General features: G+C 40.3%; 110 protein-coding genes (2 of these 110 running past the window's edge). 68 read left to right on the forward strand and 42 right to left on the reverse strand.

Features of this window, described 5'->3' with window-relative positions; all coding sequences use genetic code 11:
* From BFS30_RS19565 to BFS30_RS19575, 3 genes are all read left to right on the forward strand, one after another.
* A protein-coding gene (locus BFS30_RS19565) for an endo-beta-N-acetylglucosaminidase H (RefSeq protein ID WP_069380835.1) crosses the window boundary here: on the forward strand, positions 1–1,407 show its 3' portion. Its footprint begins 36 nt before the window's first position; 1,407 of the gene's 1,443 nt are visible here — the last part of the coding sequence; its start codon lies off the left edge, out of view; the stop codon is at positions 1,405–1,407.
* Between the two features lie 135 nt (positions 1,408–1,542).
* Complete coding sequence (locus tag BFS30_RS19570; protein ID WP_069380836.1) at positions 1,543–2,337, forward strand: alpha/beta fold hydrolase; 795 nt, start codon at positions 1,543–1,545, stop codon at positions 2,335–2,337.
* A gap of 86 nt (positions 2,338–2,423) precedes the next feature.
* Positions 2,424–2,909: a DUF4112 domain-containing protein gene (locus tag BFS30_RS19575; protein WP_069380837.1), complete on the forward strand. Its 486-nt coding sequence runs from the start codon at positions 2,424–2,426 to the stop codon at positions 2,907–2,909.
* Between the two features lie 23 nt (positions 2,910–2,932).
* Here the strand turns inward: BFS30_RS19575 and BFS30_RS19580 are convergent, their stop codons facing one another.
* Entirely contained in the window at positions 2,933–3,409 is a 477-nt protein-coding gene (locus BFS30_RS19580; RefSeq protein WP_069380838.1) for a hypothetical protein, read from the reverse strand.
* A gap of 93 nt (positions 3,410–3,502) precedes the next feature.
* Here BFS30_RS19580 and BFS30_RS19585 point away from each other — a divergent pair, with 93 nt between their 5' ends.
* From BFS30_RS19585 to BFS30_RS19655, 15 genes are all read left to right on the forward strand, one after another.
* Complete coding sequence (locus BFS30_RS19585; protein ID WP_069380839.1) at positions 3,503–4,210, forward strand: NUDIX hydrolase; 708 nt, start codon at positions 3,503–3,505, stop codon at positions 4,208–4,210.
* Positions 4,211–4,318: 108 nt separating this feature from the next.
* A complete protein-coding gene (gene prs, locus BFS30_RS19590) occupies positions 4,319–5,158 on the forward strand; it encodes a ribose-phosphate diphosphokinase (RefSeq protein ID WP_069380840.1) in 840 nt (279 codons plus the stop codon).
* Positions 5,159–5,185: 27 nt separating this feature from the next.
* Positions 5,186–6,637 carry a nicotinate phosphoribosyltransferase gene (locus BFS30_RS19595; protein WP_069380841.1) on the forward strand — a complete coding sequence of 484 codons (1,452 nt, stop codon included), beginning with the start codon at positions 5,186–5,188 and terminating at the stop codon, positions 6,635–6,637.
* A gap of 264 nt (positions 6,638–6,901) precedes the next feature.
* Positions 6,902–7,510: a hypothetical protein gene (locus tag BFS30_RS19600; protein WP_069380842.1), complete on the forward strand. Its 609-nt coding sequence runs from the start codon at positions 6,902–6,904 to the stop codon at positions 7,508–7,510.
* A gap of 4 nt (positions 7,511–7,514) precedes the next feature.
* Positions 7,515–8,243: a hypothetical protein gene (locus BFS30_RS19605; RefSeq protein WP_069380843.1), complete on the forward strand. Its 729-nt coding sequence runs from the start codon at positions 7,515–7,517 to the stop codon at positions 8,241–8,243.
* Between the two features lie 29 nt (positions 8,244–8,272).
* On the forward strand, positions 8,273–10,111 hold the full coding sequence (locus BFS30_RS19610; RefSeq protein WP_069380844.1) for a type VI secretion system Vgr family protein: 1,839 nt from the start codon (positions 8,273–8,275) through the stop codon (positions 10,109–10,111).
* Positions 10,112–10,122: 11 nt separating this feature from the next.
* Entirely contained in the window at positions 10,123–11,754 is a 1,632-nt protein-coding gene (locus BFS30_RS27525) for a polymorphic toxin-type HINT domain-containing protein (RefSeq protein WP_083252124.1), read from the forward strand.
* 24 nt (positions 11,755–11,778) lie between these two features.
* Complete coding sequence (locus BFS30_RS19620; protein WP_069380845.1) at positions 11,779–12,198, forward strand: hypothetical protein; 420 nt, start codon at positions 11,779–11,781, stop codon at positions 12,196–12,198.
* A 23-nt stretch (positions 12,199–12,221) separates the two neighbouring features.
* The gene (locus BFS30_RS19625; RefSeq protein WP_069380846.1) at positions 12,222–12,737 is read left to right on the forward strand and encodes a tetratricopeptide repeat protein; all 516 of its coding nucleotides are present in this window, start codon (positions 12,222–12,224) and stop codon (positions 12,735–12,737) included.
* A gap of 94 nt (positions 12,738–12,831) precedes the next feature.
* Positions 12,832–13,302 carry a hypothetical protein gene (locus BFS30_RS19630; RefSeq protein WP_069380847.1) on the forward strand — a complete coding sequence of 157 codons (471 nt, stop codon included), beginning with the start codon at positions 12,832–12,834 and terminating at the stop codon, positions 13,300–13,302.
* A gap of 23 nt (positions 13,303–13,325) precedes the next feature.
* A complete protein-coding gene (locus BFS30_RS19635) occupies positions 13,326–13,784 on the forward strand; it encodes an NUDIX hydrolase (RefSeq protein ID WP_069380848.1) in 459 nt (152 codons plus the stop codon).
* A gap of 120 nt (positions 13,785–13,904) precedes the next feature.
* Positions 13,905–14,504 (forward strand): Crp/Fnr family transcriptional regulator, encoded by a 600-nt coding sequence (locus BFS30_RS19640; RefSeq protein ID WP_069380849.1) that lies wholly within the window; start codon positions 13,905–13,907, stop codon positions 14,502–14,504.
* Between the two features lie 38 nt (positions 14,505–14,542).
* Positions 14,543–15,931, forward strand: a complete 1,389-nt coding sequence (locus tag BFS30_RS19645) for a TolC family protein (RefSeq protein WP_083252125.1) — start codon at positions 14,543–14,545, stop codon at positions 15,929–15,931.
* A gap of 9 nt (positions 15,932–15,940) precedes the next feature.
* Complete coding sequence (locus BFS30_RS19650; RefSeq protein WP_069382548.1) at positions 15,941–16,891, forward strand: HlyD family secretion protein; 951 nt, start codon at positions 15,941–15,943, stop codon at positions 16,889–16,891.
* A gap of 23 nt (positions 16,892–16,914) precedes the next feature.
* Positions 16,915–18,105, forward strand: a complete 1,191-nt coding sequence (locus BFS30_RS19655; protein WP_069380850.1) for an ABC transporter permease — start codon at positions 16,915–16,917, stop codon at positions 18,103–18,105.
* Between the two features lie 20 nt (positions 18,106–18,125).
* On the opposite strand, the gene BFS30_RS19660 is transcribed toward BFS30_RS19655, so the two are convergent.
* Positions 18,126–18,353, reverse strand: coding sequence for a hypothetical protein (locus BFS30_RS19660; RefSeq protein ID WP_069380851.1), 228 nt, complete (start codon positions 18,351–18,353; stop codon positions 18,126–18,128).
* Between the two features lie 122 nt (positions 18,354–18,475).
* Between BFS30_RS19660 and BFS30_RS19665 the strand changes: the two genes are divergently transcribed.
* Genes BFS30_RS19665 through BFS30_RS19680 form a run of 4 tightly spaced genes read left to right on the forward strand, consistent with a single transcriptional unit; the run spans position 18,476 to position 23,754 of the window.
* Positions 18,476–19,018 carry a very short patch repair endonuclease gene (locus BFS30_RS19665; RefSeq protein ID WP_237028611.1) on the forward strand — a complete coding sequence of 181 codons (543 nt, stop codon included), beginning with the start codon at positions 18,476–18,478 and terminating at the stop codon, positions 19,016–19,018.
* A 36-nt stretch (positions 19,019–19,054) separates the two neighbouring features.
* Positions 19,055–20,284, forward strand: a complete 1,230-nt coding sequence (locus tag BFS30_RS19670; RefSeq protein ID WP_069380852.1) for a DNA cytosine methyltransferase — start codon at positions 19,055–19,057, stop codon at positions 20,282–20,284.
* Positions 20,274–22,625: a sensor histidine kinase gene (locus BFS30_RS19675; RefSeq protein WP_069380853.1), complete on the forward strand. Its 2,352-nt coding sequence runs from the start codon at positions 20,274–20,276 to the stop codon at positions 22,623–22,625. The genes BFS30_RS19670 and BFS30_RS19675 overlap by 11 nt, the downstream gene beginning before the upstream one ends.
* A complete protein-coding gene (locus BFS30_RS19680) occupies positions 22,618–23,754 on the forward strand; it encodes a hypothetical protein (protein WP_069380854.1) in 1,137 nt (378 codons plus the stop codon). The genes BFS30_RS19675 and BFS30_RS19680 overlap by 8 nt, the downstream gene beginning before the upstream one ends.
* 577 nt (positions 23,755–24,331) lie before the next feature.
* Here the strand turns inward: BFS30_RS19680 and BFS30_RS19690 are convergent.
* Complete coding sequence (locus BFS30_RS19690; protein ID WP_069380856.1) at positions 24,332–25,396, reverse strand: DUF262 domain-containing protein; 1,065 nt, start codon at positions 25,394–25,396, stop codon at positions 24,332–24,334.
* Complete coding sequence (locus BFS30_RS19695) at positions 25,396–26,127, reverse strand: FRG domain-containing protein (protein ID WP_069380857.1); 732 nt, start codon at positions 26,125–26,127, stop codon at positions 25,396–25,398. The genes BFS30_RS19690 and BFS30_RS19695 overlap by 1 nt, the downstream gene beginning before the upstream one ends.
* An 811-nt stretch (positions 26,128–26,938) precedes the next feature.
* Here BFS30_RS19695 and BFS30_RS19700 point away from each other — a divergent pair.
* Positions 26,939–28,171: a hypothetical protein gene (locus tag BFS30_RS19700; protein ID WP_157262970.1), complete on the forward strand. Its 1,233-nt coding sequence runs from the start codon at positions 26,939–26,941 to the stop codon at positions 28,169–28,171.
* A 1-nt stretch (position 28,172) separates the two neighbouring features.
* Positions 28,173–29,105, forward strand: coding sequence for a hypothetical protein (locus BFS30_RS19705; RefSeq protein ID WP_157262972.1), 933 nt, complete (start codon positions 28,173–28,175; stop codon positions 29,103–29,105).
* Between the two features lie 79 nt (positions 29,106–29,184).
* Here BFS30_RS19705 and BFS30_RS19710 read toward each other — a convergent pair whose 3' ends face one another.
* Complete coding sequence (locus BFS30_RS19710) at positions 29,185–29,445, reverse strand: helix-turn-helix domain-containing protein (protein WP_069380860.1); 261 nt, start codon at positions 29,443–29,445, stop codon at positions 29,185–29,187.
* 251 nt (positions 29,446–29,696) lie between these two features.
* Between BFS30_RS19710 and BFS30_RS19715 the strand changes: the two genes are divergently transcribed.
* From BFS30_RS19715 to BFS30_RS19725, 3 genes are read left to right on the forward strand one after another with little or no spacing between them, the layout of a single operon-like run.
* Positions 29,697–31,022: a TlpA family protein disulfide reductase gene (locus BFS30_RS19715; RefSeq protein WP_069380861.1), complete on the forward strand. Its 1,326-nt coding sequence runs from the start codon at positions 29,697–29,699 to the stop codon at positions 31,020–31,022.
* A gap of 23 nt (positions 31,023–31,045) precedes the next feature.
* Complete coding sequence (locus BFS30_RS19720; RefSeq protein ID WP_069380862.1) at positions 31,046–34,252, forward strand: SusC/RagA family TonB-linked outer membrane protein; 3,207 nt, start codon at positions 31,046–31,048, stop codon at positions 34,250–34,252.
* Between the two features lie 23 nt (positions 34,253–34,275).
* On the forward strand, positions 34,276–35,652 hold the full coding sequence (locus tag BFS30_RS19725; RefSeq protein ID WP_069382550.1) for a RagB/SusD family nutrient uptake outer membrane protein: 1,377 nt from the start codon (positions 34,276–34,278) through the stop codon (positions 35,650–35,652).
* A gap of 61 nt (positions 35,653–35,713) precedes the next feature.
* Here the strand turns inward: BFS30_RS19725 and BFS30_RS19730 are convergent, their stop codons facing one another.
* The 4 genes from BFS30_RS19730 to BFS30_RS19740 all read right to left on the reverse strand — a co-directional run bounded on the left by BFS30_RS19730 (position 35,714) and on the right by BFS30_RS19740 (position 37,539).
* Positions 35,714–36,019, reverse strand: a complete 306-nt coding sequence (locus BFS30_RS19730; RefSeq protein WP_069380863.1) for a DUF6520 family protein — start codon at positions 36,017–36,019, stop codon at positions 35,714–35,716.
* Positions 36,020–36,180: 161 nt separating this feature from the next.
* Positions 36,181–36,636 (reverse strand): MauE/DoxX family redox-associated membrane protein, encoded by a 456-nt coding sequence (locus BFS30_RS19735; RefSeq protein WP_069380864.1) that lies wholly within the window; start codon positions 36,634–36,636, stop codon positions 36,181–36,183.
* Between the two features lie 12 nt (positions 36,637–36,648).
* Positions 36,649–36,861 (reverse strand): hypothetical protein, encoded by a 213-nt coding sequence (locus tag BFS30_RS27795; protein WP_157262974.1) that lies wholly within the window; start codon positions 36,859–36,861, stop codon positions 36,649–36,651.
* Between the two features lie 75 nt (positions 36,862–36,936).
* Complete coding sequence (locus tag BFS30_RS19740; protein WP_069380865.1) at positions 36,937–37,539, reverse strand: Crp/Fnr family transcriptional regulator; 603 nt, start codon at positions 37,537–37,539, stop codon at positions 36,937–36,939.
* A 407-nt stretch (positions 37,540–37,946) separates the two neighbouring features.
* On the opposite strand from BFS30_RS19740, the gene BFS30_RS19745 reads away from it, so the two are divergent.
* Complete coding sequence (locus tag BFS30_RS19745; protein ID WP_069380866.1) at positions 37,947–38,789, forward strand: DUF6266 family protein; 843 nt, start codon at positions 37,947–37,949, stop codon at positions 38,787–38,789.
* Between the two features lie 228 nt (positions 38,790–39,017).
* Here BFS30_RS19745 and BFS30_RS19750 read toward each other — a convergent pair whose 3' ends face one another.
* The 4 genes from BFS30_RS19750 to BFS30_RS19765 all read right to left on the reverse strand — a co-directional run bounded on the left by BFS30_RS19750 (position 39,018) and on the right by BFS30_RS19765 (position 43,249).
* Entirely contained in the window at positions 39,018–39,446 is a 429-nt protein-coding gene (locus BFS30_RS19750) for a hypothetical protein (protein WP_069380867.1), read from the reverse strand.
* A gap of 83 nt (positions 39,447–39,529) precedes the next feature.
* Complete coding sequence (locus BFS30_RS19755) at positions 39,530–41,035, reverse strand: alpha/beta hydrolase-fold protein (RefSeq protein WP_069380868.1); 1,506 nt, start codon at positions 41,033–41,035, stop codon at positions 39,530–39,532.
* 71 nt (positions 41,036–41,106) lie between these two features.
* The gene (locus BFS30_RS19760) at positions 41,107–41,964 is read right to left on the reverse strand and encodes a helix-turn-helix domain-containing protein (RefSeq protein WP_069380869.1); all 858 of its coding nucleotides are present in this window, start codon (positions 41,962–41,964) and stop codon (positions 41,107–41,109) included.
* Between the two features lie 25 nt (positions 41,965–41,989).
* Positions 41,990–43,249 (reverse strand): ROK family transcriptional regulator, encoded by a 1,260-nt coding sequence (locus BFS30_RS19765; protein ID WP_069380870.1) that lies wholly within the window; start codon positions 43,247–43,249, stop codon positions 41,990–41,992.
* A 219-nt stretch (positions 43,250–43,468) separates the two neighbouring features.
* On the opposite strand from BFS30_RS19765, the gene BFS30_RS19770 reads away from it, so the two are divergent.
* The 4 genes from BFS30_RS19770 (at position 43,469) to BFS30_RS19785 (ending at position 53,427) form a co-directional block, all read left to right on the forward strand.
* Positions 43,469–46,729, forward strand: coding sequence for a SusC/RagA family TonB-linked outer membrane protein (locus tag BFS30_RS19770; protein ID WP_237028612.1), 3,261 nt, complete (start codon positions 43,469–43,471; stop codon positions 46,727–46,729).
* 18 nt (positions 46,730–46,747) lie between these two features.
* Entirely contained in the window at positions 46,748–48,511 is a 1,764-nt protein-coding gene (locus tag BFS30_RS19775) for a RagB/SusD family nutrient uptake outer membrane protein (RefSeq protein ID WP_069380871.1), read from the forward strand.
* Between the two features lie 163 nt (positions 48,512–48,674).
* Positions 48,675–49,955, forward strand: a complete 1,281-nt coding sequence (locus tag BFS30_RS19780) for a Gfo/Idh/MocA family oxidoreductase (protein ID WP_069380872.1) — start codon at positions 48,675–48,677, stop codon at positions 49,953–49,955.
* A gap of 28 nt (positions 49,956–49,983) precedes the next feature.
* Complete coding sequence (locus tag BFS30_RS19785) at positions 49,984–53,427, forward strand: family 16 glycoside hydrolase (protein ID WP_237028613.1); 3,444 nt, start codon at positions 49,984–49,986, stop codon at positions 53,425–53,427.
* Positions 53,428–53,513: 86 nt separating this feature from the next.
* Here the strand turns inward: BFS30_RS19785 and BFS30_RS19790 are convergent, their stop codons facing one another.
* A complete protein-coding gene (locus tag BFS30_RS19790; RefSeq protein WP_069380874.1) occupies positions 53,514–53,699 on the reverse strand; it encodes a hypothetical protein in 186 nt (61 codons plus the stop codon).
* Positions 53,700–53,822: 123 nt separating this feature from the next.
* On the opposite strand from BFS30_RS19790, the gene BFS30_RS19795 reads away from it, so the two are divergent.
* The gene (locus tag BFS30_RS19795; protein WP_069380875.1) at positions 53,823–54,197 is read left to right on the forward strand and encodes a hypothetical protein; all 375 of its coding nucleotides are present in this window, start codon (positions 53,823–53,825) and stop codon (positions 54,195–54,197) included.
* A 47-nt stretch (positions 54,198–54,244) separates the two neighbouring features.
* Here the strand turns inward: BFS30_RS19795 and BFS30_RS19800 are convergent, their stop codons facing one another.
* Positions 54,245–54,763: a hypothetical protein gene (locus BFS30_RS19800; protein ID WP_069380876.1), complete on the reverse strand. Its 519-nt coding sequence runs from the start codon at positions 54,761–54,763 to the stop codon at positions 54,245–54,247.
* A 182-nt stretch (positions 54,764–54,945) separates the two neighbouring features.
* Between BFS30_RS19800 and BFS30_RS19805 the strand changes: the two genes are divergently transcribed.
* Positions 54,946–55,485, forward strand: a complete 540-nt coding sequence (locus BFS30_RS19805) for a pyridoxamine 5'-phosphate oxidase family protein (RefSeq protein WP_069380877.1) — start codon at positions 54,946–54,948, stop codon at positions 55,483–55,485.
* Positions 55,486–55,545: 60 nt separating this feature from the next.
* Here BFS30_RS19805 and BFS30_RS19810 read toward each other — a convergent pair whose 3' ends face one another.
* The 11 genes from BFS30_RS19810 to BFS30_RS19860 all read right to left on the reverse strand — a co-directional run bounded on the left by BFS30_RS19810 (position 55,546) and on the right by BFS30_RS19860 (position 68,095).
* Entirely contained in the window at positions 55,546–55,851 is a 306-nt protein-coding gene (locus BFS30_RS19810) for a hypothetical protein (RefSeq protein ID WP_069380878.1), read from the reverse strand.
* Between the two features lie 55 nt (positions 55,852–55,906).
* Positions 55,907–57,058 (reverse strand): PepSY-associated TM helix domain-containing protein, encoded by a 1,152-nt coding sequence (locus BFS30_RS19815; RefSeq protein ID WP_069380879.1) that lies wholly within the window; start codon positions 57,056–57,058, stop codon positions 55,907–55,909.
* 65 nt (positions 57,059–57,123) lie between these two features.
* The gene (locus BFS30_RS19820) at positions 57,124–58,338 is read right to left on the reverse strand and encodes a DUF4374 domain-containing protein (RefSeq protein WP_069380880.1); all 1,215 of its coding nucleotides are present in this window, start codon (positions 58,336–58,338) and stop codon (positions 57,124–57,126) included.
* A gap of 42 nt (positions 58,339–58,380) precedes the next feature.
* Positions 58,381–60,744, reverse strand: a complete 2,364-nt coding sequence (locus BFS30_RS19825) for a TonB-dependent receptor (RefSeq protein ID WP_069380881.1) — start codon at positions 60,742–60,744, stop codon at positions 58,381–58,383.
* Positions 60,745–60,833: 89 nt separating this feature from the next.
* A complete protein-coding gene (locus tag BFS30_RS19830) occupies positions 60,834–61,523 on the reverse strand; it encodes a hypothetical protein (protein WP_069380882.1) in 690 nt (229 codons plus the stop codon).
* A gap of 80 nt (positions 61,524–61,603) precedes the next feature.
* Positions 61,604–62,794 carry a hypothetical protein gene (locus BFS30_RS19835; RefSeq protein ID WP_069380883.1) on the reverse strand — a complete coding sequence of 397 codons (1,191 nt, stop codon included), beginning with the start codon at positions 62,792–62,794 and terminating at the stop codon, positions 61,604–61,606.
* Entirely contained in the window at positions 62,791–63,342 is a 552-nt protein-coding gene (locus BFS30_RS19840) for a sigma-70 family RNA polymerase sigma factor (protein ID WP_167353172.1), read from the reverse strand. Before BFS30_RS19840 ends, BFS30_RS19835 begins: the two co-directional genes overlap by 4 nt.
* A gap of 198 nt (positions 63,343–63,540) precedes the next feature.
* Positions 63,541–64,320 carry a 3-keto-disaccharide hydrolase gene (locus BFS30_RS19845; protein ID WP_069380884.1) on the reverse strand — a complete coding sequence of 260 codons (780 nt, stop codon included), beginning with the start codon at positions 64,318–64,320 and terminating at the stop codon, positions 63,541–63,543.
* Between the two features lie 54 nt (positions 64,321–64,374).
* Entirely contained in the window at positions 64,375–65,121 is a 747-nt protein-coding gene (locus tag BFS30_RS19850; protein WP_069380885.1) for a hypothetical protein, read from the reverse strand.
* Between the two features lie 10 nt (positions 65,122–65,131).
* Entirely contained in the window at positions 65,132–66,142 is a 1,011-nt protein-coding gene (locus BFS30_RS19855; RefSeq protein WP_069380886.1) for a bestrophin family protein, read from the reverse strand.
* A 315-nt stretch (positions 66,143–66,457) separates the two neighbouring features.
* Positions 66,458–68,095 (reverse strand): ArnT family glycosyltransferase, encoded by a 1,638-nt coding sequence (locus BFS30_RS19860; RefSeq protein WP_069380887.1) that lies wholly within the window; start codon positions 68,093–68,095, stop codon positions 66,458–66,460.
* A 287-nt stretch (positions 68,096–68,382) separates the two neighbouring features.
* On the opposite strand from BFS30_RS19860, the gene BFS30_RS19865 reads away from it, so the two are divergent.
* A complete protein-coding gene (locus BFS30_RS19865) occupies positions 68,383–69,390 on the forward strand; it encodes a PQQ-binding-like beta-propeller repeat protein (protein WP_069380888.1) in 1,008 nt (335 codons plus the stop codon).
* Positions 69,391–69,413: 23 nt separating this feature from the next.
* Here the strand turns inward: BFS30_RS19865 and BFS30_RS19870 are convergent, their stop codons facing one another.
* The gene (locus tag BFS30_RS19870) at positions 69,414–71,087 is read right to left on the reverse strand and encodes a M28 family metallopeptidase (protein WP_083252129.1); all 1,674 of its coding nucleotides are present in this window, start codon (positions 71,085–71,087) and stop codon (positions 69,414–69,416) included.
* Between the two features lie 162 nt (positions 71,088–71,249).
* Between BFS30_RS19870 and BFS30_RS19875 the strand changes: the two genes are divergently transcribed.
* Together BFS30_RS19875 and BFS30_RS19880 are read left to right on the forward strand one after the other, a co-directional pair.
* On the forward strand, positions 71,250–71,549 hold the full coding sequence (locus BFS30_RS19875; protein ID WP_069380889.1) for an ArsR/SmtB family transcription factor: 300 nt from the start codon (positions 71,250–71,252) through the stop codon (positions 71,547–71,549).
* A gap of 12 nt (positions 71,550–71,561) precedes the next feature.
* Positions 71,562–72,668 (forward strand): NADH:flavin oxidoreductase, encoded by a 1,107-nt coding sequence (locus tag BFS30_RS19880; protein WP_069380890.1) that lies wholly within the window; start codon positions 71,562–71,564, stop codon positions 72,666–72,668.
* Positions 72,669–72,725: 57 nt separating this feature from the next.
* On the opposite strand, the gene BFS30_RS19885 is transcribed toward BFS30_RS19880, so the two are convergent.
* Positions 72,726–72,980 carry a hypothetical protein gene (locus BFS30_RS19885; protein WP_069380891.1) on the reverse strand — a complete coding sequence of 85 codons (255 nt, stop codon included), beginning with the start codon at positions 72,978–72,980 and terminating at the stop codon, positions 72,726–72,728.
* 99 nt (positions 72,981–73,079) lie between these two features.
* Here BFS30_RS19885 and BFS30_RS19890 point away from each other — a divergent pair, with 99 nt between their 5' ends.
* Positions 73,080–73,829, forward strand: coding sequence for a DUF2490 domain-containing protein (locus BFS30_RS19890; protein WP_237028614.1), 750 nt, complete (start codon positions 73,080–73,082; stop codon positions 73,827–73,829).
* Between the two features lie 9 nt (positions 73,830–73,838).
* Here the strand turns inward: BFS30_RS19890 and BFS30_RS19895 are convergent, their stop codons facing one another.
* Positions 73,839–75,014, reverse strand: coding sequence for a DegT/DnrJ/EryC1/StrS family aminotransferase (locus BFS30_RS19895; protein ID WP_069380892.1), 1,176 nt, complete (start codon positions 75,012–75,014; stop codon positions 73,839–73,841).
* A 53-nt stretch (positions 75,015–75,067) separates the two neighbouring features.
* On the opposite strand from BFS30_RS19895, the gene BFS30_RS19900 reads away from it, so the two are divergent.
* Positions 75,068–75,685, forward strand: a complete 618-nt coding sequence (locus BFS30_RS19900) for a phosphatase PAP2 family protein (RefSeq protein ID WP_083252130.1) — start codon at positions 75,068–75,070, stop codon at positions 75,683–75,685.
* A gap of 64 nt (positions 75,686–75,749) precedes the next feature.
* Here BFS30_RS19900 and BFS30_RS19905 read toward each other — a convergent pair whose 3' ends face one another.
* Positions 75,750–76,532: a M48 family metallopeptidase gene (locus tag BFS30_RS19905; RefSeq protein WP_208602989.1), complete on the reverse strand. Its 783-nt coding sequence runs from the start codon at positions 76,530–76,532 to the stop codon at positions 75,750–75,752.
* 219 nt (positions 76,533–76,751) lie between these two features.
* Between BFS30_RS19905 and BFS30_RS19910 the strand changes: the two genes are divergently transcribed.
* Entirely contained in the window at positions 76,752–77,063 is a 312-nt protein-coding gene (locus tag BFS30_RS19910; RefSeq protein ID WP_069380893.1) for a hypothetical protein, read from the forward strand.
* A gap of 16 nt (positions 77,064–77,079) precedes the next feature.
* Here BFS30_RS19910 and BFS30_RS19915 read toward each other — a convergent pair whose 3' ends face one another.
* From BFS30_RS19915 to BFS30_RS19925, 3 genes are read right to left on the reverse strand one after another with little or no spacing between them, the layout of a single operon-like run.
* On the reverse strand, positions 77,080–78,177 hold the full coding sequence (locus tag BFS30_RS19915) for a DegT/DnrJ/EryC1/StrS family aminotransferase (protein WP_069380894.1): 1,098 nt from the start codon (positions 78,175–78,177) through the stop codon (positions 77,080–77,082).
* Complete coding sequence (locus BFS30_RS19920; protein WP_069380895.1) at positions 78,152–78,526, reverse strand: sugar 3,4-ketoisomerase; 375 nt, start codon at positions 78,524–78,526, stop codon at positions 78,152–78,154. Before BFS30_RS19920 ends, BFS30_RS19915 begins: the two co-directional genes overlap by 26 nt.
* A 14-nt stretch (positions 78,527–78,540) precedes the next feature.
* On the reverse strand, positions 78,541–79,413 hold the full coding sequence (locus tag BFS30_RS19925) for a beta-1,6-N-acetylglucosaminyltransferase (protein ID WP_083252131.1): 873 nt from the start codon (positions 79,411–79,413) through the stop codon (positions 78,541–78,543).
* A gap of 204 nt (positions 79,414–79,617) precedes the next feature.
* Between BFS30_RS19925 and BFS30_RS19930 the strand changes: the two genes are divergently transcribed.
* The gene (locus BFS30_RS19930) at positions 79,618–80,148 is read left to right on the forward strand and encodes an OmpA family protein (RefSeq protein WP_069380896.1); all 531 of its coding nucleotides are present in this window, start codon (positions 79,618–79,620) and stop codon (positions 80,146–80,148) included.
* Between the two features lie 38 nt (positions 80,149–80,186).
* Here BFS30_RS19930 and BFS30_RS19935 read toward each other — a convergent pair whose 3' ends face one another.
* Positions 80,187–81,803: a PAS domain-containing sensor histidine kinase gene (locus BFS30_RS19935; protein ID WP_069380897.1), complete on the reverse strand. Its 1,617-nt coding sequence runs from the start codon at positions 81,801–81,803 to the stop codon at positions 80,187–80,189.
* A gap of 205 nt (positions 81,804–82,008) precedes the next feature.
* Positions 82,009–82,428 carry a DUF1842 domain-containing protein gene (locus tag BFS30_RS19940; protein WP_069380898.1) on the reverse strand — a complete coding sequence of 140 codons (420 nt, stop codon included), beginning with the start codon at positions 82,426–82,428 and terminating at the stop codon, positions 82,009–82,011.
* 144 nt (positions 82,429–82,572) lie between these two features.
* Between BFS30_RS19940 and BFS30_RS19945 the strand changes: the two genes are divergently transcribed.
* Complete coding sequence (locus BFS30_RS19945; RefSeq protein ID WP_069380899.1) at positions 82,573–83,655, forward strand: calcium:proton antiporter; 1,083 nt, start codon at positions 82,573–82,575, stop codon at positions 83,653–83,655.
* 11 nt (positions 83,656–83,666) lie between these two features.
* Here BFS30_RS19945 and BFS30_RS19950 read toward each other — a convergent pair whose 3' ends face one another.
* Positions 83,667–84,290 (reverse strand): GyrI-like domain-containing protein, encoded by a 624-nt coding sequence (locus tag BFS30_RS19950; RefSeq protein WP_069380900.1) that lies wholly within the window; start codon positions 84,288–84,290, stop codon positions 83,667–83,669.
* An 86-nt stretch (positions 84,291–84,376) separates the two neighbouring features.
* Here BFS30_RS19950 and BFS30_RS19955 point away from each other — a divergent pair, with 86 nt between their 5' ends.
* The 8 genes from BFS30_RS19955 to BFS30_RS19990 all read left to right on the forward strand — a co-directional run bounded on the left by BFS30_RS19955 (position 84,377) and on the right by BFS30_RS19990 (position 91,188).
* Positions 84,377–84,643, forward strand: a complete 267-nt coding sequence (locus tag BFS30_RS19955; RefSeq protein ID WP_069380901.1) for a hypothetical protein — start codon at positions 84,377–84,379, stop codon at positions 84,641–84,643.
* A gap of 211 nt (positions 84,644–84,854) precedes the next feature.
* On the forward strand, positions 84,855–85,097 hold the full coding sequence (locus tag BFS30_RS19960) for a thioredoxin family protein (RefSeq protein WP_069380902.1): 243 nt from the start codon (positions 84,855–84,857) through the stop codon (positions 85,095–85,097).
* Positions 85,098–85,118: 21 nt separating this feature from the next.
* The gene (nrdI, locus tag BFS30_RS19965; protein ID WP_069380903.1) at positions 85,119–85,481 is read left to right on the forward strand and encodes a class Ib ribonucleoside-diphosphate reductase assembly flavoprotein NrdI; all 363 of its coding nucleotides are present in this window, start codon (positions 85,119–85,121) and stop codon (positions 85,479–85,481) included.
* 4 nt (positions 85,482–85,485) lie between these two features.
* The gene (gene nrdE, locus BFS30_RS19970) at positions 85,486–87,576 is read left to right on the forward strand and encodes a class 1b ribonucleoside-diphosphate reductase subunit alpha (protein ID WP_069380904.1); all 2,091 of its coding nucleotides are present in this window, start codon (positions 85,486–85,488) and stop codon (positions 87,574–87,576) included.
* Positions 87,577–87,614: 38 nt separating this feature from the next.
* Positions 87,615–88,598: a class 1b ribonucleoside-diphosphate reductase subunit beta gene (gene nrdF / locus BFS30_RS19975; RefSeq protein WP_069380905.1), complete on the forward strand. Its 984-nt coding sequence runs from the start codon at positions 87,615–87,617 to the stop codon at positions 88,596–88,598.
* 171 nt (positions 88,599–88,769) lie between these two features.
* Entirely contained in the window at positions 88,770–89,639 is an 870-nt protein-coding gene (locus BFS30_RS19980) for a universal stress protein (RefSeq protein ID WP_069380906.1), read from the forward strand.
* Positions 89,640–89,770: 131 nt separating this feature from the next.
* Entirely contained in the window at positions 89,771–90,430 is a 660-nt protein-coding gene (locus tag BFS30_RS19985; protein ID WP_069380907.1) for a PAS domain-containing protein, read from the forward strand.
* Positions 90,427–91,188, forward strand: a complete 762-nt coding sequence (locus BFS30_RS19990; protein WP_069380908.1) for a metallophosphoesterase family protein — start codon at positions 90,427–90,429, stop codon at positions 91,186–91,188. The genes BFS30_RS19985 and BFS30_RS19990 overlap by 4 nt, the downstream gene beginning before the upstream one ends.
* Before the next feature lie 21 nt (positions 91,189–91,209).
* Here the strand turns inward: BFS30_RS19990 and BFS30_RS19995 are convergent, their stop codons facing one another.
* Positions 91,210–92,061, reverse strand: a complete 852-nt coding sequence (locus BFS30_RS19995; RefSeq protein ID WP_069380909.1) for an AraC family transcriptional regulator — start codon at positions 92,059–92,061, stop codon at positions 91,210–91,212.
* 96 nt (positions 92,062–92,157) lie between these two features.
* On the opposite strand from BFS30_RS19995, the gene BFS30_RS20000 reads away from it, so the two are divergent.
* Together BFS30_RS20000 and BFS30_RS20005 are read left to right on the forward strand one after the other, a co-directional pair.
* Positions 92,158–92,550, forward strand: a complete 393-nt coding sequence (locus tag BFS30_RS20000) for a DoxX family membrane protein (protein ID WP_069380910.1) — start codon at positions 92,158–92,160, stop codon at positions 92,548–92,550.
* Between the two features lie 6 nt (positions 92,551–92,556).
* Entirely contained in the window at positions 92,557–93,507 is a 951-nt protein-coding gene (locus BFS30_RS20005; RefSeq protein ID WP_069380911.1) for a polysaccharide deacetylase family protein, read from the forward strand.
* A gap of 42 nt (positions 93,508–93,549) precedes the next feature.
* Here the strand turns inward: BFS30_RS20005 and BFS30_RS20010 are convergent, their stop codons facing one another.
* The 4 genes from BFS30_RS20010 to metN form a co-directional block, all read right to left on the reverse strand.
* On the reverse strand, positions 93,550–94,437 hold the full coding sequence (locus BFS30_RS20010; RefSeq protein WP_069380912.1) for an alkaline phosphatase: 888 nt from the start codon (positions 94,435–94,437) through the stop codon (positions 93,550–93,552).
* 297 nt (positions 94,438–94,734) lie between these two features.
* Complete coding sequence (gene metQ, locus BFS30_RS20015; RefSeq protein ID WP_069380913.1) at positions 94,735–95,556, reverse strand: methionine ABC transporter substrate-binding lipoprotein MetQ; 822 nt, start codon at positions 95,554–95,556, stop codon at positions 94,735–94,737.
* Between the two features lie 32 nt (positions 95,557–95,588).
* Positions 95,589–96,230, reverse strand: a complete 642-nt coding sequence (metI, locus tag BFS30_RS20020) for a methionine ABC transporter permease MetI (protein WP_237028616.1) — start codon at positions 96,228–96,230, stop codon at positions 95,589–95,591.
* 4 nt (positions 96,231–96,234) lie between these two features.
* On the reverse strand, positions 96,235–97,266 hold the full coding sequence (gene metN / locus BFS30_RS20025) for a methionine ABC transporter ATP-binding protein MetN (protein ID WP_069380915.1): 1,032 nt from the start codon (positions 97,264–97,266) through the stop codon (positions 96,235–96,237).
* A gap of 141 nt (positions 97,267–97,407) precedes the next feature.
* Here metN and BFS30_RS20030 point away from each other — a divergent pair, with 141 nt between their 5' ends.
* From BFS30_RS20030 to BFS30_RS20105, 16 genes are all read left to right on the forward strand, one after another.
* Positions 97,408–97,971, forward strand: a complete 564-nt coding sequence (locus BFS30_RS20030) for a GNAT family N-acetyltransferase (protein WP_069380916.1) — start codon at positions 97,408–97,410, stop codon at positions 97,969–97,971.
* On the forward strand, positions 97,964–98,440 hold the full coding sequence (locus BFS30_RS20035; RefSeq protein WP_069380917.1) for an SRPBCC family protein: 477 nt from the start codon (positions 97,964–97,966) through the stop codon (positions 98,438–98,440). The genes BFS30_RS20030 and BFS30_RS20035 overlap by 8 nt, the downstream gene beginning before the upstream one ends.
* 93 nt (positions 98,441–98,533) lie before the next feature.
* Positions 98,534–98,737, forward strand: a complete 204-nt coding sequence (locus tag BFS30_RS20040) for a hypothetical protein (protein ID WP_069380918.1) — start codon at positions 98,534–98,536, stop codon at positions 98,735–98,737.
* Between the two features lie 121 nt (positions 98,738–98,858).
* The gene (locus tag BFS30_RS20045) at positions 98,859–100,112 is read left to right on the forward strand and encodes a murein hydrolase activator EnvC family protein (RefSeq protein WP_069380919.1); all 1,254 of its coding nucleotides are present in this window, start codon (positions 98,859–98,861) and stop codon (positions 100,110–100,112) included.
* A 285-nt stretch (positions 100,113–100,397) separates the two neighbouring features.
* A complete protein-coding gene (locus BFS30_RS20050; RefSeq protein WP_157262978.1) occupies positions 100,398–102,965 on the forward strand; it encodes a DUF5686 and carboxypeptidase-like regulatory domain-containing protein in 2,568 nt (855 codons plus the stop codon).
* Between the two features lie 123 nt (positions 102,966–103,088).
* Positions 103,089–103,700, forward strand: coding sequence for a TetR/AcrR family transcriptional regulator (locus tag BFS30_RS20055; RefSeq protein ID WP_069380921.1), 612 nt, complete (start codon positions 103,089–103,091; stop codon positions 103,698–103,700).
* A gap of 224 nt (positions 103,701–103,924) precedes the next feature.
* Entirely contained in the window at positions 103,925–104,497 is a 573-nt protein-coding gene (locus BFS30_RS20060) for a DUF4833 domain-containing protein (protein WP_069380922.1), read from the forward strand.
* Between the two features lie 124 nt (positions 104,498–104,621).
* Entirely contained in the window at positions 104,622–105,008 is a 387-nt protein-coding gene (locus BFS30_RS20065) for a LiaF transmembrane domain-containing protein (protein ID WP_069380923.1), read from the forward strand.
* Positions 105,009–105,274: 266 nt separating this feature from the next.
* Complete coding sequence (locus BFS30_RS20070) at positions 105,275–106,159, forward strand: heparin lyase I family protein (protein ID WP_069380924.1); 885 nt, start codon at positions 105,275–105,277, stop codon at positions 106,157–106,159.
* A 91-nt stretch (positions 106,160–106,250) separates the two neighbouring features.
* A complete protein-coding gene (locus BFS30_RS20075) occupies positions 106,251–106,862 on the forward strand; it encodes a TetR/AcrR family transcriptional regulator (RefSeq protein ID WP_069380925.1) in 612 nt (203 codons plus the stop codon).
* A 113-nt stretch (positions 106,863–106,975) separates the two neighbouring features.
* Positions 106,976–108,349 (forward strand): TolC family protein, encoded by a 1,374-nt coding sequence (locus BFS30_RS20080; RefSeq protein WP_083252132.1) that lies wholly within the window; start codon positions 106,976–106,978, stop codon positions 108,347–108,349.
* Between the two features lie 11 nt (positions 108,350–108,360).
* Positions 108,361–109,437, forward strand: a complete 1,077-nt coding sequence (locus BFS30_RS20085) for an efflux RND transporter periplasmic adaptor subunit (RefSeq protein WP_069380926.1) — start codon at positions 108,361–108,363, stop codon at positions 109,435–109,437.
* The gene (locus tag BFS30_RS20090) at positions 109,434–112,499 is read left to right on the forward strand and encodes an efflux RND transporter permease subunit (protein ID WP_069380927.1); all 3,066 of its coding nucleotides are present in this window, start codon (positions 109,434–109,436) and stop codon (positions 112,497–112,499) included. Before BFS30_RS20085 ends, BFS30_RS20090 begins: the two co-directional genes overlap by 4 nt.
* Before the next feature lie 118 nt (positions 112,500–112,617).
* Positions 112,618–113,616 carry a phosphotransferase enzyme family protein gene (locus BFS30_RS20095; protein WP_069380928.1) on the forward strand — a complete coding sequence of 333 codons (999 nt, stop codon included), beginning with the start codon at positions 112,618–112,620 and terminating at the stop codon, positions 113,614–113,616.
* A gap of 24 nt (positions 113,617–113,640) precedes the next feature.
* Positions 113,641–114,426 carry a GNAT family N-acetyltransferase gene (locus BFS30_RS20100; protein WP_069380929.1) on the forward strand — a complete coding sequence of 262 codons (786 nt, stop codon included), beginning with the start codon at positions 113,641–113,643 and terminating at the stop codon, positions 114,424–114,426.
* Between the two features lie 5 nt (positions 114,427–114,431).
* Positions 114,432–114,812 carry a DHCW motif cupin fold protein gene (locus BFS30_RS20105; RefSeq protein WP_069380930.1) on the forward strand — a complete coding sequence of 127 codons (381 nt, stop codon included), beginning with the start codon at positions 114,432–114,434 and terminating at the stop codon, positions 114,810–114,812.
* Positions 114,813–114,909: 97 nt separating this feature from the next.
* On the opposite strand, the gene BFS30_RS20110 is transcribed toward BFS30_RS20105, so the two are convergent.
* Positions 114,910–115,343, reverse strand: partial view of a GNAT family N-acetyltransferase gene (locus tag BFS30_RS20110; protein WP_083252133.1) — the 3' portion only. 283 nt of this gene lie beyond the right edge of the window; the window shows 434 of its 717 coding nt (coding positions 284–717); its start codon lies off the right edge, out of view — the gene reads right to left on this strand; it ends in the stop codon at positions 114,910–114,912.

Consider the following 115,343-nt stretch of genomic DNA (forward strand, 5'->3'; position numbering starts at 1 on the left):
ATGATGGCTGCCGGCCTGTTCTTTATCTCCTGCAAAAAGGAAAATCTAAACAGTCAGCATTCAGGAAATGATCCCTTCTCCAGAAAAATGGGAGCGGTTTCTCTGCCCGTAAACGCAAAAACAGGACCTTTAGGTGTCTGTTATGTAGAAGTAAACAACAACAACCTGCTGAATGTTGGGAGTTATACCTTGAAAAATGGCGGACAACAGCTGTTTGATATTGCCATTATCTTTGCCGCCAATATCAATTATGATGTAGCGCAGCAAAAAGCTGTGTTATTTTTTAATGATAAAGTAACTGCCGTATTGAATGGAAAAACTACCTATATCAAACCTTTACAGGATAAAGGGATTAAAGTTCTGCTTTCCATTCTGGGCAATCACCAGGGCGCGGGTTTCTGCAACTTTACCAGCAGGGCATCCGCAAAAGCATTTGCAGAGCAACTGAGTGCTGCGGTAACGACCTATAACCTGGATGGGATAGACTTTGATGATGAATATGCTAATTACGGAGCAAACGGAACCGGTCAGCCGAACGACAGCTCTTTTGTGATGTTGTTAGATGAACTCAGGAAACTGATGCCTGATAAAATCATTTCTTTTTATGATTATGGACCTGCATCATCAAGGTTATCCTGGAACGGACAAAGAGCAGGTGATTTTGTGAACTATAGCTGGAATGCAATGTATGGTACTTATTCGGCCCCAAATGTTCCACCTCTTGGTAAAAGCCAGTTGAGCCCTGCAGCAGTATGGATCAACAATACAAGCGCTGCAACAGCAAAAAGCCTCGCACAGAGTACCATGACAGATGGTTATGGTGTATTTCTTTCTTATGATTTGCCGGGAACAAATGTAGCAAACTACCTGTCTTCTTATTCTACAGTGCTTTATGGAGATAGTGCAAAGCTGAGTTCTCCTTTACAAAGCTGGCCACCGGTAACTACACCTCCGGCAAGTGGGATCGTGAATGGTGGTACTTATGAGATTAAATCAGGAGTAAATGGTACCAGCAACCTGGATGTTCAATTTTCAGGAACAGCAAACGGAACCAAAATACAATTGTATACAGACAACAGCAGCAATGCGCAGCGCTGGAAACTGGTTGATGCAGGAAATGGCTATTATAAAATCCAATCGAAGCTGAATGCAGCAAAAGTGATGGATGTAAGTGGCTCCTCGATCACCAACGGAGCTCAGATTCAGTTGTGGGACGATAATGGAACAAACGCTCAGAAATGGAAACTGGTGGATCTGGGAAGTGGGAATTACAAGTTGCAATCGGCCTTAAATGCAAGTAAAGTGCTTGACCTGAATGGCGGTGCAACTGCCGACGGCACCAAGATTCAGTTATGGAGCGATAATGGGGGAGCAGCACAGAAGTGGAAAATGGAGCTCATCCCATAATTGAGTTTTTAAAAACAGTTGAATTTAACCCTGCATGGTCAATTGAAGCGATCGTGCGGGGTTAAAAATTTCTAAAATAGATTATCGAATTATAAAACCTTAGCTTAGTATACCCAAAATATAAAATATACAGCTATGAGAGAATTTGAAAATGAAGGAACTACTATTAATTATCATATTTATGGTAAAGGAGATATTACCTTATTGTTTGTTCATGGCGCTTATATCGATCAGTCATATTGGGCAGAACAGGTAGACTTTTTTAAACATGAATATGAGGTGGTTACTTTAGACCTTGCGGGTCATGGTAAATCGGGTAGGTCACGTAGTAAGTGGTCTATAGAAGGCCTCGCTGATGATATTGTGGCTTCAATCAAGCACAATCACCTGGAAAACGTAATCCTGATCGGCCATTCTCTGGGTGCTGATCTTAACCTGATCGCGGCCACAAAATTCCCGGATCCTGTGATTGGTTTTATTGTGGTGGATAATTTTAAAAATTTAGCGACCCCTTTGGCGCCGGAATTTCATGATCAGGTGGAGGAAATACTTGAAAATCTGAAGAAAGATTTTGCAGGAACCAATGAGCAATATGCAAGGATGGTTTTAGTTTCACCAAAGACACCTGCAACTATTACAGAACGGATAGTTGAAGATTACCGGAATACATATGAGCCCATGGGACAAGCAACCATGCCCGAATTTTTCACGATGGATCAGGTGGAAAAAGAATTGCTTCCCCATTTAAAACTGAAAATTTACCTGATCAATGTGAGCTATATTCCTACTAATATGGAGGCATTAAAAGAGAATGCAATGAATGGTTTTGAATTGAGGGAGATCACCGGTACCTGTCATTATCCGATGATTGAACACCCGAAAGAGTTTAATCAGCTGTTGACTGAAACGATCAATACGATACGGTCGTAAAGTCAAGACTGTTATGCGCTTCATGAATTTCTTAGAGACAAATTCAAATCCTCAAAACATTTGTCTTTGGATTACGTTTATGTAAAATGCCAAACACTGCTCCTCATCAGAATGAAATTCCAAATACGCCGACCATCAGGACGGTGCAAAAACTTTCTTATCTCATGGATGAGCAGTTCCGTATTCCGGGAACAAAATTCCGCTTCGGATTGGACCCTATATTTAACCTTATCCCTTTTGCGGGAGATTTTGCGGGGTTTATCATTTCCGGTGGATTGGTGCTGGCGATGTCCAGTAAAGGTTTAACGAGTAAGATTGTGGTGTTGATGTGTCTCAATATTTTACTGGATGCTACCATAGGAGCTATTCCTGGAATTGGTCAGATCTGGGATTTCTTCTTCAAATCAAACACCAGGAATATGAAACTCATGGAAGAGTATTACCATGAAGGAAAGCACCAGGGAAGTGGGAAGAATACCATTCTTTTAGCATTAGGAATGCTTTTCTTTATTTTAATCATCCTTCTGGTTATTTTATGGTATACCGTAGCCTGGATCATCAGTCTGTTCTAGCTCATTGAGCAAAAAAAAATAATTTACTTATTCCATATACAGCTAGCGTATCCTCTGATTTTGCCGGCAGTCAATTCTGGTACACCCTGCTCAAAATCCCCGATCTTAATTTTGGTAATTTTATTTTTCTTAAGCTTTTCTTTTAAAACCTGATTCACAGGCAATTCGACAATACACAAATAATTGTTGTCTGAGGTTGGGGCAGTCATTGCCGTACCTTTTTCGATTGCTAAAATGCTGGCGTCCCCGAACCTTAAATAGATTTTTTTCGGGGCGTTTTCCGAATATTTCGAGGTGAATGACAGCGAAATTCTATCCGAAATATTTCGGCCATCAATATCTCTGGAAAGGATGGCATTGACCTTTGCGGAGAAATAAGGTGACATGTAATTTATTGATCCTGTAGATTTATCTACCTTTTTCTGTATTTCCTTACATGGGTCCTTTTGAGCTGCTGCAAACAAAGGGATAGTCAATAATAAAAGCAGTATATTTTTCATTTTCTTTATTTAGAATGGCTTTTTAATAAAGGTAGGTTTACTTTTCCAATTCCCCGATTAATGTTATTACTTTGTAGCAAGCTATCTCTACAAATGAATAAAACTACACCTGCCATCAAACAAGATATAAAAGTTAGTGTTGATGCCATTGTTTTTGGATACAATCAGGAGAATGGGATCTCCGTACTGCTGATCAAAAGAAAGATTGACCCTTTTGCAGATCAATGGGCATTGCCGGGAGGATTTGTACACAATGAGGAGAGCCTGGAAGAGGCTGTAGCACGGGAGCTCAAGGAGGAAGCAGGAGTTTCTATCAATTATCTGGAACAGCTCTTCACCTTTGGTAAACCAGACCGTGATCCACGAACCCGCATTATCTCAGTAGCTTACTTCGGGCTCGTTAAATCTGCTGATTTCAGCTTATTTGCATCTACCGATGCTTCGGAGGCTGCCTGGTTTAACATTTATGAGCTGCCTCCATTGGCTTTTGACCATCAGGAGATTGTTGGGAAAGCCATCGCCCGTTTAAGGGCAAAGATTACTTATGAACCGATCGGTTTTGAGCTGCTTGATGCCCGATTTGTTTTTTCCGATCTGGAGCAATTGTACATGAAATTATTAGGTCATAACATTGACAGAAGGAACTTCAAACGCAAAGTAATGTCTTTAGGTCTGGTTATTGAGCTGGACGAAAAGGCTCCATCAATAGGGGCCGGGCGACCGGGGAATTTATATTCCTTCGATTACGAAAAATATAAACAGTTAAAAGTTAACGGTTTTGATCTTAATAAACTCCTTTAGTATCAGTTGATTGTGAGTTTTTTGATTAATTTGCGTAAAATAAACGCAAATTAATTTGTATAAGAAAAAATAAAGCCTTTAATTTGTGTCATTGTAACGCAAATAGATATGAAAGTACTAAATTTATCAACCGGATTCAAGCCCTTCAACTCTTCTCTTGAAGAGATAGAAAGCAAAAGCTTTTTATTCAGCGGAGGCGAGGTACACATCAAATTACAAGATCGTGCTGACGAAGTATTGGTCTCAGCCAGATTGAACGATTCTAACGACGTGATGAAATTGTTACTGGCAGTAGATGCGCTTCGCAGGAATGGAAGTAAAACTATTACTGCATTTATTCCTTACCTTCCTTATGCCCGCCAGGACAGAGTGATGGTAGGGGGAGAGCCTCTTTCCATTAAGGTGATGTGCAACCTGATCAACAGTTGCAACTTTGAAAAAGTGTACGTATTTGATGTGCATTCTGAAGTGTCCCTTGCCTTGCTCGATAACTGTGAACTGATCAGCAATTACAGTTTGGCAAAACAAGTATTGAGCAATCACAGCGATTACCTTCTGGTTTCGCCGGATGCTGGTGCACTTAAAAAAATCTACAAACTAGCCGAAGCCTTAAGCTATACCAATGATATTGTATTGTGTAATAAAGTCAGAGATGTGAGCAATGGAAAGATTAAACAAATCACTGTTGATCAGGATGATCTGGGCGGGAAAGATTGTTTTATCATTGACGATATCTGTGATGGCGGTGCCACTTTCGTAGGTGTGGCCAAAGAGCTTAAAAAGCGCAATGCCGGTAAAGTAAGCCTGATCGTTTCTCATGGTATCATGTCTCATGGAGAAACAGAACTCATAGATTGGATTGATCACATCTATACCACAGACTCTATTAAAAATGACAGTTCAGCACTAATCAGTAGAATTCCACTGGCCGACCTGATCGAATTGTAATTACCTTTTAAATTTAAAAACACAACCATGAAAAATATCCTTCTTCAAACCGACGTTTATAAAATGGGCCACATGGAACAATACGCTCCAGGTTGCAATAAAGTATATTCTTACCTCACCGCCCGTAGCGACAAGAATTTCGATGAAACTGTTTTCTTTGGACTACAATATTATATCAAACAATATTTATCTGAACCCATTACTCCGGAAATGGGTGAGGAGTTCCTGACGTACCGCAAACTGATCCTGGGCAGTAATTCTCCTGAGATTGAAAGTAAAATAAGAGCACTTTGTGAACTGGGCTACCTGCCAATAGAAATTAAAGCAGTAGAAGAAGGGACGATCATGCCGGTAAGAAACGTCCTGATGACGATCACTAATACCCATCCTGATTTCTACTGGGTGGTTGGATTTATGGAGAGCTTGTTACTCAAATTATGGTACACCATAACCGTTGCCACCTGCAGTCATCAGTATCGCAAAATTGTAACCCGTTATTTCAGTGAAACCGACGAAATTGAGATGGAAGCGGCCAAAGCCTTTCAGGTCCATGATTTCGGCTATCGCGGAGATGCTTCAGAAGAAGGTGCTGCTATTAGCGGGGTAGCGCATTTATTGTCTTTCCTTGGCAGTGATAATGTACCCGCTTTACCTTGTGCGGTAGAATACTACAATGCAGATATTCAAGGTGCTCCGATCCTGCTATCCGTGCCAGCAAGTGAGCATAGCGTGATGTGTTCTTTTGGAAGGGAAGATGAGATTGGCGCTTTCCGTCATATGCTGGAATTGTATCCTACAGGTATTGTATCTATTGTTTCTGATACCTTCGATGTATATAAAGTTCTTACGGAATTTGCTGAAATATTAAAAGACGATATTCTGAAAAGAGATGGAAAAGTAGTCTTCAGGCCAGACAGCGGAAATCCGGAGTACATCATTTGCGGAAATCCTGATGCGGAAGAAGGCAGCAATGAATGGAAAGGAGCGATTCGACTATTAGACGAGAAATTCGGTTCTACATTGAACAGTAAAGGATATAAAATATTAAACCCTAAAGTAGGCCTGATCTATGGTGATGGTATGTATATCGAAAGATACCTGAGGACCCTGGAACGCTTGAAAAATATGGGTTACGCAGCCAGTAACTTAGTGATTGGGGTAGGTGGTATCCTGAGAAACCATAGTCGTGATACCCTGGGGTTTGCCATTAAAGCGACTTATGTGGAAGTAAACGGTGAACCTAGAGAAATCGAAAAAGATCCGATCACTGATCACAAAAAGAAATCATTGAAAGGAATGCTTTGCCTTACAAAAGATGGAGATAACTATCTGACTAAAGACCAATGTACACCTGTTGAAGAAGCGGAATCTTTGCTTCAGGTAGTTTATCGTGATGGAAAACTGATTAAAGAGACCAGTCTCGAAGAAATCAGAATGCGGATTAAAGAACAGGAACAAGTAGCTGTTGCCCAACTTTAAGATCCATATCATATAGCTGACTAAATTCGGAGCCATTTATCATCAAATGCTCCGAATTTGTTTTTTATACCCTTTATCTTTTATTGTTTTTTCAAACCATGCAATAATGGTCTGATTATTGCCGTTAAAAATATTAAAGAAAATGATGCTATCATCTTGTCAACTAGTAGTTTAATGTTGGTGTTTTGATAACAATTGTTTAATCTTTAATACATATTATCTTATTGGAATATTCTGCTGTGATCTAAACGATACGCTTGAATTATGAAAAAAACAACCAAAATAAACTTGGGTAGCAAGTCAATTTTGAACACTGGCCTCTATGGGCTTTTGTTTTCTTTTGGACTCGCCTGTTCGCCCTCCCCGCCACCAAAAGCTGTTGATGAGGCTAAAACAACCGAAAAGGTTAAACCTCTTAACGATCACCTGATCGCTTATATCGACAGTGCTTCCAGACGCATGAATGATTCCGGCTTTGACTCTTTGCAGTTTGTCGCCTTAACAGACAGCTTTATGCATTATTTTCCGATCAGTGTTTACAAACCAGGTCAGAAAATGAATGACAGTACCGTACTGGTCATGATGCATAAAAGCAATGGTCCACTTGAGGACGATGTGCTGACGGTAACATTGCCAAGAACGGTCGGTACCCGTTTGGATTTTAAGACCATAACAGATCATTTCGGTCCACTGGATCCGGAACCTGCGCTCTTCCGTCAGCATAAAAATCCGCCTCCGGTAAGCCTCAGTCTGAAAAAGCATTTTAATCCTCCGGTAAATGGCCTCTCACTGAATATCAGTGCAGCGCATTTCCCTGAAGCCGCTAACAACCAGATTGTATCTGTTCAGGTTCTTAAATCTAAAACGAAATAGTGTCATGGCATCCTATCAACTTACTAAAATACAAGAATACGATGGTCATGGTGGGCCCGCCTCTGAAGTCATGGGCGGTGATAATCATCCTAAAACTTCCACCACCCCGGGGCGCTATGTGGTCGGGGCGATTGAAAAACACGTTAGCTACGGCAAATATAAAGGCTGGTCCGGGGTAGCCTGGGGCACAGAAATGCGTTTGCTTGGCGATGTCGTAATGGTCAAAAAAGGAGGATCCTGGATCAGGCTCAGCGAAGTAAATTCCGAATGGGGAAAGTTCAAAGGCAAGGAAAAAGACCTTACTGCACAAATCAAAAGTGCGTACCATAGCTTTTATAACAAATTAGTCGTTCCCGATCGCTGGGTATTTAACGATTTTGGCCATGTGTCTGTGAAGTACTTTGTTGACCGGAATAAAAACTGGAAAATGGACGGTAAGGAAGGTTTTCTTGGCGATTTTATCCATACGACTCCGGGAGATGAAGCCCGGGTAGCTCTGAAACAGCCCATCGTACTCAGTGAATCACATGGCTGTATCCATGTAAAACCTTTTGACATTGACACTTTGATCGGTAATGGTTATATCAAAAAAGGCCATACCATCGAGGTTCATCCATATAGTGAAATGCTGGTGGCCAATAACCTGGTGAGGAATCACGCCAGGCCACCGTATGAAGTTCATTTTTATCCCGGCGCCTTCAAAATAGCCGTGTATAGAATTGTTCAGAAATAGTTCCAAACCACCTAAAACCAACCATCCCTATGGAAAATAAAGTAACAGTAGAAATCAATATTGAAGGTGTGCCGGTCGTTACATTTTCGAGCTTAAATTTATATCAGCGTTTCAATGAACACCATACGTTTGAATTACGCTTTAATCAGGATCAGGTAGAATTGCCTGGAGCTTTGTCCCTCAAAAAGTCAAAGGAGTTTGTCGGAAAAAGCATTGCCATAGAATTTGGAAAAGATGCTTTTGCAACCAACCGTTTTTCAGGCATCATCACCAAGGTGGAAATCTCGCAAACCCATGGCCTGATGGGAGACATTATTGTGAGTGGTTATAGCCCTACCATTTTGATTGACCGCGGACCGGATCTGGGTTCTTACCTGGAGAAAAATCTTAAATCTATCATTGATCAGGCCACTAAAGAGGTGGCAGCAAATGACCTTCCTATGCTGGTAAACCCAAGCAGAAAGGCACCTATAGATTATGTTATCCAATACCGGGAGAGCGATTTCGACTTCCTCAACCGCCTTTCTGCCCAGTATCATGAGTGGTTTTATTACGATGGCACGCAAGTAGTTTTCGGAAAACCTGATGAGATGAAAGAAGTGAAACTGGTATATGGACGTGACCTGAGTAACATTCAGTACGGGATTGAAATTGCCCCCTTACGTTATAAAAAATTCGCTTATAATCCGAAAGAAGATGAACTATTGAGTGCCGATGGAAAAGGACAGAGCTCCGGATCACCGGATATGATGCATGCGATTGCAGCGTCTAATACCGTGTACAGTAAATCTTATCACCAGCCGCTGATTACCAGGGCAGATAGCAAAGCTGACATTGATGGTTTCGTAGAAAATGAGCAGAAATCGATGATGTCGGGTCTGTTGAACATCAATTGTACCGGTGATCATCCTGAAGTGGGCATCGGAAGAATCGTCGACATCAGCATGAGTACCCGAAACCTGAACGAATTTGCGATAGAAGATTTTGGCAAATTCCTGGTCACTTCAATTTACCACCATATCGATGGCGTTGGCCATTATCAGAACAGCTTTGGTGCGATCTCGGCCGATACGGAACGTGTGCCTGGCGCTGCTGTACAAAACCCACAACCAGACATGCAACTGGCTAATGTGGTGGATAATAATGACCCCAGTGGACATGGACGAATCAAAGTTAAGTTCAAATGGGAGTGTGGATGTAACGATGTTACAGAATGGTTAAGGGTGATCACTCCCGATGCCGGAAGTTCTGATCAGGTGAGTAAAAACAGAGGTTTTGTCTTTATCCCGGAAGTAGGAGATCAGGTGGTGATTGCTTTTGAAGAAGGGAATATTGCCCGTCCGATTGTGATGGGAAGTGTTTTTCATGGCAAGAGCGGAACGGGTGGCGACAGCGCGAATAAAACAAAGGCACTCACCACAAGGAGTGGGAATACCATCATTATGGATGATAGCAACGGAAGCGTCAATGTTAAAGACCCGAGTGGCAATGTCATTACCATGCATGGTGATGGCAATGTATCCCTTACCGCACCGAACTCCTTTACCATCAATACCAAAGATTTTATTGTCAACGCAGGAAACAGCATTGCGCTGAACGCACAGCCCGGAGAGCAGGGCGGCGGTGAAGGTACGGTCAATATCAGTGCAAAGAAAACGATTGCTGCCACTGCAGATACAGAGGGTATTACACTGGATGCCACCACACTTGGAGTTGCCATTACCGGAAAAACAGATGTGAGCATAGAAAGTACAGATGCAATCGTAAGCCTGACCGGTAAAACTGAGACCCTGATTGATGGAGCGGATATAAAAATGTCGGGAGGAAGTACCATCCGCATCAATTCAGACGATACCGATATCACCTAATCAGCCTGAACATGGAAGAACTGGAATATATTACGCAGAAGGCCATGATGCAGTGTTCTGAGGGTACGGTGCCTGGTTTATTTACACCGACCTATAATCAGACCACTAAAATCAATAGCTGTATCGTATCTACCAATAAGGATAAGATCCCTATGGCAAACATCCCCTCGTTTGTGGTATGTAAGAAAACGCAAAAGCCTTGTGTTCCGGTAAGTACGGAATGGAAGGATACTTATGCGGTAAAAGTTAAAGGTGCACAGACCCTCATTGGAAAAAGTTGTATGAACTGTGGTGTTGGCGGAAAAATTGAATTTTTAGCCAGCGGACAGGTTCCCCTGACTGCAGATGAAGAAGCTCAGCTGAACGGGATGCGTGAGGATGCACAGAAGAATTTTGAAGAAGAAGAGAAAGAAAAGAATAAGTCCTGGTGGCAAAAGGCGGGTGAGTTTGTGGTGGATTGTATTCCTGTGGTCGGCCCGGTGGTGAGTTTGGTAAAGAATGTGAGCCAGGGAAATTGGGCGATGGCAGCACTGGATGTGGGTTTTCTTGCCCTTGATGTAGCAGGTTTAGCTGCAGCACCATTTACCGGAGGGGCTTCGGTGGCCGGGGCAACAATCGCAAAGGCGGGAATCCGTCAGGCAGTGAAAGCAGGAGCGAAGCAGGTGGCAAAGAAAATGTCGAAGGAAGCGATCGAAGCAGGGGTGAAACAAACCATCAAGCAATTGGAGAAATTGAGTGTAAGATCGCTTACCAAAGGGAAACTTTGTGTATTTGCCTGTTTTCCGGCAGGAACACCGGTGGCTACAAAAACTGGTTTTAAAAACATAGAGGATATCCGGACGGGTGATGAAGTCTGGTCTTATGATGAAAAAACAGGAGGTACAGGATTTAAGAAAGTTTTAAATACTCTGGAAAAAAGAACCAGCCTGCTGGTGAATCTGGAAATAGCAGGTGAAAAGATTGTGACTACTCCGGAGCACCCTTTTTATGTAAATGGGGAATGGAAAGCTGCAGGATTGCTGGAAACTATGGATGAGGTTCAGCTGATCGGTGGGTTTTCTGCAAAAGTTCAGCAAATCAGTTATTCCGGAGCCCATGCTCCGGTAAACATGGAAGCAGGAATGATGGAAGAAGACTTTTTCTTTCCTCAGGAAAGTATAGATGAGGATAGCGTCAAAGTTTATAATTTTGAAGTGGAGGATTGGAGTACTTATTTTGTTGGTGATACGAAAGTTCTGGTGCATAATGCAGGGATTTGTCTGAAAGATGTATTGAAGGAAATTAAAGCGGGAAAGAAAAAATTAAGAGAAATTCTGGTAGGCAGAACACCTGGAAAAGGCTCAAAGACCGGGCGCGAAGTGATCGACCGGATGAAAAAAGAAGGAAAAATCAGAACAAGAAGGGGCAAACAACAGTTTAAGTCTAAGAAGGATGGCAAATGGTATGATATGGAATACGCCGATATGGCGCATAAAAGAGATGCCGTAAAATATTGGAACAGAACTGGAAGGAACCATGGCGCACGGTCGCCTGAAGTAAGAAAATGGATGAGAGACTCGAAAAATTATTATCTTGAGCATCAAACCTATAATAGATCTGATGGTGCCAAATTGGGCATAAATTATAAATTACCACCTAGATAACCTGAACATAAAGAGAATAGACATATGGAAATAAAAGATCAGAAAATAGCTGCAAAATTAGAAGATTTAATAGAGGAGTCGGAAGGGTATTATGAAGAAGAAGATTATGAGGGCTTTGTTAAAGTCTCGTTAAAAGCCTGGGATATTTTACCAACGCCTAAAGAGGTTTATGATGAGAGTTATCATCTTGCAGAAGGTCTGGCAGAGGGTTATTTATTAACTGGAAATCATAAGGAATCTATCAAATGGGCGGAAATTATGGGGAATTGTGATATGGAAAGAGCCGATGACGGTGCACGTGAATTTATTTTAGGTAAGATGCTGTTCGAAAGCGGAGATCTGGAAAATGCAAAAGAGAAATTCGCATTGGCTATGATCAAATCTGAAGGAAGGGCTTTTGTCAGCGCACCAAAAAAATATAGTGACCTTTTAAAGAATAAATAAAACCGGTTTTAACAGATACAAAAATGGAAGAAGAACTGGATGATGAATTGTATGATCAGATTGAAAGCCTGTCGGAAGATGGGAATGTATTTGTAGATCAGGACGATTACATCGCAGCACTGAAGAAGTTTAAAGAAGCATTGGCACTGGTTCCCGAACCGAAGACCAAATGGGAAGCTGCATTCTGGCTCTATGCCAGTATTGGTGATATGTACCTGTTTCTGGAAGATTATAAGGCCTCAGCAGAGGCTTTTTATAATGCTTTAAATTGTCCTGACGGACAGGAGAGTGCTTTTGTTCATTTGCGCCTGGGCGAAGCCTTATTTGAAATTGACGAAAAGGAAGAAGCGCTGGATAATCTTTTAAGGGCGTATATGCTGGAAGGTAAGGAGCTCTTTAAAGACGAAGAAGAAAAGTATTATGACTTTCTTAAAAATAATGTAGAGGGCATAGGAGAGAACGAAAGCCATGTTGAACCGGAGAAGAAAGGAGACAAGCCGGAAAACAAATGGTTGCCTCCGGACTGGAATAAGAATTAAGATGAAATCATTCTGAAAATCAGGTTCATAAAAACATTTTTTTAGCTCCCTTGTTGAATAGTTAGTCAGGCTTTTGTTTCAAAAACATCAGGTTATGGAAAATTCAATCAAAGGATTACTGGAGCTCCTGCAGGAATTATATGTAGGAACCAATACTAATGAAAGCTGGGTAATCGATGCCAAACCAGGGCATGGGTTTACCGCTGCAATAGATACCATAAATGCCGAACAGGCTTCCATACCTATCGTAAAGGGCGGCAGTACCATCGCTGCCCATACCGAACACCTGAGGTGGAGCCTGCTCTTTGCCATGGAATTTTATAAAGGGAACAGGCCATCGTCAGATTGGAAAGAAAGCTGGAAAATACGTCAGGTTACAGAAGAGGAATGGACTAAACTCCGGGAAGATCTTTTGGAAGCCTACCTTATGGTTAGAGATGCGATTGAGAAAATTCAAGATTGGTCTCATGAATATCTATGGAAAGGCACATTAGCCTTACTGCCTCATGCAGCTTATCACCTCGGCGCAGTTAAGCAAATGATGCTGGTGATAAAAGAACACTAACTAGTCGCGTTACCCTTAAAACAATGGCAAATCAAAGTGCAGGCATTTTGTTGTACCGAAAGACCCTTAACGGACCTGAGTTTTTTCTTGTCCATCCTGGCGGGCCCTTTTTTCGGAATAAAGATCTGGGCTGGTGGACCATCCCAAAAGGAGAGATCCTGCCAGACGAATTACCTTTGGACGCGGCAATCAGAGAGTTTGATGAGGAAACAGGCTATCGGCCTGAAGGAAAGTTTATTGAACTTCATCCCATCGTACAAAAGGGAGGTAAAAAGGTTTGGTGCTGGGCTATAGCAGGTGATCTGGATTCAAAAAGAATAACCTGTAATACTTTTGATTTAGAATGGCCACCAAAATCAGGTAAAATTGTTGCTTTTAATGAGGTCGATAAGGCAGGTTGGTTTAGTCTGCAGGAATCAGAAAAATATATTAACCAGAGGCAATTTGCTTTTTTGCTGGAATTGAATCAACTGTTAACCTGATACTGGATTCGCATTGCATTTTACATTGTATGGAATTGATCTTAGAGAGATTTCTGGTATTTCTCTCTGTTTACCGCATAAAATTGATTATTTTGCAGTATTCACCTACTTGTTAAAAGCATGCTCTTACTAACAGAAATCGAAAAAGTGATCCCTATTTCCAAGGAGATGGACGTGGCCACCCGAAAGAAGTTTGTAAAACGAAAAGTTTTCAAAACAGAAAGTTTACATGAAACCGGAAAGATTGCCAGGGAGTTGTTCTTTATAGAAGAAGGGTTGATCCGCATTTTTTACCACAACGATTCAGGCAAAGACATTACCTACGGTTTTTATACCGAGGGTGATTTTGTGACCGTTCCTGAAAGTTTCTACACACAATCGGCTTCCAAGTACCATATGGAAACGCTGGAAGAAGGGCTAATCTATGCCATTTCTTATACCGAACTGAACCTGCTGCTCCATGATTTTCCGGAAATGCAGCGATTTGAAAATAAGACCCTGCAAAGCTTTTTGCTAAAAGCCAGTGAACGCATTGTGGCACTTCAGTTTCTTAGTGCCGAGGAAAGGTATGATACCCTGATGGAAACACAACCGAGCATCATCAGAAGAGCGCCTCTTGGAACAATTGCTTCTTACCTGGGAATTACGCAGGAAACCCTTAGCAGGATAAGAAATAAGAAGAAATCCCTTTTTGATTTAGATCAAAAGAGAATTGCTTAATTAACCAGACCTTTGCCCCTTCATAAAATCCTTGTGTAATGAAAGCTATTTTAAAACACATTTTTGTACTTTTTATCGGATTGTTTCCCCTGATATTGCATGCTCAGCAATCCGGTCCTCCGGGTTTAACCGAGCTGATTGATAGCGCAGTAAAGAAGGATCATATGCTGGCCAATAAACTGCTGGATATAGAGTCTTCTAAAATCGACCGGAAAAAACTATCGGAAGTATACCTCCCTAATGCCGAGGTATCCGGGAAATATGCCTTTCTTGCTAATGGCGTTAATTTAGGATTACCAGGAACGTCTTTATTCGATTTGATCAGCATTCCTGAAATCAATTCTGGTTTTACGTCCAATGCCAACCTTTTTAAAGCAGACCTTAGTCTGAGCAGCGTATTGTATGCCGGAGGAAAAGTATCCGCTCTTAAAAGTGCCTTAAATGCGAAAACCAAAGCACAAACTGCTTTACTGGAGAAAGACCGTCAGCAGATCATTACAGAAATTTCCAAAGCCTACGATCAGCTGGCTTTGCTCAGACAGGTAAAATCAGTGCTGGATAAAAGCAGGGAACGTTATGAAATCAATAAGAAAACTGCTGATAAGGCACTGAATTATGGATTGATTACCAAATACGAACATCAGAAGGTAGAAGTTGCACAAGCTACACTTGCCTCTAAAATACAGGAGTACGAAGGGAAAAGAAACCTGTTATTGCACCAGTTGGAAACCCTAACGGGCATTAGCCTGGAGCGTTTAGGACTGATTGAAAATGAATTGTCGCCCATTAAAACGGTGACTTCCCGGCATACCATAGAAAACAGACCGGAATTCACTGCTTTGTCTGCTGCCATAGAGGCACATGGTTTCCAGCTTAAAGCTGCACAAACCTGGTGGAGGCCTAAAGTACAGGCTGCGGCATCTTTAGGTTATCTAAACCTGTTTGATGTGGACATGAAAGGAAAGCATGATCTGCCGGTAATCGGCCGTTTCAGCAGTCATACGAACAAAATTGAGGTGGCACCTAACTTTACAGTCGGGGTGGGCTTTAAGTGGGATATTTTTGACGGGAATAAAGGGAAAAGAGAAGTTCAGCAGGCGAGGATAGAGGTGAAAAAAGCCGAAAATGAAAAAGCCGAAGCGGAAGAAAAACTGAAACTAAACCTGATCAAGACCCAAACGGATTATAACAATTCAAATTCGGAACTGGTGGTTAAACAGAAACAAATGAAGATGGCCGAAAATGCTTTGACACAAGCGGGGAAGGAGTTCAAAACCGGATTGATTAAAGCTGCAGATCTGATTGGTGCGGAAAGTGATTACCAGACTGCTTCATTGGATTATCTTCAGGCGGTCTTTAACCAGCGCCGCAATGCAATAGAATTATTAAAAGCTACAGGTAGCCTGAACCGTTCTACCATTCAATAAATGAAAAATATGATGAACACTTCATTCAAAAGCGTATTATTTGTACTTGTCCTGGCAGCATCAGCCTGCTCAAAGCCCGAAAAAAGTACTGAAGGTAAGATTAAGCGCGAAACCCTGGCCTTTGCGCCAAAGGTAACCGGGCGTGTTTTAAAGATTTATGTGAAAGAAGGTGATTTTGTGAAAGAAGGGGATACCCTGGCCATGCTGGATGTACCGGAGGTAAATGCCAAACTCTCTCAGGCAAAAGGAGCGGTAAAAGCTGCCGGTGCGCAACGGGATATGGCTAAAAACGGAGCTACAGAGAACCAGTTGAAACAACTGCGGGCCAAGAAAGCGGGGATCACTGAACAGTTTAAATTTGCAGAGAAATCTTTCAGCAGGGCAAAGGCCATGTTTGCGGATAGTATGATGACCCCACAGGCATTTGATGAGGCAACGGCCAAATATAATGGCGCAAAAGCACAACTGACCGCAGTAAATGCAGAGTATAATGAAGCCGAAAAAGGAGTCCGTATTGAAACCCGTACCGCAACACAGGGACAGGCAGAACAGGCATTAGGTGTATTGCAGGAGGTAGAAGTGGCTTTATCCGAAAGGTATATTATCGCCACCAATGATATGCAGGTAGAAACGATCAGCTTAAGGGTGGGCGAGCTGGCTACTGCGGGTTATCCTTTGTTTAATGGATATCTGCCGAACACCACTTATTTCAGGTTCACCATTCCTGAAAGTAAAATCGCGGCCTACAAAAAAGGCGAAGCGATTGAAGTAACGGTACTTTATAATAAGGAAAAGTTAAAAGGAAAAATACAAACTGTGAAACAGCTGACACGTTATGCGGATATCACGGCTGCTTATCCCAATTATGATGTGGAAGAAGCGGTGTATGAAGTAAAGATCATTCCTGATGATATCCAGGCTGCGGAGAAATTATTGGTAAATGCCACAACGATCCTTTAAAAAGGTAAAAAGACAATAAGCTAATGAAAAACTTCTTTGCATTGATAAAAAGGGAATTTGGGTTGTTCTTTGCCGACAGTACATTGCGCTCTGTATTTCTGTTGGCACCCATCATTTATGCTTTGCTTTTTGGCTTTGTTTATCAAAAAGGAAAAGTAGAACACTTGCCGATTCTGGTGGTAGATCTGGACAATACGCCTTTGAGTAACCAGCTGATTGACATGCTTGGTGAAAACGAAAAACTTCAGGTGGTACGTGTTAAAAACAGCAATAACGGAACCACCGAAACCATGCGGCAAATGAAAGCGGTGGTTACCGTAGTAATTCCGGAAAGATTTGAAGCTTCGGTTCTGCAAAAGCGCTATCCGGAGGTAAATACTTATATCAATACGACCAATCTGCTCACTGCAAACATGGCATCGCAGGGGGTGCAAACTACGCTGGGAACTTTCAGTGCCGGAATTAACATGCAGGGACTAAAGAAAAAAGGAATGGGAGCGGAGCAGGCCGCTACTCAATACGAGCCTTTTAAAGTCAATTATATTCGTTTATATAATGAAACCGGTAACTACTTTACCTACATGTGGCCTGGTGTATTGGCCGTGGTATTACAACAGGTTTTGCTGTTGGGACTTGCCGTTAGTTTTGCAAGAGAATATGAGAACAAAACACTGGAAACTGAATTTTTAGGACGTGCGGGATCTGCATTTTCTGCAATCTTAATCAAAGTGATCCCATTTTGGATCATGAGTATTTTTATATTGGGAATTTACTATGCTTTTCATCATATTTTCAGGGCCCCGATACCAAGTCCTTTAATGAATTATGCTTTTACAACAGGGCTTTTTATCATGGCCACTACTTTTCTGGGGGTATTTATCAGTGCCTTACTGCCAAGCGCGTTAAAGGCTACGCAAGTGCTGATGTTATTGGCTACTCCGGCCTTTATCATTGGTGGATATTCCTGGCCGCTGGAAGCCATGCCAGTGGGGGTACAGTGGTTATCGGCGATATTGCCACTCACACCATTCCTGAATGCGCATAAAATGATGCTTTTTCAGCATGGTTCTCTGGGAGATGTATTGCCCTCCATCCAACACCTCTGCGTATTGATCCTGGTATATGGTGTACTGGCCCTAATTACAGTCAGGCTAAAGATTTACCAGATGAAAAAAAATGTAGCAAAGGTGGAGGATAAGGCAACTGAATCATAACACTGGAAATGCCTGCTCTTTTAATTATAGCGGCTGTGTGATTTAAGCTGTTTTGTGATAGAAGCCACCAGATTCGGGTTGATGTCGGTCTCGTCAACCACCTGCCAGTCTCCCTTGTTTTCTACGATGAGAAAGGAATCCATTTCCGGGAAAAATACCCTGATGGCTTGTTGTCCGAAATAGTCTTCTGGTTTTCCTATTAATTCGATTGGCGATTGATCAATTGGGTCTTCAATTATAAATTTCATAACAAATAGGTTAATGAATACTCAGCTTATTAACTGAGAGCGCCTGATTAAATAACAGCAAAATGTACGCTTGGTTTGGATAAATTGTAAAAAGGGTGTTTGTTGGGGATAGGAGTGCGGGTATGGAGAATAAGGATCCGAGTTTATCTAAGTTTCTGGATGGCGTTAAAGTAGTACCATTTATTAACGTTATTATTGATTACTTTAGAAAAACAGTTGCCGAAGTAGTTTGTTTATTCTTCATTATGGCAGATGTACACTCTAAAGAAGTTCGCTCATATAATATGAGTAAGATTAAAGGAAAGGATACTAAACCCGAACTCTTGGTACGTAAATTTCTTCATAAACATGGACTTCGTTATCGTTTACATGTTAAAGATCTTCCTGGTAAACCGGACATTGTATTACCTAAATATAAAACAGTAATATTTGTTCATGGTTGTTTTTGGCATGGCCATGAGAATTGTAAATATTATGTTGTTCCCAAAACACGGACCGAATGGTGGGAAGATAAAATAAGCGGTAACATAATGAAAGATAAATTTGTTGAAGAAAAGCTTTTATCGGCTGGATGGAAAATTCTTAAATTATGGGAATGTGAGTTAAAGCCTGGTTTTAAAGACGAAAATTTGCGTCTGTTAAAAAATAAATTGCAGAATGCATGATAAAGTTTATAAATTCACAGATTTACAAGAACAGACGTGAATTATATAGACTTATTTGCAGGTGCAGGGGGATTGTCAGAAGGATTTAAAAAAGTTGGATTTAATCCGATTGCGCATGTAGAGGCAGATAAAGCCGCATGCTATACTCTTAAAACAAGATTAGCATATCATTATCTTAATGAGAACAACCAAATAGATATTTATAACCAATATTTAAAAGGAGATATTACAAGAGCGGAATTATATTCATTCATTCCCCAAATGCTGCTAAATTCTGTTATTAATGAATCTATAGGGGCAGAAACAAACGAATCAATATTTAAAAAAATAGACTGTATAAAAGAGAATCTTAAAATTGACCTTATAGTTGGAGGACCTCCTTGCCAGGCATATTCGACAATGGGCAGAGGTGCTTTGAAACACAAAAAGAAAGATGTACGAAAACAGTTATATATAGAATATGGGAAATTTTTACTACGGTATAAACCAAATATGTTTGTTTTCGAGAATGTACCTGGGTTAAAAACTTCTGATAATGGTAGACATTATAAAACCATTAAAGAATATTTTAAATTGATTGGATATCGAATAGACGAACTGTTATTGAATTCATGGGATTTTGGTGTGATTCAAGATAGAAAGCGTTTAATATTAATCGGTAGAAAAGATAGTTTAGATTTTTCGCCAATCGAATTTGGTAATTTACATCATAAATGGGACCGAGATGATATATTTGATGACCTTCCTTCATTGCAAGCAGGACAGGGGAGTAGGTGGTGTTCATATAAGACTTCTACAAATGAATATTTAAAAAACACATCCATTCGCGATGCGACAGATTTTACTACTCTCCATATAAGTAGACCTCATAATGAGAGAGATCTGAATATTTATAAATTGGCGATAGCTAAATTGCAGAATGGGGTACGATTAAAAAATTCAGATATACCTTTAGAAGAAAGAACTCAAAATAATATTGATGATTTCTTAGATCGTTTCAAAGTTGTAGGTAAAAAACCTCATACTATGATAGCTCATATAGCTAAAGATGGACACCATTTTATTCATCCAAACATGGAACAGCTTCGATCAATTTCCATAAGAGAAGCAGCTCGGATACAATCATTTCCTGATAATTTTTATTTTGAAGGAATAAAAGAATTTCAAAATAGATCAGCTGCTTTTAGGCAAATCGGAAATGCAGTTCCGCCTTTAATGGCCGAAATTATAGCAAATAAAATTAAAAAAGTACTAGATGGCGATTAACTTAAACATCCAAAGACACTCATTTCAACCTGGTGCAATGTCAATTATTCAAATGGGAGAGGAATTGATTGGTCATCCAAGTACGGCCATAAATGAGCTTGTAAAAAATGGATATGATGCTGATGCATTAAATTGTAAAGTATATTTTCATCATTCTAAAAATCCAACGGAATCATTTGCTTTTGTCTTTGATAATGGCAGTGGAATGGACGATAATACTCTTTTTGGCGATTGGTTAAAGCCATCAGTTAGTTCTAAAAGAAGAGCGAATGCTAAGAGTAAGACTTTTAAAAGACATTTGCTAGGAAGTAAAGGAATAGGACGTTTAGCTGCAATGGCATTGGGTGAAAGCGTTACAGTTATATCAAAGAAGGAAAAAAGAAACTTATATAACTGGATAACGATTAATCGAGAATCCTTTAGAAGGGATAAATTATTATCTGAGGTTTATTTTCCTGGTGACAGCATTGATGTGTTTGATAAGCTTTTTAAAGATGAGAAATATTATTCGGAAAGAAGCTGCTTCAAGAACGAGTCGTTGTTGCGTGTGCTAAATATGGTTTCGCTAAATGACTTCAACAATGGAACATTAATTGTAATCGAAAGACTTGATAGTTCTGTTTTGAAAATTATAGCAGAAGATTTTAATCAAACTGAAATTTTCAATGAACCTTCTATTAAAGGAACTAGTTTTTATAAATCATTATCTGCTTTAATTACTCCTTTGAGGATCAATTCAGATATTCAAGCGGAACTGCTTGATAAAGAAATTATTCATAAGGAGAATTTAATTTCAACAAAAGACAGTGCGTTCTCCGTGGAATTCGGCATCAATCTTATACCTAATCAAGGAGCAAATGAAGTTGATTGGCAAGAAATTGAGCCAATACCAGTACAATCCGTTTATGACTTTAGAGCATATGGAAAGGTTAATAGCAAAGGAGACTTAAAAGGATTTTTAGATTATAAACGCCTAATTAAATATAGTTATGAAGAAACCTTAGAGATTCCATTCTCCGAAATTATAAATGAAAGCATTAATGGAAAGGATTTGTCTTTAGAAATGTTTTCAGATCAAAAAAAGCAGGTAAATGAGACGGGTGAGTACTATTTTGATATACGTATTTATGATATAGGAGAAAAAGATAATCTAGAAAAACTCGCTTTAGAAGCTGGATTTGAATCAGGCATGAAATTTAGAACCGCTTTTAAAGATTTTCAAGGATTAAGAATATCAAAAAATGGATTTGGCGTTAAACCTTATGGTGAGGAAGTTGAGGATTGGATTGGTTTGTCTAAAGCAAGGGTTCAAAATCCGGGACAAAATGTTAATACAAATCAGATTCTTGGCTATGTATTTTTTTATTCTCCTGAAAATGATATTCTTGAAGAAAAAACAAATAGAGAAGGTTTTTTAGAGAATAGAGCATTTATGCAAGTGAAAAGCACTATGTCTGTTTTGTTTAAAAACATTGGTAGGAAAAGGTACAACTATAGGCTACTTCATGGAATTGGTAGAGTACCATCTAGTAGACATACTAGGCCTGATATTGAAGAATTTCGATCTGTCTTAAATTCCAATAATATTTCTCAAATAAGAAATTATTCCGAGAAGTTTTTGAAGGATGTAACTACTTCAATGGATAATCTTGAAGACTCGCTTTCTTTTGCTGAAAGACTGGCATCTCTTGGGGGGAGTGTAGAGTTAATTTATCATGAAATGGCACAACCTATCTCTGCGCTTAGAAATACAAAATCATCATTGAACTTTAAGAAAGAAAGAATAGATGCTGAAATAGCTGATAGCTTTTTGAATGATATTGATACACTACACCATTCTACAGATATTATTGCGGAACTCCGAAGCTCATTACAACCAGCTATCGGTCGAACTAGAAAAAAGAAATTTAAACCTAGGGATACTTTTTTTAAGGTTTTAAATCTCTTTAAGAATGACATATTTGATAATAAAATTGAAATAATTTTTGATAAGGAGTTGGATGATTATGAAATTGTAGATTTGGAGTATGCTTTTTGGATATCTTTTTTAAATATTGTTAATAATGCTGTATATTGGATTAAAAAAGCAGGTAGGGGCGGCGAGATAAGATTTTTGTTAGAAGGAGATAGCTTAGTTGTGAGTAACTCTGGACCTTTTATTAATGATGATATTCTTGATCTTATTTTTTCATATGGAGTTACAACAAGACAAGAGAAAAATGCAACTGGACTTGGTTTAGCTTTTACGCAAAGTGTGTTAAGTAGAAATAACTGGGCGGTAAGCGCGATAAATAGAGATAATGGTCCAGCTTTTATTATAAAAAAATTAGAAAATGAATAGAGGTGTTATAATTCATCTTGATAACGATTACGAGAACATACTTAACCCTTGTAAGAATTTGTTTGAGCAATATGGAATAGAGCTAGAATATGTCACATGTAAAGACGTAGATGAGTTTAGAGCGAAGATAGAAGAGCATAGGACTGATATTAAGGCGCTGATTTTTGATCTAATTGGCTTGGAGCCATCTAATGATGATATTGATCAGAAGAGTACTGAATTTTTGGATTCAATAAGAATGAGTTTTAATTATTTTAGTATACCGATCTTTATATATAGTGGATATTTACAGTCATTAAATCAGCAATTTTCGGATTCTGGAACTGTTTTCAAAATTGATAAAGAATTAGGTATCGCTGTAGTATTTGATAAGATCAAATTATTTTTGAATTCTGGTTTTATCAATGTCTTTTGTCCTGGTGGAATATTAGAAAAAGAACTTCATAAAGATCTTAATTTATCTTTCGTTAAGCAGTTTAATGATAATAGTCAGATTGAAAATATTATAAATGATATCATAACGGTGGCTGCCGATGGGGGAGTCTCTCGTGTTGAAAAAGTATTTAAAAGAATAGCGGTAAGGTCGCTTTTATCCGGCCTTTTAGCTCCAGACGTAAATGCTGAAGGTATTGTTGAACAGGAGTTTCTCCATCCCTGTGAGCACTATTTGCAAAGAATCAGCCCATATGAATTTTGGACTGGAGACATATTTAAAGAAAATAATAGTAACAAACATCTACTTATTATTACTCCAAGATGCAATGTTGCTTCAAAAAAATCTGAGGAGCTACTTGTTTGTGAAATTGATGTTGAAAATTTCCCTACTAGAAAAGAAAAAGTTTCACATGCTTTAACTGATAAACCTGAAATATCTGGATATGATCGTTATCTACCCCCTTCAGCATCTTTTATTGGAGGAAAGGTTTTATTATCTAAATATTCCATACTAAAAAAGGATGATTTGTCGAGTTTATTTAAAAGGCAAATTACATTAAGTGACGAACTTACGAATGAGATATTGGGTAAATTCGGTGCATATTTTTTTCGCTCGGGGATTACCCCTTATAACTTTGATGAAACTCTTGAACATATATCTAAAGGTAAGGATATTGCCGTGGTTGCTAAATGAAAAAACATGTGACTTGAGGATGGCTTATTTGGGAATGTTTTGGGGTTGTAAACTGAATTATGTCATTTTAAATTAATGCTCCTTAGAGGACTCTTAAGCTCCTGCATGACTCTATCACCAAATTTAAGATCAAGTTGTGATAATACCAATCCCCAGTTATGGACTGGCGTTGTCCATTTTTTAATGACTAAGTCTGTGATTTCAAGGCTGCCTGCTCTGATGAAAACGTTCAGCTTAGTTTTGTAATCTTCAGGATCTGTCGGTATACTCCTCAATGGGGTAATAGTGTAAAAGTCTTTCTGATATAGTACCTTAATTCCCTGGCTCTCTTTTTTGCAGCTTAAAAAAAAGAAGACCAGGGATTCGTTATTTAGAGAAAGAAAAGTAATTACTGCTTTTAAATAGGCGAATTTAGGTAATTCGTTCTTCCATCCATACTATGATTATTTGAGACTTTCTCACACCTCCAAATAGAATCAATTCCTTAGTTACGAAACATTCGTTGCAGCCATAATACCATGCTCGCTCTGAAAAAAATACAATTGAAATTCGTAAACAATTAGCAAGTAATTAAGCTTTAAATTATAGGTATCTTCAGGTACTCCTTTAATATTCGTAAGCGTTCTCTAATTGAACCTGCATCATTCGTGCCCTGAAGAGATAATCTGTCAAACTCTATTAGATCATAATTAGCTTTAGAGATATCTGTCTCAGCTATGCTTTTATTTTTTTGGATTTCGTCTCTAAACTCCACTAAATCTTTCCTGTTGATGGTAATAGAGTTACTAATAGCGTCTTTAAATGCCAGATAATATATAGGAATGATGCCTTGAGATCTTAATAAATTATCATTGTCATGAAAAATTGTGTTCATTTTATCAAGAACAGACACAACCGCACTTTCAATTGGCTTAGACTTCATAACCTTATTTTGTTTAAAGGCTCTTACAAATTCATCCAAATAAACTTTTTTGGTATCATAAATCTTTTTTTCGTTTGTTAATGTCCAGGTTAAATACAAAAGTCTACAAGCAACTTCTTTATGTTGATACCGAGTGTTTGAGAATTTAACTTTTTTAATTAGAAAGTCATTCTTACATATATTATTGATACTTTGTACCATAGGCCCTCTTATTGCATTTCGCTTCTCAGCCGCATTCAACGGAACCGCCTCATTTAATCTTAAGAACATATCATCAATTAAATCCAGATCATCCGTTTCTACACATACAATAGGTAAATCAAATGAATCAAATAAACCTTTTAACTCTGGCTCGTCTTTAGCTAAGTCTGCATAGGTGAAATTGGCTACCTTGACGTTAGAGTCTTTGAAGAATTTGAAGTCTTCTGCGAGTTTGAACTTGCCATCTAGAAACATCCATATGGTTTCCAAACGTTGCCTGCCATCTATCACCGCATATTCCTGACCGTGATAATTAGGACTTCTTTTATCAAGAACGTGAAAGTATATTTTGGGAATATCATAATCATTTAGAATTGAGTCAATTAGGAGTTGTCGTTTTTCTAATGTCCATATATCTCCATTTCTTTGGTAGTCCGGTGCGAGCTGAATTAACTTTCTTTCAAAATTAATCCTTAATATATTTCTATTATTCTTATCGTACGTTTTTATATATGCCATTATATGTTTCTTTTTAATATTGACCCTAAACTCGGTAATTCTGGGAATAATCTAAATTCATCTATGCCGAACAAATCCAACTCTTTGAGAATACTATCTTTAGATGAGGCGGGAATTTTATACCTCCAAACGTGCTTTCCACCATCGATCATTTCAATTGGAGTCTTGTCTCTATGAAAAATCGTAAATGTTCCAGCTTGTGCCTGGATTCTCGCACTATTTCGAGGACAAATAATAGCTACAGGGAACATCTCTGAAGTTGTTTCACTTTTATAGGCTTCAGGTGAATACCTTTGTTCAATTGCAGTATCGTTAATAGAAACAATATAGTTTTGTTTAATTGATGCTTTTTTATTTAACTCAATAGGCAAAAGCATGTTTAACGCACCATCTTTCTTCTTATCGCTGGAACATGCAAAATAGAGTGCAACTAAAGGGCTTTCAGACCAATCTAATAATCTTGTGGGAACCCCATTATGTTGCATGATAAATAACCAATCTATTTCACGGATATGGTTATTGTTTAAAAGCATCGTGGCATTTTGCTTAAATTTTTCAATTAGATTTGTTTCGACTGGGGCTTTGCTATATCTAAATAATCCTGGAATAAGCTTATAACCTATATTAGCATGACCCCTAAACCATATTGGTGTTTTTATATCCTTCGAGTCCTCTTTTAAGAGCTCTAAAAGCTCAGTTAAATTATTAATAGTTTTATCTGCTTTGTGCATGAGAGTCCGTTTAATTTATCTTAGTTAACCTTAGTTAAAACCTAATCGTTACCAATTTATGTAACAAATTTTGATCTGTCAACTAAATTGGATTATATGATGTCAATCGAAGGGATAATTTTAATTTATAATATTGCAAAAGTAATTTTGAAATTGAACGAAGTGCCCAAGAGCTAAAAGTTGGAGTTCATAAATTATCTTGCTCGCAATATCATTCTGACGAGAGTTTAATCAAAGTTGTGAAGGTCTAATTAGAAGTAGTACGGGCTCTTTTAATAACTTGAAGTTGTATAAGTTAGTTAGTGCAGAAAGACTCTCTTAGGACATAGATTAAAGGATAAGAAATCTGGTGGCTTATCAAGTAATAATCTGGTTTGAATTTCGATAGATGTATCATAATATTTTATTTATATGTAATTAGATCGTGTTATGAGGATGTATTTCCTGGTTTTTTTCATTAAACAATAATTGATGACTCATTTGAATAATAAATATCATTTGTGGTGTTTGTTTCATTTTTTTATTGTACTATTATTAATATTAATTAAGAAATCATCCTATGATTACATCTCGCGTTCTCAAAATTCCATTAAGGGTTCTCCTAACCATCATGGCATTTTTAATTTTTTTATATTCCTGTAAGAAAGATAGTACCTCAAGGAATTTAAAACTACAAGATCAACAAAGAATTCAAAGATGGTACAATTCAAATATTAATCCTGATAAAAAGAATCCTTTTAGTACCTTAAGTCCAATCTGGGATCAGGTTCGGGTAACTGAAGTAAACGGGCAGATTGTTTATGAGATTAGCATGAATAACCCACAGAAAATATTCATCGGTTATGAAAGCACTGATAAGAATAAAGCTGAGGAATATTTATCAAGAAGTGAAACCCGGTTTTTAATTTTTGAAAACATAAAAAGCGGATCAATTGTAAATGGTTGTTATATGTCAATACTAAATACGGGGATCCAGAACAATATAAAATCCGTTCGCTATAAAGAACCTGGAAACTTAACAGGAAACATTATATATTTTAATCCTGATGGAACAATGGCTAACGGATGGGCCTTCCGTGATGGCGCAACTCTGCAGAGATTTTCTGTAAGCAATGAAAGAGAATATAAAGCAACAATGCGGATCAGATCAGAAGAAGATCGTATCAATAAGTCAAACGGCGGAAAAATTGCCAGATACGAAGCTGCTTATTGTACACCAGAATACCGAATTATTTATGGTATGGCATGTGCGGGCGCTGATGGATACATGAACTGCCAGCAATATGTGATAGGTAGGGAATATATTAATAATTGTACCTATGGAGGCGGAGGCGGTGCTGATGGAGAATATACACCACCAAACCCAACCGGTGGTGGAACTGGTTCTACTCCGCCAACAAAAGATATTATTGATAGTCTTCAGGGATACCCATGCGCTCAGGCATTACTGACTCAGTTACCTCTATTGAACAATGATATTGCTGCCAAGATAAATGCTACCTTTAATGGGAGCTGCGATTTTAATATGAAATTTGTTCCACATGCTTTTCCTGCAGGCTCAAAAACAGATGGTGATCAAACAGTAACGTCTATTGAAATGAAGAACGGATTTAATGTTAAAGATGGTTTTACAATATCTACAACAATTCGCATTAATGAGGATGTACTGAAATATGCAACTAAAGAGTATATCTTAGCGACAATGTACCATGAAGCACTACATTCCTTCATAGCCGTTGAAAAGTTTAGATTAGGCGATCAATATTCCACGACATATCCGGATGTTAATCCTGCATATATAAATGGTGCAGCTGGAATTGATGTGACTAAGGCTATTTTTGTGGACAAACATTCGGTAATGGCTATCAATTATCTGAACGGTCTAACCTCGGCTTTACTAAGTTATAATAGTAACCTCAATAAAGCCACTGCAGAAGCAATGGCTGCTGCAGGGATTCTGCATTTGGATCCAGCTGCGTCAACATTAAATACCAATGAACGAGATACGAGAAATAAAACTTCCACAGGTACCAAATGTCCTTAAAATGAAAAAAACAAGCCTCTTAATCCTATTCTTCGTGGGTTTCATTGCAACAGCCGTTGCTGGTAATGTGAATGAATTAAAGTCTTCAAAATTAATCAATAAAATAAGCCAACGAGCTGACAAGTATTTTATATTTGAAACAAATAGTTCTGATTACAAAGTTGTAAGCACAAAACTAAATACTTCTAAATTGTATAAAAAAGACAGTGAAATTGAGCTTTACAATCTTAAATATGAAAATAAATTAGTTTTATTCTCAATACTTCCTGCTAAATCAAAACAAAATTGGACTGAAGTCGATATAGAACGTATCAGCCAGAATGTTGTTAATTTCCCTTCGCTAAAACAAATGGTTGAAGAGGGGTTCAAGGAATTTGATAAGTCCGGCGGTTATAATTCATTATATATTAAAAGACAGGATATCAGGTTAGTTATCAAAAAAAACAATAGGTTTTTTGTAGCGGAAAACTGCGTAACAGAATATTTTAGCATTATAGAACAACTTTTGGTTTTCCCAAACCTAATGAAGAATGGCTACATTAATATCAAATCTCCGGTTTTGTCGACAAAAGAGTTTGAAAGTAAGTATAAAGCTGCATATAAAGAAAACTCTCCAAATACATTATATTTATCAGGTACTGGAAATACAGGCCTTCGTCGCCCACTAGAAAAACCTTTGTTATTTCATTCAGAAAATCTCAACCTATTTGGTTATGATGCATATAAATTTTGGCAATTTACAGATTGGCCTACTATAGATGGACCAAACTACTCAAGGGGGATAGATCGGTTTATTTATGTTCCTGAGCTTGGAATTATTGGAGGTTCTTTTGATGCCTGGTTTGTATCCACTTCCGATGATGATTTATATAGCCATTACATAAATGAAGAACTTTTAATACCCAATTCTATTAACGATATACAAAGGTATTAATAGGGCGGTATATCGACTTTATATAACCACAATAAGTATTCAGATCCGAAGTCTGTAGTTGTAACTACTCTTCGGATTTTTAATTTTCGATACTATCACCTTCAACAACCCCTTCTATTGGCATAAAATCCTTTGGACTACAATTAAAATCAAGAGCGATTTTATTCAATTGGTCAAGCGTATACATTGCAGGCCATTTTTCACTTTCTATTTGCCCAATATAGCCGTCTGAAACATCGAGTATCATGCCGATGTAGGTTTGGGGTTTCGAAAGGCTTTTCCGAATAATCTTTACGTTTTCAACGATTTTCAATTCAAATTTTGATTTTTTTCCTGCCATGGTTGCAATAAAGAATAAAAAAACAATATCATTTCTTAGTTATAACTAAGTTTTTTGTATAGATTAGTAATTAATGAGAAATTAATGGTTGTATAGGGTTAATTTTATGATTTTATGTAAAATATGATGTAGTGTATTTAATCTTTTTGAGTATTTAAGCAAATGTCGTTAAATGAATTCATTATAATGATTAGTCTTTCTCATTGCCATTTTAACTCTTTTTAAAGCTATTTATTAATTCCGTTACTAACATGCAAAAAACGATTCTAACTATCGCAATGGCTACGCTTTGCCTTTTTTTTAAAGCACTATCCCAGGACAAGGCTGTAGATATTACAGCAAAAGGGATTCAAATAGGGCAATACATCCCTAACGTCAAATTTGAAGAGATTCACAATTACAAAACAAAAACGGCCAGTATCGCTGATTTCCAGGGGAAGCTGCTCATCCTAGATTTTTGGGCTACCTGGTGTGGTTCATGTGTCAATGCAATTCCTGAGATGGAAAAGCTTCAAAAGCAATTTGATGGAAAAGTACAGTTTCTGTCGGTTAGCTATGAGCCTAAAGAAACAGTGATTCCGTTTCTGAAGAGGTTGCATAAGGGTAAGCCATCCATGATTCCTCAGGTGACAGGAGATAAGTCGTTGAGCAAATTCTTCCCTCATATCTATCTTCCGCATTTTGTCTGGATAGGCAAGGATGGAAAGGTACGGGCAGTTACCGATATGATAGATGTAACTGCTGCCAATATTGAAAAGATGCTCAGCTCAGAAGGAGAGGTATTGCTTCGCGAAAAGAAGGACATGAGGATGAAGTATGATAAAAATAAGCCCCTTTTGGTAAACGGGAACGGAGGTGATGGCAGCCAGCTTATTTATCACTCCACATTGAGTGGTTATATCGAAGGAATGAAATCTTCCAGAAATCTGGCGCCACCAGATAGTGCTTTCGGTAACAGGCTTACTTTATCCAACTGTCCTGCCATCTGGTTTTTCAAGTTAGCGTTTAGTGATGGGTATCCTACCTTCTTTCCGGATAATAGGGTATTACTGGAAGTGAAGGAGCCTGAGAAGATTTATCCATCGGAGGAGATCCGCTATTCAGATTGGCTTAAAACCCCTGGTAACGGCTATTGCTATCAGTTACAGGTGCCTAAATCTCTAAAGGATAATTTCTATCCCATTCTACAAGAAGATTTAAGACGCATCTTTCCACAATATCGGGGATCTGTAGAAAAAAGGAAAGTAAAATGTATGGTTTTGGTACTGTTACCTGGCGCAGACCTTTTGAAAACTAAACACAGAACCGAGCAACCAGAAGAACGTTTCAGCTCCAAAGGGTTTCACATAAAAAACAGCTTTATGGGGGCCTTTATAGACCGGATCCAAATCGAGTACCAGAGATTCTCCAAGATTCCTTTCTTAGACCATACCGGGTATCTGGATAGGCTGGATATGGATGTTGAGGCTGATCTGAGGAATGTGGAATCGATGAACCAGGGCCTAAAGAAATATAACCTGCAATGGGTGGAGAAAGAAGTGGAACTACCAATGCTTGTCATCAGAGATAAACAATAATTCGGATACCAAAATAAGAACGAATGAAAAAGTATGGATACCTTTTGCTGGTATTTCAATGCCTGGTTTTTGCAGGTTATGCCCAGCAAATTGTAAAAGGAAAAGTAGTTGCCGGAGAGGAGGAAACTCCGCTAAAAAGAGCAACCATTATAAATTTGAAAGACCAGAAAATGGTGCTGAGTAATGAAAATGGCGATTTTAGCATCAGTCTGGAGAATGGAAGCACCCAGTTGGAAGTGAGGTACATTGGTTATTTCACTAAAAGAGTAAATGTTAAAATTCCCGGTCAGAACGATTTACTCATTTTACTGAAGCCAGAATCGCAGAATCTGAAAGATGTGACCATAGTAAGTACAGGATACCAGCGGCTGCCAAAAGAGCGCGCTACTGGTTCTTATGTTCAGCTTGCTAACGAAGCTTTAAATAAAAGGGTAAGTCCTGATATCATGAGCCGCCTGGCGGATATCACATCCGGATTAATCGTGAACAAGAACATCAGCCTGGAAAAAAAGAGCATTAGCATCCGGGGCAGGAGTACCCTTTTTGCCAATGATCAGCCATTGGTTGTACTGAACAATTTCCCATATGAGGGTGATTTGGATCAGATCAATCCAAATGATGTAGAAACAATTACCGTTTTGAAAGATGCTGCTGCGGCCTCTATATGGGGCACAAGGGCAGGAAACGGGGTGATTGTCATTACAACTAAAACAGGAAAATATAATCAGAAGCCGCAGTTCTCCTTTAATTCAAACCTCAGTATAACTGAAAAACCGGATCTTTTTTATGTTCCGAAATTATCCAGTGCAGATTTTATAGATCGGGAAAAGGTGTTGTTCTCTCAGGATTTTTATAAGAGTGATGAGAGTTCATTGACTCATGTTCCTTTTAGCCCGGTAGTGGAATTATTAATTGCCAAACGGGATGGAAAGGTAGACAAAGACAAAGCCGATGCGGCAATCGAATCTTATAAGAAATACGATTTTAGAAATGATGTAGAGAAATACCTGTATCGGAAGAGTATCAACGAGCAATATGCTTTGAGTATGAATGGCGGTACAGAGAACAACAGGTATTTTCTTTCGGTAGGTTATGATAAAAGCCTGGCCAGCCTGGTTGGCAATTCCAACGATAGGATTAGCATTAATGGAAACAGTACCTATAGTTTTCTGAATAAAAAACTGGAGCTGAGCACAGGATTATATTTTATCAAAAGTGGTACCACTCAGAAAAATACAGGTGAAAGCACGATTAAAATCGGAACGGGAATTATATATCCTTATGCTCAACTGATAGATCAACAGGGGAATGAAATTCCCTTTCCTTATGATTATCGAAGCAGTTTTATTGATCAGGCCCGTGATAAAGGTCTGTTGGATTGGTATTACCGTCCATTATGGGAGATTAAAATGGCTGATCGTAATATCAGTAGTGTAAACTATCAGTTTAATACCGCTCTTAAGTACAAATTTTTTAAGGAGCTAAACGGAGAGGTTCAGTATCAATATCGAAATATCAGAGGAGAGGATAGAAATCATTACGGACCGGATACTTATTTTGCCCGAAACCTGATTAATAGGTTTACTCAGGATTCTCCTGATGGTACACTGAACAGAGTTATTCCATTGGGAGGGATTCTGGATCTTTCTAATAGTAACATAAACAGCAATTTATTGAGGGCACAGCTGAATTTTAACAAAGATTGGAATTCGCGGCATCAACTCAACGCACTGGCAGGTTATGAGATCCGGGAGTTGCGCTCCGTTAGTGCAGATTCCAGATTGTATGGCTATGATGAAGCGCACGAAACGAGCAAGTATGTGGATTATGTTAATACGTTTAGCAACTACTATCATCCGGAAGGACCGAAGACCAGGGTTCCGGTTAATGACCTCAGAAAGAGGCTAACCGATCGAAACATTTCTTATTTTCTTAACGGAAGTTATAGCTATTTGTCGAGATACATGCTGTCCTTTAGTGCCCGGATAGACAAGAGTAATTTGTTTGGGGTCAACACCAATCAAAAAGGGGTGCCTTTGTATTCAATAGGGACCAGTTGGAACATCAGCAGGGAGAAGTTTTATCATCTGAACTGGATGCCTGAGATGAAACTCCGCGCAACTTTTGGGTATAGTGGAAATATAGACAAAACGCTTTCTGCACTTACCACTGCAAGGTACAACAATGGGGCGGGCACTGATAACGGCCTTCCTTATGCTACAATTATAAATCCTCCAAATCCTGAGCTAAGGTGGGAACGGGTAAGAATGCTGAATTTCGGTTTAGACTTTAGTAGTAAAAATAATGTGTTTAGCGGAAGTATTGATTACTACAGAAAACAGGGATTGGATCTTATTGGCAGCGCAATGATGCCGGGTTCTACTGGAATCAACAGTTTCAAAGGGAATACAGCCAATACTGCCGGACAAGGTATAGATGTGGTGTTGAATAGCAGGGTGTTGAATGAATCCCTGAAATGGAATATCAGTTTGTTGGGGAGTTATGTTACAGATAGGGTAACGAAATATGGAATAAAAGCTACTGCAAATGCTTATCTGGATGCTGGATTCTCTAACTCTATACCTTTAGAAGGAAAGCCTTTATCTGCCCTTTATAGTTATGCCTGGGGCGGTTTAGATCCTGTAACAGGAGATCCTCAGGGCTATTTGGATGGGGTATTAAGTAAAGATTATAACAAGATCATTCAGACCTCAACTCCCGAAAGCCTGATCTATCACGGATCGGCGAAGCCCGTTGTGTTTGGTGCTTTACAGCAAACATTGAGCTATAAAGGCTTTAGCCTGAATTTCAATGTTGCTTATCGTCTGGGATATTACTTTCGAAGAAATTCAGTTTGGTTTGACGGGTATTTAAGGGGAGAAGCGGGGGTACATGGAGATTTTTATAAGAGGTGGCAACAGCCTGGTGATGAAAGTCATACCTCAGTTCCATCTCTTCCCGGTATAGTAAACCCAAACAGAGACCGGCTTTATGTGCGTTCGGCTGCATTGGTGGAGCGGGGAGATCATATTCGCTTGCAGGATGTACACCTGTCATATAATTTTCCGGAGATAAAGAGTAAAGGACTTCCGTTTACCCAGATGCAAATCTATGCCTATGCAAATAACCTGGGGTTAATATGGAAAGCAAACAAATCCGGACTTGATCCTGATTATCAAAGCGGGCCTTCGCCATTGATGCTTTCTGCTGGTTTTAAACTTGGATTTTAATGAACTGCCTGAAAAATAGAAAGATGAAAAAGTACGAAATTATATATCTCCTGATTTGTGGGATCGCTCTGTTCTCTTGTGAGAAGAGTTTTTTAGATAAAAAGCCGGATCAGGCCTTGCTTGTTCCTTCTACCTTAGCCGATTTTCAGATGATTCTGGATGCACCGGTTTTTGGAGATTCACCAGGGATTAATGAAATCAGTTGCGGAGATTTCTCGATAAGTGATGCTGCCTTTTTGAGACTGACTGTACTGGAGCAAAATGCTTATTTATGGAAGAAAAATGCTTTTGCAGGAATGCCAATAGTGGTAGAATGGTATAAAGCGTATCAGCAAGTGTTTAGCGCAAATGTGGTGTTGGAAGGACTGAAGCAAATGAATGATCCTTCTAAAGAAAGCCCTGATTTTAATAGGCTCAAGGCAACTGCCTGGTTTTATAGGGCATTGGCATTCTATGAACTTGCAGGAAGTTTTGCTAAACCTTATGATCCTGAAACCGCAAGGAATGATCCTGGAATCCCAATCCGCTTAATTTCTGATGTGAAAGTGAAATCAAAAAGGGGAACAGTACAGGGAACTTATGACCAGATTTTAAATGATCTAAAACAGGCTGCCTATTTACTACCTGAAACAACCTTGAACAAAAATCGGCCTACAAAGTGTGCTGCATTTGCATTATTATCCAGAGTATATTTATCTATGGGGAATTATAATCAGGCATTGGTGTATGCAAATGAGGCTTTGAAGATGAATAATAAATTGTTGGACTACAATGAACTTAATAAAAACGCTGTAGGAAATGTCTTCCCATCACCGCTTCCAAATGGAAATCATGAGGTGATCTTTTATAGAAAACTTCCGCTCTATAGTTTTCCGGCGGTTTCCCCGGCTGCGGCTTTAGATTTGGATCTATACCAATCCTACGCTGATAAAGATCTAAGAAAGTTGATCTTTTTTAGAGACCGTGGGAATGATGTATATACTTTTAGGGGGAATTACAGTGGAACTATGACATCAAGTTTGTTTGGAGGATTAGCAACGAATGAACTTTACTTAAACAAAGCAGAATGTTTGGCCAGAAAAAATGATGTAGATGGAGCACTGGAGTCGCTTAATACCCTATTGAAAAATCGATGGGAAAGAGAAAGTTTCCTTCCATTGAAAGCAGAGGACTCAGAGGAATGTCTTAAATTAATTTTAATTGAGCGAAAAAAAGAATTGGTAGCGAGGGGATTGCGTTGGTCAGACCTGAGAAGATTGAATAAAGACTCCCGATTTGCAGTCACATTAAGACGAGAGATTAATGGGGTAACTTATCAACTTTTGCCAGATGATAACAGGTATGTGTTTCCGCTTCCTGATAATGAAATCACTGGTCCGGAGATGCCTCAAAATCCTTAATCATTTTGAGAAAATAAATAAATACAGTCCGGTTGCTTGCCGGACCGTATTTAGACAAACGTTATTGTATTACTTTTTGGTAACTACCAAACTCAGAATCATCTACAGGAATTCCTGCTGACCTTGGAGTAGTAGGAGTTGGCGGAGTTGAAAAATAGTATTTACAATCTTGAAAACTTACTACACACTCGTACCCCGGTGTCCCGTCCAAAACCCAGGGATTACTTGGATTACCTTCATCATAACCATAAATCAACATGGTTTTAGAAAGTCCATTGTCTTTAGCTTTAAAAGCAAACTGGCTAAAAGCTAATCCTATTCCCAACATTAAAGCCAGAAATGGTAAAAATCTATTTTTATTTTTCATAACATGGAGCGTTGTTTCGCATTGGAAAAACACACAAAAAGGTTTGTTTTAACGATTAGAATGCTGCCCTTATAATCGGAGCAGATGAATTAAATCGCCTACTGTATTTCGGGTTTTCGGCAAGATGACCAATACTTGTACTGATGATCAATCCCTTTGTTTTATTGAATTGATGTGTCCTCCTTTCTTTTCCTTAGAGATTTGATTTGCAGATAGCTTCCGAGTAGCGCAATGAATAAAAAGACACAGTTAAAATATAGCTGTGATTTCCAGCTTAAGCTTTTTAATACACCACCACAGGAACAAGGAGTATAGTTATAATAGCCAGATAGAACTAAAGCAATGTATGCAGTGAAAATCCCCATTAACAAGGCTGATAATACAAACCCGGCTAAGCAGCTTTTACGAAAAAGCAGTAAAACTCCAGTAAGGATTTCAATAGCTGGAAGTACAAAAGCTAAAACTTTAGTAAAACCCTTACTGAAAACCTGATTGGTCAGTTGACCTTTAAATTCGTCATAGTCAATTATTTTACTGAATGCTGTGTATATCCATAACAGGATGAGAATTGAAGTCAATCCTGCTAATAATGTGTTTGAATCTATATATTTTTTCATCACCTTAATTTCTTAATCTTCTTCCCGGTTATTTTCCAGGTACCGTTTTAACCTTTTATCGTAAACAATATCATGATGTTGATTCCGCAAGGCTGCTATCATCCGCTTAACGGTTGCTTTACTGCAATGCAGTACTTTTGCACCTTGCGACAAACTTTTTAATCGTTCATTGCGAATGAGGCACAGCAGCTCATGAAGCCGGGTTCTATAGAGAAGCGTTGTCATATATGGTTTTGCTTAAACCTAAGTTAGGGATAGAGGAGGGTCAGAAAAGTTTAGATAATCTTTATAAATGAAGAATTATAACCCGGATTTTGGAGGTAAATGTTGCTTTAAAGCTTTGTGTTTAATGGCGCTGTAATGCGAGTTGGTTACCCCCAGAAAGGAGGCAATATTCTTCTGTAAAGAGATGGTACTGATTTTTGGATGGCTCGAATTGATCAGATCGTACCTTTCATCAGCGGTGCTTTTTCGATAAGCATTTAATTCGTCATAAAGCTCAATAACCAGTTTTTCGTAGATCTGAATGCTGAGCTGGTTGAAATATGGATTACTTCGCCTCAGAGAGAGCAGTTCGTTATAGCTGATTTTTACACCCCTAACCTCATTTTCGCAAATTATTCCTTCTGCACAGGGGACCTGGTGTAAAAAGCTGCGGAAAGAAGAGAAAAAATGGCCTGATCTGTAATAGTTCAGGGTATCTTCCTTATTGTCCCTGATTTCGTAAGTCCTGACCATCCCTTCTTCAATAAAATAAAAATATTTACAGATTTCGCCTGGATGCAGAAGCTCGGTTTTTTTGTTGAACTGGAATCCCTGGACATGAGATTTTAATAACACTTCATCTAAACCATTGGTGCTGAAATTCTCTTTCAGGTAATTCAGGAAGTAGTTGAACCTCATAATGGTCGGTTTAATGGTGATAATTACTTATTGGGCCAGGTTTTTTAAAGTGTGGTGAATGTTTTAAATATAATTATTATTTCAATATTATTTAAAGGTTAATAAACTTATTGGTTTTTGGTGTGTTTGTAGTGTTTGTGTTAATCTGGTTCGTGGCTAATGCGCCCTGAATGTGGTTACCTGTGCTCTGGTGTTCTTTGGGTATCCATTAGGGGTTGATAGGGCCTTATCCGGCCTGTAGCCTATTGTAGGCTAAATTTAAGCGGAATAAATTCGTTAGCCAGGCTACATGGAATAAGGATGCATGAGCAGGGATCCCCAAACATATCAAAAATACAATAGCATCTGTAGGTATTTTAATAAAAAAATAGTCGTATCTTAAGATTAAAATTATTAATCCTATCATTATGGCAATATCTAAGTACGGCCCATATGGCCATCCAAATGGAAAAATTGGAAAACTGGTACACTACATGTTAAATGGGCAGCCTGTAACACGTTTAGTGGGAAGAAGGACTAAATCGAGTCCTGCGCAATTGGTGAATTGCCAGAGTATGGCAGTAACGATGCGCTTTTTAAATCATCAGAGTGTCTTGAGGTTTATCAATTCAGGCTTTGAACTGGAAGCCCGCGGAACGGTTAAAAACCAGCATAACCTGGCTACTTCTTACAATAAGAAATTTGCCCTAAAAGGCGAGTATCCTAACCTCAGGATGGATTACAGCAAAGTATTGCTGAGTAAAGGGGAATTATCTGCTCCTAAAGACACTAAACTGATTAAAACAGAAACAGGGCTGGAGTTGAGCTGGAATCCTGAAATGCCTGATTCCTGGCATCATGGAGATGATATCGCCATGGTTTTAGTATATTTTCCAGGTACTCAGGAAGGGATCAGCTTTTTAAATGCGTCCAAAAGAGAAACAGGAAAACACAGCATTCCCTTAACCGGAGAATTTAAGGATGATCCGATAGAGGTTTATATGTGTTTTAAATCTGCCGACGGAAAGGAAATCTCTGATAGTGTCTATTTTGGAAACCTGAACGGGGAAGCAGATACGCCGGAAGAACAGCGGCAAAAGAGGAAATATGTGGAGTTGAAAGCCCGGTTTGATCAGGTGTCGGTGGCTTATTGGCAGAATATTGAGCATAACGGAGGGGTAGTTGTGGAGACTAAAGCCTTTAGGAATCTCCAAACGGAATACCTTGCGTTGAAAGCTAAGTTGGATAATTTGCCAGGAAAACCAAGTTGATGTAGGTTGATTTATTAGAGGAATTAATAAGTCCTTTGGATGTTAATTTGGTCGAAGATTCTAACAGATTGAGTTCGGTATTAGAGTCCTGGGATAGGTATGGATTATTTTAATTACTGAGAATTAGATTTAATGACGGAAGAAGTTAATTGTATTGGGGAGGGGGGATAAGGAGGTGATAATCCGTCTTAAAAAAGAAAGACGGATTAAAAGATAATAGGTCTCCAGTTAGTCAAATGCAACCTTTTCAGCCCCTGATACTTTCCTAATATGGCATGCACACCTGCCTCCACTTACCTTTATCACTGTTGATTTCGTTTGCTTTGTTGCCACGGAGGTTGCCGTAACTTTTATATCGTCTCCTGCTTCCATAAGCTTTTCCGTATAACTGTCGTCGACAACAATGAATGCGCCCGGTATCGTGTTTACAACCGCATTTGACATTGATTTAATCGTATCGCCGGTTCTAACCAGGATCACACTCTGATCTTGTATTGCTGTAGGTGCCCCCTGCTTATCTGTAAAACCGATGCCAATCATACGAAACTCAGTCGTGCAAAAACGGTCTTTCGGGCAGTCAGAATCTACAGGTTTAGAACAAGAAAAAACGAGTGTTGCAGCCAGTGCAAGGAATGCTATAGTATTAAATTTTCTCATGGTTGTTTGGTTTTCTTCACAAACGTAAAACTCTGATTAAACGCTACATGTAGAAGGCCAGTTATTTATATTTCCTATTGATATTACTGTATTTGTTTGAGTAATTGATCGGCAGCTTTATTTTCCTTGTTTAATGCTAAGGCTTTAATTAAATATGGTTTGGCCTTTTTGGGTTGCTTTAACTGCAGGTAATTTTTTGCTATATAATAATATGCCACATCGTTAGAGATTCTGCTTTGGTAAGACGGAAGGTTGGAAGTGTCTGCGTGATCAGATACGTAGGTTAATAAATATTGTAAACCTTCTTTAACATGATAATTGTTGATTGCAGAAAACTTACCCAGGTCAAAATAAACTTTACCGTCTTTAAGCAAATACTTGTTGTTGGTTTGATATAATGTCAGCCCTTTTAACAAATAGTCCCAGCCTTTTTCCGGTTCTTTTTCATAAACGCCAAAAGCAAGATCACTATAACAGCTTAATAAATTTTCAGGTCCCAGATTGCTGTTCATTTCTTCGTGTCTGATCTTTTCAATCGCCAGCCCGAGATAGTATTTTGCTTTTTCTTTTAATTGTAACCGAAGACAATATTGGCCAAATTGCATTAAATTCCAGCCCTTCAGTCGGTTGCTTTCAAAGTATTTCAATACTTCCACAAGGCCCGCTTTATCATTGTTTTTTATGGCTTCCTGAGCAAAAGGATTATAAAATGTGAAGTTTTTTTCTGGTTCGATACCGTAAATATCATCGATACGGGCATGGATGGCTTGCAAGTCTTTTACCACATCTTTTTCGTCTTTAGCAGAGTAGGGGGTATAAAATTGATAAGTATGTTCCAGCGCGAATTGGATGGCTAAAGTCAGGATATTACCGTGGTCGGCCAGAGACAAGCTATCGTACCGGAAAAAGAATTTGCTGGTGTCCAGGGATCCGGTTTCTTTTTGAATTTCCTTTGCATAATTCCGCCTGCGTTGAAGGTCAAACTGACCAACCGCGGCGTAATAGAAAGTAGGCTGATGGTTATAGTAATCTTTTGCATAGTTTGAAAGATGAAACGGTGGCTTTTCTTCCGCTATTTTTTCAGCAGCCAGCATGATATAACCTTTAAAAAGCTCTGGTTCATTTAAGAAAAGATAGTTGCCAAAACTTGCAGAAAATGAATGTCCGATATAAGTTCGGAAGGTAGAAGTATTGTGCGTTTTTTCTATAGAGGGAATGAGTTCCTTTTTTAAAAAATCAACAAAATGAAGGCCTTCGGCGGATAGATTACCGGTTTCATAGCTATACCCCATACGTTTCATACTTGCGTCAATCACTACAATGAGGCTATTGGGCATCGTCAATCTGCGCTTTCTGAAATAACTAACCTGTGCCTGAAGGTAATCCCCTGTAATTACCCCGTAATTTATTGCGTAAAGAACGGGGTGTTTACTGGCGTCATCCCAGCCTTCCCAATCTTCGGGGAAATACAGGGTATATTTAACGGAATCCTTTAACGATGTGGAGTATAGCTGCGCTTCAATTTTATCCTGGGCTGTCAATTTTTGAATGCCCGTGTAGAGAAAGAGTAAAAAAAACAAGTATTTCATAAGATCTGATGCTTTGATGGTACAAAGTAAACCCATCAAAATAACTTCGAATTGTACTTTTTGGACAGTAGCTATTTTCTTAGAAATTTCAGTATCAACTGCTCATCTGCCAGTTTCGCTATGGAGTTGAAAAATTGAGATGGATTTTCTCCGGTAACCTTTTTATATACCCTGTTGAAATAAGACTGGTCATAAAAATTGCTTCTGTAGCCAATTTGAGTAAGGTTGTCGAATTGTTGCTTAATGAGTTTATTTTTAAGGGAATGCCTGAAACGGGCAATTTTTCGATGAGTAACCGGAGAGGTTGCTAAGTGTTTATAGAAAAGGCGATTAAAGGTGCGGTTGTTAAGAGATAGTGTGTCGGAAATTTCGGTAATACTGTACTCACGTTCGAAATCTGATAACATGTTCAAAGCTATTTCCAATACAGGCAACTGATCCAGCAGATGGTATTGTGTCAATAAGAAGTTTTCCAGCAGTGGTAAACGATCTCCGAGATCGTTTTTGCGATAAAAAGAGGTTAAAAACTGATGATAATTTTGATCATCTTCCCAGGCTGTAAATACCTGAGATGATTGTTTGGCGATATCGGCAAATGCTGGTTTTATAAAATGATTAATGCCTAATGGCTTAAATATGATCGTGACTTTGTCGAGCTTACCCTGGAGCTCTACCTGAAGCGGGGTATCATATTTTCCCTGAAGGATGCATAGATAGTCGTTGGCCGGATCATTTTGTATCCTGATGGTCGATCCCTCTATCTGGCAGGAAACATGCTGATGGATGTTTAACGAGTTCTCAACATTAGGAAATGAATAATAATTGCTATAAAAGCCATCATCATCCGTTCGGAAAAAGTAATAATATTCGATATATTTTCTCAATAAAGGATCTTCCGGGTAAAAAAAGAGCAGTTGCTGAACGTCCATGTATCTTGGTCTTGAGGGCTGAATATTACTTCTTTAACTTTTTTGCTTTGCTAAGATAGGCTTCCAGAAACCGGTCTATCCCGTCTGTTGCATATCCTAAAAGTCTGGAATTTTCACCAAGAACAGAAGATTCTATCACCATTTCTTCTCTGATCTGGGTCATGCAATAGGTATTTATGGATTGTTGCATCGGTAAAGTAATGTATTGCTTCGCTTTTGCAATTTTCCCTGTCAGGACAATCAGTTCAGGGTTAAACAATTGAATCAGGATAGATATTCCTTTACCCATATTTGCCCCGATATTGGACAAAAGCTGGATAGCATATTGATCGCCCCGGTTTGCTGCATTGATGATGACTTCTGGTTCTATTCTTTCCAGTTCTTCTTTTGATAAGTCGTTTAGCATAGACTTTTTACCTAGTAAAAGACCTTCCCTTGCTGTTTTTGATAAGGCATTTCCTGAAGCGATGGTTTCTAAACAACCATGTTTTCCGCAATAACAAAGCGCACCGTTTTCAACAAAAGGAATGTGTCCAAATTCTCCGGAAAAACCGGTAGCACCTCTTCTTAGCTCACCATCCATAATAATTCCCAGTCCAACGCCCCAATCCATGAGCAGGACCAGGGCATTCTTTTTGCCTTTGGCAAGTCCGTGGCGAAATTCGGCTATGGCTGATCCCGCCATATCATTTTGTATAATAACAGGCAGATTAAGTGCTTTTTCAAAGGCTTCTACCAGAGAACTGTTTTCCATATTATCGATCAGATAACTGTAGTTTTCGCCCTTTTCTGTGTTTACCAATCCCGGCATGCCCACATAACAACCAATTATTTTGGTTTTGTCAATCTGAGCAGATTCCAATACCTCCTGAAGGAGCGGAAGTAAAATGGAAAAAAAGTCAGCTCTGCTTTTTGAGATGGGAAGGGAAACCCTTTTCACTTCAGATATAAAGTTACAGTTGTTGTCCAGAATAGCTATTCTGGTATCGAACAGCTCTATATCGACGCAGATAATCAACGCTCTTTCATTTTTTAACGCATATAAATCTGGTTTTCTTCCACCAATAGATACACCACTGCCGCTTTTTTCAATCCAGCCTATACCCACCAGATCTGCCAGGAGCTTTAACATACTTGGGGTACTGACACCTACCGCATCACATAATGTTGAAATGGAAGAAGGCCCTGCAGAAAAGAGCTGCTTTAAGATTTTGTATTTATGGTTAAGGTGTTTATCATTTTTATGCTCTGAAAGGATTATGTTATTTAATAATGAAAGATTCATGGTGTTAGTTTATTTATTTGGTTAAGAGCTGATGACTTAAATAAAAATTTTATAAAACTAAAATATTTTGATAAAAAAATCATATATGTGATAAACTTAAATAAAAAATGTCATTATATTCCCTAAGCCAAACCATTAGTTTACAGTCTGTTTCTGCAACCACCGTTCTTTAATATATACCAACCTAAACAGTTTTACACCACAAATCAATCCTAAACTATGACCAAGTTAAGACCAACGACCAAACCCAAAATTTGCCATAAGGTGAATTTTAAACCAATGCTTTTTTTCTTCAGTAAAAATTGCTGTGCCTTGCTGTTTCTATTGTTAACCACATTGGGTAACGCATTTGCGCAGAATACCGATCTGATGGAAGTGAGGGGAAGAGTAGTAGATGAAGGGGCAGGACCTATTCCTGCAGCAACAGTAACCATTCAGGGAACTTCAAATGGATCTCAGACCGATAAGGACGGGCGCTTTATCCTTAAAAATGTGAAACCAGGCGATATGATAAAAATTGCTTATTTAGGATATATTACGCAGGTAGTGCCAGCAAAAAAGGACCTGCAAATCGTCCTGAAAGAATCTAAAAATGACCTGGATGAAGTAGTCGTTTTAGGTTATGGAACACAGAAAAAGGCGAACATTACCGGAGCAGTTTCCTCTATAAACATGAATAAGGTGAACAATGTACCGGTTACGAATCTTTCCAATGCTTTGGCCGGAAGAGCAGCGGGAGTAACGGTAACCAATACTTCCGGCTTAGCTGGCGCGACATCTGACATCAGAATCAGGGGAACTTTTGGCTCACCTTTAATCGTTATTGACGGAATTATAAAAACCAAGGCTGATTTCGATGCCTTAGATGCGAACGAAATTGATCAGATGAGCATTTTAAAGGATGCGGCAACTGCATCGGTTTATGGCTCACAGGCAGGAAACGGAGTCGTGGTGGTCACCACCAAAAAAGGATCTAATCAGGCTCCTGTCTTTAATTTTCAGACTTCTTACACTACTGCACGCCCAACACAAACTTTGCTGTCGGATTTAACTACTCCTGCAGATGAGCTGACTTATCAGAACAGAGTGGCAGAATTCAATGGAAATTCATTGCCAAACGGACAGCGAGAGTTTGATTATTTTAAAGATAAAAACTACAATGTGAACGACTGGATCTGGAGAAACCCAAGTACTCAGAAATACTTGCTCAGTGTAAATGGGGGAGGTGAAAAAGTTTCTTATTACACACAGGCAAGTTATACCGGTGAAAAAGGATCTTATGAAAACTTAGATTATGGAAAATTTAACCTTCGTTCGAATGTAACGGCCAAACTGAGTAACGCTATTACGTTGAACCTGAATGTTGCGGCAGCGCAGCAAAATCACGACCGGTTTTACTGGCCGTTTTCGGGAGATGATGATTATGATGTGGGGGATTTTTACAGGGTTACTTTTAACTGGCCTAAACTATACCCTTTTTATACCGACAAAGATGGCAATCCTGCAAATCAGGTTACCGAATATCCGGTACAAACCCCAATGGGAAGCTGGCAGGCCTGGAATGTGATTGACCAGGTAATGGGAGAACGTTACATTAACTCCAAGAAAAGGCAATTGAATTCTATCCTGACGATGGACATCAAGCTGGATGAATTTGTGAAAGGGCTCTCGGCTAAAGTAGTGGGCAATTATGAAGGCAATGATTTTTTACGGAAATGGTACATGACCTTCCAGAAAAATTATGCCTTTATCTCTAAAGAACCGGGTGGAAATCGTTTCATCCCGGGTGCACCTGACCCGAACAACACCAATACATTTAACTTTAGTCAGGCTTTACCTTTTCTGCGGTACCAGACAGAAAATGGCTGGAAGTATCAGTTAAATGCCTACCTGAGTTATAACCGGACTTTTGGAAAACACACTGTTGATGCTTTAGCCGTTTGGGAGCAGACAGAACGACATGCCTATAATGTAACTGCAAAAGCTTCTTCACCGCTGACCTCCATTGATCAGATGTTTGTTTATTCAAATGATGAAGCGAACAGAACCGGAACCGGTTTTGAAGGTTTAGGGGCCAGCAGCGCATGGGTCGGTAAATTGAATTATAATTTTGACAACCGTTATCTGGTTGATTTCTCATTCAGATATGATGGAAGTACCTTGTTTGCAAAAGATAAAAGATGGGGATTTTTTCCATCTGTGTCATTGGCATGGAGGGTATCTCAGGAAAGCTTTTTTAAAGATGCAGTAAGTTGGGTAAACGATTTGAAATTGCGCGTCTCTCATGGGACAACCGGAAATCTGTTAGATGTGAACAGTGATCCGCTTCCGGCATTTACTTATACACCAACTTATCAAAACGCCGGAAGTTATATTTTTGGTGATAACCTGTATACGACCATTGCACCGGGAGCAACACCAATCCCGAATGTAACCTGGGCTACAATCGAAAACTCCAATATCGGACTTGACTTTGACCTGCTAAATAACCGTTTGTCAGGAAGCATCGAGGTGTTCAGGAATAGAATGAAAGATATTTTAGGTCGCCGTACAGTTACGCTACCGGATTCTTATGGTCAGACACTGGCCGCCGAGAATTATGCGGAACGTTCTTTCCGGGGTTCAGAGCTTACTTTAAACTGGAAAGGTTCTGCGGGCAACGAAATTTCGTATGGCATATACGGAAATATAGGTTATGCGGTAGACAGGTGGGACATTTTAGACCAGGGCGCAGATTATCTGGAAGGGGGAAACCGCCATTGGCAATCCGCTATCGGGCAACCTGCCGACCGGCTGTTTGGCTTTAAGGCTAAAGGAATTATTCGCACCCAGGCCGAATTGGATCAGCTGATTGCAAGCGGCTATAAAACTTATGGACGCACACCATATCTAGGTGCGATTTTGTATGAGGACATCAGAGGAGATAACTATACGCCAGGACCAGATGGAAAAGTAGATGATAATGATATTCAGTTGTTGAGTAACAACAATAAACCGAGGATAAATTTTGGTTTAGGCTTTAATGTGAGCTGGAAAGGATTTACAATAGATACTCATTTTCAGGGTGTAGGAGGGTACGACAGGATGATCAGTAACCTGGAAGGTGGCGGCATGCGCCAGCATGGAGGGAGTTTCAGAACGTATTATCCGATCTGGGCAGACGATGTATGGACCCCGGATAATCCGGATGGAAAATATCCTCGTGTAGTGGGTGCCAACTGGGCGGAATCCGGAACGAACAACTCTACTTTCTGGATCAGAAACGGTGCTTATCTCCGATTGAGGAACCTGAATATTGCGTATAATTTACCTCAAAGCTGGTTGAGTACAGTAAAGCTTTCCGGTGCTCAGGTGTTTCTGAATGGAACTAATTTGCTGACCATTTCAGATATGAAAGAGTTTCAGGATCCGGAACAGAGGTATTATGATTCCTTTCCTGTAATGAAAACATTTACTCTTGGATTAAACGTCAAATTTTAACTGATCATCGTACTTATCATGAAAAAAATTATCTTATATATATTAGTCATCTCACTTTCGACAAGCTGTAAGAAGGTTTTAGATGTCGAAAATATCAATAGCTATAGCCCTGAAAAGGTGTGGAATGATGCTAATTTAGCCAATGCCTATATGGCAAATATCTATTCTGTTTTTGGGAACTGGAATGCAGCTGCCGACTGGAGATCAGATCAGCTGGCCGGTATTCCTTTTTATCCGGATGCGGTTAGCGTAACCAACGGTGGACTTGGCAACTGGGATTATGGCCGGATCCGTTTAATCAATCAGGCTTTGGTTGATGTAGAAAAGGGCTCTTTGCCCACCGCAGATAAAAATGCGATCCTTGGTCAGGCTTATTTTTTAAGGGCCTATGTTTATTTTGGGATGGTCGCTACCTATGGTGGGGTACCTTATATCAAAATTCCTCAGGACAGATATGCTGATGATCTGGATGTACCTAGAAACTCTACCAAAGAGTGTTTTGAGTTTATCGCAAAAGATCTGGATCAGGCCATTGCAATGCTACCTAAAAAAACTGCTCCATCATCAGGTAACTGGGGAAAAATTGATGGCAATTTCGCACTGGCATTTAAAGCAAAGGTCTTATTGTACAAAGCATCCCCGCAATTTAATCCTTCGAGTCCATGGGACAATACTTTCTGGGCTGATGCTTATACCACTAATAAATTAGCCTATGATGATTTGAAAGGACAAGGATTTGCACTGGTAGATAATTATTCAAATATTGCGCTGACCGAACGAAATAGTGAAGTTATTTTTTCTGTGATCAATAAGTTCCCGAACAAGGTAGCGAATTGGGATAATGGTACCCGTCCGGGTTCATTGAGCAGAGGACCGGCGGGATCTTGCCCGACCTGGAATTTTGTAAAAGCTTTTCCGATGAAAGATGGTAAATTATACAATGACCCTACAGGTGCTTATTACAAAACGGATGAGCAGTTTTTGAAATCTTACTGGGAAAACAGAGATCCAAGGTTTGATAAGTCCATATTGTGGAATGGAAAAGCCTATCCTGTTTCCGGTAAAGTGGATGGATACAGACAGTACACCGCTCTTGGGGTAGCTCCGGCATTGGATAACTTCGGAATTAATCCGAACTCTACCGAGAAATCAGAAAATGGAAACCGTTATACAGGGCTTTTTATCTTAAAAAATAGCAGATTAGATTTAAAACAGGAACAGGTAGAGCAATATGATACAGATTTTGTGTTGATGCGCTTTGCGGAAGTGATGCTGAATTATGCGGAAGCGGCAAATGAAACTGGTCGTGCTGCAGAGGCTCTGGACATTTTAAAGCAAATCCGCAAGCGTGCAGGTATTGACCCGGGGGCAGCTGCTAATTATGGAATTATCGCCATAAGCCGGGATCAGATCAGAAAAGCCATAATGGATGAGCGAAATATTGAGTTTTGCTTTGAGGGGCACCGGTTCAATGATTTACGCCGCTGGAGAATGTTCAATGTGTTAAATAACAATCCCAAATACGGAATTGAATCGATTGCCATATCAGCAGACGGATCGGAAATGCCGATCAGTGCGGCTGCAGCTCAGGCTAAAGCAAATCAGTTAAAGGAAAATAATTTTAAATATGTTGTTTTGCAAATACCAAGAACAGGAGTGCAGATGAATGTGGTACCTGATAAGTATTACTTTGCTCCGATATCACAAACTATAATTGGTAAGACTAAAAAATTAGAACAGAATAAAGACTGGGGTGGAACGTTTGATCCGACACTCCATTAGTAAAAAACTGGTTACATTAGGTTCTGCAGGAGCGTTGCTGCTGCAGAACATTTATAATGTATGTACAAATAGTTTTATAGGATCATTTTTAAGCTTAATTTGCCTGGATAAATCAATTTACCAGAATCAACACATAAGACCGAATAATAACCACTAAACAACAATGGAACCGAAAAAAACAACAACGCAAACAACGAGAAGAGATTTCATTACCAAGGCCGCCGTCGGAATGGCGGCTTTCACTATTGTGCCCCGCTATGTATTAGGAGGAACTGGATTTATCGCGCCCAGCGACAAACTAACCAAGGCCGTAATCGGCGTGGGGTCTATGGGACGTGGACATTTTGGCTACGATGGAACACAGGTTGTAGCAATATGCGATGTAGATACCAGACACCTTAACAAGGCGGCATCTATGTTAGACAAGGGCGTTAAAACCTTTAGCGATTATCGCGAGCTGATTAAATTGCCCGAAGTAGACATTGTACACATTGCTACCCCTCCTCATTGGCATGGGATTATGTCAGTTGATGCAGCCAATGCAGGTAAGGACATCTGGTGTGAAAAACCAATGACCCATACTATCGGAGAAGGTAAACGGGTAATGGAGGCGGTACAAAAACATGGAAGTATGTTCCGCTTGAATACCTGGTTCAGGTTTAAAGATACTTTTTACGGAATGGGAACCACCGTAAAACCAGTTAAGAAATTAGTGGACAGTGGTTTATTGGGATGGCCTTTAAAGGTTACCGTAGGTAAACATACCGGATATGACTGGAAGTTTTATTGGGTAGGTAAGGACAACCTTGCGCCTCAACCTGTACCAGCGGAACTGGATTACGACAGGTGGCTTGGTCCGGCACCTTATAAGCCTTATAATGAACATCGTGTTCACCAGACTTTCCGCGGATACTGGGACTATGATGGGGGTGGGCTGAGCGATATGGGACAGCATTACATTGATCCTATCCAGTACTTTTTAGGCAAGGATGATACCAGTCCGGTTTCTGTAGAAATCGATGCCCCACAACAACACACTGATGCAGTGGGTACCTGGAGAAGGATTACTTATACCTATGCAGATGGTTGTCAGATTATTTTAGACGGCGAAGGAAAGGATACCAATGTGCCTTATATCGAAGGTCCTAAAGGTAAACTTTATCCGGGATTTAAGTCGGATATCCCGGACCTGGAGCGTAAGCTGGCGGCATTCCCTGAGCCTGCACCACAAATGACGGATTTTGTAACCTCTGTTAAAACCAGACAGAAGTTTGCTTTAAATGAAGAAAACGGACACCGTTCCTGTAACATTGTAAACATGGGACTGATTGCCCTGAGACTGGGCCGTTCATTAAAGTTTGATCCGGTAAAACAGGAATTTATTGATGACGAAGGTGCAAACAGACTGATTAATCCGGTAATGCGTGCCCCTTATACCATTTAAATTAACCTGTTCCCTTAAAGAAACTCAAATGAATACTTTACCCCCTATTACGATGATAAAAAAGATATGCTTTATCCTGCTGGCTGTAGTTGTGCTGCAAAATGTAGCTCAGGCACAGGATAAAAAGGACCAACGTACGGTCAGCACCCGTATTGCCGATCTGCTGGCTCAAATGCCGGCACAGGATGAAAAACTGCTGAAAAATAATGTGAACGATATCGCTCAGCTTGGAGAAGACGGATATGTTACCTTAATTACCGGGCTTGCCGCTCCAGGCAAAGGAAACAACTCGCTGCTGGAATATGCAATTGGCGGTTTTTCTGGTTATATCACCCAAAATGGGCAGGAAAACTGGAGAAAAATGGCGGTAAACGCTTATTGTAAAGCTTTACCAAAACTTACAGATCCACAAAACAAATCATTTATTATCAGCCAGCTGGAACTTGTCGGTAAAGATGATGCGGTATCTTGCCTGCAAGGTTTTCTGGGTGATCCGCTGCTGGCGGATCCTGCCGGAAGAGCGCTGGTTAAAATCAATACAGTAGCTTCAAAAACAGCCATGCTAACGGCATTGCCACAGGCAAATGGCGCCGCAAAACTTTCCATCATTGAATCTTTGGGAGACAGCCGGTTTAAAGAAGCTGCACCGGCCATTAATGCATTGGCTACAAGTACCGATGTAAATACCGCTAAAGTATCATTATATGCCCTTGCCTATATCGCAGATCCTTCTTCGGAAAGCGTACTGGCTGCGGCTGCCGAAAAAAGCGGATATAAATATGAAAATACCAATGCTACGGGAGTTTACCTGATCTACGCAGAGCAATTGCTGAAAAATGGTAACGCTGCGCTTGCAAAACAGATTGGCGAAAAGATATTGGCCAAAACTACTGCTGATGAACTTGTAAATGTTCGCACGGGTGCACTAAAGATTTTGGTAGATGCCAATAAAGAAAATAATGGGGAAATCCTTTTAAATGCTGCCGGAGATAAAAATGCCAAATATCGTGCGGCCGCACTTAAATTTGCTGTCCCTTATGTAACCGCTGCTTCAACTCCTGCCTGGCTTAATAAACTGAACAAAGTTGAGGATGATGCGAAAGCGGATGTGTTATACATGCTTGGCGAAAGCAATGCCAAAGAAGCGTTGCCGGCAATCCTTAAGTTGTTTAAAAGTAAAAATCAAAATGTGAGGTTTGCAGCAATTAATGCGGCTACAAATATTGGTCAGGATCAGGTGCTTCCTGAGCTCCTGAAGGCGATGAGTAAGGGCGATGCTGCTGATGTGACGGCTATTTCAGCTGCGATAGACCGGATGAAAGGAAACGGAATCACACAAAAGGTGGCTGCTGCTATTCCTTCTGCCAGACCTGAAGTGCAGATCGCATTAATCAATATCCTGGCTTCGCGCGCTGCAAATTCCGAATTAAATACGGTTTACGATCAGTTGAAAAGTAAGAATCCGCAAGTACAGGAAGCTGCATATGCTGCTTTAAGCAGGGTGGTGGTAAAGGATGATTTACCAAAGTTGTTTACCTTATTGAACGAAAGTTCAGGAGCGCAGGAACTGGCGGTACAATCTGCAATTATTGCTGCTGTAAATGGTCCCGGTGATCAATCGCAACAGGTGGATGCGGTATTGCAACAAATGGCTACTGCTCCGGAAAGTAAAAAACTGCTTTTCTATAAAGTGCTGGCAGGTTTAGGAGGAGAGAAATCTTTAAAGGCGGTAAATGATGCCTATGATTCGGGCAATGACCAGGTTCAGAAAGCCAGTCTGGAAGCTTTGTCTTCATGGGTAGATGGCAGCGCTGCTCCTTCATTAATTAAGATTGCACGTACGACAAAAAATCCTGAATTTTTGAATACCGCTATTGCCGGTTATTTACGTTCTATCGCAGAAAGCAAAGATCCTGCAGAACAGAAATTATTATTGCTGCGCAATGCCATGGCTGTGGCGCAGACTCCGGAACAGAAAAACCAGATTTTAAAGGCTACTGAGCAGGCTAAATGTTTCAATGCCATCATTTTTGCAGGTAAATATTTAGACGATCCTGCTTTACAGCAGGCAGCAGCAAATGCGGTCATGAACATTACCCTGGCCGGTGAGTATAACGGAGACCTGGTTAAAGGATTGTTAAACAAAACTATTGAAGTGATTACCGGTGGAGATAGCGGTTACCAGAAAGAGGGAATGCGCAAATATATTTCGGAGATGAAAGCAGGCGCAGGTTTTGTTTCCATGTTTAATGGAACAAATTTAACCGGATGGAAAGGCCTTGTCGGAGATCCGATCAAACGTTCGAAAATGGACGCGAAAACACTGGAAGCAGAGCAGACAAAAGCAGATGAAAAAGCGATAGAGAGCTGGAAAGTAGTGAATGGTGAATTGCAGTTTGCAAGCCATGGAGACAATCTGGCTACCGTTAAGAAGTATGCTGATTTCGAAATGCTGGTAGATTGGAAAATCATTGATGATAAAAAAGGAGAGGGGGATGCCGGAATTTACCTTCGTGGTACTCCTCAGGTTCAGATCTGGGACAATGCCCGCACAAAGGTTGGCGCTCAGGTAGGTTCTGGAGGTTTATACAACAACCAGGTGAATGAAAGCAAACCGCTTAAAGTAGCTGATAATAAACTGGATGAATGGAATACCTTCCGTATTTTGATGAAAGGCGACCGTGTGACCGTTTATTTAAATGGGGTGCTGGTAACGGACAATGTGATTCTGGAAAATTACTGGAATAAAAACATGGCCATTTTTGCTGAAGAGCAGATAGAATTGCAGGCACATGGTTCTCCGGTGGCTTACCGCGATCTTTATATCAGGGAGCTTCCACGTGTTAAACCTTTTGAACTGAGTGCTCAGGAAAAAAAAGAAGGTTATAAAGTACTTTTTGATGGTACGAACATGCACAACTGGATGGGAAATACCACCGATTATGTAATCGAAGATGGAAACATTGCCATTCGTCCGAAACCTGGAAAAGGTTCTGGTGGTAACTTGTTTACCAAAGAAGAGTTCAGCGATTTTATCTATCGCTTTGAATTTCAATTGACTCCCGGAGCTAATAACGGCTTGGGAATCAGGGCTCCGTTAGAAGGTGATGCTGCTTATGCAGGGATGGAACTACAAATACTGGATAGTGAAGCACCGATCTATAAAGACCTGCATGTTTACCAGTATCATGGCTCTATCTATGGAACAGTTCCTGCGAAACGGGGATTCTTGAAGCCCGTAGGAGAGTGGAACTATGAAGAGGTAATTGTAAAAGGTCCTAAAATTAAAGTGATCCTGAATGGAACGGTGATCCTGGATGCAGACATTACCGATGCCAGAAAAAATGGCGCTGCTGATGGACAGCCTCATCCTGGTTTGTTACGTAATAGTGGTCACATTGGTTTCCTTGGGCACGGTTCTCCGGTACAGTTCAGGAATATAAGAATCAAAGACCTGAGTAAAGGCAAATAGTAGAATTAATTATAAAATTCTTATTCAGGAAACAACGGGCAATTTGTATTTGCCCGTTGTTTTCATTTAGACGGTATAATAACTGATCAGGATTCGTCTTTGGTGTTCTTTACCAGACTAATGCCGGAAACAAAAAAGATAAGGCCAATTATGGATACGACAATTAGCTCCCTTGTCTGAACGGCATGTTTTAAAAAACCATATCCGGCATAGATTAAACCAATAATCCCTAGGATGGTTAAAATGGTTCCAAAAATTCGTTTTACATTCATAACTTCTTTTTAGTCTATGTGGATGCAATATCTATGCCGTATCCCTTAAAAGGTCTCTTAAGCCCTTTTTGCACTTGTTGGCACAACCTTTGTCTTATTAAAGTTACATTTAAAGACTACACTATGAAAAAGACAATTCAAATTTTCAGCATGCTTCTGATCGCGATGACGATCATGGTATCCTGTAAGAAAGACAAAGATCCGGCGACGACAGACTTTTTTATAGGTACCTACAAAGGTCCGATTTCCTATAAGAAAGGTGACACAGACATCTCTAGAACGGATGGAAAAATTACCGTAAGTAAAGTTGGAGACACCTATAATTTTTATTTCGGAAGTGATATTCCGGACATTAAAGGTGTGAAATTCGAAAAATCCGGCGACAACTCTTATGTGAGTGTGGGTTCAGGTCTTACGGGGATCACCATTGATGCCAGTAAATTAAAAATGTTAGTCATTAGAGATGGCGCAACCTGGACAGCCGACTGTAACAGGTAACAGCATACAATTCAACAGGAAAAGCCTGCCGGTTCCGGCAGGCTTTTTTACTTTTCGGGGGCCGGTTCTGCAGCTATATTTTCCATTTCCACGGAGAACAATACGCTGGTAATTTTCCAGGAACCATTTGCCCTGATTAAGGCCCAGCTTTCTTTGCCCCAGTTTTGTTTCTTTCCTTTTCTCCAGTAACTATAATCGAAGGTGATGGCAGCGATACGTTCATCCCCTTCGATTTTTACATTATAGAATTTTTCTTCCTGTGGTTCTTGTTCTTCCATAATTCCCCTGAAAAATCCTCTGGGACTATCTTTAAAGAAGTTGTTCTTCAGGTTCTTGTTTTTACTGAGGAAATGTTGATGACTCTTTTCTTTATCTACGCCTATCCAGACCACCGGAGCGTCGTGGAACAACCGGTAGAATTTGGTACTATCTTTTTCGATAATACTGGCTCCGAAATCAGCCACTACTTTTTCCAGTTCTTTTTTGATACCGGGATCTAGCTGCTGTGCCTGAATTTTTGCATGGAAACAAAGTGTAATAAGAATAATAAAAAGAGGTGTTTTCATGAGTTGTTTTTTGTTTAGGAATAAAGATATTCAATAGAAAGGGGAACAAATCAAAGCAATGACGGAAAGGACCGGATGGTCGACCGACAGCGCCCGATATCCGACAAATAAAAAGGGAAAAGAGAACATTTTGTGGAGCTGAGGTGTTAATATCATAGTCATTGTAAACAAAAACAGGTCTTATGAATAGCATCAACAGAAATCAACCGGAAGAAAATCAGAAAAACTTAAATGGAGAGCAGGCTTTAGAAAAGGTAAGAGAGATGATCAGTCAATCGGACATTTGTTTCTTTTGTACCGAACCCCTAAGCGGACCCTCTAAAGGGGTAAGGCCAATGAGCGTTCAGCAAGTGGATGAACAGGGATACCTTTGGATTGTGAGTGCTAACGATAGTCATACCAACCAGGAGATTGCAGTTGATCCGCATGTTAAGCTCTATTTTCAGGGTTCAAAACATTCCGATTTTCTTTATCTGAATGGGGAGGCTGAGATCATTAATGACCGGTCAAAAATCAGAGAATTGTGGAGTCCTGTAATGAAAACATGGTTTACGGAAGGAGAAAATGATCCAAGGATCTCCCTGATTAAAATTCTTCCTGAGGAAGGTTATTACTGGGATACCAAACATGGTAATTTCGTTGCCGGCATAAAGATGTTGCTGGGCGCGGCAACAGGAAAAACCCTGGATGATTCTATAGAAGGAAAATTGAACCTGGGATAATGATAGGGCTGAAAAATGGTGTATTGAACTTATAGGAGTTTCAATACACCATTGGTTTTATTATTTAATTTTTACTTCTTTCACATCAATCAGATCAGGACCATTCTCAACCGGATACCCTGCTACTTTCGTCCCTTTTAGTACGACATCTTTATCTGCAAAAGTATCCAGATCAACAGCAGTGCTTTTCAGCGCATAGGTTTTGTCGCCTGATTGAATGGTGTGACTGCCGTACTGATAAGTAGTCATTCCTGACTTCTGGATTTTTCCGCTGAGTTCTATCATGTTTTTATCTCCTGAAGGTTTCATGGTGCTGCAACCGGCAAATGCAAAGCCTGCAACAAGAAGGATTAATAGTTTTTTCATATGCGCTATAACGTTAAAACTTAAAGTTATGCAACAGTTCCTGATAAATAAGTTTTCAACTCTTTTTCTTTTTACTCTTTTTTCCGAATTTTCTGTTGTACCAGATAATAAATCCGGTTACCGGCAGACTTGTACCAATCAGACTGACTATGAAGGCAATAATCTTTCCGGGAAGGCCTAAAACCTGGCCCAGGTGAATGTCGTAATTGAGTCGCCTGAGTTTGGTGCCAAAAGGTGCTTCCTGGTAAGTTGCAGCGTAGTAGGCTTCTTTTTTGATTTCCTGCCCCGTATGCCGGTCGAAGTGTAAGCTTTGGTTGGCGTAGGTTTTTCCCAGGCTCGCAATCGCATTGATCTCTATGCTGGAGCTGCTATTTGAGGTGTCGGGTGTCCGGTAGGTATAGCCATCTGCATCTGGAAAACGTTGCATGGTCAGGTCCAGGCTGTGGTCCAGGACCCGTCCGATGCCAGGTCCGGTATTCACCTTTGTACTGTCGGAGAGCGTGGCTTTCCAGGCTGGGAGTGAAGCTCCGCCGGAAGTACTCCAATATAGTCCGTTGCTGAACCATTTGAGGCCATAGATCATGCCGGTCAATGAAAGAATCAGCAGAAGTATCATGGAATAAAAACCCAATACATTATGCAGGTCTATATTGATTCTCTTCCATTTTGCAGTCCATTTGATCTTGAAACTTTTATCTCTGGTAGATTTGTTCCATTTCTTAGGATACCACCAGACCAGCCCTGTAATCAAAAGAAAAACAAAGATGAGTGTTCCGTAATTGACTATAAGTCGTCCGGTATTCCAGGGCAACCATAAGGTCCGGTGACCTTCTTCCATCAGATAAAAGAACTTTGTTGTTTTGTTGAGCATGATTCTTTTTTCCAGGACCTTCCCGCTGTAAGGATCCAAAAAGAGCAACATCGGATTGTTATCCCAGTTTTTAACAACGACTTCAATGGCCTGTGTTTTCTTATAGGTAACCATTGAAACCGGTTCGCCCGGGAAAATTTCCTGAACGATACCGGTAATCCTGGAAGGACGGATAACCGGTTTGGCTTGCTGACTGATGCGGACGGGCGGGTAGATGAGGTCTTTGATCTCTTCACTAAATACGAAGAGACAGGCTGTCAGACAGACGATAAACATGATGATGCCGGAGATCAGGCCTAGCCAGAGGTGTAGCCAGTTATTAATTTTTCTAAACATTTCGGAGGAACAGCTATAAAAAAGGTCGCAGCAGGCATACCTGCTGCGACCGGTACAAATGCGTTTTACTTAAATCTGGATAAGGTACTTATATAGTCAACACCTTTAATTTCAAGACCTTTTGTGAGCTTTGCTGAAGAAATATCATACGTCCATACAAATTTGCCTTGCGAGGAAGAAGAGATGGCGATATAAGCTTTATTATCTTCAACCAATACCGGCGAAACCAATACCCCTTTGTCTAAAGGCAGGTCCAGTTTTGTTCTTGTTTTATTTACGACATCAATCACATAGTATTCAAAAACATCTTTATTGTTGTAATCGTCAAATTCTACCAGCAGGTCTTTTCTTCCCATACGGGTAATGGCTTTTCCATTTCCTAAATCCCAAAGACCGTAGTATTCGCGGTTTCCATCGCTGATTGCAGACAGGTTAAAGAAGTAATCGCTGTCAAAAGCAGTTGCTCCGTTTTTGATTCTAAAGATTCCGGTAGGTTTAGCTGGATTTACGCCCCAGCGGTCGCCGGTATTACTGATCATATACACATCATTGTTGTAATTTACAGAATTGGGAGTGATGGGTGCAAAGGATCCCGGATAAGTAGAACGGGTATCTTTGGTGATGGTCACCTGATCTAAAGCAGGGTAAGGCGCACTGGCCAGGTAAGCAGTATCCGTGGCCGTCCAGTTTGAATTGTAAATGGCATAAGTGACATAAAGCTTATCTCCTTTTAAGAAGCAGGAACTGGTATAGATGCTCTTGTCAGTAGGCTGAAGCAATTGTTTCCCAAATGATCCTGTTTTAACGATAGTCATGCTTTCAGTATTGACAATGGTATAGTTCATGATGGCGTTTGCTGCGGTAGAATTTCCTCCGCTGAACAATACGGTGTTGTCATTTAACCAGTAGCCGTTCATTACATTTCCTGTTACCGGAATGGCTGCAACTTCTGTCAGTATTGAGTTTTCAAGCTTACTTTTGCTAAATTTATTATTGGCGAGGTTGTAATAGAAACCATTTTTTAACAGGCGGCTCCAACCTGATATTTCTGTACCTTTTCCTACAGTTGTCACTACTCCTGTACTGAGGTCTCCTGTAGTCAGGAGGTATAATGCCGTGGGATTGTTCAGGCCCCCAACAATGGCAAATTTGTTGGCATCAGGCGTCGTGGTATCAACAGGGTTTTCTGTTTTTGAACTTTTCTTACAGGCGGCAAAAGATAAACTTGCTCCAAGGGCAAGCAGCGCTATCGTACGCATGGTCTTATTGGATGTTTTCATTTTTTATATTGTGTTTGATGTTTATACTTTGAAGAATGCTGGTTATCTGATGAAGTACCTGAATTTGATAAAGAATGCCCTTCCTGGCCTTTGAAGACGGAAATTATCGTAAGCCATGGTATCAAGGATATTTCTGGATTCCAGAGCGATGTTGTATTTGCCTTCCTGTACTGAGTAGGTTAGTGTTGCATTGTGGATGGTTTGTCCTGGGATCTGATCTTTACTGGCCACGGTTCCATGGGCTGGCCATGCGAGGTAGAAAAAGTGTGTATATTGAGTAAACCAGTTCAACTGAATTCTGCTCCCTTTGCCCAGTAAGTCATTTTTTCCGATACCCAGATCTGCATTTCCATATAACCAGGGCTGGTTTGGAAGTCGTTCATTAAAAGAACTGAGGTTTTGGTCCTTCTGGATCGCATTCATATAACTCGCATTGATCGTGAAGGATAACAGTCCTTTGTAATGATACCTCAGCTCGGCATCCAGTCCGGTAATGCGGATTTTTCCCATATTTTTATAGGAAGAGAAAACTCCACCGGGAATTTCCTGAATGAAATCTTTTGCATTGCGGTAAAAAGCAGATGCTTCCAGGGCAAAACGATGGTCGTTCAACTGTTTAGAAAAATAAGCGCCGAAGTTAATATTGTCGCTACTTTCCGGCAGCAGCAGCGGGTTGGCCAGAATCAGGTCTCCGTTTCCAAAGAGCTCCTCGACTTCCGGCAATCGGTAAGCATGTTCAAATGAAGCTTTAATCCCGATTTCTTCCGTTATCTTATAACGGGTTGCTAATCCATAACCATAGTAATTGCTGGTTTTATCGGCCTCTTCTTTTACATAACCGGTACTGTTAAAGTATTTTGCTGTTCGGATATAGCTGTGCAGGCGATAGTATTTGGCAAAAACTGACGTGCTTAGCCGTTCACTAAACAACTGGTTTTGCCAGGATAGTCCTAATATTCCTTTATCCAGTTTATTCGGCACATCCAGTGCATTTGCATTCTGGTTTGAGCTAAATGTTTCTAATCCTTTTCTTCTTCCGGCATTGAGGGTGTAATTCAGACTGAAAGAGTTATTTTGATCCAGGAGATAAGATAAATTTGTCCTTACAATGGCAAAGTTATTGGTGGATTTGAAGATGGACATCTGTCCTCTCTCTCCAAAATTCTTATCATAGGCAGTGATGTGACCAGACCAGTCATATCTTGCCGCGGAGGTATCTACAGTCGTATTCTTTTCTTTTGCATAAGTCGCGAAAAGACTTGCGCTCAATCCCTTTACAAAGAGGTCTGTTTTTTTAAATTTCAGACTGGGCATGATGAAATCTCCAAAGGAATGAAGTTTTCCATATACTTTTTCCTGTACTGCTCCAGTCTGACGTTCTTTATAGCTGGAAGAATAGAGCAGGCCTACCATCAGGACATCTGCCCAGCTCTTGTCGCGGAAACCAGCTTCTAATTGACCCATTCCTGAGTGGAAACCGTCGTTAAATCTTTTGAATTTTCCCGGAACATAACGGTGCTGATTGTAATCGTAAACTTCGATTCCTTTCATGGTGTAATCATTGTCAGCATAGTTGTAAAAACCATTTGCGTTGACGGTGAATCCTGTTTTTTCATCGGTGTGTCGTGCACTGAGTGCCGTTCTATGGCTGTTGAAAGAGCCATAGCTATAGCTCATATCCAGGTATTGTTTAACCTGCTGATTGGTAATTATATTTACCGCACCACCCAGTGCATCAGCCCCCAGCTCTACAGGTACCACGCCTTTGTATACATTTATTCTTTGGGCCAGGTTTACCGGAATATTGTTCAGTGTCATGGTACTTCCGAAGCTTTCCATCGGGATGCCGTCGATGAAAAACTTAACTTGTTTCCCGGAGAGTCCGTTGATGGAAAAGTTGAAATCCGAACCCATTCCGCCTGTTTCCCTTACCCGGATTCCGGTGCTTTTACTCAGTACCTGGTTCAGATCGGTGGAGGTATTCACCAGGTTTTTCAATTCTATTGCATTTGCATTGAATCCTGATTCAGCCAGTTTTCTTTTTTCAGTTTTCCCGACAACGTTTATGGTCTGCATTTGCTGGTCGTCATGCTGAAGGCTGATATCCAGGATCAGAAGCTGTTCACGGGCAGGGATGGATACATTTTGTTTTTTAGTCAGGTAACCGACCGCAGATACTTCTATGGTATATGATCCGGCTTTAATTGCAGAAAACTGATAGCTGCCATCCGCTGTACTTGCTGTTCCAAGTTTTAAGGAACGGATTCGGATAGATGCAGCTTCTATGGGTTGAAAATCAGTAGATTGAATTTTACCTCTGAGGCTGGATTGCCCGGAATTCTGGGCATAGGAGAAGAAATTAAGGGCACAAAAAAGCCCTGTCAGCAGAATTTTGTTAATTTGCATTGATTTTAATTATCAAACGTTAAATCACCCGTTTACCGGGCCGAACCGTACTGTTACCAGCAGTGCGGTTCATTTTTGTTAAACCTGTATTATATCGATTGTATTTTCTTGTTTATTCTCATGGCTACATTTAAGGGTAACAGATCTTCCAGATAACGTTGGTCTACCACAATAATTTCGGGAGATTTCCAGTCAACACGCACCGCAACATAGGTAATACCTGTTTTTAGGATATAATTTTTTGGTTTCGCTATACCTGAAGAACAGGTATTGAGAAACTGAAGGTTAATGTCATTTGGAGACTCATTTCTGACCAGCACGGCATCACAGAAGCTGACATCTCCTGAATACATAGATTGATTTAGAACCGCATGTACGTTGGTTTTTGGAAGTGCCGTCAGGATTAATCCACCGATATTTTTTTCTATTGTTCCATCTGTTCCGAAGTTTTTAATATTGACAAAAGTTGTCTTTATAGATTGGTTCTGATGGTAGAAGAAAAACAAAGCGGATAAACTGATCAAAAGGCTGGCAGCGATTCCATAGCGATACAGTTGAAGTCTTTTAATCCTGTTTTTCTGATCCTTTGCCAGGGTAGAACGATGAATGCTGTTCCAAAGGGACTGCTCTATTTCCTGTTCTTCTTCCAGACTGTGTAGGGAAGGGGGAGCTTCTTCATCCGAATCCATCCATGCCAGAACCTCCTGAATTTCTTCAGGGCTGCATAAGCCGGAGTGGTATTTTTTTAATAATTCTGCTGTGATGTTCTGATCGCCCATTACTATAGAGTAGACCGAAAGCAGAATTACCCCTACGTCTTATTTAGATTTTTTTTAAATAAGATGTGGACCTCGTTTTTTTATTTGAATTTAGGACAGAAGAGCAGATATGAAGATCCTGGAGAAACCGTTCCCCGGATTGTTAAACCTTTATTCAATTGATTACTTTTTGAATTGTAGCGATATACCTGTGCCTGATGTTCTTTTTCATTGACAATGAAATAAGCATTTTTCCCGTCAAAAAAGCCACTGGTACCCCAGATGAAATTTGGTTGATGCTGATCTTTTAATAAGAGCGTCAGGGTTTTCCTATACACATCGGCGACATAATAATCTGATTTTCCTGTAGACGGAACCGGAGCGCTGACCAGGATAACTTTACCATTTCCGGCAGCAGTTATTCCCAGCAAATGTAATCCGTTTAACAATTCAGAAAGGTTAAAAAAGTAATCTTTATCAAAAGCATTTGCAGTATTTCCGATTTTATAAAAAGCCGTTGTTGCGGTAGGGTGGTTACCATGGTAAAATACGGGAGAAGTGAGGATATACTGATCGCCCTTTTCATCCATAAAGGAATTGAACAGTCCGTTTATGGAAGTTCCGGGAAAGGCCGAGCGTGTGTCCTTTGTAATTTTCAGCTCATCCATACCCGGATAATTCAATATGGCGAGATAAGAAGTATCACTACAGTGGTTAAAATCAACGCCGAATGAGCTGTAGCCAAGGTATAACCTCCCATTATGATAACTGCTGAAAGTCTCATGCCTGCTCTGATCCTTAGCGACGGGTAAAGGCCAGGAGTCAGATTTTTTAAGTATCATTTGCGTTGGGTCGATGATAAGATATTTATCCCGGTTTGTCTTTCCTCGTCCACTGATATACAGTTCTCCCTGGCCGAGGTCCATGGTGTTTTCAATGAAGTTGAAATCTTTGAGCTGTAATTTTCCTGCTGGCTGTAATCCCTTGCGGTAGGTATACTTGCTCAACATTTCTGTCTTTTTATCAAGGCTAATCAAAAAACTATCCCGGAGGATGACACCCGCACCTAAAGTATTTGAAATGTCTATGCCTTGATCCGTATGGATTAATTCACCGGAATCCAGGCTGTTTAACCAGAGCAAGCGATCCTGAGTACGGGAGCCTTTTTCTGCATTAATCAGGAGTCCATATTGATATTGTTCTCCGGAATCGACCTGATTTCCGGCTTCTTTAGTCTGACAGGCGATGAGGCAGCTGCTGATCAGCAGGAGGGCGATATGGGTTATTTTCATTCGTTTTTATAAGCCGAAAGATGCTGACGGATGAACGAAAGGGCTTTTGTAATTTGGTTTTCTACGGTTTTTTCCGAAAGAAGAAGAGAGGCGGCAATCTGACGATTGTTCATCCCATTTTCCCGGCTTAACCTGTAAATCTGCTGGCACCGTTCAGGTAACTTCTCTACCAAGGATGCGATTTCTTTGGTGAGAAAGCTAAATGCAACCTGTTTTTCCGTAACTAAATCAGTATCCTTACAATAACGCATCGACTCCTCAAGATTTCTTTCCTGCTGAATTTTCTCCCGAAAATAGGTAGATATTTTAAATTTTATGGATCTGACCAGGTATTTTTCTATAGAATCAGAAATCTGTAGCTCATTGCGTCTTTCCCAGATAGACCTGAAAAGGTCATGGACCATGTCTTTGGAAAGATCCTGATCCTGAAGTTTTTGATAACAAAGGTAATAGAGTTTTTTCCAGTAGATTTTATAGACAAGGGCAAATGTCTCCTCATTGATCTGAAAAGGTAGTTCCTGTGCTTTTATTTCTGTAATATCTAACAATCCCCTGTGTGTAATCAGGCCAAAGGTAATGTTATTTAGATTTATTCAAAATAAAAAAATACAGATCTGCGAATTAAAAAAATAGACTGGGTGCCTGTTGCCGGAAGTGCGATATAGTATCTGTTTTTTGGCAAAACAATCATAAAAAACCGGCTTATCTCAGCCGGTTTTTTATGATGTAAATAGGTTGTCTTTATTTTAAAGTTCTCTGATCCAGATGTTACGGAAGCTCAACGGTTCACTTTTATCTCCATGAGATTGTAGTTTAATAGGAGATGGGCCATGTGCTTGTTTATACGATGGTAATCCCACATATTGAGTCGGACCTTTCAATTCAAAACCATTCTGTACGACTACGCCGTTATAAATTACAGTTACTTTTGCCGGACTTTTCAGGGAACCATCAGTATTGAATGTCGGAGCAGTCCAGATGACATCATAGGTTTGCCATTCTCCCGGTTTCCTGGCCGGGTTGAACAGGGGAGTAGTTTGCTTATAAATGCTTCCAGCCATCCCATTGGTATAGGTTTTATTGTTGTAAGCATCCAGGATTTGTAATTCGTAGCCCAGGTCCCCTTTTCCTATTGAAGCCAGGAAAAGCCCGCTGTTGCCACGAGACTGGCCTTCGCCGGTAATATTTGCCGGAACTTTCCATTCCAGGTGAAGCTGATAATTATTGAAAGATTGTTTGGTTTCAATATTTCCGGTGGTTTTGTCTACCGTCATTTCTCCTTTTGCTACTTTCCATTTTGCAGGTTGTGAGCGGTCGTCTGTCATTACCCATTGGTCCAGGTTTTTACCATCGAAAAGGATGATGGCATCTGAGGGCGCATTGCCGGCCGTTTTTGCAGGAGTTACAACCACTGGTACAGGGGTATAAAACTCAGTATCTTCATGTTTTGCATTTTCCTGTGCCTTCGTAAATCCGGCTGTTCCCAGTAGCAAAGCGGAGGTTAGTATTGCGCTATTTAAGTTCATAGTTGATAATTTAGCTTAAGATTTAAGGCTAATATACAATTATTGATCGCGGTTTTATTTCAAAAATTCTCCAATCAGGTTTTGTCGCTCATTTGTTGCAAGATCAATTAGCTCAAAGCGTTTAGCAGAGGTAAAAGAGCCTATGTCAGTATCGCTGTTGATGTGAATTGTACCTAATAAAATGACGTATTTACAAGTGTATTTAGTCTGGCTGACCAATTCATTGATCCTTTTATCAATGGCTTCATAAATCACCTCAGTTGCTTCCTTCAAAGGATGCCCGGCATTGACAATTCTTGCTTTTTCTTTTAACAGGATTTGTTCAATTGTATTCATTTGATAATCCATATCATTTAGGTTGCCGGGGATGATGCCATTATTGAGTAATTTATTTAAAGCGCCCTTTGCCGCCCCGCAACAACCTGTCCCTTTATGTTGTCCGTATCTATGGATCTCACCAACAACTCCTTCTTTTGAAATGCCAATATGAGGGCCATAGTAAACAAAGACTGCACCTTCATCGGGAACATGACTGGCAAAAGCCCCCATTCCGGTTAGCCCGGTGAAGGGGAATCCATCCAGACCTCCCATTTTAAATGGCCCCAGAAATTCACTCGCCCTGACCGGGTATTGAATGCTGTTCACATCATCACTACAAATGCTATCGGCCAGCATAATCTGGGAAGGCTCGAGGTCCAGTCGCTCTTCTACGAAGTCGATCAGGCAGTTGACGCTGTCTATGGTGGTAATTGCATTGGGGTAATGGGTACGGACCAAGGCCAGTTTTTCTCTTTTTTTCATGGGGCTGATTTTATAAGATAATGTTGTTTTTAGGTTGAAGTGCAGGAGGTAAATCTGTTTCCCCCAGCATTTCTCTCATGTCTATTTCTATTGTTCTGCTCATTTGAGAAATAGGTACATCATTCGCATTTCCTTCAAAAGGGTTTTCTGTACTTTCTCCCACCACTTCTAATGAGGTGTACACCCAGGATATCAGGACACTGAAAGGAATGACCATCCAGACCATATTTCCTTTCATAATACCCTCCATGCCCTCATTGAGTTTGTCAAATTCTTTAAGTAAGCCAAATGGGAGCAGGAAACAGAAAAGTTTAATGAAAAATCCATTGATGGTTGCGAACTGACGCGGGTAGGGGAAGTTTTTGATTCTTTCACTTCTTCCCTGATGGTCGTAAAATTCTTTCACCATTCTTTCCATCTCTACAAACTGGTAGCTGTCCAGCAATTGCCGGTCGAATAAGGATCTGATGGTTTTCGATTGGAGGCTCATCAATTGTACTGCCCGGTTTTTGGTGGTTAAGATATAACGGAGTTCTGCTGCAGGAAGGTATTTTGCCAGTTCTTCATCAAGTGTGGTTTCTCTTTCCGGTATGGTATAGAATTTTTTATACTCCTGATTTGATCTGTTGGTGCTATTTTCCCAGACACGACTTTCTCTCATTTGATAACGTAGTGCAGTTAACCAGGCGAAATGCCGGTACACCAGCTGTTTTGTTTCGTGGGGCTGATGGGTTAGAAAATCCCTGCTCATCACTCCCCATGATCTGCTGCTGTTGAGAATTGATCCCCATATTTGTCTTGCTTCCCAGGTCCTGTTATAGGTCTGGGTATTCTTAAAGCCCACAATAAATGCAGTCGCTGTGCCTAAGAGTGCGACTACTGTCCATGGAATGGCCAGCCATTTTACACCCAGGCCTTCGTAAAGCAAGGTGGGGACTGCCCCAATCAGGAGCACCCAATAAATGGTTCTCCTTGTCCAGACAAGGAATTCTTTTAATTGATAGGATCTGCCAATGTGCATAATTTAATGTTGATCTGGTTTTGAACTGAATTTACTGATGATGATGCCAACCAGCACTACGGTGTAGAACTGACCGATAATGCCAAAAGAATGCTTTTCATCCTTAAGAGTGTTGGTGTACTGATTTGAAGGTGGTGATTTTTCTCATTTTGGTCGGATGATTTTTTGCAGACATTTGTTCGGTTCCTGAAATTTATCAAAAATTAAACCAAGTTGTTTTGGTATGGTCAGATTGCCCGGTTCAGGGAATGATAGAATGCTATCGGGTGATATCAGAGGAATGAAATTCACATAAATCACCATTTTGGAATTTCCTTAAAGAATCTTAACGAGATAAAACCGCTCAATCACTTGATTACGGGTATGGTAATTCAGGAATTTAGGTTTTAGTCTGGTGATGCGGAAATAGTCGAAGCTTTTCAGAATTTTGGTGTTGTAAATCGTCTTCAGGACAGAAAATTCTGACTCCGGGATATATACCACCATGCTTTTGTCGCTCTTTTCCTTTTTCAGTTCTTCATAGCCAGACAGATATCCGATTTCTCCGGGTGCATAAAAATCGAAAGCATCAGAAGCATTCATAAGAATTTTTGGCTGTGTTCCCGGATGTTGTTCCTGCAGCCATTTCCCTGCCTTCATCCCTGCCTGGTATTCCAGAAGGGCAGGATAAAAGAATAGATAAAGAAATCCCATCAGGGAAATGGATAGCAAAGTGCTTCTTGCCATGATGGTCTGTACAGATGTGCCTTTGAACAGTACAAAAGCAAGGATCAGAAGAAGCAGTAAGCTCCCGATGCAGAGAAATGGTGAAGGAACGCGAAATAACAGGGCAATTGAAGAAAGCATTGCCGTTATGATCAGGAAAAGAACATTCTGAATCCCGAAAAATACTTTGAGACCTTTTGATTCCAGCCGGCACAGGTATGCTGCGGTAAGGATCGAAAACTGAGGGAAAATGAGCAGGATGTAATGTGGCAGCTGGAATTTAGAAAAAGAAAAGATGACAAAGGAAACCAGTGCACTCGCCCAGATGATGATGCCTTCCATAGGGATCTGATCTCTGTTTTTCTTTTTTACCAACTGAGCGATGGCAGTGTAAAACAAGATTGACCAGGGTAAAAATGCCCATAAAGTGGTATGAAGGAAAAAAGAAACATCCCCTTTTCCTTTGATTGGGCCATTATTGAAAAAGCGTCCAAACTGACTGTCCCAAAAGAAAAACTTTAGGCCTGAAACACCCTGTTGTCCGAATACTGTTTTTTCCGGATGCAGATCAAACTGTACATATAAGGTATAAAGCTCCGGACTGATAAATATCAGAATCAAGACCAAAGCAATCCACCATTTTGGTTTCAGGAGTTCCCGGTATTGCTTGCTGACAGCCCAATAAATGAGGAAGCCTGCAAAAACAGGAATCAACACAAAGATGCCTTTTATCATGACGGCACAGGCGGCAAAAAAAGACCCGGCTATAATATGCCAGAAACTGCGCTGCTGAGCTTTGTAATAGTGGTAGATGCTGGCGATAACAAATGTCGTAATATAGGTTTCAGCCCTTACATCAAAGCTGGAGATAATCAGGTGAAGTGCGGTGCTATAGATCAGTACACTAATTAATGCCGTTTTCTGGTCATAAATTGCTTTTGTGAAAAGGTATAAATGCCAACAGCCCAGTAAGCCCGCAAGAAATGAAGGCAGCTTGTAGGCAAAGGCAGAAATTCCGAAAATTTTATAGGATGCTGCTGCGAGCCAAAACGTGAGATGTGGTTTGTCCAGCCAATCTGTACCACGTAAATAGAGGTTGATCCAGTCATTTTTTAGAACCATTGTCTTGGCTATCGTCGCGTATAAAGCTCCATCAGGTTCCATTAAATCCCCAAAGAGTGCCGCTGTACTTACGATAGTAACGAGGATGATCAGGAGCAGGTACAACTGGTTTTCCGTTATTTTCATTGGAATATATTTGTTTTTCTATTGATTTTTGATCTCGTCATTAATGAACCAGCAGCAAGATAATTTTTGAACAATACCTCAGCTTTAAAGCCGTATTAAATGATTGTTATGATTTTAAGGTACAGGTGATTAGGTTGCTGCATTTTCAATCGGGATGATCAGTAACTCATACTCAATTTTTATTTTCTATTTTAGAGTCAGCAATTATCATGATCCTACAGCTGACCTGGCGAAATGGATCTGACTTGCAAATGATGGCTTCGTAACCGCTAAAAAAAATATATTCAATGAACAATAAAGCGACCTGGACTTATAACATTAAGGGAATCCGGACTCCTGGAGTTTCTCAGATGCTGGTGCATGAGAATCTTGTATTTATAGCGGTTCATTATGCCAAGGCTGGATTTTATGAAGGCAAGTTGTTGTGTTTAAGTTTAAATACAGGGGAATTGCAATGGGAATTTGTCACTGATCATGTGATCAATTCAAAAGTTTCGGTTTCAGGTGATCAGGTGTACCTGGCCGCTTTTGACGGACATGTGTACGGACTTAATCTGGCGGATGGTCAGCTACGCTGGAAATTTCATACCGGAAAAAATATGTTTTCCTCGCCGGCAGTTGTTGGTGATAAACTGATCTGTTGTGAAACCCATACCGGCAATTTCACCTATTGTCTGGACCGACATAGTGGTCAAAAGATCTGGGAGTTAAAAACTGGTGTGGCGGTAGCCTCAAGTCCGTTAGTTTATAAAGACCTGATTTTTCATGGTAGTAACAGTCCACTTTTTTTTGCAATAGACCTGAATACAGGGATAGAAAAATGGAGATATGAAGCCGATGGGTATTTTGCCGGCAGCCCGAATCTTTTAGGAGATCAGGTGATTACAGGATGTTTAAATGGATCTGTATATGTATTTGAACCTTTCACGGGCCAGATCGTTACACAATTCCAGACCGGAGGTGCTATTTACCGGAAACCTATAATAGAAAACAAACATATCTTCATTGGCAATGAAGCGGGTGTATTCAGTTCGCTGACTACTTCTGGTCAATCCATCTCTGTGGACTGGACCTATCAGGTCCCTGAAATCATCAGCACCAATGCCTGCATTGCCAATGGACAGGTTTTATTTGGCAGTGCAGATGGTCACGTGTATTGCCTGGATAAGGAAGATGGAGCACTGATTGACAAAAAAAACATGAAAAGCATTGTCAGAGACATCATGCTGACGGATGAATTTTTCCTGATCGGTGCTGATAAAGGTCAGCTTTCTGCATTTGAGCGGGAGAGCTAAGCTGTGATAGGAACTCTGCTCTTTTATCTTTTCTCTCTGATTGCTTTAAACTCGGATCCGGTTTTCCATTTTGGAAAAGTCTGTTCTGTGCTCAGACGATAACCCATATCAAATAACAACCGCACATCTTCTACCATACCACTCATTTCCCAGGTTTTCTCATCGAAATTATCCTGAGGGGAGTGGTACCTGGTTTTGATATAGTCCTGGGCTTGTTTCATGCCCCATTCTTTTCCATGGGCTACGTTGTCTACCCCTGAACCTGTAAACAGAGAAGGAATGCCCACTTTTGCAAAATTGAAATGGTCAGAACGGTAATATAAACCGGAGGAAGGAACGGGATCAGCAACAATGATCCTTCCTTGTTTTTTAGCAGATAAAGCCGCATAATCTTCCAGTTCCGACTGTCCGTAACCGTAAATCACAATGTCTTTGGTTTTTCCGGCAAGTCCCATCATGTCCATATTGATGTTTGCTACAGATTTCTGCACCGGGAATACCGGATGTTTTGCATAATATTCAGAACCGAGCAAGCCTTGTTCTTCTCCGGTGAAAGAGATAAACAGGATCGACCTTTCCGGTTTTACCTTTGCTTTTTTAAAGGCTGAAGCGAGCTCTAATAATGCCGCAACACCTGTTGCATTGTCTACTGCGCCATGATATACCGAATCTCCTTTTATGATTTCTCCGACACCAAAATGGTCCCAGTGCGCAGAATAGATCAGGGCCTCATCAGCTTTCTTTGTTCCGGGGATCAGGGCAAGTACATTATTTGATACCGATCTTTTGATACTGGTTTTGATCTTCAGGGAAGTAGTCAAATCTAAATCAACAGCTTTAAACCCGGGTTTCAATGCCTCTTTAAACAACAAGCTCCCGTCTTTACCGGCAAGCGTAAAGAGTTGTTTGGCAATGTCGAGACTAATCCATCCTTCTACGGTGGCCCTGGATGTATTCTGATCAGCAGCTTCCAGTTGTAATTTTGATTTTGACCAGCCACTTCTGACTACAGACCATGGATATCCGGCAGGAATATCGTCATGGATGATGAGAATTCCTGTGGCACCTTGTCTGGCTGCTTCTTCAAATTTATAGGTCCAGCGACCGTAATACGTCATGTTTTTTCCTTTGAACAAGCTGGAATCAGACAAGCCCGGATCGTTGATCATCACCACAACTGTTTTTCCTTTGACATCTAAACCGGCATAATCATTCCAGTTGTATTCCGGCGCTACAATTCCATAACCTGCAAAGACCAGGGGGGAATTGGTGATGCTGACTTCTGCAGCTGCATGTTTGGTTCCGGCAACAAAACCGGTCAGAAGTTCAGCAGTGACCGATCCGTTTTTTCCTTTGATAACTAATTTTTCTTCTGGAATGGATTTAATGTCTACCATGGGTACTTCCTGAAAAAAACTCTTTCCGTTTCCTGGTTTCAGATTTAATTTTTCAAACTCCGTTTTCAGGTAATTGATGGTTTTGGTTTCTCCCAGGGTAAAAGGCTTGCGGCCTTTAAATTCATCTGAGGCTAAAATGCGGATATGTTTTGCGAAACTTTGTTCATCTATGGCTTTTATTGCTGCTGAGTCGGGGGAGAGGGCCGTGGTAACTACGGTCTGCGCGTTTACACAGAGGCAAATGGATAAGAGTGTAAGGGTGGCAAAGAAATTACGGGAGTATATTAAGGGATGAGTCATTTTTAGGGGGATAAAATTTCCAAAATAAGTTCTGCAGCGCTAATATATAACATTCCGGACAGAAGCTTTATAGGTATATCGGGAATATCCGATATTATCATTTTGATGTCATCTATTTTCTTTTAATAGGAATATCGGAAAAAGTCGATATACATTTGTATCATGAAACAGTTAGAAATATTTAAAGCACTTTCCAACAAGACCAGACTGGAAATTTTGCTATGGTTAAAGGATCCGGAATCCAGTTTTCCCGAGCAGCTGCATGCAGGCTTTGAAGTTGGGGTTTGTGTAGGAGAGATCCAGCGAAAAGCCGGACTTACCCAATCTACGGTTTCCGAATATTTAGCTATTCTTCAACGTGCGGGCCTGGTAGAATCGACCAGGGTAGGGCAATGGACCTATTACAAGCGTAATGAAGACACATTTGCAGAGTTGAGTAAAATTATCCAATCCGATATTTAAATAATATAATATATGAATACTGACAGCTTATTCAGACCGTTTAGCCTGAAATCATTAAATATTAAGAACAGAATTGTAATGGCTCCGATGACGAGGTCATTTTCCCCAAATGGTATACCTGGTGCTAACGTTGCCACTTATTATCAAAAGAGAGCGGAGGGAGAGGTTGGACTGATCCTTTCAGAAGGGACTGTAATTGACCGTATCGCTTCTTCTAATGATGCCAATATTCCTCACTTTCATGGAGCAGCTGCTTTGTCGGGATGGGAAAATGTGATCAAAGACGTTCATTCGGCAGGAGGAAAAATGGGGCCGCAGATCTGGCATATGGGAATTATGGACAACCATCATTCGGGATGGGTGCCATCTGCACCATTTGAAGGTCCCTCAGGGCTAAACAGACCTGGTTTTAACAATGGAAATACCATGACTGAAAATGACATTACCGAGGCAATCCTGGCCTATGGACGTGCAGCAGCAGACGCAAAACGCCTTGGATTCGATACGGTTGAGATTCACGGTGCTCATGGTTACCTGATCGACCAGTTCTTTTGGGAAGGTACCAATTTACGTACAGATGGTTATGGTGGCAAGACTTTGCCGGAACGGAGCCGTTTTGCAATTGAAGTGGTCAAAGAAGTGCGTAGACAGGTAGGAGATGATTTTGCAGTGATCCTTCGTTTATCACAATGGAAACCTGCTGACTATACCAATCAAATGGCCAAAACACCCGAAGAACTGGAGGCCTGGTTAAATCCTATGGCAGACGCAGGGGTGGATATTTTCCATTGTTCACAACGTCGGTTCTGGGAGCCTGAATTTGAAGGCTCTGACCTCAACTTTGCCGGATGGGCTAAAAAGGTAAGCGGAAAAGCCACGATTACTGTGGGATCTGTTGGGCTAAGCGGAGAATTTTTAGGTGCTTTTGCTGGCGAAAGTTCTGAACCAAGCTCATTAGAAGAGTTAATGCGCCGTATGGATAGAGGAGATTTTGACCTTGTAGCTGTTGGAAGACCATTGCTTTCAGATCCAAATTGGGTAAAGAAAATCAGAGAAGAACGTACCGGAGAATTAAAAGGCTTTACCAAAGCTGCATTGAGTCAGCTGGTTTTAGATTAATCAGATATTATACTTTACCATATAAGGCCGGTATTTTAATACCGGCCTTTCTATTGCTTATTCGTTTTTACTTAAAAAGTCGTCAATCTGTTTACCAATCTGATCCACAACTTCCTGTGGATGTTCGGTTTCATTGCCTCCGGATTCATACCAACCATTATCATCTCTGATGAGATAAAGGTAAAAGTCTGAACCACCAGTCTGGTTTTTAAAATGATAAGTTTTATCATCAGAAGTTGTTACCGGACCCTTCACAATTCTACCCCCAGATACCTTAGCCTGAGCATCTAATAAATGCCTTTTTACACCCATGTTTTTTTACCAAAATAGGTATAATAACTGGCAATACCCCTTTTTAAGCCGGGGAAATAACAGGGTTGAATTTTATTGGAAATTTAAATCTTTAAAATAATGTTATTATTTTGGGCAAACACACGAATTAAAGATCAGAATATGCGTATTTCCTTCTTTTTACTAGCGATGCTATGCAGTTTAAGTCAAATTGCCATTGCCCAGGTTCAACATCAAAATACGGGCTGGTTGTTTCTTTTGAATAATAACAAAATCAATAAAAAATGGGGAACTCATCTCGACATACAATTGAGGTCCTCGGATCAGTTTTCTCAATTGAGAAATTTGATGTTCAGACCAGGGCTTACCTATTTTATCAATGATAAAAGTGATGTAACACTGGGATATTTACTGAATGAAACCTTTGTCGATCAGGTTGGCAGAAAAGACCTGCGGCTTACCGAGCATCGGATATGGCAGCAATACATTTATAAGCATAAAATCAGTACGGTTAATATAAGTCACAGGTTCCGCCTGGAGCAAAGGTTCATGGAACAGAATGGTGCTGAAGATTTGTTTGCACAAAGGTTCAGGTACTTTTTCCGGACAATCCTTCCGCTGGCGAAAGGAAAACAAAATTTTGATCAGGGATTTTTTGCTGCTTTACAGAACGAACTTTTTTTTAATGTTCAGCAAAAGGACAAACTGAATGGTCATTTTTTTGATCAGAACAGGGCATATCTCGCGGGCGGATACCGTTTTAGTAAAAAACTGGACCTGGAGGCTGGTTATTTAAATCAGACGGTAAAGGGAGCAGGCAGTAATTCTATGAACCATGCGATTCAGCTTGCCTTGTATACCAGATTTTAACGGGAAACATTAAGGAAGCTTTTCCCGGATCAGGCGGCCTAGTTCAGTACGTTCTCTGGAACTCATGGAAGTATCCATAGGAAGATAAACGAGTGATGTCAGCGAGAGTTGATCTGGGTTTTCCTGTATCCTTACTGAATTGGGAAGCCTGACGAGGCTGGATGCTTTAGCGGTTGCATCATAACCATTTGCACGCAGGTGTCTGATCATCTCTTCCGGATACCGGCACTCAATGGGAATCACCCAATTGGTATTGAGCAGATTTGAGCAGCCAATTTGTATCTCTTTAGGAAGATCTGCCAAAACATCCCGGAAAAGTTTTTGTCTTGAGGAAAACTGAACTTCCTTAAATCCGTTTAACCTTTTTTCCAGTAGCAGTTGATTTGGTTTGCAAGGCCTGTACCTGATTTTCTTTAAGGGATCATTTCCCGGAAACCCCCGGGTAAAGGAAGAGAGTAACTGATCAAAATCTTTTCCTCCGGTACTCATTATTTTGTAAAAGAAAGTATAACATATTCTTCTGCTGAGTAAGCTGATGAGCATGGCCTTAATCAGTTTTTTTAAATAAATGCTGACTTTTTGTATCGGCAATTGATTGTTCAATGTATTGACCCGGCTATAAAGTTCATGATCATTTATCTGGATAACCGCCCCGGTAATGGCAGTATTCGTTTTGATCATTCCAAAGCTATACATCAGGACATCTGACTTTGGATGCCCTTTGTAGCCGTTGCCTCGAAATGCCTGGGCACAGTCTTCCAGAAGAATCAATTGATGCTTATTTGCGATTTCCTGTATCTGATTTAATGGAGTAATTCCCCCAAAGAGATGGGTAATGAGGATCGCCTTAGTTGCAGGCCCGATAGCTGCTTCTATTTCCTCCGGATTAATCTGCAGGCTATATTTATTCAATGATAGTGGAACGGCAATTAACTGATGGGCAGAGATGATATTAAACATATCCGGGATGTTGATGTCAGTCACCAGAATTTCTGTTCCTGGAGGGAAATTTAAGGCCTTGAGAACCAGGTCGAAACCCGTTCTGACAGAAAGGGTGATGAGCTTAGGTGTTTTTTCTACCGGGCTTTTATGAATTGGGTCGGGAAAGAGGCCGGCTGAAAAGCAGTACCTGATGCCCATAAGAATATTGGAAAATGGGATGTCTAATTTACCTCTCGGGATCATTTCTGGTTTTGCGCTAAGGTAGGTTTAAATAAAATAAAATGTAAATTTACCGCATGAACACCAGAAGAATCATATTTATCAAGTATATATTAATTGTTCAATTGAGTTTATCTTTCGTCTTGCCTGTTCGTGTTTTCGGACAGCATGCCTTGCAGCGGCTGGACGATAGAATTCTGATTAACCTTTCAGAAAACAGGACCCCGGAACGTACTGGTTTTTTTATGTTCCTGTCTAAACATAATGATGTGGTGAATGTTGGTGTTCCTGTAGGTTTATTAGCAGCAGGAGTAATTACGAACGATAAAGCTATGCGTCAGAATGCTTTGTATGTGGCCAGCAGTTCTGCAGTAAATGTATTGGCGACCCTGATTCTTAAAAAGGTCATTAAACGACCAAGACCATTTAACGGATTGGTTAAAATAAATGCAGTTTACCAGCCGTCTCATTATTCTTTTCCCTCCGGGCATACTTCCACAGCTTTTACTACCGCTACGGCTTTATCTCACGCTTATCCAAAATGGTATGTAGTTGCCCCGGCTTTTTTATGGGCAGGATCGGTCAGTTTTTCCCGTTTGTATCTGGGGGTACATTATCCTACAGATGTGGCTGCAGGTGCATTGCTCGGAACCGGATCTGCATTTTCTATGGGTTTTTTACGCCCTGATAAATAGCATGACCTGAAATAAAAAGGCCGGCTGTCCAAATTAAGGAAGCCGGCCTTTTTATTTCAGTGTTTTAGTTTCCTTTCACGAGGCCATCTTTTTTAGCTTTTTTCTCTACTGTTTCAGCGCGGGCGCCACTGTCAGGATGTGAACTCATCATCTTTTGCATGGTGCTTTTTTTATCACCACTACCTAATGCCTGTAGCTTTTTAAAGGCACTGGCCATTGCCATGACATCATAATTGTGCTTTTTAAGGAAATCATAGCCAAAGTCATCTGCTTCTGATTCCTGCTTGCGACTGTAGCTGGATTCCATAATTGCATTGGCAAGGTCGCCCAATTGGCTTTGCGACAATGTGTTGGCTACTCCGGATTGAGAAGAGGCTGCATCAGAAATTGCGGCACGTTTAAAGGCTGCGCGCATGGCGTCACGGCTATCATGATTTTTAACATGACCTATTTCGTGACCAATGATGGCTAATAATTCTTCATCAGTCATCTTATCCATCAGGGCAGAGAATACACGTACACTTCCATCAGCACAGGCAAAGGCATTGATGTCGACTACTTTATATACTTTATAATTCAGGTTTAACCCTTCCTCGTTTTTATGTTTATCGAAAATTTTGTTCAGTCTGACCGTGTAGGCATCTTTAGGTCCAGCAACAGTATTGTGTGCGTCCATCCAGTCTACAGCCTCCTTCGCTAATTTAGCAGCCTCTTCATCACTGAATGTGGCTGCCTTAACTCCTTTACCCACAGCACCAACGGCCTTGCTGTTTAGTTTAAATTGCGCAGATGCAGTGCTTAACGCGGCAGCAAATACCAGAGTGGTAAGGATTGTTTTCTTCATCATAGGTTTTGTTTTTGTTTCTAATTATTTATTAAGACAAATATCGCTTTTTGAAATCATTTTAAAATAAATCTCTTTATTTATTGTCAAAAAAATTATTTCAATTTGTGCTGTTGATAGAAAACTCAGGATTGGAGTTTGTTGGAAGTAAATTTTCGGATTATAGGCATGATTTATGATTTGTCCATCACTGTAGATATGATTCCAGTTTGAACCAGCGATATGACCATAACCGTAGTCCCAATTATAGAACCGGATGTTAAACCGGCAGCTCCTTTAGCTAAAGTGATGACTGAAAGACTGAGCCGCCTGGCCAGGGAACTTCAGGATGAGCATTTAAAAGATTTAGATCATATGGAACCGCTTTTTGAGGATGTGGTAATTTATATCAGTTACAATAGTAAATATACCATTCGCTGGAAGATCGTTAATGACGTGCCTGAGCACGCCATTACTGAGGTTGGTGCCAAATGTGATAAACTCGGTTATATCCGTTGGAAAACAGCAAGCCTGAATTCTTTCAATAGAAAGTAATATCGGGAAAACCCGGCTATTTAAATTGATTCAATAAGGCTATGACCTGTAAAATCTGATTTTCATCATTTGCATACGAACAGGGAAGACTTAAAGTAGTGCTGTGTATCTCTTCTGAAATCGGATAGGAGTGACCATTCATCTCTTTCAGTGCTTTTTGATGATGAGGGGCAACGGGATAATGAATTTCTGTGAGAACCTGATTTTCCAGGAGATATGCCTTCAGTCTGTCTCGTTCCGGATGCCTGATATTGAAGATATGATATACGTTGTCGAAGCTTTCGGCTACCACAGGCTTAATAAAATTATTTGACAAATGCTCCAGGTACAAGGAAGCTAGCTTTTTCTTATGCGAATTGATCTGATCAAGAAAAGGGAGTTTTACCCGCAGAAAACCTGCCTGTAGTTCATCCAGTCTGGAATTATAGCCTACAATGCCGTTATGGTACTTCTTTTCAGAACCGTAATTTCTGAGTTGCTTTAGCTGGATATAATCCGCTTCAGATTTGCAGATCACTGCTCCTGCGTCTCCAAGTGCACCAAGGTTTTTGGTCGGATAAAAACTAAAGGCACCAAAATCTCCAAATGTGCCTGCAAGTTTTCCTTTATAGGTAGCACCATGTGCCTGTGCGCAATCTTCAATCAGTTTCAGCTGCCTTTCCTCCACAATGGAAAGTATGGGATCCATATCACAACATTGTCCGTACAAATGTACCACCATGATCGCTACTGTACGATCGGTAATTGCCGCATTGATTTGTTTTGGATCAATATTGTAAGTGTTGAGGTCAGGTTCTACAAACACAGGAACCAGATCACAATGTAAAATGGATAAAATAGTAGCAATATAGGTATTGGAAGGTACAATGACTTCGTCTCCTTTTTTGAAAGCACAACACTTTAAGGAGAGTATCAATGCATCCAATCCATTTGCTACTCCGGCAACATACTCCTGTTGGTGATAATCTCCAAATTCCCGCTCAAACAGCGCAACTTCTTCTCCAAGAATGTACCAGCCCCTGGAAAGGAAACTGGCAAATTTTTGCGTAAATAAAGTTTCAAAAGGTTCATTAAGTTTTTTTAAATTCTCATATGGAATCGGGGTAGGGCTCATAAATGTAGTCTTTGGGATCAAATGGGGTTGAGGCTAAAACAAGTAATATGGCGTCTGCAGAAAAATCATGCATAACATGCCAGTCTTCGGGCTCTAAAATCAAACATTTATCTGGGGTATCCAAATCGAATACCTCAGTTTTTTTACTGTCGTTATTGGTGATTTTGCAAGAGCCCTGAATACAGATGGCAGCCTGATGTGTATTGTGGTGTCGGTGTCCTCCACGGTCAGAATCATCAACGGCATAAATATAAAATAAGCGTTTGATGTCAAAGTCGACTACCCTGTCGAGGACTGTTAATATCCCTCTGGTATCTTTGAAGGTTTTTAAATTGATAATATGAGCCATGCGCTTATATGCTGTTAAATTAAAAGTTTATGATCTATCAGGTTCATTAATCTGCTACTTTGGGGTGCTTTTACTTTTCTTATAAACAAAGCCTCTGACTGTTTAATCGGGGCAAAGTCATTTTCATCCAGGATCTTGGGATGTGCCCCCCCGCGCGACCAGTCAATATACCTGTAATTGTTGTTAATAATACGTTCTTTAAAAGGAGAATCCATCAGGATGGTATGAAAGACAAATTCATCTGTTCCCCAACATAGAGAAAAAAACTTTTGTAGTTTTCTATCCTTTTCCACCCGTTTTACAACGAACATCGCTGCCTCAGGACTCAGCATCCAGAACATAGATCTTCCGTAAGGATGCAGGTTATGAGGGAGTTTTCTTTTGGGCATGATAAAGTTGATCACTTTTTCGATGGTGTATCTTCCTTTAAAGGTATAATCTGCAAGGAAGTAATTCTCCATTCTGATCAGGCCTTCCTGCCATTCATTTCTGATGTCTTCAAGGTGAATCAGTTCTTTTCCGATATTTTGTCTGAGTACCTCTGCAATCAGGGCTGCCGGTTTTATCGGATAGTCCTGTCCGCTCATGAGGTTGATGAAGTCGTACTTTACACCGCTGCCAACCAATTCTTTGATGCTGGAAAATATTGCTTTTACTGTAGAAAAACCTGCCCATGTAACCTTTACCCGGTTTTTTATAAAATAGACATTAGGTAGGGCTTCTATAAAAAGAAAGGGTTCAATATCAGATTTTTTGTCAACGTGAATGTAAAAATCAAAATCCTCATGAACCATATTTTTAATCATTCGTTCTGTTTGCTCAGGATCGTTATAAGTTAAGATCAGATTGGCTACGCGCATAAGCAGCTTAAAATTCCAGGTTTGCAATTTATTAATAATTATAGATTAAAAATCCATAATACGTTTGTTTTTGGCCAATTGGCTGACTGACAGCTTCAAAATCGAGGCCAATTTTGCTGCTTTTTTCACTTTAACCACATTATTACTGCTGACACTATTTTCGTAACTAATTCGTTTTAATGTTTAATCATCGGATAAAAATTTATATTTTTAACAAACACAAACGCATAAATGAAAATTCTAAGAAACCCTACACTAATCGTCGCGATTGGGCTGTTGACCCTTTCGATGCAGGCTTGTAAAACGAAAAAATTAGCCGCAAAACCAGCTCCTCCTGTAGAGACTAAGGCTCCTCCGGTAGAAGAGAAACAACCTGAAAAACCTCCTGTAGAAGAGAAGGTGACCCCGGCACCCGAAGAGAAAGCCAACTTTAACTTCAGCAATGTTCAGTTCGAGTTTAACTCTGATGTTTTAAAGACTGCTTCTTTTGAAATTCTGGATCAGGTAGTAAGAGAAATGAAAAAAGAGCCATCAGCAAAGTTGACTTTAAATGGTCATTCTTCAGCTGAAGGTACCCCGGAACACAACATGTCTTTATCAGTAGATAGAGCAAACTCTGTAAAATCTTATCTGGTAAATGCGGGTATTAATGGTGCTAACCTGATGATTAAAGGTCATGGTGCTACCAGCCCGATTACTTCCAATACGACAGAAGAAGGAAAAGCTTTAAACCGTCGTGTTGAGTTTAAAGTGAATCCATAAAGGATTGATTTAATGAAATAAGGGAAGGAGAGTGGAGGTTAGGTAGCAAGGGGAAGACTAAAATGAAAAGTTGAACCCACTCCAATTTCACTCTCCACCCATATGCTGCCTCCATGGTGCAGCAAAATCTCCGAGCATAGGTACAGACCGATTCCAAAACCCGATATGTTTTGAGTATGTTTGGTTTCTACTCTATAGAAACGTTCAAAAAGCTTTTCAATAGCCTGAGGTTTAATACCCATTCCTTCATCTCTCACTCTCACCTCTGCTACGCCATCATGAGTAATGCAGCTGATTTCTATTATTTTGCCCTTTGGCGAATATTTTATGGAATTGCTTAATAAATTGGAAATTACTGAACCTATCTTTTCACGATCCGCGTAAACACTAACTGGAAGGCATGGAGATAAAGAAAGGTGATGGTGCTGTAAAGTCGGTTTTGTCTCCTCTATAATTTCTCTGATTAGCTGATCCAGATCGAAAATCTCCATGTCCAGGTGGATTTTTCCAGATTCCAGCCTTGAAATATTAAGAAAACCATTAATCATCGTACTCATTTTTTTTACCTGTACATAGGCTTTTTCCAAAGAAGTTGAAATAAAGGTGTCTTCCGTTTTTCTCATTCTGGCGATGAGGAGTTGCAGGTAGCCATTCAGGGAGGTCAGCGGGGTTTTTAGTTCATGACTGACCATGCCAATGAAATCATTCTTGCGCATCTCATCCCGCTTTTGCTCTGTAATATCCAGTGTTAAACCTGAAAAGTGGGCAGTATGATCAGAGGTTCCGGGATATAGTTTTCCCAGGGCCCTGACCCATCTGGGGGTCTGATCATGATATCCCGTTACCGGATGTTCAATGCTATAGCTTTCTCCGCTGGCGATTGCCTGTTCTACGGCTAGTCTGACTTTGTTTCTGTATTCTTCGGGGATCCGGTTAAGCACATCATCGTAAGATACTTCCTCATCAGGATAATAACCATACAGTTCTTTCATCCTTGTGGAAGCGATAAATTTGCGCGTAGCCACATCCATATGCCAGGTACCCACATTGGCTGCTTCAATAGATAAACGCAACATTTCCTCAGCCTGTTCCACTTTTTTTCTGGCAATAATCTGCTCGGTGATGGTTTTTTCTATTTTCGCCATCGTATTTACCTTGTCGGTAGTCTCTGAACAGATGACCAGGACACCAACTGGTTTTCCCGAAGTATCATTTACTTTGCTATAGCTAAAGGTCCAGTAAACATTTTCAATACGATTGTTTCTGTAGATGGGGATTAGTTGGTCCTCACTCCAGGTGGATTCTCCTCCGGAAAGAACCTGATCAATCAGTGGTTTAATAACCGGCCAGATTTCAGGCCAGCATTCTTCGGCACGTTGCCCCAATGCTTTGGGGTGTTTGCCTTCATTGCCCAGACTTGGACGGTAGGCATCATTATAAAATTGAATTAATTCCGTTCCCCACCATAAACACATTGGAAACCGTGACTTTAGTACGATGCCAATAGTGGTCAGCAAGCTTTGAGACCATTGATCCGGAGCGCCTAAAGCTGTTCCGGACCAGTCATAGGAACGGATAAGCGCTCCCATTTCAGTACCCCCCTCCAAATAGCTTTGGAGATGTGTTTGAGGAGAGGTTTCTGTGGACAGCTGCATATGCACTAATATCTGAAAGAAAACTTAAATATAATATATTATCTCTTCTTTAGCCTCTGATCATCAGGTGGTTTGAAAATGGAAATATAAGTTGTTTTCAGGAGAGGTGCATTTGTCGGGTTAAACAAAATGCCGGAATGGTAAAAATGACTACCTGGAAGGGGATGTTTCCAGGTAGTTACAAATAAAAGTACTAAAGAGAGCATTAAAAAAAGGGGGATGAATAGTTCTGTGTTTTGAATTGCGTTTTGACGAAAAGTTCACTGGATACGGTCGCGTTCCTGATTATTTTAGTGTGTTGTCCATGATATTGATAATTTGCAATACCTGTTGTCCACTCTTTATTCATTTCGATTTCCAGCTTGAGTTCGTTATCATTATTTTTATATCCTTTCAGGCTGACCCATATTCTGGACGAATGAGGGATGGTTTTATAGATCCCATAGATTTTGAAACAAAGATTCAGTTCCCTGCCCAGTTCTTTTAAGATTAGATTTGCCGTCCCGGAAACTGTGCCTGGTGTGTTTTTTGTCAGCGTAAGTTGAAGTATAGGTTGGAATAACCCTTCACTGATGATACGGAAATTTAAGCTGTTTGCTGCAGGAAGAACTGATTCTGATAACATGTAAATTCGTTGTTTCTATACTACTAAATTACGGGCTGCTATCGGTTTGAATCAGAGCGAAAATACCTGAAAGTAGAAACAGGTATAAATACCCCCCTTTGGAAAATTTCTAGGTTTAACCGTTGTAAATTAATATATTCTTCCATGAAACAAAAGCTGCCTCTTCCATTATGGACTATCGCCACTCCCATCTTAGCCTGGATTGCTTATTTTGGCATGTCTCTCGACCTGGGTAATTTTTACGCTATTGTGCTAGCTGCTGCATTAATCGGAGGCGTATTGGCCGCTGTCCACCATGCCGAAGTTGTTGCTCACCAGGTTGGTGAACCCTATGGTACTTTATTGCTGGCTCTGGCAATTACCATCATTGAAGTGGCGCTGATTGTATCACTGATGCTAACTGGCGGTCCGGAAACGGCAGCGCTTGCCCGTGACACGGTGCTGGCGGCAGTGATGATTATCCTTACAGGAATCATTGGTATGTGCTTACTGGTAGGGGGGGTAAGGTATAAAGAGCAGGTATTTAGCTTACCGGGAGTAAGTGCCGCATTGGTTACCCTTACGGCAATATTGGTGTTGACATTAATCCTTCCCAATTATACAACCAGCAGGCAGGGACCCGAATACAGTCCTGTTCAGCTGGGTTTTGTAGCCATTGTTTCTTTGGTCTTATATGGAACTTTTGTGTTGGTACAGGCAGTAAGGCACCGGGACTTTTTTCTGCCTCCTGAGGCAGATGGAGATGAGGATGTTCACGCAGCGCCACCAGGTAAAAAAGTAGCCTTGCTGAGTGCATTATTGTTATTGATCTGTCTGGGCATTGTGGTCTTGCTCGCCAAAGCTTTAGCGCCGGATATCGAAAATGCAGTGATAAATGCAGGGGCCCCGAAGTCTTTGGTTGGGGTAATTATTGCGGCTGTTGTGCTGTTGCCGGAGGGGCTGGCAGCTTACCGGGCAGCCCGGAAGAACCGCCTTCAAACAAGCCTTAATCTGGCATTGGGATCGGCCCTGGCAAGTATCGGGTTGACAATTCCTGCAGTCGCGATTGTTTCCATAGTTACGGGAATGACGATCACGTTGGGAATTGACATGAAATCAACGGTTTTATTACTGCTCTCCCAGTTTACCATTATGCTTTCATTGGCCACCGGGAGAACTAATATTTTACAAGGGGTGGTATTATTGGTGATATTTGCTGTTTATCTGTTTACAATTGTGGCCCCCTGATCTGCAAAAAGCTATTTCACCGGCTCCCTTAAAATGGTTTTCAATTTTTCGGGAGCGGTTTTTCTGAAATCAGAGAGGTATATCTCGTGATGAAGCCCATTCCTCTGTAAGCCATGCGCTTCTGAAAATTGCTGGATTTTCTGTAAAGTTTCCGGTTCATTGGCAAAAGGGCCAGTATGTAGTATCTGGATCACCTTTCCCTCTGTCATTTTATGGAAATGGACTTCCTTAACTAATAACAGTTGTTTTTTATCCAGTACTTGTTGAATCGCTGCGTTTACCTGTTCCGGAGTAACAAATTCCGGCAAACGGATCATCATTCTGTAAGACCATTCGCTTCTTGGTATTTTTAAAGGAGCCTCTGCTATACCAATATGAGCGTACTTATTTTCATTAAAGCTCCAGAGCCCTTCCAGTTTTGCTACAGTAAAATCCTTTCCCAGGTCTTTGCATTGAAATTTAATGGTATAAGCTGCTGAATATAAAGCTTGCAGCTTGTCTGCATATTGCTGGCTGTCTGGATCTCCAATACCCAGTATAGATAAGTAAGGGACTTCTGTAAACGTGATGAGTTGTGGCTCATCTGTAGCCGTATAATAGGCTTTATACTGTTTTGTTAAATCTAATTTTCCCATATCTTTTTTCTGTTATATCATCAAAGTACGGGGGCTAAACTGACAACCCTATGGCAGTGTGTATTTAAAAATCTTAGATTTGTGCTATGAAAAAAGAAACCATCGCAGGATATGTAGAGTTTGATGCCATTATTCTTAAAGACTGGATCGCCAATGGAGTCAATTATATCAAACTTGTAAATCTGAACCTGAGAGGATCTATTGAAGCTTTCGAATTAATTCCCAATTCTGAAATGCCGGAAACCGGCGACCTGATTCATCACATCCATTCAGAAGATGTGGAAGACCTCCTGGAAAAAATGGAAAAGATCAAATTTCTAGTTCATGAGATCTATCTGGAAGAAACAGAATAAACTGCAATATTCTTTATACTAACAGTTTACAAAAAACACTGTACTGAGTGTAGTTATTTTAACTGTTTTTTCTGTAAAGTATCCGTCATAATTTATCCACCGTTTTCCACCGGTGTTGATAACGTTTAGAATTGATCTAAACAATATTTTGCATTTTTGGAATCCATTGAAAGCTCGCCAAGAGGGCTGATTTAACATAAATTCCTACGAAATGAGTACTAAAAGAATAATCAAATTCGAAAAAGATGACTGCAGCCCATGTAATATGGTCTCTGAATATCTGGACAGAAAAGGGGTGGTCTATGAAACCATTAATCCATTTAACCAGCCGGAACTGGCCATGCAATTCCGAGTGCGTTCTGTACCTACCGTAATTCTGTTGGAACAGGAACAAGAGCTCTCCAGAGTAATTGGTTTTAAGCCCGAAGAATTGTCTGCACTGGCGGCAGTTTAGATTTTATTTTATAGTGGGCCCATGACCTGGATTTATTACGACAGCAAAACCGGTAATGTGGAACGTTTTGTAAATCGGTTGAAACTGCATCGGGACTGGCAGATCCAAAAGATCGACCAGGTATCTCTGCCGCTTGAAGAGGGGCACCTGATTACTTATACTACCGGCTTTGGAGAAGTTCCGGCTTCTACTTTACGTTTCCTGGAAGAGAATAGTGCTGCTATTAAATCTGTTTCTTCCAGTGGAAATAAAAACTGGGGCCCTAATTATGCATTGGCGGCAAAAAAAATCTCGGTACTTTTCAAATTGCCTGTTCTCCTGCAGTTTGAGCTCTCCGGTACCGGAGAAGACATTCGAAAATTTATAGAAAATATAGAAGGCTAACGATATGGTAACTAAAAAATGGATCTTGTTAAACAACGAGATCATGGTTAAAAAGGACGACGAATTCAGCCTCCACAAAGATAAAGAAGCAGTACGTTCTTATTTCCTCGACTACGTAAATAAAAACACAGTTTTCTTTTATACCCTAAAGGAAAAGATTGATTACCTGATTGAACAGGAATACTACATAGATTTCTATCAGTGGTATAGTTTTGAGCAGATGGAAGAAGTATATGACCTGGTCTATGCAAAGAAATTCAGATTTCAATCTTTCATGAGTGCTTTTAAATTTTTCCAGAGCTACGCTTTAAGAGATGATAGCGGAGAAAAATTCCTGGAACGTTACGAAGACCGCGTTGTCGCAGTATCCCTGTTCCTGGGCAGGGGTGATGTTGCTCAGGCTAAACAATATGCAGAAATGTTGATCAACCAGGAGTATCAGCCGGCAACACCTACTTTCCTGAACTCCGGTAAAAAGCGTTCCGGTGAGCTGGTATCTTGTTTTCTGGATGAAATAGGAGATAACCTGAATGGAATTGGTTATGCGGTAGACTCTGCAATGAAGCTTTCTTCAATTGGTGGCGGTGTTTCCTTTAACATTTCCAAAGTTCGGGCAAGAGGAGAATCGATTAAAGATGTGAAAGGACGTGCGGGAGGTGTATTGCCAATTATGAAGATCCTGGAGGATACTTTCTCTTATGCCAATCAATTGGGGCAGCGTCCGGGTGCCGGAGCGGTTTATCTGAATATTTTCCATACCGATATTGAGGAGTTTCTGGATTGTAAAAAAATCAATGTTGATGAAAAAGTGAGAATAAAATCACTTTCTATCGGGGTTATCGTTCCGGATAAGTTTATGGAGCTTGCTGAAAATGACGAAGCGTGTTACCTGTTCTATCCACATACCGTATATAAACAATATGGTAAATATCTGGATGAACTCGACATGAACGAAATGTATGAAGAACTAGTGACAAATCCTCTGGTAAAGAAAAAGAAAATCAATGCGCGTCACCTGATGGTGAAAATCGCGCAAACGCAAAAGGAAAGTGGTTATCCATATCTGTTCTTTAAAGGGAATGCCAATAAAGGCCATGCGCTGAAAGAAATTGGAAATATTAAATTTTCAAACCTTTGTACGGAAATTATGCAGGTCTCGGAAGTTTCAGACATTGAGATCTACGGTAAAGAAGACCAGATCCGTTATGGTATTTCCTGTAACCTGGGTTCGCTTAATATCGCAACGGTTATGGAAAATAAAAGGATTAAAGAAGCGGTGACCACTGCCATGCGCTCTCTGACGGTTGTTTCTGATATTACCAATATTGCTATGGTTCCTTCTGTTCAGAAGGCAAATAAAGAATTACATAGTGTTGGCCTTGGTGCGATGAACTTACATGGCTTTCTGGCCAAAAATTTCATTATGTATGAAAGTAAAGAAGCATTGGATTTCTGTAATGTTTTCTTTATGATGGTTAATTTCTACTCGATCCGGAGTTCTATGGAAATTGCCCGTGAGAAGAAAGAAACTTTTGTAGGTTTTGAAGAGTCAGAATATGCCAATGGAAATTACTTCAAAATGTACCTGGAAAAGGATATCGCTCCCGTAAATGATAAAATTGTTGGATTGTTCGAAGGAATGTCCATTCCTACAGCAGCCGATTGGGCTGCATTAATGAATGAGGTAAAAGAACATGGCTTGTATCATGCTTACAGACTTGCAATTGCACCCAATCAGTCCACCTCTTATATTATGAATGCAACGGCATCTGTCATGCCGGTGGTAGATGTGATTGAGATCCGAGAGTATGGTGATAGTACAACTTATTATCCTATGCCTTATCTGGATAATGACAATTACTTCTTCTATAAATCTGCCTATGATATGGATCAGAAGAATGTCCTGCGACTGATCTCTGTGATTCAGAAGCATGTGGATCAGGGGATTTCAACCATTTTGCATACCAATACCAAAGACAGTACCCGAGATATTGCGAAGTATTATATCTATGCACATAAAATGGGACTTAAATCTCTATACTACACCCGGACGCGGAAAGCTTCCATTGATGAATGTGTTTCCTGCTCCGTTTAATCCCCAGGAAGATCAATTACCTTACTAAATTTACATAGATGAATCAATATAAAGCAGTAAACTGGAACACTCCTGAGAATGATTATGCCGGCATGTTCTGGGAACAGAACCTGCGTCAGTTCTGGGTGGATACAGAATATATTCCTTCCAAAGATATCGATAGCTGGAAGTCTTTAACGCCCGAAATTCAACAGGCCTACAAAAGAGCTCTTGGGGGGTTAACCTTGCTGGATACTTTACAAAGTCATACCGGAATGCCAAAACTGCTGGACCATATAGATGGTTTGCAGAATAAGGCTGTCCTGTCTTTTATGTGTATGATGGAAGCCATTCATGCCAAATCTTACTCGACAATCTTTACAACAGTAAACAGTACTGCAGAGATTAATGAATTATTTGAATGGGTGGAAAGCAATAAACTATTACAGTTTAAAGCGGCAACAATAGACAAATATTATAGAAGTCTGGATGCTAATAAAGTAAGTGATGAAACTTTATTTATGGGATTGGCGGCATCTGTATTATTAGAGTCTTTTCTATTTTATAGTGGGTTCTTTATGCCTTTGTGGCTATCCGGACAGGGGCAAATGGTAGCCAGCGCAGACATCATCAAGAAAATTGTGGCTGATGAGTCTATTCATGGTGTATTCGTTGGCTTACTGGCGCAGGATGTTTATAAAAGACTTCCTAACCCGGAAAAAAGCAAGGAAGAACTGATCAGGTTGTTGATGGAACTTTATGAAAATGAATTAAAGTATACTGACGAATTATATACTGAAGTGGGACTTACTGCAGACGTAAAAGAATATGTACGTTACAATGCAAATAAAGCAATGATGAATTTAGGTTTCGAAGAATTATTCGAAGTGAAAGCAGTAAATTCTATTGTTTTGAACGGTTTAAATGTAGATACTACACAGCATGATTTCTTCTCTAAGAAATCTACAAACTATGAAAAAAGCATGGAAGTCGTTTATCTGAGGGATGAAGATTTTCAGGTGGAAGCCGGTCCTGTGTTTTAACCTGTTCAGTTTTTCCGGACTATCCCGTTTCTGTCAGACTATTCGGTCTGTCGGAAACGGGATTTTTTATGATCAGTATGCTCACAATCAGTATTTAAAGTGATCAGGATCATTCCTTTTAAAGAACGAAATCCGGATTTTTATGGTAATGTCAATTAAAAGCCAGGATCCATGAAAACGATACTTGTCCCAACTGATTTTTCCCCTGCAGCCAATAATGCAGCGTATTATGCTTTTGAACTTGGAAAAGGTATAAAAGCAAGTCTGAAATTGTGTTATGCAGTAATGTTACCCACAGCTTCCCCTCTGGGGCAGCCCGTTGCCTGGCCTTTAATGGATTATTCAAGTCTTCAGCAGGAAGCTAATAAAGAACTGAGTAAATTATCTATAGAGCTGAAAACCAACACTGAGCTTTTGGTTTCTGACTGCCCGCCGGTTCATTATAGTGCAGAAATCGGGACAGTGAGCGAAGTGGTTAAAGAGTCGCTGAACCGGGAGAAAGCAAGTCTGGTGGTGATGGGGACTTCGGGGGCAGGCGCCTTAAGCAGGTTTTTTTTAGGGAGCAGCAGCAGAGCGCTGATAGATCATGCCGATTTTCCAATACTGCTGGTTCCTCCCGGAACTGCATTTAAAAAAATGAAAAAGATTGCATTTGCCACAGATCTGAGTGAAGGTGATCTTCTGCTGATTCATTCGCTTAGTATTTTTGCCCGTGCATTTAATGCCGAAATTCTGATTGTCCACATTACTCCCGCAGATCTTGATCATGGTCTCGATCATGATAAGGTGGATGCATTCTTAAATGAAGTAACCTGTAAGGTTAACTATTCTAAAATCTACTATCGCCATGTTAAAGATATGGATGTGGATGATGGATTGAACTGGCTGACAGAGCATGTGGCGATTGACCTGCTGGCAATGGTGCACCGCAAACATCATTTTATACAGCGTATCTTTAAAGGTAGCCAGACCAAAAAGATGGTTGGCCACCTGAAGCTCCCCCTGCTTGTATTTCCTTCGGAAAGTCCGGCTGTCCTTTAATCTGGAAAAAAAAAGTTATAAAATTCTGGTCAAAGAAAGGATTGAATTCTGTAGAAATTTTGTAGCCGAAAATAAGATTAAAATTATTTTCATCTCCTAAAAGGCGCTATAAAACGTAGATTTGCGTGCTTATGAGCATATTTAGGACGGGCAATGAGTATACAGAAACAAGCTCAAAAGAGAAACTGCTGCCGCTTTTAATCGCTTATCAGCAGGCAGTTGATACGAGTATAATTTCTTCTATTACAGATACTAAAGGGGAAATTGTTCATGTGAATAAGAGATTTTGTGAGGTGTCGAAGTTTAATGCTGAGGAACTGATCGGACAGAATCACAGAATCATTAACTCAGGGTATCATCCTAAAGAATTTCTGAAAAATATGTGGAAGACGATTAGTGAGGGAAGGGTATGGCATGGCGAAATCAAAAATCGCGCTAAAGATGGGTCTTATTATTGGGTGGATAGTGTTATTGTTCCGATTAAGAACCAACAGGGAAATCCTATTCAATACCTTTCTTTAAGGACATTGATTTCCGAACGTAAGGCTAAGGAAGAAAAGGAGAGGGAAGAACAGATAAGGGCAATGGAAGAAATGCTTTATAAAATTTCTCATGAAGTCAGGCAACCCGTGGTTCAGATATTGGGCTTGTCGGATCTGTTTGACCATCATATTGACTCGGAGGATGATCTGAAAATGACTTTAGATGGAATCAGGCGCTCGGCAGTTCTACTCGATAATTATACGAGAGAGCTGGCTGGATTTGTACGTAAGATTAGGAATGAACAATGAAAATAGCAATTATTAGTGATATACATGGGAATTTACCTGCGCTGAAAGCTGTATTTGAGGATATCAGGTTGTTTGGTGCAGATCGGATTTACTGTCTGGGTGACCTGACTGATGGGGCACCATGGAATAATGAAGTGACAGAACTGATCCGAAGCAAGGGAATTCCAACCATTATGGGGAATCATGATGAACGCATTGCATTTGACCATCCTGTATTTTCCCTCAGTAAGCACAGCAGAGAAGAGCAGGAAGCCAGGTTAACTACAATTAATCATACAAAATCTACAATTACTTCCGATAATAAAGCGTTTCTTGCAGGTTTGCCGGCCAGCATCAGGTTAACCTTTGGATCCGTTACCATACTGCTTGTGCATGGCAGCCCGGGGAGTAATGAGGAGTACATTTATGATCAGCACGAAGAAAAGACACTAATGAAAATGTTGAATGATCAGGAAGCAGATGTAATGGTTTGTGGTCATACTCACCTTTCTTTTATTCGCTTGCTGTCTACCGAAGAGGCCGGGAAGTCTAAGCTGGTGATTAATGCCGGGTCGGTAGGCCGGTCTAAAGAGCAGGATCGTAAAGCATGTTATCTTCAGCTAAATATAAATAATGAGGGAGACAATATGGAGTCGGCAACGGTGGTTCCTGTGATTTGTAAAGTGGATTATCCCATCGCGGAAACGATTGAGGGAATCAGGAATAGTACAGTTCCTGATTTTTATGCTGATTTTCTGGAACAAGAACAGCGCGCTTAAGATCTATAAATTCTTTAGTCTTTATGAAGTTCTGCTATAGGAATAATGATGCATTTTTTTGTATGTGGAGGGGTTCAGTCCTTTGTGCTTTTTGAATATTCTATTTAGGTGACTGGCATCAGTAAGTCCAAATTCGAGTACAATTTCATTAATCTGCATGTCGGTAAAGCGAAGACGGGTTTCGATTAGTTTTAAACGATATTCTGAAATATATTGTTGCAGGCTTTCTCCTGTTTTACTCCTGAAATATTCGCTGATATAAGTTGGAGAAATATGGAAATGATCTGCTATCTTTTCCGCTTTCAGTTGATCCGGAAAGTAAATGTGCTGATGGATGTAATTCAATAGATGAATCGGGAAATTTGTCTGGTCCCTTTTGACGGAAGAATGGGTGTCTATACTTAGGTTCCTCGCTGCAACGGTGATCAGGGTGTTGATTATTTGTCTGATCACTTCTTCCTGATGTACCTGTGGGGACTGTTGTTCCCTGATTAGCGCTTCTGCGAGTGCTCTGATTAAAGGTTTGTCAGAAATGTTATTGAGGATGCAGCCCGGCAAATGGTTGTGGCTATGAAACATAAATTCAAGTTTTTGTACCCACTCTTTGCCCAATCCTTTCAGATAGCTTTCATTAAAACGGATAAAAAAGAAACTGGTAGGACTATGGATTTCAAAACCATGGCTGTCCTGCGGGAATATCAGGAATAATTTATTGGCGCTATAAGCTAATTTATGGTTATTGATGCTCTGAATTCCTTTCCCATCAAGAATGAAGACCATTTCGAAAAAGGTATTTCTATGTTCTCTGACCGGGTAACTGGTTAATTCCAGAAATTCGACCTCAAATGGCCGGTGTAAATTCTTTATCTCCATTCCTGTAAACTTACAAATCAATCCAATGATTGTACAATAGTGCTTTGTTTATTCTCTGCAATTTTGTGATATCAAATTTATCAAAAAAGGAATCAAATGAATACTACAACTTTTTTATTATTGCGACTAGGTATTGCTGCCAGCATGTTTGGACATGGGCTGGTCAGGTTACCTAAACTTACCTCTTTCAGCAATTGGATGGTCGGCAGCTTTGAGAAATCAATGATACCTAAAGCTTTGGTTGTTCCATTTAGCTATGCATTGCCAATTGCCGAGTTTGCGGTTGGGTTATTGTTATTGCTTGGCTTATTTACCAGACCCGCGTTACTGGCTGGAAGCTGGATAATGCTGGCATTGATTATGGGGACAGCGATGGTGGAGAATTGGGAGGCAATTCCTTCTCAATTGATTCATCTGGCATTCTTTGCCGTATTGATTCAGTTTATACCTCACAATAGCTGGTCTTTGTATCGTGTACTTTTAAAATAATGTAAAATGAGTTCAAGAAGGAGTTTTATTAGGCAAAGCAGTATTCTGGGAATTGCAGGAATAATGGGAAATACCAGGCTGAAGGCTGCAGTGGGAACTGATGCTCATGTTCGATTTAAAGAAAGAACCAAATGGTCTGACGGTTCCAGGCTAGTGATTTCAGTTTCTATGCAGTTTGAAGCCGGAGGTCAGCCGGATAATTCGGAAAGCCCATTTCCGCAAAATATGCAAAAGGGGTATATCGACTTGCCTGCCGCATCCTGGTATGAATATGGTTATAAAGAAGGGATCCCCAGGATGTTGGACAACTGGGATAAATCCGGAATCAAAGTCACCTCTCATATGGTGGGTTCAGCGGTCTTGAAAAATCCGGATTTGGCCAGAGAAATCGTGCAACGTGGTCATGAAGCCGCTGCTCATGGGATGAATTGGGCTACTCAGTATACGATGTCTTATGAAGAAGAAAAGAAGTTTATAAAAGATGGGGCGGAGGCGATCAGAAAAACTACAGGTTTTACGCCGAAAGGCTATAACGCGAACTGGCTTAGACGTGGTAAGAATACGTTAAAGATACTCCAGGAATTGGGTTTTACTTACCATATCGATGATCTCAGCAGAGATGAACCCTTTGTGATCCAGGTGGACCGGAAGGATTTTGTTGTAGTACCTTATACCCTGCGTTGTAATGATATTGTTTTGATAGCGGGCAGTAATTTCTCAACAGATCAGTTTTTCAATCAGGTGAAAGCGGAGTTTGATCAGTTGTATGCTGAATCTGAATTTAAAAAAAGAATGATGTCTATCAGTTTTCATGACCGGATAGGGGGAAGTCCTCAGATGGTAAAAACAACAGCAGCGCTGTTGAATTATATGCAGCAACAAAAAGGAGTTGTGTTTAAGCGGAAAGATGAAATTGCCCGACTGGCTTTAAATGATCCGCACAGCATCAGAGAATAAAAAAAGAACAGGATTTAAAGGTCCTGTTCTTTTTAAAAGGGTTTATTTGCTGAAGCTGTCTGCCACGGCTTTCCCACGCCAGCTTTGAGGCGTTTTTAGTCCCATTACCCAGGCGATTGTAGCTGCGGTATCATAAGTGATGATCACATCTTTTATTTTATGATTCTTTTTGATTCCGGGGCCGTTGATGATCCATGGAATCTGCACTTCATCGAGTGATTTTCCTCCATGACCTTTTCCGGTGCCACCATGATCTGCAGAAACAATGATGATGGTTTCTTTTTCTATACCTGCATCTTTTACTGCCTCTACAATTTTTCCTATTCTGGCATCTACCTTTTGCAACTGATCATAGTAGGCGGGTGTTCTGTGACCAATTTCGTGACCAGTATGGTCCGGCTCATCAAGATGAATAAAAGTAAAATAAGGCCGTTCTTTCTTTATAATAGCTGCAGCAGTGTCTGCGCAAAAATCGTCCTTATCCGCTCCGGGTACCACAATGCTAATGGCATCTTTCTCTATCAGCGGACCGATTCCAGGCCAACTGTAAATCACAGCGGTTTTTGCACTGGGTTTCTGATCCCTGATCACACTAAAAATAGAAGGAAATAAACCGTATCTGGTAGTCGTAACAGATGGAATTTCCGGTGTTTTACTTCCCCATTCTGTATAACCATGTTCAGTTGGCCCTGCACCCATTAACATAGAAGCCCAGTTTACCGCACTTGAAGAGGGGAGTACAGACCTGGCTTCCAGGCTTGAAGCACCAGTCTCCATTAGTTTTTTCAAATTGGGCATCTTTGCTTCAGGAACGGCGTAGGCGCCAAAACCATCACAGCCAATAAGTACAACATGTTTTACGTTTTTTACCTGTGCACTCACACTTAACCCGATGCAAAGCAGGCAAAAGGAAATCATTGATTTTTTCATTTGTGTTGTTATTTGTGGTTTATATTTAGCTTTTCTATTGTTTCAAGACCGTACCTTTTATGTTGCCCTCAAAACCTCATTTTGTACCTTGTTTTCTTGAATTGTTAAATATATGTGTAATAATGTTTAGTTTTATTAAACATTTTAATTTATTTTCAGGGATTCTGACTTTGAGGAAAATAGTGGATTCCTTGCCTTGTTGGTTTGAAAAAGGCTCTCGCTGCGGTAGTACATATCGGTTCAATAAAAAAGGCGCAGATCATCGATCTGCGCCTTTTTTATAACAGCTAGCGGGGATTACCAACCTTTAATGGCTCCGCCTTTAAATTCTTTGGATGCGGCTTGTTCCACTTCCGCAGACTGATAAGCTTTTACAAACTTCAATACTTTTTCAGCACTTTTATTGTCTTCTCTGGCAACAATGGCATTTACATAAGGAGAGTCCTTATCTTCCACAAATAAGCCATCTTTTTCCGGGCTTAATCCAACAGGAGCAGCAAAGGTATTGTTGATAATCGCGATGGTTACGTTCTGATCATCAAGAGCTCTCGGCAATTGCGGAGCTTCCAGTTCAAGAATTTTTAGTTTTCTGGGGTTTTCTATAATATCATTTACCGTTGGTAAGAGTCCAACGCCGTCCTTTAGCTTCAGCAGGCCAAATTTCTGCAATAACAGTAGCGATCTTCCACCGTTAGTGGCATCATTAGGAATGATCACCGTACTTTCATCCTTAAGTTCTTTAAGGGATTTGATTTTTTTTGAATATCCGGCAAGAGGATAAACAAATGTGTTTCCAACGATAGCAAATTTATAGCCACGTTGTTTGGTCTGAACATCCAGATAAGGCTTGTTTTGAAAAACATTTGCATCAATATCTCCCTGATGAAGTGCTTCATTTGGCATCACATAATCGTTAAATTGAACGAGTTCTACTTCGAGTCCGTATTTGTCTTTGGCTACTTTTTTTGCGGCCTCAGCCAGACTATATTCAGGTCCTGATTCTACCCCTACTTTGATGTGGTTGGGGTCATCTTTTTTTGCTCCGCCACCACAGCTAAATAATAGGATGGAAGTAGTCAGAATAGTTAGCGTCGCGAAAAATTTAGTTTTTATATTCATAATAGTTAAATGTTTAATATCCTGTTGAGGAATTATCTGTGATCTACTTTTTTTGCAATAAAATCGCCCAGAAACTGGATTAAAAAGACAAGCGCGATTAATAATACAAGCACGGTGTTCATAACCAGCACATCATAGCCAACGTATCCATATTGATATCCGATCTGGCCCAGTCCTCCTGCACCCACAGCTCCTCCCATGGCGGAATAACCAACAAGAGTAATCAGGGTAACTGAAGCACTGTTAATAATGGATGGAAGTGCTTCTGGCAATAAAACTTTTCTCACAATCTGGAATGGTGTTGCGCCCATCGCTCTTGCAGCTTCAACTAACCCACCGGGAACTTCGATCAGGCTGTTTTCGATCAGCCTGGCGATAAATGGGGCAGCCCCGATGCTGAGTGGGACGATCGCAGCTTCCACACCAATAGAAGTTCCGACCAATGCTCTGGTGAAAGGGATCATCCAGACAATCAGGATAATAAATGGAATAGAGCGAAAGATATTGACAATTACAGAAATGGTATTGTTTAACGTTCTATGCTCCAATACCTGTCCTTTCCTGGTCAGGTAAAGTAAAACGCCAGTTGGCAGTCCTATTAAGAACCCGAAAAAGCCAGAAACAAAGGTCATGACGATGGTTTCCCAGGCTCCTTTAGCAAGAAGTAAAATCATTGAATCAGACATAACCTAAAACCTCTACTTTAATGTTTTTATTTTTATAAAATTCTATAGCCCGAAGACTGTTTTCCTGTGTGCCAAATACTTCAATAAGCATCACTCCAAATTTAACACCACCGGCGTAATCCATTCTGGCACTGATCACATTACTGTCGATCTGAAAATGCCTTGCCACTTCAGACAATACCGGGTCATCTACGGACTGGCCTGTAAATTCCAGCTTCAAAAGCGGACGTTTATCTGTGGCAGGCTCTGCTACCAGGCGCTCCATATAATCTATCGGTATTTCCAGATTTAAAGAAGAGGCAATAAATTCCTTAGCCAGTGTGGTTTTGGGATGGGAGAATACCTCACTCACCGCGCCCTGTTCTATGAGTTTGCCTTCACTGATTACTGCCACCTCATCACAGATGTCTTTCACGACATCCATTTCATGGGTGATTAATAAAATAGTGATGTTGAGTCTCTTGTTAATGTCTTTTAATAAACTAAGAATTGATTTTGTTGTTGCAGGATCTAATGCGCTTGTGGCTTCATCACAAAGGAGTACTTTGGGATTGCTTGCAAGCGTTCTGGCAATGGCAACACGTTGTTTCTGGCCTCCGGATAAATTTACAGGGTAGTCATGATGTTTCTCGTCAAGGCCTACTAAAGAAAGCAGATCAGAAACCCTCTTTTGAATCTCCTGTTTTGGGGTGTGGTCCAGCTCCAGCGAAAAAGCTACATTTTCAAAAACCGTTCTGGAAGAAAGAAGGTTGAAGTGCTGGAAGATCATTCCGATATGTCTTCTGGCTTTTGCCAGTTGCTTTGAAGAAAGGTTCATCAGGTTTTGCCCGGCTACAATTACCTCCCCGGAGGTCGGTTTTTCAAGTAGGTTCACGCAGCGGATCAGGGTGCTTTTACCTGCACCGGAAGCACCGATAACACCAAAAATCTTACCTTCAGGTACGGTCAGGGATACGTCCGACAGGGCAGTGATCGCTTTTGTTTTCTGATAAAACTTCTTCGTTATATTTCTTAATTCAATCATTGCCCGGAAGTTTTTTTTACAAAGATAGCGTTTCAGGGCATTAGAAACGCTATTAATTCTATGGCACAAGTATAGAATAAAATCCCTGGATAATGAAATGAAAGAAAACTTCTATATTGAGCCTTTAAATGATCAAATAAAATGGAGCAGGATAAGTTGAAATTTCACTTTGATAAGCCGCCGGTATTGGAGTCAGAAAGGCTCTTGCTGCGTGAACAAACATTAGATGATGCCCCTGCATTGCTTAAAATGCGTAGTAATGAATTGGTTATGAAATACATTCCCAGACCTATGCCGAAATCTATTGAAGATGTTTATGAGTTTTTAGGTAAGGTACAGGAGGGATTTATGAAGCATGAAAACCTCGGTTGGGCAATCACATTAAAAGACAATCCGGAATTACTGATTGGCCATATAGGCTATCAAAATTTTGATTGTGCGAATTTCAGGGCCGAGATTGGATATTTGCTGGATCCTGATGTTTGGGGAAAGGGGATTGCGGGAGAGGCCTTGACATTGGTTACTGATTTTGGTTTCCATACCCTTGGCCTGCATTCTATTTATGCGATTATAGATCCTGAAAATAAGGCCTCAGCAGCTCTTCTGCTTAAGTGTGGCTATGTTAAAGAAGCATATTTTAAGGAAGATTTCTATTACAATGGTCAATTCTTGGACAGTGAAGTTTATGGTAAAGTGAATGCCTGAAATCCGGTTGGAAACGTATATCAATGCAGACATCCAGCTGGTGTTTGATTTATCAAGAAGTATTGATCTGCATCAGATCTCGACGGCGGATACAAAGGAAAAGGCTGTGGGAGGACGACTTTCGGGATTAATTCTGATGGGAGAAGAAGTGACCTGGCAGGCGCGTCATTTTGGATTTGTTCAACAACTGAGTTCTCGGATAACAGCATTCAATGCACCGGAGTATTTTGTAGATGAGATGCAGCGTGGTGCATTTAAATCTTTTAAACATGAGCATATTTTTAGCGTAAATGGGCAGGGAACGATCATGATTGATGTGTTTTCGTATGTTTCTCCATTTTGGATTTTAGGAAAAATAGCGGATCATTTGTTCCTTAAAAGGTACATGAGAAACCTTTTGTTCAAAAGGAATTTAGTGATTAAAGAATATGCTGAAAATGGTATTGGGGCTGAACTTCTGCTCCGGTAACTTTCCAAAGATCTTCCCCGATTAAATTTTTTTTTATTTTCTGTAATCCTGCTCCGCCTTTCCTGACTAATTGGGAAATGGTAATTTGATTGTATGATGCAACAGAAAGAATTCTTAAAAAACATAAATGATAACCGGGGGATCATTTATAAGATCATCAATTTATATATCATCCTGACACTTATGCTTGTGGGCATCCCGCTGATGTATCTGGCAGAAAGAGCAAATAAGTTTGCATTTGGAAAATACATCGACAAGCTCACTGCACATCTTAAGGATATGGAGGCCTCTGTCTAAATATTTTTTGATTCATTTGCTTCACAATTTGCAATTAAGCCCTGTTTTCAATAGTTTTAGAATCGCAATATCAATTTAATGCCTTAAAGGGACGATTTTATTCAGATACTTATTTTATATAATGAAGCTTCAGAAACTATTCTTAGTCATCACATTGACCTCATTTACAAGCCTTGCCTTTGCGCAGACGAGTGCGGAGTTAAAGCGGAATAAAGAAGCCATTCAGCGGGAAATCGAGTTGCTGCAAAAGAACCTGAACGAGACTTCCAGTAGTAAAAGGCTTACAATGGGGCAGATCCGTGCGGTAAATGCAAAGATCAGGCTGATGCAGAATAAAATTTCGATCATCAATTCAGAAGTAAAGAACCTGGATAATCAGATTCATGAAAACAGCAATGAAGTGCGTAGTCTGAAAGGACAGTTGGGGCAATTAAAAAAGGAATATGCAGGCATGATTCGTTTTGCGCAGCGAAACAAGAATTCCTATGATAAGATGATGTTTGTGTTTGCCTCTGAGGGCTTTAATCAAGCTTACAAGCGGATTAAATACCTTCAACAATTTGGTCAGTACCGTAAAAAACAAGCGGATTACCTTCAGGGCACTCAGAAAAATATAGAATATAAAATCGGTGTTCTGGATAAGAACCTAAAAGAAAAAAGTAACCTCTTGTCAGAACAGGAGCAGGAAAAGGTGAAACTGAGCAAAAACAAATCCGAACAATCGGTGATGTTAAATCAAATCAGTAAGCAGGAGAAACAATTCAAACAGGATCTTGCTGCGAGAAAAAGAAAGCAGGCGGATATCGACAGGGCAATTAGAAATGCCATTCAAAGAGAGATCGAGATTGCGAGGAAGAAAGCGGAAGAAGAAGAGCGGCTTGCTGCCCAGAAAGCAGTTGCCGAAGGCCGGCCTGTTCCTGTTGCAAAAGAAAAAACCAATAGCAGTTACCTAACCGCCTCACCTGAAGCGGCTAAGCTTTCTGCAGGATTTGAAAATAACAGAGGCCGTTTGCCATGGCCGGTAGGTCAGTATTCTATTTTAGAACGCTTTGGTACCCACACTGAAGGTAGGGCCACCTACAATAATGATGGAATTAACATCCTGACCGAAAACGGGGCTTCAGTTAAAGCCGTGTTTGAAGGAAAAGTATTGTTTGTCCGTGAACTTTACGGGACTTATATCGTCGCCATTCAGCATGGAGAGTATTTTACGATCTATCAAAACCTGAAAACGGTGAGCGTTGCAAAGGGCGACAAAGTGGAGACCAAGCAAAGCTTAGGTGTGGTGGCTTCAAAAGAAGAAGGTCCTGTACTTCATTTTGAAATTATGCGCGGCCAGAATAAGCTTAATCCGGAAGCCTGGATCGCAAAATAACAGCAATATTTCTTAGAATTTTCATTTAGATGTCATAACATCTAACATTGACCTTCATACTGACCAAAAGTGTATAGGAAGTCAGATGTTAGCTTTATCTTTGGGCACGCTCTACAACTTAATCTATTCAGTATTAAATAAGTTAACCGGAATCGTGTACATATTCTATCCATTATCTGTAATAGTTAGCACTATTGCCATAGCCCATCATAACCTTTCTCTGAAAGAGAGAAGGCCCGCTCTTGTTTTTGAATTGTTTCATTTCCTAAAGAAATAAGGTTCATTATGAGACGACAACTTAAAACATCTATCTGCATGCTGACCTTGTTCCTGACATTGGCTTTTACTGCCGTTGCCCAGGCACAGCAAACAACAGTCAGTGGTACGGTTACTGATGCCAGCACTAAAGAAACATTGCCTTACGTTTCTTATTTGATTACAGGAACTACTCTTGGTGGGAGAACTGATGCCGATGGAAAGTTCAGCATCAGCATCAATGGTAATTATACTGCTTTGAAGTTCAGCTACGTAGGATATAAGCCGCTTACTAAGGTGATTAAAATAGGTACTGCGCAGGTTGTAAACGTTCAGTTGCAGCCTGAGGCAATGCTGATGAACGAAGTGGTGATTACAGCCGGTAAAAAACCAAGGTACAGAAATAAAGAAAATCCTGCTGTAGAGCTGATCAGAAAGGTGATTGCCAATAAGACAAAAAACAGAATGGAGCATTACGACTTCGTTGAATATCAGAAATATGAACGGATGATGTTCTCATTAAGCAATCTTTCAGATAAATTCAGAAACAAGCGGATGTTCCGTAATTATCAGTTCTTATTTCAGGAACAGGATTCAACCAAAATCGGAGGAAAGAATGTACTTCCGGTTTTTCAGCAGGAAAAACTCAGCAATAATTATTTCAAAAAAAGCCCGGAAAAAACAAAAACAGTTGTCATTGCAGATAAAAGGGTAAATTTTGACGAGCGTTTTATCGATAATCAGGGCTTAAGTACTTACTTTGACCGGATGTATCAGGATATTGATATCTATGATAATAATATTTCAGTAGTAAGTAACCAACTGCTTAGTCCTATTGCCGATGGGGCACCTGGTTTTTATAAGTTCTTCATTACGGATACCATCAAAAATCATAACCCTCAATTGGTGGAACTGGCTTTTACCCCGAGAAACAATACTGATCTTTTGTTTGAAGGAAAGCTGTATGTAACCTTAGACGGTAACTATGCCATTCAAAATGCTTATCTGACGGTCAATAAGAACATTAACCTGAACTTTGTAAGGGCTTTGGAAGCAAAGCTTGATTTTGAGAAAAATCCTGACGAGCGTTATCATTTGAGTAAAAGCAACCTGATTGTTGATTTCGGACTGAGCAAGAAAAGCGGCAGTGGATTTACAGGGGAGCGGACAGTAACTTTTAAAGATTTTAAGGTCAATAACCCACTTCCTGATACGACTTACAGGGGTGCAGGGCAATTGGTCGTTGTTCCTGATGCAGATAAAAGATCAGAGCAGTTCTGGGCAAATAACCGACCTGAACCTCTGAGTGCTGGAAATATGAAAGTCTACGGCAACCTGGATACTTTACAATCCATTCCTTCCTTTAAAAGGACGATGGATGTAGTTACCCTGTTCTTTGCCGGTTATAAAGATTTTGGGCCATTTGAAATGGGACCGGTTAATACTTTTTACAGTTTTAACGGCGTAGAAGGTTTTCGGCTTCGTCTTGGAGGACGGACAACACCATCATTGAGTAAACGATATTATTTCGAAACTTATGCTGCTTATGGGTTTAAAGACGATAAGTGGAAATACTTCTTAAGTGGGACTTATTCTTTAAACAATAAATCCATCTACGCTTTCCCACAGAATTACCTCAGGGCCAGCTTTCAAAGGGATACTAAAATTCCAGGTCAGGAATTACAATTTGTTCAGGAAGACAATTTCCTGCTTTCTTTCAAAAGAGGAGAGAACAATATGATGCTTTACAATGATTTCTACAGGCTTGATTATGTACATGAGTTTGAGAATCATTTTTCTTATACACTTGGCCTTAGGAAATGGCAGCAGACGCCTGCCGGATCGCTGTACTTTAGCAACTATCCTGACAATGGCATCCTTGGCCGGATCCAGCAGATCAGTACTTCTGAGATCAGCTTAGGCCTGCGTTATGCCCCACATGAAAAGTTCTATCAGGGTAAGATATACAGAACACCGATTGTCGACCGTTTCCCGGTATTTAATCTCCGTTATACTGCCGGGATAAAAGGCGTATTGGGTGGTGAATACAACTATCATAACTTCATGGGAAGTGTAGACAAGCGTTTTTATCTTTCACAGCTGGGTTATGCCGATGTAACGGTAGAGGGGGCTTATATCGTTGGAAAAGTACCTTTTCCTCTGTTAGCAATTCACCGGGCAAATCAGACTTATGCTTATCAGCTTAATTCTTACAACCTGATGAATTTCATGGAATTTGTAAGTGACCATTATGCAAGTGTTAATATCGATCAGAACTTTAACGGTTTTTTCTTTAATAAGATCCCTTTGCTTAAGAAATTAAAGTTAAGGGAAGTTGCTTCGTTTAAGGTCTTGTTTGGCGGCTTACGTGATGAAAATAATCCGGCCTTGAATCCGGGATCTATGCAGTTTGTACGGAATGAAAATGGATTGACAGTTACCAATTCTCTCAATAGAGATCCCTATATGGAAGGTAGTGTTGGGGTAGGAAATATCTTCAAAGTGTTAAGAGTCGACGCAGTAAAAAGATTCAGCTACCTGAATAATCCGGAAGTATCCAGCTGGGGTATCCGGGCAAGGGTTAAGTTTGATTTCTAAACAACCTGCTTGTTTAATGAGCATACAATTCCTGAAGCACCCTGAAGTAATCCTTCAGGGTGTTTTTGTGAAGAGGTTTCTTTTTCGTCTATCTTTGTATTCATACATCAAGCGGAACCAGGCATGGCGAAAACAGAGAAAACAGATCACTCTACTGAAGATAAAATTAAGGTGGCCGCAGCTAAAGTCTTTATCAGTAAAGGATTTGCTGCCGCCAGGACCAGAGATATTGCGGAAGAAGCAGGAATCAATCTGGCTTTGCTTAATTATTATTTCCGTAGCAAAGAGAAGTTGTTTGATATCGTAATGATCGAAAGCCTGCAAAAGCTCCTGGTAGGGGTGAGGGATATTTTGAATGATGTAAATAGTTCATTGACTGAGAAAATAACTTTTCTAACCAACCACTACCTCAATCTGCTGAAAAACGATACTGATCTTCCCTTATTTGTCTTGAACGAAATCAGGGCGAACCCGCTCATATTGGAAGCCAATATAGAAGTGAAGGAGATTTTTTTACAATCCAATTTTTATCAACAGCTTGAAGCCAAGACTAAAGGAAAAGTAGAGCCGGTTCATTTCGTGATGAACATCGCAGGTCTGATCTTTTTTCCATTTGTATTGAATCCACTTTTAAATGGTATAAGAGGAGAAAGTAAAGAAGGATTTGCAGCGTTGATGGAGGAACGTAAAAATAGGATTCCGCTCTGGATCGATGCCATGCTGAAAACGGACTAACATTTCTTATAAATGTTTTAATCAAATGATTAAAACAAATTAGTAAATTAAAGTTATATATCATATTACCAGCTTATTATTGTTTTTATATGATGTATTAGTTTATGATAGTCTAGTCATTTCCATAGCTGATTATAAAATGACAGGATCTGATATTTTGACAATCCTCTGGATAAGTTGCTTCATGAAATATCTAGCTTTGCATAAGTATTAAAATCATTTTTATGAAACGTGTTAAAGTAATCGGCAGACTGGTTCTGGTGTTGATGTTATTGGGTACATTCTCTTCTGTTATTGCTCAAACTGTTGATAGAAGTGATCCTTCTCCCTTAAAATTCCCGACTCCCAAAGGAATCAAAAACCAGTTGTTTTATCTTCAGAGAGATCCAAATACCAATACCATTATTTGTGAACTTAACCTGGATGATAAAGGACAGGTGAATAGAAAGGAACCCATCCTGGTTTATTGGCTTCGCTTCGGTGAAAAAGGAGAGAAAAAAGACCTGAACTACATTCAGCGAAAATTTGCTTATGGTATTCAGGCAAAGGAAATCGCCAAAAACCAATTCGAACTTCGTTTTGTTTCTCATAAAAAGATTCCGATGTACCTCATGGAATCAAATGAAGACCATAAATTCCATGTATACGTAACGGTAAACAATAAGAAAATTGAACTGGATAAGATCTTTTTGAGAATTGAAGGCGGTTCTTTCTGGTTGCCAAATGTAAAGTACGTAGAGCTTACCGGAACGAATACAGCCAATAATACCCGTGTCGTAGAAAGAATTAAGGTCTAAAGCTGCGATAGCCGGTTTGTGTTTCTACCGGTATTTTTATTCTGTTTACCGATATAATCCGGTGATATAGCTCCCGGACATTGCCCTGCATGAGTAATCCCGGTAGTTTTGAAGAAAAAAGAATATGGAAACGCTAACTGAAAACAAAAAAATTAATCGTCATATCACTGCGGGTATCATCATCATCGCACTTGGATCTCTCCTAATGCTGGATAATCTGGGAATTAACGTTCCACATTGGATTCTGTCCTGGCATACCGTAATGCTTGCAATTGGTCTGATGATTGGCTACCGTAAAGATTTCAAGGTATCCGGATGGGTTGTCCTGGTAATCATTGGTGGAATCTATACCCTCAAAGATATCGCCTTCTTCGATCTCTCGAGATTTACCAGTGCATTGGTGCTGATTGGGCTTGGAGTGTATTTACTTTTAAAACCCAACAATAAATCTGCTTTCTGGAATTTTAGTGATAAAAAACCAATCGATTTTGAACACAAGAACAAAGCATAAAAAACGCCCTGCAAGTCTCGACTTGCAAGGCATCACTATTAACCCCCCGGTATAATATTATTAAATTGATGAATAAGCATTGGTCGTTTTCATCATAGTTTTAAATTAGCTAAAAAAGTCTGAATGAATCATTTTTTCTATGTTCATTTTCTATTCATTTTTTCTGCTGGGATGTAAACCAATTGGAAAAACAAATTGCGTTTAAGTGTTGCTGTTTTAAAATAAAATTGCAAAATTTATACAAATTAACCAAATTAAATCATCCTATGAATAAACAGTGTTTAATTACCCTATTTGCCGGACTGGCTTTTAGCGCATGCGAAAAGGGAATTACAGGTGCCATCAAGTCAACTGAGGTACAGGAAAAAAAATCAAATTCTGCTGCTGCAGTTCTGGCCCCAGGAGTAAGCTTAAAGGCCGACGGGCCGGGTGGAACCTATAGTCTGATCAATAGTGTTTTGGGAGGCAATGCCTGCGAAGTTCCAGATTGTGTCCATCCTCAGGACCACATCACAGAAATATTTGATACAAACTTAAATACAAATGTCTTTGTATTTTCAGCACATGTTACTCCGGATAATGACCGTTGTCAGAGCTTCGACCGTCAACGTACGGAAATAAAAACCTATAATGCATCACCGGATCACCTTAAAGCAACCAATGGAGAGACAGTAACCTATCGCTGGAAATTTAAATTAGATGCCGGTTTTCAGGCCTCGTCCAGTTTTACTCACCTTCATCAGATTAAAGCTGTAGACGGTGATGATTCCATCCCATTGATTACCCTTTCTGCCCGTTACGGAGCAAATAATAGCGATAAAATTGAACTTATTCATGTCAACTCCTCTGGAACCACTACCAAAGTGAAGCTGGCCAACCTTTCTTTATTCCGGGGAAACTGGGTGGAGGTGATCGAGAAAATAACCTTTGGAAGCAACGGCAAATATGATATATCAGTTAAAAAAATAAGTGACGGTACCGAATTACTTGCTTATAGCAATCCAGATATGTATTTATGGCGTACAGGTGCTTCATTTTGCCGTCCAAAATGGGGAATATATCGTAGTCTAAACAATTCAGTACGGTTGAGAAACGAGGAAGTCCGCTTTGCTGATTTTTGTATTGCAGAAGGGACCGCAATCTGTCAGTAGTCTCTCAGATTTAACATCATATTTTTATTTGAAGGAATTATTTGGATTTACTGAACACCATTCAGTATATTTGCAGTGTTAGTATTTAGCTATGGGAATATCAGAAAGAAAAGAACGCGAAAAAGGGGAGATGAAGAAGATGATCACTACTGCGGCCATGAAAATGTTCCTGGAAGATGGTTATGCGAAAACTTCTATCCGTAACATCGCTGATTCCATAGAATATAGTCCTGGAACCATTTATCTCTATTATAAAGACAAAGATGAGTTGCTTTATGAGGTGCAGGGACAGGCTTTTCTTAAATTGCTGGAAGCATTCAGAACAGATGCAATAAGTACAGATCCTGTAAAAAGGCTGGAACAACTCGGAAAAATATACGTGGCATTCGGATTGGAAAATCCGGAATTGTACGACCTGATGTTCATCATCCGGGCGCCTATGAACGTGGATGAGGAGCTACACAAGGACAACGGTGCGGAGACCTTTTTTTACCTGCTTAGGTGTCTGGAAGAATGTATAGAGAAAAAACTTTTGATTTTCAAAGATCCAATGCAGGCAGCGCTACAGGTTTGGTCTATGATGCATGGGCTGGTTTCGCTGAACCTTCGCTGCCGTTTAAAAGTAATGCTTCCCGATGAAGGAGATGTTAAACCTGTATTATTTAAAGCAGTAGACGAATACCTGGACTCCATTAGAGTCTAGGCTTTTTTTTACCTATGCACTAAACACTGTTCACTATGTATACATCATTTACAATTAATTAAACCTGATCAATAAGACAAAATTTTTTGCACCATTACTAAACACTGTTCACTATGTACACATCATTTATTAAGCCATTTTTCGCCTTCGTTTTCTGTGTGTTGGCGTTATGGAGACCTCAGGTAGCGCTGGGGCAAAACCCACAGCTGGATGAATACATCTCTTTTGCCTTTGCGCAAAATCAGGGATTAAAGCAGCAACAATTCGACCTGGAAAAGTCAATGTTTGCTTTGAAAGAAGCAAAAGCCTTGTATATGCCAACAATAAGCATGTTGGGTAGCTATACAAAAGCGGATGGAGGTCGTACAATCGATGTTCCGGTTGGAGATCTGGTTAATCCGGTTTACGCAGCATTAAATGAATTAACAGCTTCCAATAAATATCCTCAGCTTCCCAACCAATCTTTCCTGCTAAACCCTGATAATTTTTATGATGTAAAATTGAGAACTTCTCTTTCTTTGATCAATGCAGAGATCCGTTACAATAAATTGATTAAACAACAACTCATCAGCAGTCAGCAAGCCGCATTGAATGTATATAAAAGAGCCCTGGTAAAAGACATTAAAACAGCTTATTATCATTATTATCAGGCTTTGCAGGGAGTGGAAGCCTATCAAAGCGCCTTATTACTCATCGCCGAGAACATCAGGGTAAATACCAGCCTCCTGAAAAACGGGGTTAGAAATGGAACTGCTCTGCTTCGTGCGCAAACGGAACAACAGAAAACAAATGCTGCATTAATCAATGCGCAGCGCAATGTAGGAAATGCAAAAGCTTACTTTAACTTTTTACTCAACCGTTCGCTAAAAGATTCCATCATTACTGCGCCTATGCCTGCAGTGATGGCAGAACCGGATACGCTAACTGGCATTGCCGGCCGTGAGGAGTTGAAACAATTACAGGCATTGAAGGAAGTAAATACCCTGGATTATAAATTGCAACGTTCAAGCATCATTCCCAAACTGAATACTTTTCTCGACCTGGGGTCACAGGGAATGGATTTCAAGGTCAACGATAAAACTAGGTATTACCTATGGGGTGTAAACCTGCAATGGGATATCTTTACGGGTGGGAAGAACAAATTCCGTGCAGCACAGGCGCAATCAGGACTTAAGGTCACTCAGGCCAGACTGGATGAAGCAGAGCAGTCACTCCGCCTACAGCTGCTTCAATCCTATAACAATTACAATTCAGCTAAAGCGGCCTGTGTAAGCGCAATTTCAGGACTGACATTGGCGTCAAAATATTATAAAGATCAGCTTAAAGCCTACCATGCTGGTCAGTTGCTATACCTGGAACTGATAGATGCGCAGGACCAGTTGACGAATGCCCGCCTGCGAATGGCCGATACTCAGGCAGACCTGCAAATCACCCTTGCCGAACTGGAACGCGACCAGGCCACTTATCCAATTCATAACCCTCACTAAAATTCATAGACATGAAAGCCATTCATTATGTAGCGATATTGCTGTGTACACCACTTTTTTACGCTTGCAATAGCTCAAAACAGGTTGATCAGAAATCAACCGCTAAAGACACCATTCCCGTTCAGGTCATCGCACTTAACCAGGAACACCACAACGCGCCCGTTACCGTATCGGGCGAATTTACAACCGATGATGAAGTCGTATTATCCTTCAAAACCGGTGGAATCATCAATAGTCTACTTGTCAAAGAAGGTGATCCGGTAAAGAGAGGTCAGCTTTTGGCTACTTTAAACCTGACCGAAATCAATGCACAGGTGCAACAAGCCCAGTTAAACCGGGAAAAAGCAAAGCGTGATTACCAGCGTACCAAAAACCTGTACACGGATAGTGTAGCTACACTGGAGCAATTGCAGAACAGCAAAACCGCACTTCAACTGGCAGAACAACAATTAAACCTCGTTGCTTTTAACAGAAAATATTCAGAGATCCATGCCCCTCAGGATGGTTATATCCTTAAAAAACTGGCGGATGCAGGACAACAGGTGGCACCGGGAACAGCGGTATTGCAAACCAATGGTGCGCAATCCGGAAAATGGTTACTGAAAGTAGGGATCAGTGATCAGGAATGGGCATTGTTGAAACTGAACGATCCGGCAAGAATAGAAACAGCGGCCTTACCAGGACAGTTTCTGGAAGGAGTGTTGAGCCGTAAATCCGAAGGGGTAGACGCGGCTACTGGTACCTTCACGGCTCATATTACCCTAACCGGTAAAAAAACACAATCCATTGCTTCCGGAATGTTTGGAAAAGCGACGATCAATCCTTCCAGAAATGCGGAACATAAAGGGATTTGGAAAATACCTTATGAAGCATTGCTGGATGGAGATGGCAATACGGGCTATGTATTTATTACCAATGATGATAAGATAGCGAAGAAAGTGAAAGTAACCATTGCCGGAATCGAAGACCATACGGTTACCATTATCGATGGTTTACAGGAAGCGAAAGGTTTAATCGTTTCCGGATCTGCCTACCTGACAGACCAAAGTGCAATCACTATCCATTCACCATTAAAGGAGAAAAAATGAAAATATCAGATTACGCAGTAAAGAACAGCCAGTTTACCCTGGTGATCTTTCTCATGATCATTGTATTGGGAATCACCACTATGTTCAATATGCCCCGCTCAGAAGATCCGGAGATGCATGCGCCATTTTTCTCAGTCATCATTGTATATCCCGGAACAAGTCCAAGGGATATTGAAGACCGTGTGGTTACCCCATTGGAAAAGACGATTTCCGGGTTGGATGATATCAAAAGAATCCGGACCAATATCTCCAATGGAGTGGCTGTACTAAGAGTAGAATATAAATATAGCAGCAATGTAGAAGCGAAATACCAGGAAATTGTAAGAGAGGTCAACAGCAAAAGACCGGAACTGCCCGCAGATATCTATAGCATAGAAGTTCAAAAACAACAGCCATCAGATGTCAATGTGTTACAAGTGGCCCTGGTTTCGGAAAATGCAGCCCGTAACCTGATGCAATATTATGGGGAAAAACTTCAGGATGAACTGGAAAAGGTCGCTGCACTTAAAAAAGTATCCATCTTTGGTTTGCCCAGACAACAGGTACGGATAGAGCTGAACCTGGAAAAAATGGCACAAATGAATCTGCCACTCAGCGCAATCACTAATAGTCTGCATAGTGAAATGGCCAGTATCCCGGGAGGAAGTATTGATGCCGCCCATCAGACCTTCAATATTGTAACCAACGAATACAGGACGTTAGAAGCTGTTCAGAACACCGTAGTATATGCTGCAGGAGGAAAAAACATTATTTTGAAAAATATAGCGAAGGTATATTATGGTTATGAAGAAGAAAAACACATCACCCGTTTAAATGGTCACCGCTGTTTATTTGTGACTGCCGCTCAGAAAGAGGGAGAGAACATCAGCAAAACACAAGGTGTCTATCTGCCGGTACTGGAAGCCTTCAAAAAGACCTTACCTGCTAATATAGACCTGGTGCAAAACTTTGATCAGGCAAATAATGTAAACAGACGGCTTTCCGGACTTGGACATGATTTTATCATTGCTATTTTGCTGGTTGCCGTTACCTTATTGCCACTTGGGATCCGCCCGGCAGTGATTGTGATGATCTCCATTCCGCTTTCTCTGGCTATAGGAATAGTCCTGCTCCAGCTTTTTGGTTTTAACCTGAATCAATTGAGTATCGTCGGACTGGTTGTAGCCCTGGGTTTGCTGGTCGATGATAGTATTGTGGTGGTAGAGAATATCGAACGCTGGATGCTCGAGGGGCATAGCAGGATGGAAGCTACTTTAAAAGCAACCAAACAAATCGGACTGGCCGTAGTCGGTTGTACCATTACGCTGATCATTGCCTTTATGCCATTGGTATTTTTACCGGAAGGTTCCGGCGACTTTATCCGGTCCTTACCTCTTGCGGTCATCTTTTGCGTGATGGCTTCCATGCTGGTTTCTTTAACCATTATCCCTTTCTTATCAAGCCGCCTGCTGCAAAACCATGTGGGAAATCCCGAAGGAAATTTTCTAATGCGTGGTTTGAAAAAACTCATCCATGGAAGTTATGCCTTGTTACTAGATAAAGCACTTAAAAAACCTGTTTTTACCATTGTAATCGCTGTAGCATTGTTCGCAGGATCGATATTGCTGTTTAAAGTGATCGGTTTTAGCTTGTTCCCTGCCTCAGAGAAACCACAGTTCCTGCTCAACATCACTACGCCAAATCAATCCAATCTTTCTTATACGGATAGCATTACCCGTGCTATTGAGAAAGAATTGAAAAAACAACCGGAAGTCAGGTATTTTTCATCCAATGTAGGAAAAGGAAATCCACGCATTTATTATAATGAGATTCCGGAGAACGACAGGAGCGATTTTGCGCAGTTATTTGTACAGCTGGATGAGGAAACTTCGCCAGATCAAAAACTCAGACTGATTCAGAAGCTACAGCAACACTGGGCACATTATCCGGGTGCGAAGATAGAGGTGAAAAACTTTCAGCAGGGGCCCCCAGTAATTGCTCCGGTAGAAGTCAGGCTTTTTGGAGATAACCTGGATAGCTTACGTGCCTTGTCGATCAGAGTAGAAAAGCTCTTGCATGAAGTGCCGGGTAGTATGTACATCAATAATCCGGTAAGTCTGCTCAAAAGTGACATCCGTGTCGTGATGAATAAAGAAAAAGCGCAGTTATTGGGTGTCTCTACTTTAAATATCGATCAAACGGCCAGACTGGCGGTTACTGGACTGAGCATGGGAACATTTTATAACAATGATAATAAGAACGGTTATGGTGTGCTGCTCACCAGAACGAAGGAAGGACGACCGGGCATGGATGCGTTCCGAAATCTGTATGTAAACAACGCACAGGGAAATGCAGTTCCGGTAAACCAGATCGCGGAGCTGAAACTGGAAGCCTCACCAGCCGTGATTAACCATCAGGAAAAGAAAAGAGTAGTGTCGGTACAGGCACATGTACAGGAAGGTTTTCTGGTGAACAGGGTGATTGATGAGGTGGTGCTAAAAATGAATAAACTCAAACTTCCTCCCGGGTATAGCTATGAAATGGGAGGGGAAGTGGAGTCCAGAAACAATTCATTTGGCGGCTTTATGAGCATCATATTGGTCACGGTATTCCTGTTTATTGCAGTGCTGATCCTATTGTTTAAAACCTTTAAAAGCACATTAATCGTGTTATCTGTTATTCCTTTGGGAGTGGTGGGTGCGGCGGTAGCACTATGGATTACAGGTAATTCGCTCTCCTTTGTAGCGATCATCGGTTTAATTGCACTGGCGGGAATTGAAGTAAAGAATACCATTTTACTGGTTGATTTCACGAATCAGTTGAGGCAACAGGGAAAGAGTTTGCAGGAAGCAATCCGGGAAGCAGGTGAGGTCAGGTTTTTACCTATTGTTTTAACCTCGCTGACGGCTATCGGAGGACTAATCCCAATTGCGATATCCACCAATCCTTTAATTGCACCACTGGCCATTGTGCTCATCGGAGGATTGATCAGCTCGACTTTATTGTCCAGAATTGTCACTCCGATCATTTACGAGTTAATTCCACCGGCAATAGAGGTCAAAGAAGAAATAAAGAACGCCTAAATCCGATTTTATCTGATTGGGTAATCCCGTTTAAACACTGCTTTTAAGTGATGTTTAAACGGGATTATTCTTTTGCAGCTACAGTTAAATATTTTATGGAATTTGTATCTTGCGGTGTATGAATATCTTTCCGACGCAATACTCTTTGCTCTCCGCCCAGGCCCTGAAAAATGTAATTGAACAAAAATACGGATTCCATGAAATGAGCTGTCGCTTGCTCATCCACAATGTAAGCGATACCTATATGCTGGAGAACCAGACTTCCAGATATATATTTAAAATCTATAGGGATGCACACCGAAAATTAGACGAAATCAAGGGAGAACTGGAACTGCTCAATATTTTGCAGGAAGGCAGTGCGAAAGTTGCTCATCCACTTAAAGATCTGGAGGGGAACGAAATCCAGTCTTTTAATGCGGCAGAAGGGATCCGATACGGCGTTTTATTTTCTTATGCTTACGGTGAGGTCGTTGCGGATATGAATGAGGAGCAATTGGCACTCGTTGGTACCGAAATGGCAAAAATACATCAGATTACCGCAAATCTGGAACTGAGTTACCCCAGAGGAGAGTTTAACCTTAATTCCATGCTGACCATACCTATGGAGACGATTAAGCCGGCGTTTATAGGATTAGATGAAGAATATGCTTACCTCCGGAAAGCAGTAAATATAGTTTCTAAAAAAATAGAACAAATGGACCTTTCTTCATTTGGCTACGGATATTGTCATTACGATTTCTTACCCAAGAATTTTCATTTTCAGGAAGATGGAACACTAACTTTTTTCGATTTTGATTTTGCCGGGAAAGGACATTTCGTAAATGACCTGGCTTCCTTTTATGCACATTATTTCCTGCAGGTGCTTTTCAATAGAATGACTCAGGAAGAGGCAGACCGTGCATTTCAGGTGTTCATCACCAGTTATCGTAAGATCAGGCCCTTATCAGAGGCAGAAATCAACGCCATTCCTTATTTCGGATTTGCCTGGTGGATCTTCTACTTCAAATTTCATTATGATCATTTTGAAGACTGGTCCAATTTCTTCTTCGGCCCTAAATTTATTAAAGAGCGAGTAGGATGGATTAAAAAGTGGATGGATTGGTATATTGTAAAATAATTCAAGAATAGATACTAACGTTTTATGAGCACAGAAGAAAATATGGATCCGGCAGAGCGGATTGTTGTCAATAACCTATTTGAGTTTTGGAACTTCGTTGGCCATCAATCCAACACCCTTTTAACCTCCCCCGATTTTAAGGCAATCCTGGTTAAGGGCACAGACTGGCCTAAAAGAATATTCGACCTCGGAATGGAGCAGCATCCTGATACCTCCGTATTTGAGAAATTAGCCAATCATATCCAGGCCGGCGACCTGCCGAATATGCTGACCCTTACCGAAACCCTTGCGAAGCGCTACGAGAAACCTTTGTCTGCTGCGGGTTTTACCCCCCGTGTGAAACAATTGGGAATGATGATCGATCTGTCAACCACAAGTTTCAATGAGGAAAGTGTGGCAGCTGTTCACTTTGAAGAAGTGCGGGATCAGGAGATGGCACATTTATTTGCTTTCATTGCTGCACAGTCCTTTAATTACAAGGTAGGTCCGGAAATGATAGGTGCATTGATCAACAAGGAGGACAAAGTCAGACTTTTTATTGCTTACCATGAAAACCAGCCTGCGGCGTGTGGATTGATTTTCTATGATGAGCAAGGTCATGCGGGTTTACATATGATCGGAACGCTACCCGAGTCAAGGGGAAAAGGACTGGCTAAAAAAATCACTTTACACCTGCTTCAGGAATGCATTAATGATGGAAAAAAACTTTGTGTTTTACATGCCTCACAAGCGGGGGAGTACGTTTATGTAAAGCTGGGATTTCTTGCTGTAAAAGATGTCATTACCTATCACATTACCCTAACACCATAAATACGATGAACTCAGGAAATATCCCTTTTCAAAACACAGATTGGGAAAATATACCAGCCACCGAACATCAGGGCGAAACCGGAACCGCTTATTGGAAAACGATCAGCTATGGAGATTTACGGATCAGGGTAGTGGAATATTCAAAAGACTATAAAGCGGATCATTGGTGTACAAAAGGACACATCATCTATTGTATCGATGGAGAAATGATCAGCGAGCTTTCTGATGGAACCCAGCATAAATTAACAAAAGGAATGTCCTATCAGGTTTCAGATGAACGGAGTTCCCATCGTTCCATTTCCGAAAACGGAGTGAAATTGTTTATTGTTGACGGTTCATTCCTGGCGCCAAAGAAAGAGCAGGATAACCACCAAACTGCCGGGTAACACCGAGCCGGTCATGAAAATGAAACGGAAAGTAATCCGTTTCATTTTTTTCAAGATAAACATTCCGGTTTCAAGATAAACATTCCGGACTATAGGTTTACAAGGATTTAAGCTGATTAAAAGCGATGTCTTTTCTTTTTACAAATCCCAGTCTTTCATATAAATTGATGGCTCTGGTATTGCTGTTCAACACATGCAAAAATGGTTTAGTCCCACGTTCAAACATATCAAGACAGGTTTTTAAAACCAATTGATAGGCCAAACCTTTACCGGTAAAATCAGGATGGGTACATACCGCACTCAATTCCGTGAAGGAATCCAGGCCAAGCCTTTCGCCCGACATAGAGATGAGTTTTCCATTCACACGGATGCCGTTATAATGCCCAAGAAGAGGGGTGTCTTTCGCAAAATATCCAGGCTGTACACTGGTAATGAGCTCAAACATTTCTGCACGATCTTCTTCTTTTAAAGTAAGGATCTCTATCGACTCATCCAATGTAGAAACGCTCAACTCCGGACAAAACATCTGAA

Origin of the sequence: Pedobacter steynii (assembly GCF_001721645.1) — a bacterium.
GTDB lineage: Bacteria > Bacteroidota > Bacteroidia > Sphingobacteriales > Sphingobacteriaceae > Pedobacter > Pedobacter steynii_A.

Coding starts and splice junctions, on each gene's coding strand:
- BFS30_RS19570 (WP_069380836.1), top strand. CDS start 1,543: ATGAGAGAATTTGAAAATGAAGGAACTACTATTAATTATCATATTTAT.
- BFS30_RS19575 (WP_069380837.1), top strand. CDS start 2,424: ATGCCAAACACTGCTCCTCATCAGAATGAAATTCCAAATACGCCGACC.
- BFS30_RS19580 (WP_069380838.1), bottom strand. CDS start 3,409: ATGAAAAATATACTGCTTTTATTATTGACTATCCCTTTGTTTGCAGCA.
- BFS30_RS19585 (WP_069380839.1), top strand. CDS start 3,503: ATGAATAAAACTACACCTGCCATCAAACAAGATATAAAAGTTAGTGTT.
- prs (WP_069380840.1), top strand. CDS start 4,319: ATGAAAGTACTAAATTTATCAACCGGATTCAAGCCCTTCAACTCTTCT.
- BFS30_RS19595 (WP_069380841.1), top strand. CDS start 5,186: ATGAAAAATATCCTTCTTCAAACCGACGTTTATAAAATGGGCCACATG.
- BFS30_RS19600 (WP_069380842.1), top strand. CDS start 6,902: ATGAAAAAAACAACCAAAATAAACTTGGGTAGCAAGTCAATTTTGAAC.
- BFS30_RS19605 (WP_069380843.1), top strand. CDS start 7,515: ATGGCATCCTATCAACTTACTAAAATACAAGAATACGATGGTCATGGT.
- BFS30_RS19610 (WP_069380844.1), top strand. CDS start 8,273: ATGGAAAATAAAGTAACAGTAGAAATCAATATTGAAGGTGTGCCGGTC.
- BFS30_RS27525 (WP_083252124.1), top strand. CDS start 10,123: ATGGAAGAACTGGAATATATTACGCAGAAGGCCATGATGCAGTGTTCT.
- BFS30_RS19620 (WP_069380845.1), top strand. CDS start 11,779: ATGGAAATAAAAGATCAGAAAATAGCTGCAAAATTAGAAGATTTAATA.
- BFS30_RS19625 (WP_069380846.1), top strand. CDS start 12,222: ATGGAAGAAGAACTGGATGATGAATTGTATGATCAGATTGAAAGCCTG.
- BFS30_RS19630 (WP_069380847.1), top strand. CDS start 12,832: ATGGAAAATTCAATCAAAGGATTACTGGAGCTCCTGCAGGAATTATAT.
- BFS30_RS19635 (WP_069380848.1), top strand. CDS start 13,326: ATGGCAAATCAAAGTGCAGGCATTTTGTTGTACCGAAAGACCCTTAAC.
- BFS30_RS19640 (WP_069380849.1), top strand. CDS start 13,905: ATGCTCTTACTAACAGAAATCGAAAAAGTGATCCCTATTTCCAAGGAG.
- BFS30_RS19645 (WP_083252125.1), top strand. CDS start 14,543: ATGAAAGCTATTTTAAAACACATTTTTGTACTTTTTATCGGATTGTTT.
- BFS30_RS19650 (WP_069382548.1), top strand. CDS start 15,941: ATGATGAACACTTCATTCAAAAGCGTATTATTTGTACTTGTCCTGGCA.
- BFS30_RS19655 (WP_069380850.1), top strand. CDS start 16,915: ATGAAAAACTTCTTTGCATTGATAAAAAGGGAATTTGGGTTGTTCTTT.
- BFS30_RS19660 (WP_069380851.1), bottom strand. CDS start 18,353: ATGAAATTTATAATTGAAGACCCAATTGATCAATCGCCAATCGAATTA.
- BFS30_RS19665 (WP_237028611.1), top strand. CDS start 18,476: ATGGAGAATAAGGATCCGAGTTTATCTAAGTTTCTGGATGGCGTTAAA.
- BFS30_RS19675 (WP_069380853.1), top strand. CDS start 20,274: ATGGCGATTAACTTAAACATCCAAAGACACTCATTTCAACCTGGTGCA.
- BFS30_RS19680 (WP_069380854.1), top strand. CDS start 22,618: ATGAATAGAGGTGTTATAATTCATCTTGATAACGATTACGAGAACATA.
- BFS30_RS19690 (WP_069380856.1), bottom strand. CDS start 25,396: ATGGCATATATAAAAACGTACGATAAGAATAATAGAAATATATTAAGG.
- BFS30_RS19695 (WP_069380857.1), bottom strand. CDS start 26,127: ATGCACAAAGCAGATAAAACTATTAATAATTTAACTGAGCTTTTAGAG.
- BFS30_RS19700 (WP_157262970.1), top strand. CDS start 26,939: ATGAATAACCCACAGAAAATATTCATCGGTTATGAAAGCACTGATAAG.
- BFS30_RS19705 (WP_157262972.1), top strand. CDS start 28,173: ATGAAAAAAACAAGCCTCTTAATCCTATTCTTCGTGGGTTTCATTGCA.
- BFS30_RS19710 (WP_069380860.1), bottom strand. CDS start 29,445: ATGGCAGGAAAAAAATCAAAATTTGAATTGAAAATCGTTGAAAACGTA.
- BFS30_RS19715 (WP_069380861.1), top strand. CDS start 29,697: ATGCAAAAAACGATTCTAACTATCGCAATGGCTACGCTTTGCCTTTTT.
- BFS30_RS19720 (WP_069380862.1), top strand. CDS start 31,046: ATGAAAAAGTATGGATACCTTTTGCTGGTATTTCAATGCCTGGTTTTT.
- BFS30_RS19725 (WP_069382550.1), top strand. CDS start 34,276: ATGAAAAAGTACGAAATTATATATCTCCTGATTTGTGGGATCGCTCTG.
- BFS30_RS19730 (WP_069380863.1), bottom strand. CDS start 36,019: ATGAAAAATAAAAATAGATTTTTACCATTTCTGGCTTTAATGTTGGGA.
- BFS30_RS19735 (WP_069380864.1), bottom strand. CDS start 36,636: ATGAAAAAATATATAGATTCAAACACATTATTAGCAGGATTGACTTCA.
- BFS30_RS27795 (WP_157262974.1), bottom strand. CDS start 36,861: ATGACAACGCTTCTCTATAGAACCCGGCTTCATGAGCTGCTGTGCCTC.
- BFS30_RS19740 (WP_069380865.1), bottom strand. CDS start 37,539: ATGAGGTTCAACTACTTCCTGAATTACCTGAAAGAGAATTTCAGCACC.
- BFS30_RS19745 (WP_069380866.1), top strand. CDS start 37,947: ATGGCAATATCTAAGTACGGCCCATATGGCCATCCAAATGGAAAAATT.
- BFS30_RS19750 (WP_069380867.1), bottom strand. CDS start 39,446: ATGAGAAAATTTAATACTATAGCATTCCTTGCACTGGCTGCAACACTC.
- BFS30_RS19755 (WP_069380868.1), bottom strand. CDS start 41,035: ATGAAATACTTGTTTTTTTTACTCTTTCTCTACACGGGCATTCAAAAA.
- BFS30_RS19760 (WP_069380869.1), bottom strand. CDS start 41,964: ATGGACGTTCAGCAACTGCTCTTTTTTTACCCGGAAGATCCTTTATTG.
- BFS30_RS19765 (WP_069380870.1), bottom strand. CDS start 43,249: ATGAATCTTTCATTATTAAATAACATAATCCTTTCAGAGCATAAAAAT.
- BFS30_RS19770 (WP_237028612.1), top strand. CDS start 43,469: ATGACCAAGTTAAGACCAACGACCAAACCCAAAATTTGCCATAAGGTG.
- BFS30_RS19775 (WP_069380871.1), top strand. CDS start 46,748: ATGAAAAAAATTATCTTATATATATTAGTCATCTCACTTTCGACAAGC.
- BFS30_RS19780 (WP_069380872.1), top strand. CDS start 48,675: ATGGAACCGAAAAAAACAACAACGCAAACAACGAGAAGAGATTTCATT.
- BFS30_RS19785 (WP_237028613.1), top strand. CDS start 49,984: ATGAATACTTTACCCCCTATTACGATGATAAAAAAGATATGCTTTATC.
- BFS30_RS19790 (WP_069380874.1), bottom strand. CDS start 53,699: ATGAATGTAAAACGAATTTTTGGAACCATTTTAACCATCCTAGGGATT.
- BFS30_RS19795 (WP_069380875.1), top strand. CDS start 53,823: ATGAAAAAGACAATTCAAATTTTCAGCATGCTTCTGATCGCGATGACG.
- BFS30_RS19800 (WP_069380876.1), bottom strand. CDS start 54,763: ATGAAAACACCTCTTTTTATTATTCTTATTACACTTTGTTTCCATGCA.
- BFS30_RS19805 (WP_069380877.1), top strand. CDS start 54,946: ATGAATAGCATCAACAGAAATCAACCGGAAGAAAATCAGAAAAACTTA.
- BFS30_RS19810 (WP_069380878.1), bottom strand. CDS start 55,851: ATGAAAAAACTATTAATCCTTCTTGTTGCAGGCTTTGCATTTGCCGGT.
- BFS30_RS19815 (WP_069380879.1), bottom strand. CDS start 57,058: ATGTTTAGAAAAATTAATAACTGGCTACACCTCTGGCTAGGCCTGATC.
- BFS30_RS19820 (WP_069380880.1), bottom strand. CDS start 58,338: ATGAAAACATCCAATAAGACCATGCGTACGATAGCGCTGCTTGCCCTT.
- BFS30_RS19825 (WP_069380881.1), bottom strand. CDS start 60,744: ATGCAAATTAACAAAATTCTGCTGACAGGGCTTTTTTGTGCCCTTAAT.
- BFS30_RS19830 (WP_069380882.1), bottom strand. CDS start 61,523: ATGGGCGATCAGAACATCACAGCAGAATTATTAAAAAAATACCACTCC.
- BFS30_RS19835 (WP_069380883.1), bottom strand. CDS start 62,794: ATGAAAATAACCCATATCGCCCTCCTGCTGATCAGCAGCTGCCTCATC.
- BFS30_RS19845 (WP_069380884.1), bottom strand. CDS start 64,320: ATGAACTTAAATAGCGCAATACTAACCTCCGCTTTGCTACTGGGAACA.
- BFS30_RS19850 (WP_069380885.1), bottom strand. CDS start 65,121: ATGAAAAAAAGAGAAAAACTGGCCTTGGTCCGTACCCATTACCCCAAT.
- BFS30_RS19855 (WP_069380886.1), bottom strand. CDS start 66,142: ATGCACATTGGCAGATCCTATCAATTAAAAGAATTCCTTGTCTGGACA.
- BFS30_RS19860 (WP_069380887.1), bottom strand. CDS start 68,095: ATGAAAATAACGGAAAACCAGTTGTACCTGCTCCTGATCATCCTCGTT.
- BFS30_RS19865 (WP_069380888.1), top strand. CDS start 68,383: ATGAACAATAAAGCGACCTGGACTTATAACATTAAGGGAATCCGGACT.
- BFS30_RS19870 (WP_083252129.1), bottom strand. CDS start 71,087: ATGACTCATCCCTTAATATACTCCCGTAATTTCTTTGCCACCCTTACA.
- BFS30_RS19875 (WP_069380889.1), top strand. CDS start 71,250: ATGAAACAGTTAGAAATATTTAAAGCACTTTCCAACAAGACCAGACTG.
- BFS30_RS19880 (WP_069380890.1), top strand. CDS start 71,562: ATGAATACTGACAGCTTATTCAGACCGTTTAGCCTGAAATCATTAAAT.
- BFS30_RS19885 (WP_069380891.1), bottom strand. CDS start 72,980: ATGGGTGTAAAAAGGCATTTATTAGATGCTCAGGCTAAGGTATCTGGG.
- BFS30_RS19890 (WP_237028614.1), top strand. CDS start 73,080: ATGTTATTATTTTGGGCAAACACACGAATTAAAGATCAGAATATGCGT.
- BFS30_RS19895 (WP_069380892.1), bottom strand. CDS start 75,014: ATGATCCCGAGAGGTAAATTAGACATCCCATTTTCCAATATTCTTATG.
- BFS30_RS19900 (WP_083252130.1), top strand. CDS start 75,068: ATGAACACCAGAAGAATCATATTTATCAAGTATATATTAATTGTTCAA.
- BFS30_RS19905 (WP_208602989.1), bottom strand. CDS start 76,532: ATGATGAAGAAAACAATCCTTACCACTCTGGTATTTGCTGCCGCGTTA.
- BFS30_RS19910 (WP_069380893.1), top strand. CDS start 76,752: ATGACCATAACCGTAGTCCCAATTATAGAACCGGATGTTAAACCGGCA.
- BFS30_RS19915 (WP_069380894.1), bottom strand. CDS start 78,177: ATGAGCCCTACCCCGATTCCATATGAGAATTTAAAAAAACTTAATGAA.
- BFS30_RS19920 (WP_069380895.1), bottom strand. CDS start 78,526: ATGGCTCATATTATCAATTTAAAAACCTTCAAAGATACCAGAGGGATA.
- BFS30_RS19930 (WP_069380896.1), top strand. CDS start 79,618: ATGAAAATTCTAAGAAACCCTACACTAATCGTCGCGATTGGGCTGTTG.
- BFS30_RS19935 (WP_069380897.1), bottom strand. CDS start 81,803: ATGCAGCTGTCCACAGAAACCTCTCCTCAAACACATCTCCAAAGCTAT.
- BFS30_RS19940 (WP_069380898.1), bottom strand. CDS start 82,428: ATGTTATCAGAATCAGTTCTTCCTGCAGCAAACAGCTTAAATTTCCGT.
- BFS30_RS19945 (WP_069380899.1), top strand. CDS start 82,573: ATGAAACAAAAGCTGCCTCTTCCATTATGGACTATCGCCACTCCCATC.
- BFS30_RS19950 (WP_069380900.1), bottom strand. CDS start 84,290: ATGGGAAAATTAGATTTAACAAAACAGTATAAAGCCTATTATACGGCT.
- BFS30_RS19955 (WP_069380901.1), top strand. CDS start 84,377: ATGAAAAAAGAAACCATCGCAGGATATGTAGAGTTTGATGCCATTATT.
- BFS30_RS19960 (WP_069380902.1), top strand. CDS start 84,855: ATGAGTACTAAAAGAATAATCAAATTCGAAAAAGATGACTGCAGCCCA.
- nrdI (WP_069380903.1), top strand. CDS start 85,119: ATGACCTGGATTTATTACGACAGCAAAACCGGTAATGTGGAACGTTTT.
- nrdE (WP_069380904.1), top strand. CDS start 85,486: ATGGTAACTAAAAAATGGATCTTGTTAAACAACGAGATCATGGTTAAA.
- nrdF (WP_069380905.1), top strand. CDS start 87,615: ATGAATCAATATAAAGCAGTAAACTGGAACACTCCTGAGAATGATTAT.
- BFS30_RS19980 (WP_069380906.1), top strand. CDS start 88,770: ATGAAAACGATACTTGTCCCAACTGATTTTTCCCCTGCAGCCAATAAT.
- BFS30_RS19985 (WP_069380907.1), top strand. CDS start 89,771: ATGAGCATATTTAGGACGGGCAATGAGTATACAGAAACAAGCTCAAAA.
- BFS30_RS19990 (WP_069380908.1), top strand. CDS start 90,427: ATGAAAATAGCAATTATTAGTGATATACATGGGAATTTACCTGCGCTG.
- BFS30_RS19995 (WP_069380909.1), bottom strand. CDS start 92,061: ATGGAGATAAAGAATTTACACCGGCCATTTGAGGTCGAATTTCTGGAA.
- BFS30_RS20000 (WP_069380910.1), top strand. CDS start 92,158: ATGAATACTACAACTTTTTTATTATTGCGACTAGGTATTGCTGCCAGC.
- BFS30_RS20005 (WP_069380911.1), top strand. CDS start 92,557: ATGAGTTCAAGAAGGAGTTTTATTAGGCAAAGCAGTATTCTGGGAATT.
- BFS30_RS20010 (WP_069380912.1), bottom strand. CDS start 94,437: ATGAAAAAATCAATGATTTCCTTTTGCCTGCTTTGCATCGGGTTAAGT.
- metQ (WP_069380913.1), bottom strand. CDS start 95,556: ATGAATATAAAAACTAAATTTTTCGCGACGCTAACTATTCTGACTACT.
- metI (WP_237028616.1), bottom strand. CDS start 96,230: ATGATTTTACTTCTTGCTAAAGGAGCCTGGGAAACCATCGTCATGACC.
- metN (WP_069380915.1), bottom strand. CDS start 97,266: ATGATTGAATTAAGAAATATAACGAAGAAGTTTTATCAGAAAACAAAA.
- BFS30_RS20030 (WP_069380916.1), top strand. CDS start 97,408: ATGGAGCAGGATAAGTTGAAATTTCACTTTGATAAGCCGCCGGTATTG.
- BFS30_RS20035 (WP_069380917.1), top strand. CDS start 97,964: ATGCCTGAAATCCGGTTGGAAACGTATATCAATGCAGACATCCAGCTG.
- BFS30_RS20040 (WP_069380918.1), top strand. CDS start 98,534: ATGATGCAACAGAAAGAATTCTTAAAAAACATAAATGATAACCGGGGG.
- BFS30_RS20045 (WP_069380919.1), top strand. CDS start 98,859: ATGAAGCTTCAGAAACTATTCTTAGTCATCACATTGACCTCATTTACA.
- BFS30_RS20050 (WP_157262978.1), top strand. CDS start 100,398: ATGAGACGACAACTTAAAACATCTATCTGCATGCTGACCTTGTTCCTG.
- BFS30_RS20055 (WP_069380921.1), top strand. CDS start 103,089: ATGGCGAAAACAGAGAAAACAGATCACTCTACTGAAGATAAAATTAAG.
- BFS30_RS20060 (WP_069380922.1), top strand. CDS start 103,925: ATGAAACGTGTTAAAGTAATCGGCAGACTGGTTCTGGTGTTGATGTTA.
- BFS30_RS20065 (WP_069380923.1), top strand. CDS start 104,622: ATGGAAACGCTAACTGAAAACAAAAAAATTAATCGTCATATCACTGCG.
- BFS30_RS20070 (WP_069380924.1), top strand. CDS start 105,275: ATGAATAAACAGTGTTTAATTACCCTATTTGCCGGACTGGCTTTTAGC.
- BFS30_RS20075 (WP_069380925.1), top strand. CDS start 106,251: ATGGGAATATCAGAAAGAAAAGAACGCGAAAAAGGGGAGATGAAGAAG.
- BFS30_RS20080 (WP_083252132.1), top strand. CDS start 106,976: ATGTACACATCATTTATTAAGCCATTTTTCGCCTTCGTTTTCTGTGTG.
- BFS30_RS20085 (WP_069380926.1), top strand. CDS start 108,361: ATGAAAGCCATTCATTATGTAGCGATATTGCTGTGTACACCACTTTTT.
- BFS30_RS20090 (WP_069380927.1), top strand. CDS start 109,434: ATGAAAATATCAGATTACGCAGTAAAGAACAGCCAGTTTACCCTGGTG.
- BFS30_RS20095 (WP_069380928.1), top strand. CDS start 112,618: ATGAATATCTTTCCGACGCAATACTCTTTGCTCTCCGCCCAGGCCCTG.
- BFS30_RS20100 (WP_069380929.1), top strand. CDS start 113,641: ATGAGCACAGAAGAAAATATGGATCCGGCAGAGCGGATTGTTGTCAAT.
- BFS30_RS20105 (WP_069380930.1), top strand. CDS start 114,432: ATGAACTCAGGAAATATCCCTTTTCAAAACACAGATTGGGAAAATATA.